The 115,343-nt window shown below is 34.3% G+C and carries 107 protein-coding genes and 5 tRNA genes (2 of these 112 running past the window's edge); 61 read left to right on the top strand and 51 right to left on the bottom strand.

Annotated elements, in window-relative coordinates; genetic code table 11:
* A protein-coding gene (locus E0F98_RS01550; RefSeq protein WP_207917079.1) for a phospholipase A crosses the window boundary here: on the top strand, positions 1–167 show its 3' portion. It extends 718 nt beyond the left edge of the window; the window shows 167 of its 885 coding nt (coding positions 719–885); the start codon falls outside the window, past its left edge; its stop codon occupies positions 165–167.
* Positions 168–388: 221 nt separating this feature from the next.
* Here the strand turns inward: E0F98_RS01550 and E0F98_RS01545 are convergent, their stop codons facing one another.
* From E0F98_RS01545 to E0F98_RS01535, 3 genes are read right to left on the bottom strand one after another with little or no spacing between them, the layout of a single operon-like run.
* On the bottom strand, positions 389–964 hold the full coding sequence (locus E0F98_RS01545) for a Crp/Fnr family transcriptional regulator (protein ID WP_132108535.1): 576 nt from the start codon (positions 962–964) through the stop codon (positions 389–391).
* On the bottom strand, positions 964–1,299 hold the full coding sequence (locus E0F98_RS01540) for a DUF6370 family protein (RefSeq protein WP_132108533.1): 336 nt from the start codon (positions 1,297–1,299) through the stop codon (positions 964–966). Before E0F98_RS01540 ends, E0F98_RS01545 begins: the two co-directional genes overlap by 1 nt.
* Before the next feature lie 58 nt (positions 1,300–1,357).
* Complete coding sequence (locus tag E0F98_RS01535; RefSeq protein ID WP_132108531.1) at positions 1,358–1,720, bottom strand: DUF983 domain-containing protein; 363 nt, start codon at positions 1,718–1,720, stop codon at positions 1,358–1,360.
* Positions 1,721–1,811: 91 nt separating this feature from the next.
* On the opposite strand from E0F98_RS01535, the gene E0F98_RS01530 reads away from it, so the two are divergent.
* Entirely contained in the window at positions 1,812–2,675 is an 864-nt protein-coding gene (locus tag E0F98_RS01530) for an AraC family transcriptional regulator (RefSeq protein WP_132108529.1), read from the top strand.
* On the opposite strand, the gene purT is transcribed toward E0F98_RS01530, so the two are convergent.
* The 4 genes from purT to E0F98_RS01510 all read right to left on the bottom strand — a co-directional run bounded on the left by purT (position 2,676) and on the right by E0F98_RS01510 (position 7,201).
* The gene (gene purT, locus E0F98_RS01525; RefSeq protein WP_132108527.1) at positions 2,676–3,836 is read right to left on the bottom strand and encodes a formate-dependent phosphoribosylglycinamide formyltransferase; all 1,161 of its coding nucleotides are present in this window, start codon (positions 3,834–3,836) and stop codon (positions 2,676–2,678) included.
* Positions 3,837–4,160: 324 nt separating this feature from the next.
* On the bottom strand, positions 4,161–4,613 hold the full coding sequence (locus E0F98_RS01520; RefSeq protein WP_132108525.1) for a ferritin-like domain-containing protein: 453 nt from the start codon (positions 4,611–4,613) through the stop codon (positions 4,161–4,163).
* Positions 4,614–4,817: 204 nt separating this feature from the next.
* Positions 4,818–6,005, bottom strand: coding sequence for a pyridoxal phosphate-dependent aminotransferase (locus tag E0F98_RS01515; protein WP_132108523.1), 1,188 nt, complete (start codon positions 6,003–6,005; stop codon positions 4,818–4,820).
* 104 nt (positions 6,006–6,109) lie between these two features.
* Positions 6,110–7,201, bottom strand: coding sequence for a fatty acid desaturase family protein (locus E0F98_RS01510; RefSeq protein WP_132108521.1), 1,092 nt, complete (start codon positions 7,199–7,201; stop codon positions 6,110–6,112).
* Positions 7,202–7,309: 108 nt separating this feature from the next.
* On the opposite strand from E0F98_RS01510, the gene rsmG reads away from it, so the two are divergent.
* The gene (gene rsmG / locus E0F98_RS01505) at positions 7,310–7,939 is read left to right on the top strand and encodes a 16S rRNA (guanine(527)-N(7))-methyltransferase RsmG (RefSeq protein WP_132108519.1); all 630 of its coding nucleotides are present in this window, start codon (positions 7,310–7,312) and stop codon (positions 7,937–7,939) included.
* A gap of 138 nt (positions 7,940–8,077) precedes the next feature.
* Here rsmG and pruA read toward each other — a convergent pair whose 3' ends face one another.
* The 13 genes from pruA to E0F98_RS01440 form a co-directional block, all read right to left on the bottom strand.
* Positions 8,078–9,706, bottom strand: coding sequence for an L-glutamate gamma-semialdehyde dehydrogenase (pruA, locus tag E0F98_RS01500; protein WP_132108517.1), 1,629 nt, complete (start codon positions 9,704–9,706; stop codon positions 8,078–8,080).
* Positions 9,707–9,875: 169 nt separating this feature from the next.
* Positions 9,876–10,262: a Co2+/Mg2+ efflux protein ApaG gene (apaG, locus tag E0F98_RS01495; protein ID WP_132108515.1), complete on the bottom strand. Its 387-nt coding sequence runs from the start codon at positions 10,260–10,262 to the stop codon at positions 9,876–9,878.
* Positions 10,263–10,344: 82 nt separating this feature from the next.
* Positions 10,345–11,601 (bottom strand): type IX secretion system plug protein, encoded by a 1,257-nt coding sequence (locus E0F98_RS01490; RefSeq protein ID WP_132108513.1) that lies wholly within the window; start codon positions 11,599–11,601, stop codon positions 10,345–10,347.
* Positions 11,602–11,684: 83 nt separating this feature from the next.
* Positions 11,685–12,455, bottom strand: a complete 771-nt coding sequence (locus tag E0F98_RS01485; protein ID WP_132108511.1) for a class I SAM-dependent methyltransferase — start codon at positions 12,453–12,455, stop codon at positions 11,685–11,687.
* Between the two features lie 46 nt (positions 12,456–12,501).
* Positions 12,502–12,876: a GxxExxY protein gene (locus E0F98_RS01480; RefSeq protein WP_132108509.1), complete on the bottom strand. Its 375-nt coding sequence runs from the start codon at positions 12,874–12,876 to the stop codon at positions 12,502–12,504.
* A gap of 54 nt (positions 12,877–12,930) precedes the next feature.
* A complete protein-coding gene (gene map, locus E0F98_RS01475; protein ID WP_132108507.1) occupies positions 12,931–13,749 on the bottom strand; it encodes a type I methionyl aminopeptidase in 819 nt (272 codons plus the stop codon).
* A gap of 43 nt (positions 13,750–13,792) precedes the next feature.
* Complete coding sequence (locus E0F98_RS01470) at positions 13,793–15,181, bottom strand: TolC family protein (RefSeq protein WP_132108505.1); 1,389 nt, start codon at positions 15,179–15,181, stop codon at positions 13,793–13,795.
* Positions 15,181–16,521 (bottom strand): HlyD family secretion protein, encoded by a 1,341-nt coding sequence (locus tag E0F98_RS01465; RefSeq protein WP_132108503.1) that lies wholly within the window; start codon positions 16,519–16,521, stop codon positions 15,181–15,183. Before E0F98_RS01465 ends, E0F98_RS01470 begins: the two co-directional genes overlap by 1 nt.
* On the bottom strand, positions 16,514–18,184 hold the full coding sequence (locus E0F98_RS01460) for a peptidase domain-containing ABC transporter (RefSeq protein ID WP_132108501.1): 1,671 nt from the start codon (positions 18,182–18,184) through the stop codon (positions 16,514–16,516). The genes E0F98_RS01465 and E0F98_RS01460 overlap by 8 nt, the downstream gene beginning before the upstream one ends.
* 3 nt (positions 18,185–18,187) lie before the next feature.
* Positions 18,188–18,865 carry a TetR/AcrR family transcriptional regulator gene (locus E0F98_RS01455; RefSeq protein ID WP_132108499.1) on the bottom strand — a complete coding sequence of 226 codons (678 nt, stop codon included), beginning with the start codon at positions 18,863–18,865 and terminating at the stop codon, positions 18,188–18,190.
* A gap of 124 nt (positions 18,866–18,989) precedes the next feature.
* On the bottom strand, positions 18,990–20,507 hold the full coding sequence (gene gpmI / locus E0F98_RS01450; RefSeq protein WP_132108497.1) for a 2,3-bisphosphoglycerate-independent phosphoglycerate mutase: 1,518 nt from the start codon (positions 20,505–20,507) through the stop codon (positions 18,990–18,992).
* Between the two features lie 139 nt (positions 20,508–20,646).
* The gene (locus tag E0F98_RS01445) at positions 20,647–23,064 is read right to left on the bottom strand and encodes a DUF5916 domain-containing protein (RefSeq protein ID WP_132108495.1); all 2,418 of its coding nucleotides are present in this window, start codon (positions 23,062–23,064) and stop codon (positions 20,647–20,649) included.
* Between the two features lie 137 nt (positions 23,065–23,201).
* Positions 23,202–25,598: a DUF5916 domain-containing protein gene (locus E0F98_RS01440; RefSeq protein WP_132108493.1), complete on the bottom strand. Its 2,397-nt coding sequence runs from the start codon at positions 25,596–25,598 to the stop codon at positions 23,202–23,204.
* Positions 25,599–25,787: 189 nt separating this feature from the next.
* Here E0F98_RS01440 and E0F98_RS01435 point away from each other — a divergent pair, with 189 nt between their 5' ends.
* The 3 genes from E0F98_RS01435 to E0F98_RS01425 all read left to right on the top strand — a co-directional run bounded on the left by E0F98_RS01435 (position 25,788) and on the right by E0F98_RS01425 (position 27,339).
* A complete protein-coding gene (locus tag E0F98_RS01435) occupies positions 25,788–26,507 on the top strand; it encodes a murein L,D-transpeptidase catalytic domain family protein (RefSeq protein ID WP_132108491.1) in 720 nt (239 codons plus the stop codon).
* A gap of 429 nt (positions 26,508–26,936) precedes the next feature.
* A tRNA-Gly gene (locus tag E0F98_RS01430) sits at positions 26,937–27,009 on the top strand.
* A gap of 257 nt (positions 27,010–27,266) precedes the next feature.
* Positions 27,267–27,339 (top strand) — tRNA-Gly (locus E0F98_RS01425).
* Positions 27,340–27,438: 99 nt separating this feature from the next.
* On the opposite strand, the gene pepE is transcribed toward E0F98_RS01425, so the two are convergent.
* A complete protein-coding gene (pepE, locus tag E0F98_RS01420; RefSeq protein ID WP_132108489.1) occupies positions 27,439–28,146 on the bottom strand; it encodes a dipeptidase PepE in 708 nt (235 codons plus the stop codon).
* A gap of 183 nt (positions 28,147–28,329) precedes the next feature.
* On the opposite strand from pepE, the gene E0F98_RS01415 reads away from it, so the two are divergent.
* The 7 genes from E0F98_RS01415 to E0F98_RS01385 all read left to right on the top strand — a co-directional run bounded on the left by E0F98_RS01415 (position 28,330) and on the right by E0F98_RS01385 (position 34,435).
* Positions 28,330–29,070, top strand: coding sequence for a carboxypeptidase-like regulatory domain-containing protein (locus E0F98_RS01415; RefSeq protein ID WP_243699182.1), 741 nt, complete (start codon positions 28,330–28,332; stop codon positions 29,068–29,070).
* Positions 29,057–29,785 carry a carboxypeptidase-like regulatory domain-containing protein gene (locus E0F98_RS01410; protein WP_243699181.1) on the top strand — a complete coding sequence of 243 codons (729 nt, stop codon included), beginning with the start codon at positions 29,057–29,059 and terminating at the stop codon, positions 29,783–29,785. The genes E0F98_RS01415 and E0F98_RS01410 overlap by 14 nt, the downstream gene beginning before the upstream one ends.
* Positions 29,775–30,524, top strand: coding sequence for a hypothetical protein (locus E0F98_RS01405; protein WP_132108483.1), 750 nt, complete (start codon positions 29,775–29,777; stop codon positions 30,522–30,524). The genes E0F98_RS01410 and E0F98_RS01405 overlap by 11 nt, the downstream gene beginning before the upstream one ends.
* Before the next feature lie 103 nt (positions 30,525–30,627).
* Positions 30,628–31,131 (top strand): DUF6702 family protein, encoded by a 504-nt coding sequence (locus E0F98_RS01400; RefSeq protein ID WP_132108481.1) that lies wholly within the window; start codon positions 30,628–30,630, stop codon positions 31,129–31,131.
* Between the two features lie 65 nt (positions 31,132–31,196).
* Positions 31,197–33,437, top strand: coding sequence for a M1 family metallopeptidase (locus tag E0F98_RS01395; protein WP_132108479.1), 2,241 nt, complete (start codon positions 31,197–31,199; stop codon positions 33,435–33,437).
* Between the two features lie 108 nt (positions 33,438–33,545).
* Positions 33,546–33,872, top strand: coding sequence for a Sec-independent protein translocase subunit TatA/TatB (locus tag E0F98_RS01390; protein WP_132108477.1), 327 nt, complete (start codon positions 33,546–33,548; stop codon positions 33,870–33,872).
* Positions 33,872–34,435 carry a phosphatase PAP2 family protein gene (locus E0F98_RS01385; protein ID WP_132108475.1) on the top strand — a complete coding sequence of 188 codons (564 nt, stop codon included), beginning with the start codon at positions 33,872–33,874 and terminating at the stop codon, positions 34,433–34,435. Before E0F98_RS01390 ends, E0F98_RS01385 begins: the two co-directional genes overlap by 1 nt.
* Before the next feature lie 193 nt (positions 34,436–34,628).
* Here the strand turns inward: E0F98_RS01385 and E0F98_RS01380 are convergent, their stop codons facing one another.
* Positions 34,629–35,270: an O-methyltransferase gene (locus E0F98_RS01380; protein WP_132108473.1), complete on the bottom strand. Its 642-nt coding sequence runs from the start codon at positions 35,268–35,270 to the stop codon at positions 34,629–34,631.
* A gap of 278 nt (positions 35,271–35,548) precedes the next feature.
* Positions 35,549–35,815 carry a hypothetical protein gene (locus tag E0F98_RS01375; protein WP_132108471.1) on the bottom strand — a complete coding sequence of 89 codons (267 nt, stop codon included), beginning with the start codon at positions 35,813–35,815 and terminating at the stop codon, positions 35,549–35,551.
* A gap of 202 nt (positions 35,816–36,017) precedes the next feature.
* On the opposite strand from E0F98_RS01375, the gene rlmN reads away from it, so the two are divergent.
* The 3 genes from rlmN (at position 36,018) to dnaG (ending at position 40,316) form a co-directional block, all read left to right on the top strand.
* Entirely contained in the window at positions 36,018–37,061 is a 1,044-nt protein-coding gene (gene rlmN / locus E0F98_RS01370; RefSeq protein WP_132108469.1) for a 23S rRNA (adenine(2503)-C(2))-methyltransferase RlmN, read from the top strand.
* 214 nt (positions 37,062–37,275) lie between these two features.
* Positions 37,276–38,253: a polyprenyl synthetase family protein gene (locus E0F98_RS01365; RefSeq protein WP_132108467.1), complete on the top strand. Its 978-nt coding sequence runs from the start codon at positions 37,276–37,278 to the stop codon at positions 38,251–38,253.
* Between the two features lie 95 nt (positions 38,254–38,348).
* Entirely contained in the window at positions 38,349–40,316 is a 1,968-nt protein-coding gene (gene dnaG, locus E0F98_RS01360; protein WP_132108465.1) for a DNA primase, read from the top strand.
* On the opposite strand, the gene E0F98_RS01355 is transcribed toward dnaG, so the two are convergent.
* Together E0F98_RS01355 and nadE are read right to left on the bottom strand one after the other, a co-directional pair.
* Positions 40,317–40,946: a response regulator transcription factor gene (locus E0F98_RS01355; protein ID WP_132108463.1), complete on the bottom strand. Its 630-nt coding sequence runs from the start codon at positions 40,944–40,946 to the stop codon at positions 40,317–40,319.
* Between the two features lie 90 nt (positions 40,947–41,036).
* Positions 41,037–41,837, bottom strand: coding sequence for an NAD(+) synthase (nadE, locus tag E0F98_RS01350; protein ID WP_132108461.1), 801 nt, complete (start codon positions 41,835–41,837; stop codon positions 41,037–41,039).
* A 102-nt stretch (positions 41,838–41,939) separates the two neighbouring features.
* Between nadE and gldB the strand changes: the two genes are divergently transcribed.
* Both gldB and gldC read left to right on the top strand, forming a co-directional pair.
* Positions 41,940–42,896 carry a gliding motility lipoprotein GldB gene (gene gldB / locus E0F98_RS01345; protein ID WP_132108459.1) on the top strand — a complete coding sequence of 319 codons (957 nt, stop codon included), beginning with the start codon at positions 41,940–41,942 and terminating at the stop codon, positions 42,894–42,896.
* Positions 42,896–43,231, top strand: coding sequence for a gliding motility protein GldC (gene gldC / locus E0F98_RS01340; RefSeq protein WP_132108457.1), 336 nt, complete (start codon positions 42,896–42,898; stop codon positions 43,229–43,231). Before gldB ends, gldC begins: the two co-directional genes overlap by 1 nt.
* Before the next feature lie 86 nt (positions 43,232–43,317).
* Here gldC and yihA read toward each other — a convergent pair whose 3' ends face one another.
* Both yihA and E0F98_RS01330 read right to left on the bottom strand, forming a co-directional pair.
* Positions 43,318–43,938 (bottom strand): ribosome biogenesis GTP-binding protein YihA/YsxC, encoded by a 621-nt coding sequence (yihA, locus tag E0F98_RS01335; protein ID WP_132108455.1) that lies wholly within the window; start codon positions 43,936–43,938, stop codon positions 43,318–43,320.
* Between the two features lie 37 nt (positions 43,939–43,975).
* The gene (locus E0F98_RS01330) at positions 43,976–44,740 is read right to left on the bottom strand and encodes an alpha/beta fold hydrolase (RefSeq protein WP_132108453.1); all 765 of its coding nucleotides are present in this window, start codon (positions 44,738–44,740) and stop codon (positions 43,976–43,978) included.
* Between the two features lie 396 nt (positions 44,741–45,136).
* Between E0F98_RS01330 and E0F98_RS01325 the strand changes: the two genes are divergently transcribed.
* From E0F98_RS01325 to E0F98_RS01245, 17 genes are all read left to right on the top strand, one after another.
* On the top strand, positions 45,137–45,610 hold the full coding sequence (locus E0F98_RS01325; RefSeq protein WP_132108451.1) for a division/cell wall cluster transcriptional repressor MraZ: 474 nt from the start codon (positions 45,137–45,139) through the stop codon (positions 45,608–45,610).
* On the top strand, positions 45,585–46,493 hold the full coding sequence (rsmH, locus tag E0F98_RS01320; protein ID WP_207917078.1) for a 16S rRNA (cytosine(1402)-N(4))-methyltransferase RsmH: 909 nt from the start codon (positions 45,585–45,587) through the stop codon (positions 46,491–46,493). The genes E0F98_RS01325 and rsmH overlap by 26 nt, the downstream gene beginning before the upstream one ends.
* Positions 46,494–46,499: 6 nt before the next feature.
* Positions 46,500–46,847: an FtsL-like putative cell division protein gene (locus tag E0F98_RS01315; protein WP_132108447.1), complete on the top strand. Its 348-nt coding sequence runs from the start codon at positions 46,500–46,502 to the stop codon at positions 46,845–46,847.
* Complete coding sequence (locus tag E0F98_RS01310) at positions 46,838–48,841, top strand: penicillin-binding protein (RefSeq protein ID WP_132108445.1); 2,004 nt, start codon at positions 46,838–46,840, stop codon at positions 48,839–48,841. Before E0F98_RS01315 ends, E0F98_RS01310 begins: the two co-directional genes overlap by 10 nt.
* Positions 48,838–50,301 (top strand): UDP-N-acetylmuramoyl-L-alanyl-D-glutamate--2,6-diaminopimelate ligase, encoded by a 1,464-nt coding sequence (locus E0F98_RS01305; RefSeq protein ID WP_165929264.1) that lies wholly within the window; start codon positions 48,838–48,840, stop codon positions 50,299–50,301. Before E0F98_RS01310 ends, E0F98_RS01305 begins: the two co-directional genes overlap by 4 nt.
* 7 nt (positions 50,302–50,308) lie before the next feature.
* Entirely contained in the window at positions 50,309–51,538 is a 1,230-nt protein-coding gene (gene mraY, locus E0F98_RS01300) for a phospho-N-acetylmuramoyl-pentapeptide-transferase (protein WP_132108443.1), read from the top strand.
* A gap of 1 nt (position 51,539) precedes the next feature.
* Positions 51,540–52,871 carry a UDP-N-acetylmuramoyl-L-alanine--D-glutamate ligase gene (gene murD, locus E0F98_RS01295; protein ID WP_132108441.1) on the top strand — a complete coding sequence of 444 codons (1,332 nt, stop codon included), beginning with the start codon at positions 51,540–51,542 and terminating at the stop codon, positions 52,869–52,871.
* A gap of 48 nt (positions 52,872–52,919) precedes the next feature.
* Positions 52,920–54,209, top strand: coding sequence for an FtsW/RodA/SpoVE family cell cycle protein (locus E0F98_RS01290; RefSeq protein ID WP_132108439.1), 1,290 nt, complete (start codon positions 52,920–52,922; stop codon positions 54,207–54,209).
* A gap of 46 nt (positions 54,210–54,255) precedes the next feature.
* Positions 54,256–55,344, top strand: a complete 1,089-nt coding sequence (gene murG / locus E0F98_RS01285; RefSeq protein WP_132108437.1) for an undecaprenyldiphospho-muramoylpentapeptide beta-N-acetylglucosaminyltransferase — start codon at positions 54,256–54,258, stop codon at positions 55,342–55,344.
* 31 nt (positions 55,345–55,375) lie between these two features.
* Positions 55,376–56,725 (top strand): UDP-N-acetylmuramate--L-alanine ligase, encoded by a 1,350-nt coding sequence (gene murC, locus E0F98_RS01280; protein WP_132108435.1) that lies wholly within the window; start codon positions 55,376–55,378, stop codon positions 56,723–56,725.
* Positions 56,712–57,434, top strand: a complete 723-nt coding sequence (locus E0F98_RS01275; protein WP_132108433.1) for a cell division protein FtsQ/DivIB — start codon at positions 56,712–56,714, stop codon at positions 57,432–57,434. The genes murC and E0F98_RS01275 overlap by 14 nt, the downstream gene beginning before the upstream one ends.
* An 8-nt stretch (positions 57,435–57,442) precedes the next feature.
* The gene (ftsA, locus tag E0F98_RS01270) at positions 57,443–58,822 is read left to right on the top strand and encodes a cell division protein FtsA (RefSeq protein ID WP_132108431.1); all 1,380 of its coding nucleotides are present in this window, start codon (positions 57,443–57,445) and stop codon (positions 58,820–58,822) included.
* Positions 58,823–58,880: 58 nt separating this feature from the next.
* Complete coding sequence (gene ftsZ, locus E0F98_RS01265; protein WP_132108429.1) at positions 58,881–60,833, top strand: cell division protein FtsZ; 1,953 nt, start codon at positions 58,881–58,883, stop codon at positions 60,831–60,833.
* Positions 60,834–61,142: 309 nt separating this feature from the next.
* Positions 61,143–61,592 (top strand): GatB/YqeY domain-containing protein, encoded by a 450-nt coding sequence (locus E0F98_RS01260; RefSeq protein ID WP_132108427.1) that lies wholly within the window; start codon positions 61,143–61,145, stop codon positions 61,590–61,592.
* Positions 61,593–61,661: 69 nt separating this feature from the next.
* A tRNA-Arg gene (locus E0F98_RS01255) sits at positions 61,662–61,735 on the top strand.
* 75 nt (positions 61,736–61,810) lie between these two features.
* Positions 61,811–62,668 carry a zinc-dependent peptidase gene (locus E0F98_RS01250; RefSeq protein ID WP_132108425.1) on the top strand — a complete coding sequence of 286 codons (858 nt, stop codon included), beginning with the start codon at positions 61,811–61,813 and terminating at the stop codon, positions 62,666–62,668.
* A 136-nt stretch (positions 62,669–62,804) separates the two neighbouring features.
* Positions 62,805–63,236 (top strand): CBS domain-containing protein, encoded by a 432-nt coding sequence (locus E0F98_RS01245; RefSeq protein ID WP_132108423.1) that lies wholly within the window; start codon positions 62,805–62,807, stop codon positions 63,234–63,236.
* Between the two features lie 64 nt (positions 63,237–63,300).
* Here the strand turns inward: E0F98_RS01245 and rpe are convergent, their stop codons facing one another.
* The 5 genes from rpe to E0F98_RS01220 all read right to left on the bottom strand — a co-directional run bounded on the left by rpe (position 63,301) and on the right by E0F98_RS01220 (position 68,638).
* Complete coding sequence (gene rpe, locus E0F98_RS01240) at positions 63,301–63,963, bottom strand: ribulose-phosphate 3-epimerase (RefSeq protein WP_132108421.1); 663 nt, start codon at positions 63,961–63,963, stop codon at positions 63,301–63,303.
* A 475-nt stretch (positions 63,964–64,438) separates the two neighbouring features.
* Complete coding sequence (locus E0F98_RS01235) at positions 64,439–65,302, bottom strand: sigma-70 family RNA polymerase sigma factor (protein WP_007137700.1); 864 nt, start codon at positions 65,300–65,302, stop codon at positions 64,439–64,441.
* A gap of 163 nt (positions 65,303–65,465) precedes the next feature.
* Positions 65,466–67,607, bottom strand: coding sequence for a polyribonucleotide nucleotidyltransferase (locus E0F98_RS01230; RefSeq protein WP_132108420.1), 2,142 nt, complete (start codon positions 67,605–67,607; stop codon positions 65,466–65,468).
* 174 nt (positions 67,608–67,781) lie between these two features.
* The gene (gene rpsO, locus E0F98_RS01225) at positions 67,782–68,048 is read right to left on the bottom strand and encodes a 30S ribosomal protein S15 (protein WP_132108418.1); all 267 of its coding nucleotides are present in this window, start codon (positions 68,046–68,048) and stop codon (positions 67,782–67,784) included.
* Between the two features lie 128 nt (positions 68,049–68,176).
* A complete protein-coding gene (locus E0F98_RS01220) occupies positions 68,177–68,638 on the bottom strand; it encodes a GAF domain-containing protein (protein ID WP_132108416.1) in 462 nt (153 codons plus the stop codon).
* 72 nt (positions 68,639–68,710) lie between these two features.
* Here E0F98_RS01220 and xrtF point away from each other — a divergent pair, with 72 nt between their 5' ends.
* The 8 genes from xrtF to E0F98_RS01180 all read left to right on the top strand — a co-directional run bounded on the left by xrtF (position 68,711) and on the right by E0F98_RS01180 (position 75,707).
* The gene (gene xrtF / locus E0F98_RS01215; protein ID WP_132108414.1) at positions 68,711–69,262 is read left to right on the top strand and encodes an exosortase family protein XrtF; all 552 of its coding nucleotides are present in this window, start codon (positions 68,711–68,713) and stop codon (positions 69,260–69,262) included.
* The gene (locus tag E0F98_RS01210) at positions 69,237–69,680 is read left to right on the top strand and encodes an exosortase F system-associated membrane protein (protein ID WP_132108412.1); all 444 of its coding nucleotides are present in this window, start codon (positions 69,237–69,239) and stop codon (positions 69,678–69,680) included. The genes xrtF and E0F98_RS01210 overlap by 26 nt, the downstream gene beginning before the upstream one ends.
* A 59-nt stretch (positions 69,681–69,739) precedes the next feature.
* Entirely contained in the window at positions 69,740–70,570 is an 831-nt protein-coding gene (locus E0F98_RS01205) for a restriction endonuclease (protein WP_132108410.1), read from the top strand.
* Between the two features lie 41 nt (positions 70,571–70,611).
* Positions 70,612–71,967, top strand: a complete 1,356-nt coding sequence (locus tag E0F98_RS01200) for an MBL fold metallo-hydrolase RNA specificity domain-containing protein (protein WP_132108408.1) — start codon at positions 70,612–70,614, stop codon at positions 71,965–71,967.
* Positions 71,968–72,019: 52 nt separating this feature from the next.
* Entirely contained in the window at positions 72,020–72,433 is a 414-nt protein-coding gene (locus tag E0F98_RS01195) for an HYC_CC_PP family protein (RefSeq protein WP_132108406.1), read from the top strand.
* Positions 72,434–72,506: 73 nt separating this feature from the next.
* Positions 72,507–74,519 (top strand): TonB-dependent receptor plug domain-containing protein, encoded by a 2,013-nt coding sequence (locus E0F98_RS01190; RefSeq protein ID WP_132108404.1) that lies wholly within the window; start codon positions 72,507–72,509, stop codon positions 74,517–74,519.
* Positions 74,520–74,539: 20 nt separating this feature from the next.
* Positions 74,540–74,881: a heavy-metal-associated domain-containing protein gene (locus E0F98_RS01185; protein WP_132108402.1), complete on the top strand. Its 342-nt coding sequence runs from the start codon at positions 74,540–74,542 to the stop codon at positions 74,879–74,881.
* Between the two features lie 142 nt (positions 74,882–75,023).
* Positions 75,024–75,707: a DedA family protein gene (locus E0F98_RS01180; protein ID WP_132108400.1), complete on the top strand. Its 684-nt coding sequence runs from the start codon at positions 75,024–75,026 to the stop codon at positions 75,705–75,707.
* A 341-nt stretch (positions 75,708–76,048) separates the two neighbouring features.
* On the opposite strand, the gene groL is transcribed toward E0F98_RS01180, so the two are convergent.
* From groL to miaB, 8 genes are all read right to left on the bottom strand, one after another.
* Entirely contained in the window at positions 76,049–77,677 is a 1,629-nt protein-coding gene (groL, locus tag E0F98_RS01175; protein ID WP_132108398.1) for a chaperonin GroEL, read from the bottom strand.
* Positions 77,678–77,814: 137 nt separating this feature from the next.
* Positions 77,815–78,090, bottom strand: coding sequence for a co-chaperone GroES (locus tag E0F98_RS01170; RefSeq protein ID WP_074721502.1), 276 nt, complete (start codon positions 78,088–78,090; stop codon positions 77,815–77,817).
* Positions 78,091–78,221: 131 nt separating this feature from the next.
* On the bottom strand, positions 78,222–78,548 hold the full coding sequence (secG, locus tag E0F98_RS01165) for a preprotein translocase subunit SecG (protein ID WP_132108396.1): 327 nt from the start codon (positions 78,546–78,548) through the stop codon (positions 78,222–78,224).
* 3 nt (positions 78,549–78,551) lie between these two features.
* Positions 78,552–79,397 (bottom strand): tetratricopeptide repeat protein, encoded by an 846-nt coding sequence (locus tag E0F98_RS01160; RefSeq protein ID WP_132108394.1) that lies wholly within the window; start codon positions 79,395–79,397, stop codon positions 78,552–78,554.
* A gap of 49 nt (positions 79,398–79,446) precedes the next feature.
* Positions 79,447–79,950 carry an LptE family protein gene (locus tag E0F98_RS01155; RefSeq protein WP_132108392.1) on the bottom strand — a complete coding sequence of 168 codons (504 nt, stop codon included), beginning with the start codon at positions 79,948–79,950 and terminating at the stop codon, positions 79,447–79,449.
* Between the two features lie 88 nt (positions 79,951–80,038).
* The gene (locus E0F98_RS01150; protein ID WP_132108390.1) at positions 80,039–81,298 is read right to left on the bottom strand and encodes a sigma-54 interaction domain-containing protein; all 1,260 of its coding nucleotides are present in this window, start codon (positions 81,296–81,298) and stop codon (positions 80,039–80,041) included.
* A gap of 80 nt (positions 81,299–81,378) precedes the next feature.
* Positions 81,379–81,717 (bottom strand): GxxExxY protein, encoded by a 339-nt coding sequence (locus E0F98_RS01145; RefSeq protein ID WP_262708990.1) that lies wholly within the window; start codon positions 81,715–81,717, stop codon positions 81,379–81,381.
* A 114-nt stretch (positions 81,718–81,831) separates the two neighbouring features.
* Positions 81,832–83,277: a tRNA (N6-isopentenyl adenosine(37)-C2)-methylthiotransferase MiaB gene (gene miaB / locus E0F98_RS01140; protein ID WP_132108388.1), complete on the bottom strand. Its 1,446-nt coding sequence runs from the start codon at positions 83,275–83,277 to the stop codon at positions 81,832–81,834.
* Positions 83,278–83,594: 317 nt separating this feature from the next.
* On the opposite strand from miaB, the gene E0F98_RS01135 reads away from it, so the two are divergent.
* A complete protein-coding gene (locus tag E0F98_RS01135; RefSeq protein WP_132108386.1) occupies positions 83,595–83,825 on the top strand; it encodes a hypothetical protein in 231 nt (76 codons plus the stop codon).
* Positions 83,826–83,959: 134 nt separating this feature from the next.
* On the opposite strand, the gene E0F98_RS01130 is transcribed toward E0F98_RS01135, so the two are convergent.
* On the bottom strand, positions 83,960–85,543 hold the full coding sequence (locus tag E0F98_RS01130; RefSeq protein WP_132108384.1) for a glycerol-3-phosphate dehydrogenase/oxidase: 1,584 nt from the start codon (positions 85,541–85,543) through the stop codon (positions 83,960–83,962).
* 182 nt (positions 85,544–85,725) lie between these two features.
* On the opposite strand from E0F98_RS01130, the gene topA reads away from it, so the two are divergent.
* The 7 genes from topA (at position 85,726) to E0F98_RS01095 (ending at position 95,336) form a co-directional block, all read left to right on the top strand.
* Positions 85,726–88,257, top strand: coding sequence for a type I DNA topoisomerase (gene topA / locus E0F98_RS01125; RefSeq protein WP_132108382.1), 2,532 nt, complete (start codon positions 85,726–85,728; stop codon positions 88,255–88,257).
* A 1-nt stretch (position 88,258) separates the two neighbouring features.
* Positions 88,259–89,410: a formimidoylglutamase gene (locus E0F98_RS01120; RefSeq protein ID WP_132108380.1), complete on the top strand. Its 1,152-nt coding sequence runs from the start codon at positions 88,259–88,261 to the stop codon at positions 89,408–89,410.
* A 130-nt stretch (positions 89,411–89,540) separates the two neighbouring features.
* On the top strand, positions 89,541–90,953 hold the full coding sequence (gene porK, locus E0F98_RS01115) for a T9SS ring complex lipoprotein PorK/GldK (protein WP_132108378.1): 1,413 nt from the start codon (positions 89,541–89,543) through the stop codon (positions 90,951–90,953).
* 27 nt (positions 90,954–90,980) lie between these two features.
* Positions 90,981–91,628, top strand: a complete 648-nt coding sequence (porL, locus tag E0F98_RS01110) for a type IX secretion system motor protein PorL/GldL (protein ID WP_132108376.1) — start codon at positions 90,981–90,983, stop codon at positions 91,626–91,628.
* A 46-nt stretch (positions 91,629–91,674) separates the two neighbouring features.
* Positions 91,675–93,213 (top strand): type IX secretion system motor protein PorM/GldM, encoded by a 1,539-nt coding sequence (gene porM / locus E0F98_RS01105; RefSeq protein ID WP_132108374.1) that lies wholly within the window; start codon positions 91,675–91,677, stop codon positions 93,211–93,213.
* Between the two features lie 50 nt (positions 93,214–93,263).
* A complete protein-coding gene (porN, locus tag E0F98_RS01100; protein ID WP_132109323.1) occupies positions 93,264–94,154 on the top strand; it encodes a type IX secretion system ring subunit PorN/GldN in 891 nt (296 codons plus the stop codon).
* Between the two features lie 129 nt (positions 94,155–94,283).
* On the top strand, positions 94,284–95,336 hold the full coding sequence (locus E0F98_RS01095; protein ID WP_132108372.1) for an NAD(P)/FAD-dependent oxidoreductase: 1,053 nt from the start codon (positions 94,284–94,286) through the stop codon (positions 95,334–95,336).
* A gap of 5 nt (positions 95,337–95,341) precedes the next feature.
* On the opposite strand, the gene E0F98_RS01090 is transcribed toward E0F98_RS01095, so the two are convergent.
* The gene (locus E0F98_RS01090) at positions 95,342–95,722 is read right to left on the bottom strand and encodes a DUF983 domain-containing protein (protein WP_132108370.1); all 381 of its coding nucleotides are present in this window, start codon (positions 95,720–95,722) and stop codon (positions 95,342–95,344) included.
* Between the two features lie 74 nt (positions 95,723–95,796).
* On the opposite strand from E0F98_RS01090, the gene E0F98_RS01085 reads away from it, so the two are divergent.
* Positions 95,797–97,704: an ABC-F family ATP-binding cassette domain-containing protein gene (locus E0F98_RS01085; protein ID WP_132108368.1), complete on the top strand. Its 1,908-nt coding sequence runs from the start codon at positions 95,797–95,799 to the stop codon at positions 97,702–97,704.
* A 193-nt stretch (positions 97,705–97,897) separates the two neighbouring features.
* Here the strand turns inward: E0F98_RS01085 and E0F98_RS01080 are convergent, their stop codons facing one another.
* A complete protein-coding gene (locus E0F98_RS01080) occupies positions 97,898–98,866 on the bottom strand; it encodes an App1 family protein (protein WP_132108366.1) in 969 nt (322 codons plus the stop codon).
* 65 nt (positions 98,867–98,931) lie between these two features.
* Here E0F98_RS01080 and E0F98_RS01075 point away from each other — a divergent pair, with 65 nt between their 5' ends.
* Complete coding sequence (locus E0F98_RS01075) at positions 98,932–99,801, top strand: diacylglycerol/lipid kinase family protein (protein WP_132108364.1); 870 nt, start codon at positions 98,932–98,934, stop codon at positions 99,799–99,801.
* Between the two features lie 9 nt (positions 99,802–99,810).
* On the opposite strand, the gene E0F98_RS01070 is transcribed toward E0F98_RS01075, so the two are convergent.
* Positions 99,811–100,959 carry a peptidogalycan biosysnthesis protein gene (locus tag E0F98_RS01070; protein ID WP_132108362.1) on the bottom strand — a complete coding sequence of 383 codons (1,149 nt, stop codon included), beginning with the start codon at positions 100,957–100,959 and terminating at the stop codon, positions 99,811–99,813.
* Between the two features lie 96 nt (positions 100,960–101,055).
* Between E0F98_RS01070 and E0F98_RS01065 the strand changes: the two genes are divergently transcribed.
* Positions 101,056–101,331 carry a 4a-hydroxytetrahydrobiopterin dehydratase gene (locus E0F98_RS01065; RefSeq protein WP_132108361.1) on the top strand — a complete coding sequence of 92 codons (276 nt, stop codon included), beginning with the start codon at positions 101,056–101,058 and terminating at the stop codon, positions 101,329–101,331.
* Positions 101,332–101,389: 58 nt separating this feature from the next.
* On the opposite strand, the gene E0F98_RS01060 is transcribed toward E0F98_RS01065, so the two are convergent.
* Complete coding sequence (locus E0F98_RS01060; RefSeq protein WP_132108359.1) at positions 101,390–101,872, bottom strand: DUF1761 domain-containing protein; 483 nt, start codon at positions 101,870–101,872, stop codon at positions 101,390–101,392.
* 179 nt (positions 101,873–102,051) lie between these two features.
* Between E0F98_RS01060 and E0F98_RS01055 the strand changes: the two genes are divergently transcribed.
* Entirely contained in the window at positions 102,052–102,906 is an 855-nt protein-coding gene (locus tag E0F98_RS01055) for a leucine-rich repeat domain-containing protein (RefSeq protein ID WP_165929263.1), read from the top strand.
* Between the two features lie 190 nt (positions 102,907–103,096).
* Here E0F98_RS01055 and mgrA read toward each other — a convergent pair whose 3' ends face one another.
* On the bottom strand, positions 103,097–104,086 hold the full coding sequence (gene mgrA, locus E0F98_RS01050; protein ID WP_132108357.1) for an L-glyceraldehyde 3-phosphate reductase: 990 nt from the start codon (positions 104,084–104,086) through the stop codon (positions 103,097–103,099).
* A gap of 675 nt (positions 104,087–104,761) precedes the next feature.
* Here mgrA and E0F98_RS01045 point away from each other — a divergent pair.
* From E0F98_RS01045 to E0F98_RS01035, 3 genes are read left to right on the top strand one after another with little or no spacing between them, the layout of a single operon-like run.
* Positions 104,762–104,977, top strand: a complete 216-nt coding sequence (locus E0F98_RS01045; RefSeq protein WP_132108355.1) for a hypothetical protein — start codon at positions 104,762–104,764, stop codon at positions 104,975–104,977.
* Positions 104,978–105,027: 50 nt separating this feature from the next.
* Positions 105,028–106,356, top strand: a complete 1,329-nt coding sequence (locus E0F98_RS01040; protein WP_132108353.1) for a serine hydrolase domain-containing protein — start codon at positions 105,028–105,030, stop codon at positions 106,354–106,356.
* 20 nt (positions 106,357–106,376) lie between these two features.
* Positions 106,377–107,156, top strand: a complete 780-nt coding sequence (locus E0F98_RS01035; RefSeq protein WP_132108351.1) for a glucose 1-dehydrogenase — start codon at positions 106,377–106,379, stop codon at positions 107,154–107,156.
* 583 nt (positions 107,157–107,739) lie between these two features.
* Here the strand turns inward: E0F98_RS01035 and E0F98_RS01030 are convergent.
* From E0F98_RS01030 to E0F98_RS01020, 3 genes are all read right to left on the bottom strand, one after another.
* Positions 107,740–108,438, bottom strand: a complete 699-nt coding sequence (locus E0F98_RS01030) for a pseudouridine synthase (RefSeq protein WP_132108349.1) — start codon at positions 108,436–108,438, stop codon at positions 107,740–107,742.
* 306 nt (positions 108,439–108,744) lie between these two features.
* Positions 108,745–108,817, bottom strand: a tRNA-Met gene (locus E0F98_RS01025).
* 34 nt (positions 108,818–108,851) lie between these two features.
* Positions 108,852–108,924 (bottom strand) — tRNA-Met (locus E0F98_RS01020).
* 117 nt (positions 108,925–109,041) lie between these two features.
* Between E0F98_RS01020 and era the strand changes: the two genes are divergently transcribed.
* Complete coding sequence (gene era / locus E0F98_RS01015) at positions 109,042–109,923, top strand: GTPase Era (RefSeq protein ID WP_132108347.1); 882 nt, start codon at positions 109,042–109,044, stop codon at positions 109,921–109,923.
* Positions 109,924–110,036: 113 nt separating this feature from the next.
* Here the strand turns inward: era and E0F98_RS01010 are convergent, their stop codons facing one another.
* The gene (locus E0F98_RS01010; protein WP_132108345.1) at positions 110,037–110,534 is read right to left on the bottom strand and encodes a hypothetical protein; all 498 of its coding nucleotides are present in this window, start codon (positions 110,532–110,534) and stop codon (positions 110,037–110,039) included.
* Positions 110,535–110,642: 108 nt separating this feature from the next.
* On the opposite strand from E0F98_RS01010, the gene der reads away from it, so the two are divergent.
* The gene (gene der, locus E0F98_RS01005) at positions 110,643–111,953 is read left to right on the top strand and encodes a ribosome biogenesis GTPase Der (protein ID WP_132108343.1); all 1,311 of its coding nucleotides are present in this window, start codon (positions 110,643–110,645) and stop codon (positions 111,951–111,953) included.
* Between the two features lie 93 nt (positions 111,954–112,046).
* A complete protein-coding gene (locus E0F98_RS01000) occupies positions 112,047–114,836 on the top strand; it encodes an outer membrane beta-barrel protein (protein WP_132108341.1) in 2,790 nt (929 codons plus the stop codon).
* A gap of 133 nt (positions 114,837–114,969) precedes the next feature.
* Here E0F98_RS01000 and E0F98_RS00995 read toward each other — a convergent pair whose 3' ends face one another.
* Positions 114,970–115,343 carry the 3' end of a formylglycine-generating enzyme family protein gene (locus tag E0F98_RS00995; RefSeq protein ID WP_132108339.1) on the bottom strand. The gene runs 742 nt beyond the window's last position, so the window shows 374 of its 1,116 coding nt (coding positions 743–1,116); its start codon lies off the right edge, out of view — the gene reads right to left on this strand; the stop codon is at positions 114,970–114,972.

Genomic DNA, 115,343 nt, shown 5'->3' with positions numbered 1-115,343 from the left:
CCTTCCATACTTTCGAAAAAGGAAATATTCAGCTTAATTATGTGTTTCCTATTCATGGACATTTAAGAGGACACGCCCAAGTTTTTCACGGCTCTGGCGAAACCTTAATTGATTATAACGTAAGCCAGACCACCATAGGAATTGGGGTTTCTTTTGCGAATTGGTAAAAACGTTTTGCGAGGGATAATTTCTTTTATTGTACTAAACTTCTCATTTACATCTGCAGGGTATTGAGCCGAGAAATCAGGACACTTCGCGGAGCTGGACTACTTAACGCAGGTTAAGAAAGTACTCAGTTTTCATTTCTCTATTGTACGGTGACTTAAAATTGAAAACTGCGATTGTTTTTCTCATTGCTAGACTGCGATTGAAAACTGACTACTGTTTATTATTTTCTAAGTAACTTCGATTTCATCTTGCTAAAAAATTCTGGTGTCACGCCAATGTAAGAAGCAATCTGTTTTTGAGAGATTTTCTGAAGTAGGCTAGGGTATTTTATTCGAAATTTTTCAAAGCGCTCTTCTGCTGATAAACTTAGATTATCCATGAGACGTTCTTGGTTAGCGACCAAAGAGTTTTCGGTCAGGATTCTGAAAAAGCGTTCTAGTTTCGGAATTTCAGCATAAAGAAATTCTTGATTTTCTTTGGAAAGCATAACAATTTCGGCGTCCTCTAGAACTTCGATAAAAAGAATGGCTGGTTTTTGTGAAAACAAACTGTACATGTCGCCAATCCACCAACCTTCACAGGCGAAACTTAAGACATGTTCGACGATATTGTCAGTGATGTTAAAACTTCTCAAAACTCCTGAGTTTACAAAATAGGAGTATTTGCAAACCTGTCCAGGGCTCAATATTATCGTTTTAGATTTAAAATGATGAATTTCAGTTTTAGATAAAAAAAGATGTTGTTCCTCTGGACAAAGTATTATATGTTTGCTAATGTTTTGAAGAAGTAGTGACACTATTTTTTCCTTGTTTTCTTGGCTTCGGGAAATAATTTGAATTGTGAAACTACAAAACGATCGTTTTTAACCTCACCAACTACTTCGGCTTTTCTTACTTTAGAACAAAAACCATCCTTAGCATGTGCGTCTCCGTGGGAATCGAGGGCAGTTCCATCTACAAAATACGATTTTCCGTCGATTCGTACTGCTAAATCGCAACCTTGACCTTTCATTTTAAATTGGCATTGACCACAGGAAGCTTCTCCAATTTGGGCTTTTTGCTGCTCTTTTTTGTCTTGGGCATTTACAAGTAAAATTGAAAATAGAAATAATGCCGTTATATGTTTTTTCATTTGTTGAAAATTTTAGAAGGACAATATAGTCATTTTTTTTCAACCCATCAGATACTTTTTAATTGGAATAATTCTTAAACATATAAATCCATAGCAGTCTTGATAGTCGTATGTTGAAGGTCGATAGCGCTAAGATCACAGCCATGATAATTGGGATCATTCTTAAGTCAAAAGTTTCTTCAAAGAAAAAATGGGCAATAACATAAGTCGCAATTCCTTGTGCTACCGATAAGCCATAATTGACATACATAGCGCCAAAAAAGTAACCTGGTTCTTTTTCAAATTTGAAATGACAGTGTTGGCAATGTTCGTTCATTTTTGGAAAAGTGAATTTGAAAAAGATGTTGTTTTCTTTAAAAACCTTACCCTTTAAGCAGTTTGGACAATCATTATTAAGGATGTGAACAAGTGAGTTTGACATGTTGTAATTTTTTTCAAAGGTATTTATTATCTATGTTCTAGTTGTTTTGTATATTCGCTAGTTATAGCACAATAAAGACATTTCTGCAATTATGAAAAAATACCCTATTTACGATATCCAGCGATTTAACTGCAATTCAGTAAATAGTGATTTGTATATTAATACGTTTAGTAATCATTTAATCAGTCATGGTTTTGTGGAAGAGCCACATCGGCATAATTTTTATGTTTTGGTTTTTTTTACGCATGGATCGGGAACACATGAGATCGATTTTGATCGCTTTTCAATCCATTCAGGAAGTGTTTTTCTTCTACAACCGGGACAAATACATAATTGGGATTTGTCAGACGATATTGAAGGATTTGTAGTTTTCTACTCTTATGAAATGTATAATCTTTATTTTGGACAGAAATCAATTGACCAGTATCCTTATTATTCTTCGGTGACTAATAGCCCTGAGATTTTGTTGGATAATGATGAAGTAAAAGCGATTTTGCCTTACTTTAATAGTTTGATTGAAGAGAATAAGGCAAATAAAATGTTGAAGCAGGATAAAATCATGAACTTGTTAGATAGTATTCATATCGAACTTGCCAGAAAGTATATTGAAAATCATGTTCATGAAGCGCATTCTTATAATGTAAAAATTAAGGATTTTGAGCAGTTTTTAGAAAGTAACTTTAAAACTGAAAAAGCGGCTTCTTTTTATGCTTCGCATCTTAATATTACGTTGAAACATTTGAATAGGATATGTAATGAGATTTTGAAAAAGACGACAACCGAAGTTATTATTCACCGAGTTATTTTGGAGTCTAAACGAATGTTGATGAATAAAAACCTAACGGTAAATGAAGTCGCAACAAAATTAGGCTATGATGATTATTCCTATTTTGTGCGACTGTTTAAAAAAAATACGGGAATGACTCCCAAAACATTTCGGGATTCTAAAAAATAATTACGGCTGAACGGTAATTAATTTAGCGGCTTCTTTAGCTTTATCAACAATTTCTTCAATTGGAGTTTCTAATTTATCATTGACTAAGGCAACGCCCATTCTTCTATATGGTCGTGAGCTGGGTTTGCCAAATATTCTAAAATCTGTTTTAGGTAAAGCTGCGATTTTTTCTAATCCTGAAAATGCGGGGCTGCTACTATTTTCAGAAGCTAAAATTACTGCGCTTGCGCCTGCTTTTTCCAAAGTAATTTCGAATATTGGTAAGCTTAAAATCGCACGTAGATGCAACTCAAACTGATTGAAGTTTTGTGTTGCTGCCAAAGTTACCATTCCAGTATCGTGTGGACGAGGAGAGAGTTCTGAAAAGTAAACACCATCATCTGTCAAGAAAAACTCGACTCCAAAAAGGCCGGCGCCACCTAGGGACTCGGTCACTTTTTCGGCCATGTCTTGTGCTTCGTATAAATCTTTGTCTGAGATTCTCGCTGGCTGCCAGCTTTCCTGATAATCACCACGTTCTTGACGGTGACCAATTGGTGCGCAAAATAAAGTAGGATTGTTATTTTGAACAACGGTCAATAACGTAATCTCCGAATTGAATTTGACAAAAGCTTCCACGATCACTTCCACGACATCGCCTCTTGATCCTTCTACAGCATAATTCCATGCTTTCTCGATATCGGCTGCTGTTTTTATGGTCGATTGCCCTTTTCCAGACGAACTCATTAATGGTTTTACTACGCAAGGCATCCCGACGGCTTCTACTCCTTTTCGCAGTTCGTCGGCAGTGGTGGCGTAGCGGTAAGCGGCCGTTTTTAAACCCAATTCTTTGGCGGCCAAATCACGGATCGCTTTTCTATTCATTGTGAAATTAGCTGCTTTTGCAGATGGAACTACAGTAATCCCTTGTTTTTCATAATCGTAAAAGCGTTCTGTACGTATGGCTTCTATCTCAGGGACAATGAAATCTGGTTTGTGTTTGGCTACGATACGATCTAACGCTTGGCCGTCAAGCATGTTGATGACTTCAAAACCGTGGGCGACTTGCATAGCAGGAGCGTTTTCATAACTGTCTACCGCAATTATGGTTTGCCCGATGCGTTGGGCAGCAATTGTAAATTCTTTTCCTAATTCGCCAGAGCCTAGAAGTAGTATTTTCATGTTAATTTTTTTATTTTATTGCAAGGAGCGAATCGAGAACATCTCATATTTTTATCTAAATGAGAGGGACTAATTCCTTGGGAAAACCAAGTTTGCGTGAGGGATAGTAGTGGAAATCCTTTTATTCCTGAAGCGTTATCGGAAGGAATAAAAGATTGCAACGTATAGCCCGACCTCTTTAAAAAAAAGCTTTCTTTTTTTTAAAGAGGTCACGCCCTGAAACAAAAATAGTTTAAAATTTGGAGCTGTGAAACTTCAAACCTTAAACTATTTAATATTTGGAAATAGATGCGTCTTGCGGGACACTTTAAGCTTATTTTTAAATTAACTATTTGCCTTTAATCTCATTAAAACAGCTTTGATACCATTTAATTGTTTTGAAATCAGTGCACTCTGAGTAGGTTGAATTTCCTCTTTCTTTAATGCCAATTCGTATTTTTCGATAGCGGCTTCTTCGCCAGTAATGCAAGCGTTCACAATGGCTTCAGTGTCACCACTAGTGAAAGTTGATTTTATGTCTATCCAAGCACGGTGTAAAGAACCTAGTACTCCGCCGCCAGAGGTATCTGTAGATTTTCCTAATCGATTGATTTCGTCTTGTAATTCTACAATATATAGTGCGCGTTCGCGTGCATACTGTATGAAATTATGTTTCATATCTGTGTTTTCTACATGCTCAGCGGCGTTAGTATATCCTAATTTTCCGTCTTCAAGAATTTCAATTAATCCATCTAATGTGTCAACAATCTCTTTTCTGTTTTCATCTGTACTTGTCATGATCTTTGTTTTTAATTATTTGTATAAGACAAAGATGGTGATAGAATGGGTTTTATGCATTACAACATTTCTACACTTTTTTATAAAATTATGGAATGTCACTAAAAATCAGTGCGATAAGTTCTTTTATGTGTTGTGTGAGTAAAAGAAATGCCTCAAGAGATAAATCAAGAGGCATTTTAGTTTATAGCTGAAGAGAGTGTATTAAACTACTGCCTCTTTAATTCTTTTTAAAGCTTCTTTTAAGATGTCTTCGCTTGTCGCGTATGAGAAACGGATGCAATTTGGATTTCCAAAAGCGTCACCAGTTACAGTCGCAACATTTGCTTCTCCTAAAAGATACATTGAGAAATCATTAGCGTCTTTAATTACTGTTCCTCTTAATGTCTTTCCGAAGAAAGAAGAAACGTCAGGAAATACATAGAATGCACCTTCTGGGACGTTGATTTTCATTCCTGGAATTTCTTTGATTAATCCTACTACTAAATCTCTACGGCTATGGAAAGCTTGAACCATTTCGTTTAATACTGATGGATCAGCATCTACGGCAGTAATAGTAGCACGCTGTGCAATACTATTAGCCCCAGAAGTTACTTGACCTTGAATTTTTGTACAGGCTTTAGCGATAAATTCAGGTGCTCCAATATAACCAATTCTCCATCCTGTCATTGCAAATGCTTTGGCAACTCCGTTTACGGTAATTGTTTTTTCTAACATTCCTGGGATAGATGCGATACTGCAAAAAGTACCTGAGAAATTGATGTGCTCGTATATTTCATCTGCAACAACAATAATGTTGGGGTATTTTTCTAATACTTTAGCTATTGCTGTTAATTCTTCTCTGTTGTAAACTGAACCACTTGGATTACAAGGAGTACTGAACCACATCATTTTTGTTTTTGGTGTGATAGCCGCTTCTAATTGTGCTGGAGTGATTTTAAAGTCACTTTCAATCGAAGTAGGAACTTCAACGGGAACTCCACCAGATAATTTTACGATTTCGAAATAAGAAACCCAGTAAGGAGCTGGTAAAATAACTTCGTCACCATCGTTTAACATTACTTGTGCAATGTTGTATAAAGATTGTTTCGCTCCTGTAGAAATCACAATTTGTGATGGTTTGTAATCTAAATCATTGTCTCTTTTAAATTTTCGGCAGATAGCTTCTTTCAATTCAACATATCCATCTACTGGAGAGTAGGTGCTGTAGTTTTCGTCGATTGCTTTTTTAGCTGCTTCCTTGATAAAGTCTGGAGTATTGAAATCAGGTTCTCCTAAACTTAAGCTGATAATGTCTTTTCCTTGTGCTTTTAGCTCTCTTGCCAATGCCGCCATTGCTAATGTTTGTGATGTAGCAAGGTTGTTAATTCTGTCTGAAAGTAAATGATTCATTAAAAAAGTGTTGATTGCCCTCGTTTTTTATAGAAACAAGGGAGGTTAATTATTTATTTGTTTTCATAGAAATGAACTACTGCTAATCACTATGAAGTTAGACTCTAGATTGCAGGCTTCATTCCCAGTTCTTTCAAATGCTTGAAATGAGCAATAACGGCACTTCGCATTGTTTTGTATTCGTAATAAGGTAAATTACATTCCTCTGCCGTTTCTTTTACAATTTTAGCAATTTTACCATAATGAATATGGCTGATATTTGGGAAAATATGATGTTCAATTTGATGGTTTAAACCGCCAGTGTACCAGTTTACTATTCTGTTTTTTGGAGCAAAATTGGTCGTGGTGAATAATTGGTGTATTGCCCAGGTATTTCCCATTTCTCCCAATTCGTTTGGAGAAGGATTTTCTGTTTCTTCGACAACATGAGCTAATTGAAATACGATGCTCAGAATCAATCCTGCAGTGTAGTGCATAATAAAGAAGCCGATTAATACTTTCCACCAAGTGATTCCAATAACGATTGGTAATACGATCCAAATCGAAATGTAAATAACTTTTGTGATGATTAAAGTTGTCCAAAGCACTTTTGGGCTTTTGGCTTCACCATAGGATAATTTTCTTTTTAGGTAGTTTTTCATTTGCTTAAAATCGGTTGTAATAGCCCAATTGAAAGTTAATAAACCGTATAAAAATACGGAGTAATATTGTTGAAAACGATGGAAAGAATGCCATTTTGCATCTTTTGTAAATCGGATGATTCTTCCGGCATCTAGATCTTCATCATGACCAGGAATATTGGTGTAAGTGTGGTGCAATACATTATGTTGTACCTGCCAGTTGTGTACGTTTCCGGCAAGAATATAGATGGTACCACCCATGAATTTATTGACCCAGTTTTTATTAGAATAAGAACCATGATTTCCATCATGCATTACATTCATACCTACTCCAGCCATTCCTATACCCATAACTATAGTCAACAATAAATGCGCCCAGAAAGGCATGTCTAATGTTAAGATTAAAAAGTAAGGTGCAAGAAAAACAGTTATCAGGATAATAGTTTTCAAATGGAGTTTCCAATTCCCCGTTTTTTTAATATTATTTTCCTTGAAGTAATTGTTTACCCGAGAGTTAAGCGTTCTGAAGAACTTTAATTTATCTTGCTTAGCAAATGTAGGAGGTGTTTTGATCATATAAAAATGTAATAAGTTCCAAAGATAATTATTATAAATTTTAAGTATGCCAAATTGAGTGAAATATTTAAGAGTTAAAAACTGTACTTTTGTTAAAAAATTTGAACGATGGACGAGATTCTTAAGTATTTTCCTAATTTGACAGATCTCCAAAAGGAGCAATTCGAAAAGTTAGACTTTTTGTACCACGATTGGAACGAAAAAATTAATGTTATTTCGAGAAAAGATATTGACGCTTTATACACAAAGCATATTTTGCATTCTTTAGGGATTGCTAAAATTATAGATTTTGTACCAGGTACTTATGTTCTCGACGTGGGAACTGGGGGTGGGTTTCCTGGAATTCCATTAGCGATTCTTTTCCCTGAAACCCGTTTCCATTTGATTGATATCATTGGGAAGAAAATTAAAGTAGTTCAGGCAGTTGTGGATGGATTAGGGCTTACAAACGTTAAAGCTGAGCAATTAAGAGCAGAATTAGTTAAAGGTGATTTTGATTTTATCGTAAGTCGCGCCGTGACTAATATGCCCGATTTTGTGTCTTGGATAAAAGATAAAGTAAAGAAGAAAAGCAAGCACGAACTTAAAAATGGTATTCTCTATCTAAAAGGCGGAGATTTGACAGAGGAATTAAAAGACTTCCCAAAAGCAACTCAATATGACTTAGCTGATTTCTTTGAAGATGAATTCTTTGAGACGAAGAAAGTGGTGCATGTACCGTTGAAGCATGTAGTTTAGAGTCATAATGTCCAAAGTCGTAAAGTCGAAAGATAGTAACTATGGAAACAGAATAATGTAAAAAAAGCCGAATCTAAATTTAGATTCGGCTTTTTTATGATTGTGAAGCTCATTAAGTCTTTCGACTTTCAAACTTGTTTATTCACCTAAGAAAGGGTATCTGTAATCTACTGGAGTTACAAAAGTTTCTTTGATCGTTCTTGCTGATGTCCAACGCAATAAATTTTGCATAGATCCTGCTTTGTCATTCGTTCCTGATCCTCTTGCTCCACCAAATGGCTGCATTCCTACCACAGCACCAGTTGGTTTGTCATTGATGTAGAAGTTCCCTGCTGCATTTTGCAATTTTACTGTAGCTTCTTCAATTGCGTAGCGGTCTTGGCTGAAAACAGCTCCAGTTAATGCATACTCTGATGTAGTATCAACTAATTCTAATGTCTCTGCCCATTTTGCGTCTTCATACACATAAATAGTTACAACAGGACCGAATAATTCCGTTTCCATTGTACTGTATTTTGGGTTTGTTGTCAAAATAACGGTTGGTTCGATGAAATATCCTTTAGACTTATCATAGTTTCCACCAATGATTACTTCAGCATCTGTATCTTTTTTAGCTTGATCAATAAAACGAGCTAATTTGTCAAATGAACCTTCAGAAATAACAGCAGTAATAAAATTACTCATGTCTTCTGGAGAACCCATTTTCATTGATTTTAAATCAGCTTCTAATTGCGTTTTCACAGCTGGCCACAAACTTTGTGGAACATATACACGAGAAGCAGCACTACATTTTTGACCTTGGTACTCAAAAGCACCACGAGCAATTCCTGTAGTTACTTGTTTTGGGTTAGCTGATGGATGTGCGATAATAAAATCTTTTCCACCTGTTTCTCCTACAATTCTTGGGTATGTTTTGTAATTGCTGATGTTTGTTCCAATTTTTGCCCAAATATCATTAAAAACTCCTGTTGAACCAGTAAAGTGAACTCCTGCGAAATCTGGACTAGCTAATAAGGTTTCAGTTACCATTGCTGAATCTCCCATTACCATGTTGATTACACCATCAGGTAATCCTGCTTCTTTAAAAATTTGCATCAATAAATTTGCTGAATATACTTGAGTTGCTGCTGGTTTCCAAACTACTACGTTACCCATTAAAGCAACACAAGATGGTAAGTTTCCGGCAATTGCGGTAAAGTTAAAAGGAGTAATAGCATATACAAAACCTTCTAATGCTCTGTATTCAACACGATTCCACATGTCTGAATTAGATTTTGGTTGCTCGCTGTAAATTTGAGTCATGTACTCTACGTTGAAACGTAAAAAGTCAATCAATTCACAAGAAGCATCAATTTCAGCTTGATATATAGTTTTAGATTGAGCAATCATTGTTGCAGCGTTAATTCTGGCTCTGTATGGACCTGCGATCAACTCAGCTGCTTTTAAGAAAATACCAGCACGTTGTTCCCATGCCATTTTAGTCCACTGTGTTCTGGCTTTTAATGCCGTTGCAATGGCGCCTTCAATATGTGATTTTTCAGCTTGATGATATGTTCCTACGATATGTTGGTGATCGTGAGGCGCTGACATTGTTTTAGTATCTCCGGTTCTAATTTCTTCGCTTCCAATATAAAGAGGTACGTCAATTTTAGAATTCCACATTTCTGCGTAAGCTGCTTGAACGGCTACTCTTTCAGGTGAATTAGGTGCGTAGCTTTTTACAGGTTCGTTTACTGCCTTTGGTACGTTAAAAAATCCTTTTAGCATGATATTGTAGTTTGTTAATCTGTTAGTTTACAGATAAGATTAGACAATTGTATAGGTATATTATTCGAAATAGCACGAATAATTTATCTTGCAGCAAAAGTACAAAGGATAATTTAAAAATTTGATAAATAAAGGATAAGAAAACGAAATATATTCGGAAAGGGGAATATTAATTAAGCGCAAAGGGAGCACATAATTTAAATGTAGGTATAAAAACTTTAAAGGATTTTGTACTAGTAAAGTTAATCATGTTAAAATAGCCTTTCATAGCACCGTAAGGAGAGGCTAATAAACAGCCAGAACTGTAGGTGTGAAGTTCGCCAGGTTTTAGAACTGGTTTTTTTCCAATGACTCCTTCACCATCAACAATTTCGATATTGTTTAAAGAGTCATGAATTTCCCAATGGCGAGAATTTAGCTGTACAGAATCTTTACTATGGTTCTCGATCGTCACCTGATAACTAAAGGCAAAGTGGATCTTGTAGTTCTTGAAGTAAGTTCCTTCAAAACTAGTCAATACTGATATTTTTATGCCTCTTGTTATTTGAGATACCATTATAAAATGCTAATTAAGTGTGTAATAGATAACAAAACTACAAAATTTTGATTGCCTATTGTTCTTTTTTGAAATCTTTTTTTTAATTGATGATATTTAAGGAGTTAGCATTTCCTTTGCCAACTACACGGTCATATCGATCTGTGTTTTCGCGATAGTAAACTAGAACCGAGTAATCATTTTCCGTTTGATAAAAATTGCCGTCTATTGTATTTTCACTATCGATAGCTCCTTTTCGATCAACAGCTACGTATTCAAAATTTGTAAATCCTTGTTTTATTAGAAGGGCTTTTTCATAAATTCCTTTTTTAGGATTGTAATCCATCTTGAATTCAGGAGCCAGGCTATAATTATTGAACATTCCGTTGATATAGATAGCATTGTCGTTGTTAAAAGTGGGGGCGGAGAGACTGAAATAGACCCAAGCATAATCAGCTTCAATGGCACTGTTTTCACTATTAAAATTGCGAACGACAAAGTTACCGTTTATGTCTTCTGTATTAGAATATGGGAAATTTGCACGTGCATTATTGGTATATAAATAGGCGTTATAGATAGCGGTACTTGCATCAACTCTTGAGATGTTATTATTAGCCACCTTGATATCTTTATTTTCGAAATATAAAAATTCGTTACCAGCCCAATATTGGGTTTCACTATCGTACTTATAAATGAGATCATTACCAATGGTGTACTGCGGTGGAATATTTTTTATTACACTATTGAATTTACCATTTTGAAGTATAGCCACTTTTAGATTTTTCAAAGGATTTTGAAAATTGATAGTTTTTGATTTTATAGAAAAGTCCAGGTTGTGCTTGTATTCTACATTGCTTACTGTTCTTGCTCGTTTTACCTGAATGGGAACAGTTACTAAATCTTCGTACAAAATAAATTTTCTTGTAAATACGGTCTCTTTGTCATTATTTAAAATCTTCAGCATGTAGTTTCCACTTATTCTTAACTGCTGTGTATGCTGATTAGGGATCGATAGCGAATAATGAGAATAGATTTGTAAGGTGTTGAAAGAGTTGGTGTAGTCTTGAATTCTTTGGTTGTCAAAACCTTGTAAGTATTCGTTTTTCGGAATGTCAGACGGTTTCCAGTTGTAGTCGCAGTGAATTATTTCGTAATAATAATCGGCTTCATTGCCGTACAGATCATCAAATTGTAATTGGAATCCGCTGCCTAATGGAAATATCGGAACAACATTTTGATTGTTTTGAAAAAAGGAAACAGTCTTGATGTTAAATGGGGGAGCGACTTCATTTTCTACTTGTGCAGCAGCTGAAGTAAAGATGAAAAGAAATAATACTATTCGAAAAAAAGAATTAGGCATAAGTTTTATATTGCTGGATATGTAAATGTAACAAATTTAGCAGTACCATTATTATGCCAGTACTTTTATAAGTATTCGATGCTCTATTTAAAGCAAACAGGAATGATTTCTCCTTTTGCCAAGCAATATTTTTCTACCAGTTCTGGAGCAATTTTATTGGTGTAATCTTCCTCCATAACTTTAAATCCTATGCTTCTCAATTTATCAAAATAATCACGACCATAAATACGCACATGATCGTATTGTCCAAATATCTTTGCGCGCTCTTTTTGGTCTGTGATCGTATCATCAGAGAATGTTGTTGCTCTTGATAAGTCTTGTGGGATTTGCAAGATGGCCATTCCGCCAGGTTTCAAAACGCGATACAATTCCTGCATTGCCTTAGTATCATCTGGAATGTGCTCTAAAACGTGATTGCAAAGAATAACATCATATTGATTATCCTCGAAAGGTAAATTACATATATCTGCTTTTACATCTGCAAGCGGCGAAAATAAATCCGTTGTAGTATAATCTAGATTTTTCTGATTTCTAAATAATTTATAGAAAGCTTGTTCTGGCGCAAAGTGCAACACTTTCTTCTTTTCTTTAGAAGTGAAAAAATCAGTTTGCTCATTTAGATACAACCATAATAAACGATGTCTTTCAAGTGAAAGTGTGCTTGGCGAAAGTACATTGTTACGCTGTATTTCATACCCATAAGGCAACATCGATTTGAAACTTTTTCCGTCAATAGGATCAGTAAATTTGTTTCCTTTTAGCGAAAATGCAATAATAGGACGCGCTACATAACTTAAACGAATAAGCAGTGGACGAGGAATTGTATTAAGAATAAGCTTGAAAGCTGATTTCATAAAGTAAAAATTTTAAACACAGATTACACGGATTTTCACAGATTATTTATAAAATAATTCTTTTATATTTTAAACTGTCTTCTCCAAAATTGACTAATAAGCCAATTTTATTTTTTGAAGCAGCAAGATAATTTAATGTCTGTTTTACTTCTCCACTAGTTAATGTTTGAATAGCTTTTATTTCTAAAATAATTTGTCCAAAAGCTGTAAAATCAGAAAAATAATATCTTGGTAAAATAATATCTTTATAAGGGATATTATATTGCTTTTCCCTTTCATAAGGAATATTGTTAAGTTTAAACTCATACTCAAGAGCGTCACCATACACGTTTTCACTATGACCTTTCCCTAAAATTTTATGCGCTTCCATGCATAATCCTAAAATCTTGAAAGTTTCATCTTTTAAATAAAATTCTTCCATATTAAATCTGTGAAAATTAGTGAAATCTGTGTTATTTGTGACGTTCTTGAAATGTTATAGTACTAAAGGTACTTTTCTAAACTCATCCTCCTCATTACTTACAATTCCTAATGCTTGATATATATAAGCAAATGTGGATAATATTTCTGGTTTGCCATCTACAAGCGCTACATCGTGCTCAAAATGGGCACTCGGTTTTCCATCGGCGGTGGTGATTGTCCAACCGTCTTTGTGCTGCTTGATGTTTTTTGTTCCCAAGTTGATCATGGGCTCAATTGCTACAACCATTCCTTCTACAAAAAGTTTTCCGCGACCGCGTTTTCCATAATTAGGCATTTCAGGATCTTCGTGCATTTTTTGACCAAGTCCATGTCCTACTAACTCACGAACGACTCCGTAACCATGTGCTTCAGTATATTTTTGAATCGCATTACCAACATCTTCTACGCGATTTCCGGCTTTAAATTCGCGGATACCGACGTATAATGATTCCTTGGTAATTTGTAATAATTTTTTTGTTTCGGGAGCGACTTCGCCAATTTCAAAGGAATATGCGTGGTCACCATGGTAGCCATTTTTAAAAGCACCACAATCTACTGATATTACATCGCCACTTTCTAAAGGTTTATTATTAGGTATTCCATGAACTACTTGTGAGTTTGGACTCATGCAAAGGGAATTCGGGAAGTCATATAAACCAAGGAAACTAGGGACTGCTCCATGGTCACGAATGAATTCTTCGGCTAATTTATCTAAATAGAGAGTGGTAACTCCCTCTTTTATTTCGGAAGCAATCATTCCTAATGTTTTCGATACTATTAAAGCACTTTCGCGCATTAATTCTATTTCTTCACGAGATTTAACTATAATCATAATTTGATATTTTCAGCTTGCAAAAGTACAATTTTAAAATTATTTATTCAGGATTGGCTATAATTTTAAAAAGTTCCGAATTAGAAATGTAAAATCGATTCTCTAATGTGATTTGTGCAAGTTGAGCACTTACTAAATTATTTTCTCTAGTGTTGATTAAAAAAAGGGAGCTCTCACCAATTGAGAATAGCCGCTCTTCTGCTTTTAGCATCGTCCGATTGTCTTTTACTAAGTCTTTAATTAAATTTTTTTGTTTCGAAAGGGATTCGATTTCGAGTTTCTGTGCATTGATTTTATTGGTCAATTGTATTTTTTCTAAATTCAATATGAATTCGGTTTCTTGAATTTTGTATTTCGCTAACTTCAGACTTCCACGTTCTTTTCTTAGAAACAAAGGGAAATAAAAGTCTAATCCAATTTTATAATCTTGAAATTGATAATTATCAATATAACTTGGTTCTGACAAGTATGTGTAACCAATATCGACTTTTGGTAATAGCATATTCGCTTTTAATTTTTTTTCGATAGTTAGAATACCTATTTTCGAAGTAAGTGCATTTATTTTTGGATGATTAGTAATGTCGAAATTCTGGTTTACTAAGTCATTTGTTTTTAATGTTTCTTGAATTGTTAATTCCAATTGGATTTCAGGAATAAGTTCCTCCGAAAGTTCTAACGGAATATTATCTTCTAACCAAAGGAAATTCGATAATTCTAATCGCGCTTTGTTTAGTTTTAATGTAGCATCTTCTAAACTAAGAAATCTATTTTTAACGATGATTCCCGCTTCGATGCTGTCAATTGCTGGTTTGTCGCCGTGTTTAATTAAAGATTGAATGCCTTTGTATCTATTTTCGGCATTGGCTTTATAACTTTCGTATAATACAACTTCGTTGTGGGCTTTTTTCCAATTAAAGTAAGATAAGGAAGCATCATACAAAACGCTGATGGCGTTTAGTTTTTTTTCGGCCTGGCTCAGTTGAATCTGTATTTTTGCTCTCCTCACATCGGCCATTCGTTGGTTGATTAGCAAACCCTGTCCCAAAGGAATATTTATACCAAGGGATGTTAAACCTTGATTTGGAACTGTATTTTCTGGGTTTAAATAAATTCCTTCGTTGTTATCAAAACCAGCTTTAATTTCAATTCCGTACCAAGTAGGGATTTTAAAGCTACTGTTCAAAATCGAGTAATATTCCTTGTCTTTGAATTGTTTTTTATTAAAATCAACTTCGATTTTAGGGTCAAAGCCACCGCGGGCCATCATGAGATTAGCTTGGGCTTTGTTAATTTCTAGATTTGCGTTTTTCACCAGCGGATGGTATTTTTTTACATATCCCAGATATTCGTTGTACGTCAATTCGTTTGTCTTGTCTTTTTGACCGAAGGCAGAAAATCCCAAAAATAGAAAGCCGAGAAGTAGCTGTTTCATTATTTCTTTGCTTTAGTTTCATTTTTATAATAGTTAGGAGGGAAGCCGTTTAAAGTTCTCCAAATTTCAAACCAGATAGGAACTGTGTCTAAAAGCGCAATTGTTTGTGCGCCAGCGCCTATATTGAGTCGTTGCGGCCAGTTGGCTTCATTTTTATCTGGAGCGATCAGTACTCTGTACTTTCCATTATCACTTATAAAATTTTCGATAGCGACTATTTTTCCTCCAAAAGTACCATACGATATGTCAGGCCATCCGGAGAAGACGATCGTTGGCCAGCCATCAAACCAAACTCTGACTTTCTCGCCTCGTCTAATTAATGGTAAATCTATAGGGCTTACATATGTTTCTACTGCGATGTCATATACTGCAGGCATAACTGTAACGATGGGAGTCCCTTCTTTAATTGTTTCTCCAATTCCAGATTGTAAGACTCTATTGATGTAGCCGTTTTGTGCCGCTTTTATATAGTACATGCCATTTCTAATACTATAATTAGCGTATTGATTTTCAAGCTTACTTACTTGAGCTTGGGTGTCGTACTGATTGCTTAAAGCGGTATATTGATCACTTTGGGCTTTTGCAACCTTCTCTGCATATTCAGCATTGATCCTATTGGTTTCTACCTTAGAGTTGATGTACTCGTTTTTACTAGTAAGAAGTTTGTTTTCTTGGGTTATAATTTTGGCGTCTACTTCTTGAAGTTTTAATCTTTTTTCTTCCACATCGGTCATCGGCTTCAAGCCTTCTAGGTTTAGCTGAAGCGATCTGTTGTATTGTGTATTGGCAATTTTTAAATGTGTTTTTGCCGCAACAAGATCGATACTATCACTTTTTATTTTAAGAAGCGATTGTTTGATTTTGTTATTGGCTTGTTCTAATTTTAATTTTTTTTCGATTTCAATAGAACTAATTTGATTTGAAAGGGTAGTCACTTTCGAACCATAAGACTGTAAAGATTGTTTCTTTGCATTGACTTGGTTTTTGGTGTTTTCTACAAGATTGGGATCCATATAGTCTTCTTTGATTTCGGAGATGAATAAAATAGTATCTCCTTTATTTACGAAATCGCCTTCTTGAACGTACCATTTTTCAATGCGACCAGATATCACACTCTGAATCGATTGTGGTCTTTGGTTTGGTTTCAAAGTTGTAACGGCACCAGATCCAGATATGTTCTGTGTCCAAGGCAAGAATAATGCACCAATCCCAATTAGCGCAATTAGTGCTATTATTCTATTTAAGACTTTGTATTGCGCTTTATTATTCAAATTTTGGATTGTCTTGTATTTGTCCAAAGATTGAAGCTTAGGTTTATTATTGTCAGATATATTAAGCATCTTTTTGTTTTTTAGTATCTAAAAGGACTTGACCATTTTGCATCGTAATGTTTCGGGTAGATTTAGTTTTCCAATACGGATTTTTGGATGAAACAATTATGGTCCAGTTGTTTTTATCAGAAGTTATAAAATCAATAATCTCATTAGCTACTTTTTCGTCCATAGCATCCGTAGGATCTTCATAAAATAGGATTTTTGGTTTATGAATAATGCTCCTTGCTAAGAGTATTTTTTGAGCATTTGAAGAAGATAATTGTCGGCCTTCTGGAAAGACTTTAGTATTTAGTCCGTTGGGAAATGTTTTAATTAATGTAGTTAGCTGGACTGCATCTATTGCCCATTTTAAATCCTCTTGAGTTATTGTTTTATCGTTAAAAGCAATGTTTTCAAGAATCGTTCCTTCAAACAGAGCTTCTCCTTTGATAATACTGCCTATTTGTGATCGATATTGCTTTAAATCAATTTTCTGAAAAGTATCATCATTGATAAAAAGTGAACCTGATGTAGGTTGCATTAAACCAGACAATACACGAATGAGCGTTGTTTTACCAGATGCGTTTTCTCCGTCAAGGGATATTTTTTCTCCTTGTTCAATTTTTAATGTAATAGTATTTAATATAGTACGATCTGAATCAGGAAAGTGAAAACACAAGTTCTCTGTTTCTAAGGTGATCTCCGTGAAACAATTCGGTACAGGGTTGATTGACTCTTCTTCTAAATTCATGTCAGTAACTTGTCCAATTTTTTCGACAGAAGTTAAAACATCATAGAAAGTTTCTAGTCCAATAATTATTTTTTCAACCGAGTTTATTACTAACAAAATAATGATTTCAGCAGCTACAAATTGTCCGATATTCATTTCCTGGCTAAGAACTAAATAACCTCCAACGGATAGTAATCCTGCGGTAATAATAATTTTGAAAAAGATCAGTTGGGTAAATTGCCTCTTTATTATATTAAAATGCTTTTCCCTGTGGTCTATATATGTAGCGACTAGTTCGTCATTTTTTTCTAGTGCAAACGTGAAGTTCAGTTCGTTTCTAAAGCTATAATTGTTCCGCGCTATCTCCTGAAGCCAGCTTGCTACTTTGTATTTGTATTTAGATTCTTTTAAACTCGTTTTTAAGCCGCTATTGTATGAAAACTTAAAAATGAAGTATAGAAGAAAAACCAAAAGCACTCCAAAAATTATGAAAAACGGATGGTATAGCGATAGGAGTATGATTCCAAAAACGATTTGAAGTAACGCTGCAGAAAAATCTAATAGTAACTTTGAAGTTCCTTTTTGAACTGTTAAGGTATCAAAGAAACGATTTGCTAATTCAGGAGGATAATTGTAGTATAATTCTTCAAATTTTATTTTGGGTAAACGTGCTGCAAATTCAAAGGAAGAGCGCACAAAAATTTTTTGCTGGAGGTTTTCAGTAATTCGTAATTGCATTAAGGAAAGAAGCCCAACTAATGCAACTCCAAAAACTACAAGAATAATTAGCACAATCCATGAGGCACTTACCCTGCCTGATTGAATGAAATTTATGATGGCTTGAATTCCCAATGGCAATGATAAACTCACTAATCCTGCTATTATAGCATAAAAGATTAGTTGGGTAACATCTTTCTTGTCGAGCTTTAATAAGTTGTAGAGTCGTTGTAAGGGAGTCATGGTTTATTTGTTTTTTAGTAAATTCTCAAGAAGGTCAATGTAGAAATCAGTGGGTGAAATTTCTTCGTTACAGTTTGTAATAGTTTTTAAATGATCTCTTAAAAAATGTTGATGAAGCGCGCCTTCAATTATTGATGAAGCAAGACTTTTAGCATACTTATATTCAGGATTTACTGCTGTTATTAATTCTACTAAACGATTGATCACTCTTTTGTAAATTAGAAAGAAACCTTCCTTGTTTTCTTCATCTACCTCTTTTGTGTGTAGCGTTTTGGTGAATTCGGCAATGATTATTTTATTTAAAATTGATTCGTTAATGTACTCTGTAGCCAGGTCATCTTCAATTTTCTCTGTTACGACAGTGATCGCTTTTCTTAACTTTTCGAAGGGATCATCGATGTTGGTTGTTGCTAAAATTAGTTTGTATTCCATCCAACTCCAGTACCACGAAGAAAGATACAACAATAATTTATGTTTGTTTTCGAAGTATCGATAGATGGAACTTTCGTTAGAGTTAATTTTTGCACCTAATTTTCTAAAAGTGAAATTGTCAAATCCTATTTCTTCAATCAAAAAGATGCTTTGCTTTATGATATTTTTTCCTAGCACGGAGGTTTCAGGATCTTTTACATAAATTTTTTCGTTAACCTGAATTTTTATAGTAGAGAATATCGCTTTCATTTTGAGTATTATTTTCGCAAAAGTAATAGCGTTACTATTACTGTGCAAATATAATGGAATCTTATTATAAAAATAAAGGCTATTCGTAGTGAATAGCCTTAAAAAAATATGGGTTTGGTAGGTGTTATAGCAAAGAATGACGTGTCATAACTTCTGGTTTTTCTATTCCCATTAATTCTAAAATCGTAGGGGCAATGTCCCCAAGAACTCCATTGTTTATGTGTTTTAAATATTTGTCAACTAGAATAATTGGCACTGGATTAGTGGTGTGAGCTGTATTCGGACTGCCGTCAGGGTTTATCATCGTTTCACAGTTACCGTGATCCGCAATAACAATAGTGGTGTAATTACTAGCTAAAGCCGCGGTAATTACTTTTTCGACACATTGATCAACAGCTTCACAGGCTTTGATAGCTGCACTCATAATTCCGGTGTGGCCTACCATATCGCCATTGGCAAAATTAAGACATACAAAATCTACATCCCCTTTTTCAAGTTCTGGAACTAAAGCCTCTGTTAATTCAAATGCGCTCATTTCAGGTTGCAAATCGTATGTTGGTACTTTTGGAGAATTTTTTAATATTCTTTTTTCGCCTCTAAAAGGTATTTCTCGCCCTCCAGAAAAGAAAAATGTTACGTGCGGATATTTTTCAGTTTCGGCAATTCTAATTTGAGTTTTATTAGCTTTTTCGAGAACTTCACCTAAGGTTTCTGTTATGTTATCCTTATTGTAAACCACTTTTACATTCTTATACGTTTCATCATAGTTAGTCAAGGTAACGTAGTACAAATTTAACTTGTGCATGTTTTGTTCGTGGAAGTCTTGCTGAGAAAGCGCTTCAGTCAATTCTCTTCCTCTGTCTGTTCTAAAATTAAAGAAAATAACAACGTCATCTTCTTCAATAGTTGCGATAGGTTTAACATTATTATCCACTATCACTATAGGGTCGATGAACTCATCTGTAATATTGTTAGTGTAGCTATGTTCGATTGCTACTACAGGATCTAGAGCAGGAGTTCCGCGACCATTCACAATCAAATCGTAGGCGAGTTTAACTCTTTCCCATCTTTGATCACGATCCATTGCGTAATAGCGACCTATAACTGAAGCGATTTTTACCGACTTATTTGCAATATAGTTTTCTAAATTTTGAATGTAATTTTTTCCTGATTTAGGATCTACATCACGACCGTCAGTAAATGCATGAATAAATACGTCTTTTAATCCATAAGCTTGAGTAGCGTCGATTAATCCGCGAAGGTGCGAAGTATGAGAATGCACACCACCATCAGAAACTAATCCTAAGAAGTGTACTTTTTTATTGTTGTCTTTTGCATATTGAAAGGCATCGATTAGAACTTGTTCCTTGGCTAAACTATTATTGGCGACAGCCAGATTTATTTTTGCTAAATCTTGGTAAACGATACGACCAGCACCCAGGTTCATATGTCCTACTTCGCTATTTCCCATTTGCCCTTCGGGTAAGCCTACGTTTAAACCATCGGTCCTTAGTTGTGCACTTGGATATTTTGTATAAAGACTGTTTATAAAAGGAATATTAGCTTGATCGATTGCTGATACTTTAGGGTCAGGAGATTTTCCCCAACCGTCTAATATCATCAGAATTACTTTCTTGTTCATTTGTATGGATTTTAAACAAAGGTAAAGTTTTTCTAAAATGTGTCAACAGAAGAACAGACTATTATATATTCAGGAATAAACAGCAGTAAATACTACTGAATTAATTGTGTAAGGATTGTTTTTTTAAAATATACGCAACTTAAAATTTAGATTTTATACTGTTGTAATCGATGAAGTATTTCACGCTGATTGAAAAAGTATGATTCAAAGCGTCATTATTCAATAAGTTAGTTACGTTTTTATTGAAATCTTTATTGATTATTTCATCAAAATTAGCTGCGCTGTTTCGATATAAAATAGAAATCTCGCTTCCAGGGGCAAACCACCATGAATATGACAAATCAAGATTCCAAGAACTAAAACTGGAGTTTTTATTTGCTGTATAATTTTGATAGTCGGCTAGTCGTCCATCGTCTTTTAAGTATAAGAAATTCTTGTTTTCGGCATACGACCAGTATTGACGTACTTCCATATTAAAATTCATTCTACTATTAAGTGAGTATTTTCCATACAGAGTATTGCTGTAAGTGACCGTGTTTCTATTAGCAAAAATAATCGAAGGTGGAGTAGATGGATTTGTATCGGTATCGATTTTATCTATAAAACCCTTATCGTTATTTTGCCTGAAGTAATTGAAATTAATATTCATCGAGAATTTATCATTAAAACGATATCTAGGACCTATTCCTATTTCGAAAGAGTTACGGGCGAATTCACTTAATTTTGTTACGGACGAATTAATATCAAGAGCAAATTTATTGTTGTAATTAGTGGATATGTAAAAATAACCGCCTAGACTTCTGGGTGTTATTAAAAACCTATTTTCCGTTCTAGCTTCGTAGTAATCGTAAGACTCAAAAGGGCTAGCATTTAGGTCGAAACCATAACTATGATTTTTTTTATTTTCCATATTTACAAATACGCTAAAGCTATTGCCTTGTAATTTACCGGTTTCTTTATGAAATTGGCTAAACATATTTGAACTTACTCGAAAGGAAGTGAAAAGTGTTGTGGGATTTAAGATTCTATAACTAGCACCGCCATAAGTACTGTAGTAATTAGTTCTAAAATTGATTCCTAAATCATTATTATCAAAATCTTTAGTAACTAGATCTGCTCCTACATTATATCTATATTTTCCGCTCGTTTCTCCCAGATTTAATGTAGAGTATAATCCTTTTTTGTCTGTAACATCATTCACGTAGCTGTACTTTATATCTCCTGATAAATTATAGGTGTTTTTTTTAGTGTTTAAATCCCAGACAATCGCCGAGACATTGGCGTCTCTAAAATCGCCATTTCTGGTTACGTTTGTATTGATAAAAGAAATAGCTGAATTTTTACGAAAACGCTGGTCTAAAACAAGTACATTGTAGTTAGTCAAAGGTTCCACTTCTTCGGTTCGTGTCTCTTTTGTCACGCTGTTTTCAACGGTTGCATTTGTTTTCTTGGTGACTGCGTTTAGAATACCTATCCCAAGTCCGTCTTTTGTTCGCCCCGACACTTTTAAGGCGTTAATTAACTCCACATTAGATGGGTTTTCGATTATTATCTCGTTGTCTGCAGTTTTAGGTCCTCTGCTCGGTCTTCCTCCAATTCTTCTGGAATAGACTAAATCTCCTTTGCTAAATAAGTCGGTACCTTCAGTAAAAAAAGGTCGGTTCTCGTTAAATTGTTGTTCGAATGGTCCAAGGTTTAGAATTTGGTTATCAAATTTAGTCTGTCCAAAATCTGGAATCAGGATGGCGTCTAAGGTAAAAGCGTCATTAATTCCATATTTTATGTCTAGGCCGCCTTTTAAAGTGCCTAGCGTTTTTTGATATTTGTTAGCGTTTAAGTAAAATGACGAATACGGCAATAAAAACAACCGGGTAGGAGGCTTTATGTTTTCTATGCCTTGCAATACACCTGTTTGTTGTGTGAAAGTTTCAATTTTTGAATCAATAAAATTCCAAGTATATTTATGACGGTCTCTTTTTATATCTCTAAAAAAGTTAAGTCCCCAAGTTTGTTTTTTCTCTCCCGAAAAGCGCAGTGCGGCATATGGTATTCGCATTTCGACAACCCAGCCAAAATCAGTAATTATTGCTTTACTTTTCCATATTGCGTCCCAGGAATAATCTTCGCCGTTAGTGTCTGTAGTAATACAATCACCTTGTCCATCGGCAGCGTTAACAAAAAACTGAAAATCCTGCTGACCATCATTAAAACCATTTATAAAAACCCCAAAAACATCTGATGCGCCAAAACTATCTCGTTGTGTAATTTCTTTTCTAATTTTATCAGGTTCGTCGTCATATAATAATGCTCCAATATAAATTGCGTCATTATCGTAAAGTACTTTTACAATAGTTTTTCTGTTTTCTGGAATTGGTTTTCCATTATCTGGCTGGAACATGATGAAATCAGTGGCTTCGGGCGTGGCTTGCCAAATGCTTTCATTTAGTTTTCCGTCGATAGTTATATTATCAGAAGTGAATTTTGTTTGTAAAACTTTTTTTTGGCTATAGCCAAATAGGGAAACGAAAACAAAGAATAGCAGTAAAATGTATTTCATAAATGTATCAATAGATAAAACGAAAATATTCGAAACCTATTTTAGATATTTATCAGGCTGTAAATAAACTGCTTCAAAAAGGCTTTAGATAATAGACTGATTTTTATGAGTCTTGTTACACTTAATTTGTAAAAAATTTAAAATTTATTTTTGATAACATTGTAGTCAATGAAATAACGAACGCTTACTGAAAGTATATTTGTCATGTTACTATCAAACACATTTTTTAGGTTTGTGTTTAATCTTTTTTCCACATTAGGACTGCCTTCTTGCGCATAGTTGCGGTATAAAATGGACAATTCACTTCCAGGTGCAAACCACCACGAGTAGGAAAAGTCTAAATTCCAAGAGTTGAAATTTCTGTTTCTGTTCAAGTTGTAGGAGTCGTTTTTGGATAATTGACCATTATTTTCTAAGGTGTAAAAATCTTTGATATCTGAGTAAGACCAGTAATAACGAGCCGTTAGATTAAGTGCCATTTTATCATTGATAGCATATTTACCGGTAAGATCATTTTGTAGTATTTCCCTATCTCTTTTACCAAAAATGATATCAGAATTTTCAAAATCAACCCAGCCTATGTCATTTTTTTTGATTGTGTAATCAACTACGAGATAGAGTGAAAACTTGTCATTCATTCTGTATTTTGGACCAACAGCAATTCCGTAATTAACTCTTCCTTCTTGGTCGTATTTTGTGACGCTTTGAGTAATATCAAAAGTGAAAGCATTATTTCGATTAAATTCTATACCCACATATTCGCCTATACTTCTTGGTAATTGTAAATAACGACCATCGACTCTTGGTTCATAAAAATCATATGCTTCAAAGGGTTTTATATCTAAACCAATTTCGAAATAATGATTGCGTTTTGTAGTTGCTTTTATTGTAGGCTTGTATAATCCTTCTTGAAGTTTACCAGTAGTATTGTCAAATACTAAATTGAATTCATTTTGAAATCGGAAAGTATTGAATGTCTTAGTAGGGTTTAATATTCGATAACTTAAATTACTGTACAAATTGTAAAAGTTAGTATAGAAATTAATTCCCAAGTCATTGTTGTCAAATTCCTTTGAGGTGTAACGTCCTGAAAAGGAATATCTATATTTTCCGCTTGTTTTGGCAAAATTTAGAGATGATTTAATACCGTCATAATCTTCAATGGAGTTAATTGTACTATATTTAAGATCACCATATAAGTTGTAAGAGTTGGCTTTAGTGCTTAAGTCGAATAGCAAAGCAGACACATTAGCGTCTCTAAAACTGCCGTTACGTGTGGTATTAGTATTTACAAATGACACTGATGAATTTTGATTAAAACGCTGGTCTAAGACCAAAACATTGTAATTCGTAAGGGGTTCAATAACTTCTTTTCGTGTTTCTTCGGTTGTTGTGTTTTCTATTGTGGCGTACGTTTTTTCGGTAATAGCATTCAAAAAGCCAATGCCTAAACCTTTCTCGGTTCTTCCGGATACTTTTACGGCATTAATCAAGTTGACAGAGCTGGAATAGTTTGTCACTTCCTCATCGGCTGCTACATTTGGGTAGGTGCTTGGTGCGCCACCTATTCGACGGGAATAGAATATGTTTCCAATGTTAAATAGATTAGTTCCTTCGGTAAAAAACGGCCTGTTTTCATCTAGTCTTTGTTCGAAAGGTTCTAAGTTTAATATCGCATTATCAAATTTAGTCTGACCAAAATCAGGTATTAAAATAGCGTCCAATGTGAAAGAGTCATTGATTCCATATTTAATATCGAGTCCTGCTTTCAAAGTTCTATCCGAGGTAAAATCATCTTCCTGATAATAAGTCGACACATAAGGAATAAAGAAAAGACGGGTTGGTGGTTTAATATTTTGTATTCCTTCGAGTGTTCCCGCTTGAGTAATTACGGAGCCAATTTTAGTATCCACATGATTCCAAGTATATTTTTGAACATCACGTTTTATTTCGCGCATAAAGTTCAACCCCCAAATTTGTTCTTTGCCATTAGAAAAACGCAAAGCTGCATAAGGGATTTTCATTTCTACAATCCATCCAAAATCAGTAATAACGGCCTTACTTTGCCATATAGCGTCCCAGGAAAAATCTTCAGTCTGTTCTGTTGCTAAGCAATCCATTTGAACATTAGCAGCACTTACAAAGAATCTAAAATCTTGTTGACCGTCGTTAAATCCGTTTATGGAAACAGAAAAGTGGTCGGATACACCAAATACATCGCGATTTGTTATTTCTTTTTGAATTTTTTCAGGTTGGTTATCATGTAAAATTGCCGAAATGTAAATAGCATCGTTATCGTATAAAACTTTAACTTCTGTTTTCTTATCTTTACTTATAGGTTTTCCATTGTCTGGCTCAAACATGATGAAATCAGTGGCAATGCTGCTAACGGTGTTCCATGCTTGCTCCTTGACCTCGCCATCGATACTTATGATTTCTGTCGTTGGTTTCGCAAAAAGAGTCTTTTTCTGACAGTAGGACTTGAAACTAAATAAGATTATAAAGGTTATGGTAATGTAATAGGATTTTGGCATGAATTCTGGTTTGGTTGAAGCAAAAGTAATAAAATTCACATAATTATCAACTTATGTGATATATATTTAAGGATCAATATAGTATTCATAATTGTTAAAGATTCCTTAAATAGTACTGTTTAGTGTTTAGTTAAGATAATTTTTATACTTTTGCAAGCGTTCATATGATATATAACTTAATAAAAATCAATGATTTATAAAATATTCCCAGCCCTATTCTTGTTGTTTATTTCTAATTCTACGAGTAGCTTATTCTTCTCTGAGACTAAAGCGAAGAGTGAAATAAAAGTTGCTAAGGTGATAAAAATCACTGCTGAAAGTAATGCCGAATCAGTTTACAACAATCTGAATTCGAATCATTTTGCATTACCTAATTTACAAAGTTTTACAGAAGCTTTAAAAGGTTTCAATTTGTTGAAGGAAAAAGGATTAGTTAGTAAAAACATACTGACTTTGATTGATTTTAGTATGTCATCTAATTCTAAAAGACTTTGGGTAATTGATCTTACTACTAATAAAATATTATACAATTCTTTAGTTGCTCACGGAAGAAACACCGGTGATGAATTTGCTAAGAATTTTTCAAATGCATCCGAATCGTTTCAAAGTAGCCTTGGATTTTACGCTACAGGTGAAATATATACTGGAAAGCACGGGAAGTCACTTAGATTAGATGGCTTGGAAAAAGGGATCAATAGTAACGCCAGAGATAGAGCAGTTGTTATTCATGGAGCAAATTATGTTTCAGATTCTTTTATACAAAATAACAAACGATTAGGTAGAAGTTTAGGTTGTCCTGCGCTTCCGATGGATTTGTCTAATGAAATAATTCAAACGATAAAGGATAAGTCTTGTTTATTTATTTATTATCCATCAAATAGCTATAAAACATCTTCTAAATTAATCTAACAAGATTTATTTAATCATAATAAAAATGCCGTTTGTAAAGCTACAAGCGGCATTTTTTTGTGTTTATGAGTATCTGTGAACTGGCTATTCACTGCATGTATTCAATAAGGCGTTTGGATTTATTGAAGAGCTAAGCTTTTTAAGTCAATATATTGTTCGAAAATTGATCAGAATTTAAAGCTGCGATTAATTCAACGATAGTAAACTGAAGTAGGAGCATTGAATTATCAGGACGGAACCTTAATTATTGGTGTAAATAGCTTGTTAAGGATGTTTTTTTTGAATGAAATACATATTGGGCGGAAAAATTAAAAGAGGTAACATTTTAATTTTAAAATGGTTATAAAAAACTGCTCTTTTTTTTGAAAAAAATCCATTAAAAAACTTGTTTCAAAGCCAAGTTATTATCTATATTTGCACCACAGTAATGCGAAAGTAGCTCAGTTGGTAGAGCTCCAGCCTTCCAAGCTGGTTGTCGCGAGTTCGAGCCTCGTCTTTCGCTCTTTAATAACCCTAACTTGAATAAAGTTAGGGTTATTTATTTTATAGCGTTATTGTATTCTCGTTAAAATTCACGAAAACTCCAACTTTCGTTATTAAAATCGAAATGTAATTTTTTAGTTTTTTTTTATAACGTTGGAATCGGTTCGATATTAGGACTTTAAATTTTCTCAGATTCCCAAATCAAAATATTTTTATTTTATTTAAAAAAAAGTTTGCGTTAGATTGAATAAGTTTCTATATTTGCACCCTGTTAATGCGAAAGTAGCTCAGTTGGTAGAGCTCCAGCCTTCCAAGCTGGTTGTCGCGAGTTCGAGCCTCGTCTTTCGCTCTTAAAAAAAGCCTAACTTTTTATAGAGTTAGGCTTTTTCGTTTTACGACTTGGTTGTCGTCTCGTCAAAAGTGACGAGAATCCTCGTCTTTCGCTTTATTATTTCAGGTTACTAATATCTGTTCCTGTTTCTATTTCTTCGGCAGCTTGATTTTGTTTGAATACTCTAGCGGCTAGCTGTCCCTTCAGAATTATTTTATCGCCATCTACTTTTAACCAGCTTCCTTCGCGAAGTCCTAAAACAGGGATGTTGTTATATGCATGAAATTCTTTTATTCTAGTTTCTCGCGTTTCTCCCATGTGTTTAGATTGTAGATCTGGATCTAAATAATGTGCATTCAAGTTAAAAGGAATTAATCCTAAGGTTTTAAAACTTGGAGGATAAACAATAGGCATGTCATTTGTCGTTTGCATGCTTAGTCCGCAAATAACACTTCCTGCGCTAGTTCCTAAATACGGAGTTCCGTTTTTTACGGCTTCAGTAAGAGCTGTTATAATATTATTTTGGTACAATTGAGCAACTAAAACAAAGGTGCTTCCGCCTCCTGTAAAAATCCCTTCAGCATTTTTTACGGCTAACGCTGCGTCATCGTATTCATGTATTCCTTTTACTGCTATATTAATTTTGGCGAAAGCCGAAGCTGCATTAGTAGTATATTCTTCATGCGAAATACCGCTAGGTCTCGCGTACGGTATAAATAATATTGTTTTACAGTTTCTAAAATGGATTTTCAACTCAGGTAAAAGGTATTCTAAATAATCGCTCCCATGTACCGTGGAAGTGCTTGCAATAATAATATTTTTCATTTCTTGTGTTATTTTATTGGAGTTAAAGATATAAAATCAGGTTTCTTATAATAATGTTTTTTATTTTTTATTAACTTTTTTTTACCAACTCCTTAGTAATTAATTTGGAAGAGATTAGGATACATTTACCAGTTGAGAATAAAAAACTGATATAATTTATTTATGGTGGTTAGATTTCTTTTTATGATTCTTTTTACCACTGTGACTATGGCGCAGGAATCTGCTTTTTCTGAACTAAAAGGGAAAATAAATGGTGGCGCTTTTAACGTGGATGGAGTATATGTTATTAATTTAAGTACCGAAAAAGCTGTGATAACGGCTAGTGATGGCTATTTCAATATTGCGGGACTAGCTGGGGATACCTTGTTGTTTTCGGCGGTGCAGTTTAAAAGAAGACGAATTGTATTGGCGGTCAAAGACTTTAGTGATGCATTGTTTTTTGTAAAAATGGAGCCGATTATGAATCAGTTGGACGAGGTCGTAATTCGGCGGTATGATAATATCAATTCGGTTTCATTGGGTATAATTCCATCAGGTCAGAAATCCTACACAGCCGCAGAAAGAAAGTTACAAACCGCTACGGGTTTAAATGCTTCTGCTTCTGCGGGATCTATGGCTGGAGGCTCTGTTTCTGCAGATCCTTTGTTTAATTTTTTGAGTGGCAGAACGGCCATGCTTAAAAAAGAGCTTAAAGTAGAAAAGAAAGAGTCTTACATGAGACAGTTAGACGCCATGTTTGATAGAAGTCATTTTGTAGATAAGCTGAAGATTCCTGCAGACTACATTAAAGGATTTGAATATTATGCTGTAGAAAACGAAAAATTTACAAAAATTTTAGAATCAAAAAATAAAATAACAACTGAATTCTTACTAGGAGAGTTAGCTCTAAAATACAATGAAATCCTTGCTTGTGAAAACGAATAGTACTTTTGTCTTGTTTTTAATTTTATTTTCTCAGTTTGTTTTGGGACAAAGTGTCGAGCCTAAGAAAATTCATGGGAAAATTAGTTTTGATTCTGTTTCTGTCGAAGGGGTTAATATTAGTAATATAACCGCTGCTAATTCAACTACTTCTGATGAAAGCGGAGATTTTTTTCTTTTTGTAAAAGAAGGGGATGTTTTAGTCTTTTCTGCTATAAATCTTGTAACTTTACGTAAACGAGTTGAAAAAAACGATTTGACTTCGAGTCTTATGCAAATTAAAATGACTACAAAAAGTATTGATTTACAGGAAGTTGTTATTGATGAGCGAAGTCAGATTAGTGCTGAGAATTTAGGAATCATTCCGTTTGGACAAAAGAAATATACGCCTGCCGAAAGAAAATTATATACAGCAACCTCGGGCGGCGGCATTGATGGTCTTCTGAATTCTATTTCAGGACGAAAGACCATGATTAAAAAAGAAGTTGCGATTGAATATAAAGAGCAAATGTTAGTCAGGTTAGACTATCTTTTTAAACCTGATTATTACACTGAAACCCTAAATATTCCTGAAGAATATATACGGGGATTTCAATATTATTGTGTTGAGGACGATGATTTAGTAGCTTCTTTAAAATCGAGGAACAAAACATTATCTCAATTTCTGATTATCAGCTTAGCTAAAAAATACAATAAAATCATAGCAAATGAAAACTAAAATAGGAATCTTAATCTTCTCTTTGTTTTGTCAGTTTTGCTTTAGTCAAATTGATTCTAGAAAAACATTGAAAGGCCAGGTTAGAAACGATTTGGCTCCCGTTGAAAACGTAATTGTTTTTAATGTCAACTCAAAAACAGGCGTCATTGTAAATCAATTTGGTTTTTTTGAGGTTGAGGCAAAAGTAAATGATACACTGGTTTTCTCGAGTTTGACATTTAAATCTAAAAAAATCGTGCTTTCGGAAAAAGAGTTTATAAATCCTCAATTTGTGGTAGTATTGGAAGTTTTTACAAATGAATTGAAGGAAGTTTTAATAGCAGCCAAAAAAGAATTAAGCCCTATTTCTGGCGGATCACAGAGGTATGTTGACGTAAAATATTATGGTGATGACCATTCTGCGCCAAAAAATATAACTATGCCTCGAGACGGAAGTATTGAGTATGGAATGGACTTTGTTAGGATATATAAAGATGTTTTGAAAATATTGAGAAAGAGTAATCCTGAAAAAGTCGACTTTTATAAAGACACCAGCTTCTCAGAGCTAGTCTTGAAAAAAATTAATTATTCTTTTTTCTCCAATACATTAACTCTAAAAGATGATGAAATTAAACTCTTTCTAGTTTTTTGTGAAAATGATCCGCGATCAAGAGCTTTAATGCAGCCTAGTGAGGAATTCCAACTTATGGATTTTCTAATTACAAAAAATACGGAATACAAAAAAATTACAGTTTTTTAGCTCTAAAAAGACAATCTCTTTTGGTTACTATGAATTAATTTAACTTAATTGATTTTATGATAACAAAAAAGGAAGAGTACGATAGAATTCCTATTTTTACAAAATGAAAAAAATAATAGCATATCTAGTATTCGGAGTCTTCTTTGTGAGTTTAACTTCTTTTGGCTTTCATAAATTTTATGTGGCGATATATCAAATTAATTATGCTTCAGAGAAGCAAATGTTGCAAATAACTGCTCGCGTTTTTGTCGATGACTTGAATAACGCCTTGGAAAAAAAATACAAAAAGAAGTTTTATTTAGGTACAGACACGGAATCTCCTGAAGATGTGGTTGTCCTTAAAAAGTATCTCGCTGAAAATCTCACAATGAAAGTCAATGGGCAATCTAAGGCAATGGGATTTTTAAGTAAAGAAATGGAAGGTGATGTTCTTATTTGTTATTTAAGCATTAGGGATGTCTCTAAATTAAAATCACTTGAGGTTTACAATACTATTTTAGTTGGTTGGAATTCAGAGCAACAAAATATTGCTCACTTCACTGTTTTAGGCGCTAAGGAAAGCTTTCTTTTTACTGCATCTTCCACTAAACGAATGTTAAAATTCTGATAAAAGATTTGTTATTTGTTAAAAATCAGTATTTTCACGCACTTAAATAATTTCGAATTCTATCCATGAAAAAAATCACATTATTTTTTATTCTCCCAGCAATGTTGTTTGCTCAAGAGAAAGCGACAACGGTCTCTCCAAAACAATCAGGCAAGTACGATACGAACAAATTTAGTCAGATGTACGATTTATTAGCAACGCCTAATATGTTTCGTAACGCTGCGGGAGCTCCAGGTCCAGCTTATTACCAGCAACAAGCAGATTATAAAATTAATATTGAGTTAGACGATAAAAATTCTAAATTAAGTGGTAATGAAACGATCACTTATTATAACAATTCACCGGATAATCTAGAATATTTATGGGTGCAGTTAGATCAAAATCAAGCCGCTAAAAATTCTCAATCTCCGTTAGTGGAAAGTGAAAGAATAACACAAACTTTTCCTGCTTCTGGATTTGTAGATAAATTTTTGAAAAAAGATTTAGAGCGCGGTTTTAATATTGAATATGTAAAGGATGTTAAAGGTGCTCCAATGAATTACACCATTAACCAAACTATGATGAGAATTGATTTGGCTTCTCCAATGAAACCAGGTACTTCGATGTCATTTTCAATCAAATGGTGGTATAACATTAATAATTACCAAAAAGAAGGAGGTCGTTCTGGCTATGAATTATTCGAAAAAGATGGAAATAAATTATATGTAATTGCTCAATTCTATCCTAGAATGGCAGTTTATAATGATGTTGAAGGTTGGCAGAACATGCAATTTTGGGGAAGTGGAGAATTCGCTTTGCCATTTGGAAATTTTGATGTTAACATAACTGTTCCTGCAGACCACGTTATGGAGGCTACAGGTGAATTACTGAATAGAAGCGAAGTGTTTACTGCTGCTCAAGTAAAGCGATATGAGTTAGCGGAGAAAACATTCGATAAACCGGTTGTAATTGTTACTCAGGCAGAAGCTGAGGCAGCTGAAAAAGGTTTTTCTGACAAGAAAAAAACATGGAAGTTCAGCGCTAAAAATGTTAGGGATTTTGGGATAGCTACTTCGCGAAAGTTTATTCTTGATGCAATGGCTGTACAATTAGATTCTAAAACTTCAATGGCGATATCGCTTTATCCTAAAGAAGCAAATCCACTGTGGGGAGAAACGTCAACAGCAATGGTGGCGCATACTTTAAAAAGCTATTCTAGAATGACATTTGATTACCCTTATTCGAAAGCAGTTTCGGTTTCTGCAGAAGACCAAGGAATGGAATATCCCATGATTTGCTGGAACTTTGGTCGTCCTGATGAAAATGGAAAGACAAGTGAGCAAATTAAAAACGGAATGATAGGCGTTGTGATTCATGAAGTAGGACACAACTTTTTTCCAATGATTGTGAATTCAGATGAACGTCAATGGACTTGGATGGATGAGGGTTTAAACTCTTTCTTAGAATATGTTGCTGAGGAAGAATTAGGAACTAATTTTCCTTCTAGACGAGGTCCAGCTAAGAATATTGTACCGTATATGAGTGGTGATCAAAATTTCTTGGAGCCAATCATGTCAAATTCAGAAAATATAATACAGTTTGGAAATAATGCATACGGAAAGCCTGCTACAGCTTTGAATATACTTAGAGAAACAATTATGGGTAGAGAATTGTTCGATCATGCCTTTAAGGTGTATTCAAACCGTTGGAAATTCAAGCACCCTACACCTGAAGACTTTTTTAGAACAATGGAAGATGCTTCTGGCGTTGATCTTGACTGGTTTTGGAGAGGTTGGTTTTACTCCACTGATTTTGTAGATATTGGAATTAAAGAGGTAAAGCAATATTACGTTTCTGAAACTCCTACAAAGGAACTGAAAGATTCGAAAGTAAGAAAAGGACGTTTTGGTACAGATAAAGGGCCGTATGTTTATTTAATTGCAGAGAATAGTACTGAGTTAAAATCAAGTCAAAAGAAAGGCTTGGAAATTGAAGATGTGAAATTACTGTCAGACTATGTGAGCACTTTAACTGCCGAAGAAAAAGGAAATCTTAAGTCTCCAAAGTATTTCTACGAAGTAGAATTCAATAAACCAGGCGGATTGCTAATGCCTATCCTTGTTGAATTAACGTATGAGGATGGATCAATTGAAAACTTTAAATATCCAGCTCAAATTTGGAGAAAAAATAACGATACCGCTAAGAAGGTTTATGCTACTGAAAAAGCGATAAAAAAGATTCAGATAGACTCTAAGTTAGAAACAGCAGATATTGATGTAACTAATAATACTTGGCCAAAAACAGAGTTGAAATCTAAATTTGACTAAGAAATAGTTAAGAATAAAAAAGACTCAATTTTGAGTCTTTTTTTGTGAAAAAATTAAAAGGCGTGGATTCTAAATTTGGTATCTTTGCAGCAATTAAAATTAATAATTATGTTTGGCATAGGAGGAGGAGAGTTAGTTTTTATATTGTTTATTGTGCTAATGCTTTTTGGTTCAGATAAAGTACCAGAAATGGCGCGTGCTATGGGTAAAGCTATGGCGCAGTTAAAACATGCTACTAACGATATAAAAAGTGAAATTCAAAAAGGAGTGGAGGCTAATGGTCTTGATACTAAATCCTTGACAGATTTAACCGGTAGTTTTAATGCGCAGGTCGATAAGGTTAAGAATGATCTTATGGGTGATTCTATTGCTCAAGCTACGAAGGTTCAGGAAGATATAGAAGAGATTACAGGACCTGTCAAACGAACTAAATAATGCTCGATAAAATTCTGGCCCTAGATACTAAATTACTCATTTTTTTGAACAGTTTGGGTTCAGAAACGTATGATGGACTTTGGTTAATAATTACGAAACAAGCGTACTGGGCTCCTTTTTTTGTTTTTCTATTATATATTGTCTATAAAAAATTAGGACTAAGACAAACGGTATTTTTTGTTTTGGCTATTGCCGTTTTAATTACATTTACAGATCAGGCAACTAACTTGGTGAAAAATGGGTTTCAAAGGCTACGCCCCTGCAGTAATCCAGAAATTAACTCGATTATACGTGTAGTACAAGTTCGCACTTCCTATAGTTTTTTCTCAGGTCATGCTTCCAACAGTATGGCGGCTGCGACCTTTATTTATTTTGTTATATTTCGACACTTCAAATACGGCTACTTATTGTTTTTATGGCCATTGGTATTCGCTTATAGTAGGATTTATTTAGGCTTGCATTATCCCCTTGACATTATATGTGGTTATTTATTCGGAATATTTTCGGGCTATTTAGTCTTTAAAATCTATCAAGCACTTCAAAAAAAGTATTTTCCGTTATAGATCCTTAAGAAGCAATTCCAGCTTTACATTTCAATCTTATGAATGAAAATAGTTTTTTCAATAACAATAAAGGAGCTTCTTTTAGTCGCTCTTTTTTGTTTAGAAAAAAATCATTTTCATTCACAAGGATATTCTTTTTAATCTGGGCTAAAGCAGTAATTTGCGGAAGAAGGATGTTTTTTAGAATAAGAAATTATAATACTCTACTCACTGTCAAACCATCTCTGATAGGCAATAGCACCGTTTCAACTCTAGTGTCATTTTTTAGTAATTCATTATATTCTACTAGTATTTTTGTGCTCAGGTCGTTTGGGTGCAGTGGTTCTAGTACTTTTCCGCTCCACAAAACATTATCAGAAAGGATAATTCCTCCTTTGTTCATTTTTGGCAAAATGATATTAAAATAATTAATGTAGTTTTCCTTATCAGCATCAATAAAAACCAAATCAAATTTTACATCTAGTACAGGTATAATATCTACTGCTTCACCTAGATGTTGTATGATTTGCTTTCCCCAAGGCGATTTGTCAAAATGTTTCCTTTGAAAATCTACTAATTCTTCTTTAATGTCAATGGTGTGAAGTGTTCCGCCGTCTTGCATTCCTTCGCACAAACACAAAGCGGAATAGCCTGTATAGGTGCCGATTTCAAGAATATTCACTGGGCGAATCAGTTTTGCAAGCATGCTTAAAACACGTCCTTGAAAATGGCCACTCAACATGCGTGGTAATAATATTTTCTGATAAGTTTCTTTATTTAAAGCGGCTAATAGAGCGGGCTCTTTTTCAGAATGTTGTTCGATATAATCTTCTAATTCTTGGGAAATAAAATGCATTATTTTAATTTAAAATTACTTAAATCTTGGTAGTTATTCCAAAATCGCAATAGGTATATAGTTTTGTTATCAATTGAATGATACATCGTAATTTGTTTTTTAATTACCATCTTGTAGACATTCTGATAACCGGGTTTAGTGAAAATTATATTCTTTTTTGTTAGCAACGAAATCGAATAATTTAGTTCATTAATAAATTTTTAAACTTGCTTTTTCGACCAAAGATTTTCTAAAAATTCAATGTTTTTCAATAATCATTTTTGGATGCTAAAGTCCATTCAATTTTTATCCTTAAAGTATTTTGAATACTTTTTTTTAGTTTCTTCCATCACCAAATCGTGCGAGATGGTTTGCTTTTTCTCGACTGGTATAAGAGCTTCGTCTATCGCTTTTTTTTCTTGTAATGTTATTGAATTTTCAACAGATGTATCGGGTGTTTCTTCGCTCAAATAATTGTCAAAAACTGATGATACGATGCGCAATGAGCGTTCGTCTGCATCTTCAAGTTGCCTTTGAATTTTTTGTTTTAATTCTTGAAGTCCCATTTTTTACTGTTTTACATACAAATTTACGATAATTTACAATAGGTTTCTAAGTTGGTTCTGTTCTTCTGATTCGATTTTCTATAAAATTATAGACTTCTAACTCTTGGAAAATGAAGTGTATTTGCACGGTTTTTTTTAATTTGCTGCAAAGTTATTAAATTAACAAAACAACAAATCGAGAAATAGTCATTAAATTTGCAGCATGCAAATTGAGAAAAAAGACATACGATCAGTATCTAAGGAATTATTACGTGAATTTTTTGTCGCTCATGGTGACAAAGCTTTCCGCGGGAATCAAGTATATGAGTGGCTGTGGAGTAAAGGCGCTCATAGTTTTGAGGATATGACTAATATTTCAAAGGAAACACGTGCCATGTTAGAAAGTAACTTTGTTATCAACCACATAAAAGTGGATAAGATGCAGCGTTCTGAAGACGGTACTGTGAAAAATGCAGTTCGTTTGCATGATGGTTTAGTGGTGGAATCGGTTTTGATTCCAACAAACACTAGAACAACAGCCTGTGTTTCTAGCCAAGTGGGTTGTAGTTTAGATTGTAATTTTTGTGCTACGGCAAGATTAAAGAGAATGCGAAATTTAGAGCCAGCCGAAATCTACGATCAAGTATTGGCGATCGATAAGGAGAGTCGCTTGTACTACAATCATCCTCTGTCAAATATTGTGTTTATGGGAATGGGAGAGCCGCTCATGAATTATAATAATGTGATGAAAGCGATCGAAATGATCACTTCGACGGAAGGTTTAGGGATGTCTCCAAAAAGAATTATGGTTTCCACATCTGGAGTGCCAAAAATGATAAAGAAATTAGCTGATGATGATGTAAAAATCAAACTAGCGGTTTCGCTGCATTCAGCAATAGACGAGATTCGAGCTAAAATAATGCCTTTTAGTAAAAATTTTCCTTTGGCTGATTTAAGAGAATCATTAGAATATTGGTATAGAAAAACCAAAAGCAAAATTTCCTACGAATATGTAGTGTGGAAAGACATCAATGATAATAAAGAATCTATTGATGCATTGGTGAAATTTTGTAAATATGTTCCTTGCAAAGTGAATCTTATTGAATACAACCCAATTGATGACGGCGAATTCCAGCAAGCATCCGAAGAAGCTACAAATGCGTACATAAAGGCACTAGAAGCGAGCGGAATTGTAGTTAAAGTACGCAGAAGTAGAGGAAAAGATATCGATGCTGCTTGCGGGCAATTAGCTAATAAAGAAGGGTAGTTTTTTAATGGATCGAATAAATTACTAATTACTCCATATACAAACAGGGTTGGCTTTATTTAAGTCAACCCTGTTTTATTTCATAGTTTGTTTGACCTATTCAATTGCTTAAAAATAATTTATTGTGCTAACGGGCAATTATTTTTCTTAATGTCGTGCTAAAAGTAATTTTAAGACTAATTATTTTACTAAAAGATGTAACTTTGAATCCTAAATGAATGTTACCTCACAAATAAAACAGCCGATACTTAAAGAAATGGAACTTTTCGAAAAAAAGTTCTACGAATCGATGACTTCGCAAGTGGCTTTGTTGAACAGAATCACTTATTATATAGTGAATCGAAAAGGGAAGCAAATGCGTCCCATGTTCGTTTTCCTGACTGCTAAAATGGTTTCTGAAGGAACAGTGAACGAGCGAACGTATCGCGGTGCTTGTGTTATCGAACTAATTCATACGGCAACTTTGGTTCATGATGATGTAGTAGACGACAGCAATCGCCGAAGAGGTTTTTTCTCCATCAATGCCCTTTGGAAGAATAAAATTGCAGTTCTTGTTGGAGATTATTTGCTCTCCAAAGGCTTGTTACTTTCCATCGATAACGGTGATTTTGATTTATTGAAAATAATTTCGATTGCTGTTCGGGAGATGAGTGAAGGGGAATTACTCCAAATCGAAAAAGCCAGAAGACTCGATATCACTGAAGATATTTATTACGAAATCATTCGAAAAAAGACAGCGACACTTATCGCTGCCTGTTGCGCTCTTGGTGCAAAATCAGTGATTGAGGACGAAGTTCAGGTAGAGAACATGAGGAAGTTTGGTGAACTAATCGGTATGGCATTCCAAATTAAAGATGATTTGTTTGATTACACTGAGGATGCTATTGGGAAACCAACAGGTATTGATATCAAAGAACAAAAAATGACTTTACCACTAATCCATGTTTTAAATACTTGTACTTCTAAAGAGAAATCTTGGGTTATCAATTCGATAAAAAACCATAATAAGGACAAAAAGCGCGTTAAAGAAGTGATTGCCTTTGTGAAAAACAAAAACGGCTTACTTTATGCCGAAAATAAAATGGTTGAATTTCAGCAAGAAGCGCTTTTGCTTTTAGATAATTATCCTAATTCAGATTTCAAAGACGCCTTAATCTTAATGGTGAATTACGTTATTGAAAGGAAAAAATAAAGAATATTCTTAAGTTCAAAAATCTTTTAATTTACATTCGATTCTAAATTAGCTGCAGTTATAGTTTTGTATATTTGCACTTTTCCACTTATAAAATGATTTCAAAAGCGACTATAGATACTGTTTTCGAAACTGCTCGTGTTGAGGAGGTTATTGGCGATTTTGTCCAATTAAAGAGAGCAGGAAGCAATTTTAAAGGACTGAGTCCATTCTCTGATGAGCGTTCCCCATCTTTTATGGTTTCGCCAGCGAAAGGGATTTGGAAAGATTTTAGTTCTGGAAAAGGCGGAAATTCGGTTGCTTTTATAATGGAACACGAGCATTTTACTTATCCTGAGGCCATTCGGTACTTAGCAAAGAAATACAATATAGAAATAGAGGAAACGGAACAATCAAATGAAGAAAAAGCCCATGCCGATGTTCGCGAAAGCATGTATTTGGTTTCTGAATTTGCTAAAACCTATTTTCACAAAACCCTTCTAAATTCTGAAGAAGGTAAAGCAATTGGTCTTTCTTATTTTAAAGAGCGAGGTTTTACTAATGATACCATTGAAAAATTTAGCCTTGGTTATTCTCCAGATACTTGGGACGCTTTTACAAAAGAAGCACTTGGAAAAGGCTATAAATTAGAATTCCTGGAAAGTACAGGATTAACAATTCCTAGAGAAGACAGACCTTTTGACCGTTTCAAAAGTCGTGTGATGTTCCCAATACAAAGTATGTCAGGGAGAGTACTTGGTTTTGGAGGTAGAATACTCACTAATGATAAAAAAGCGGCTAAATATTTAAACTCACCAGAGAGCGAAATTTACCATAAGAGCAAGGTGTTGTATGGAATTTATCAAGCCAAACAATCTATAGCCAAGCTCGATAATTGCTTTTTAGTCGAAGGTTATACCGATGTTATCCAATTTAATCAAGCCGGAATTGAGAATGTAGTTTCGTCTTCTGGTACCGCTTTAACACCAGACCAAATACGATTAGTAAATCGACTTACAAAAAATATTACGGTGCTTTTTGACGGTGATGCCGCGGGATTGCGAGCTTCCATTCGAGGAATTGATTTAATTCTGGAAGAAGGAATGAATGTGAAGATTTGTACTTTTCCTGATGGAGAAGACCCGGACAGCTTTGCTAAGAAAACGTCCCACGATGATCTAGTTGCTTATCTCGAAGACAATGCAAAAGATTTTATTCAGTTTAAAGCTTCGCTTTTAATGAACGAAGCAAAGAACGATCCCATTAAAAAAGCTGATTTGATTCGGGATATGGTTGTTAGTATTTCTAAGATTCCGGATAGAATTCAACGCGAAATATACATACAGGAATGTTCTCGAATTATGGATATTTCAGAGCAGGTTTTGGTGAGTACTTTGGCACAATTAGTTCAGAAAGACACTGCTGAGGTAGGTAAAAAGCAAAAGCAAGAATACAAAGCATTAGAAGTTATAAAAAATGAAATCCCTGCCGATACGGAGAAAGTGGATATTCTTTACCGCTTAGAACGAAAAATAATAGAGATATTACTTTTATATGGCGATAAAACAGAAGAATTTGAAGATGTACTTTTACGATCGAATGGTGAAGGCGAAATTGAGCATGTGATTGAAAAAAAGGAATACAAAGTATTTCACAGGATCTATCTGAGTTTGCAGGAAGATGAGGTAGAACTTGCAAATCCTTTATTTCGTGATATTTTTAATGATTTAATCAATTATTATCTTCAACATGATGGCTTCAGTCTAGAGCAGTACTTGATGCGTTTGCAACCTGAATTCGCTCAAGAGGTAACTGATATTTTAATGGAAGATGAAAGGCTGGTGATGCACAACTGGGAAGGACAGAATATTTTTCCTAAATATAAAAAGGATACAATAAGCCAAAACGTGTCGGAGACGATTTTAACCCTGCGCTGGTATTTAGTAGGTAAAATTATTGAAGAAATAAAAAGCTCCATAACATCTGAATCAGATAATACGGAGCCAATGACTATGATTAGAGACTATCTTGGTTTAACCGCTGCCTTTTCGAAAAAATTAGGAAGAGTTATGTCTCGTTTTTAATTATACTATTTCTAGTTTTTTTGCTTTGTTTACTAAATCTACTAAATTAGTAACATTCAGTTTAGTTAATAAACGCAATTTGTAAGTACTTATCGTTTTCTCGTTAAGACCTAGAATTTCAGCAATTTCGTGATTCTTTTTACCACCGCTTAAATAACGCAATACTTCCACCTCGCGATTAGAAAGTTTGCGATACAAACGTTCACTTTTGCTTTGTTTTGCGATTAAGGCAAGATTTTTCTTCACGGTTTCATTCATGATTATCTTTCCTTGATTCACTTTTATTATTGACTGGCCCAAAGTTTCCAGTTTTTCTTTTTTATGAACAAATCCTGAAACTCCTGCTTTAATAGCGTTTGGCGCATAAATCTGTTCAGAAAGACCACTGAATATGATGATCTTTGTTTTTGGGAAATTTTTCAAAATTGATTTGACTTCAAAAATACTGGCAAGACCTTCTAATTCTAAGTCCAATATTAAAACATCAATATCTTTAGTTTGGAGTATATCGCGAATCATTAAAAAATTACCAACATTGGCAACTAATGATATTTCAGCATGATCTTTAAAATAAGATTTCACTCCAAAATGTACTACCGGGTAGTTATCTGCTAGACAAACTTTAATCATGATTTTTAGTTTTTAGAGTTTTTTGTCACAATTCATTATTAAATATAAAGGAAATTAACTATTAATTCTAATTTTTCGGATAAAAGGTAATTAATCCCGATTAACTAAACAAACAGGTATTTCTTTCATTTTATGTTGATTAATTTTGTTTAGGCGTTTGTATATTTCAAACACCTTTTTTTCTCTTTCAGAGAATTCTTCAATTGATTTTCCTGCTTGATCATGAAGCATTGCCCACTCTAATTCATCGTAAGTAGCACCTAATTGTACTTCATCTGTTTTATCATCACCAAACAATCCATCAGATGGAGCTGCGTTTAAAATGGAATTGGGAACTTCTAGATATGCCGCTAATAAAAACACTTCGGATTTCATTAAATCGGCAATGGGACTAAGGTCGACACCGCCATCTCCATATTTTGTAAAAAAACCAACGCCAAAGTCTTCTACTTTATTTCCTGTTCCAGCCACTAAGAGTCCGTGAACACCAGCAAAATAATACAAAGTTGTCATTCGTAAGCGTGCTCGCGTGTTTGCAAGAGTAAGATTGAGCTTGTTTTGTTCAAAATCAGTCGGAACTTCTTTTTTTAATGTTTCGAAAACGGAAGTTAGATCCGCAAGAGATTCTGAAACATTAGGAAACCTATTTTTCAACTGATTAATATGTTCTCGTCCACGACTCACATGGCTTTCGTGTTGATGAATTGGCATTTCAACACATAAAACCTTAAGCCCTGTTTGTGCGCATAAAGTGGAAGTTACTGCCGAATCTACTCCGCCGGAAATTCCAACGACAAACCCATTTACATTTGCATTTTCAGCATAGGTTTTTAACCAATTAACAATCTGGAAGTTTACTTTCTCCACCTGAAGCGTATTTTTTTTAATCATAATAGTTTACGTATTCAATAGTAGGAATGTATATTTGCAAAATCAAATTCGGAAGAATTGTGATTTGATTGATTTTTCCGATGCAAATCTAATTAAAAAAAAATGAAAATATTTATATATAGTATTTTTCTGTGTTGCTTTTTTTTATCCTGTGGTAAAAAAGATAAAGCAGAAGCAGCTATAAATGACATCCCTATGAAATTAGAGGTAGAGCGTTTTGATAAAGTTTTTTTCGAAACTGAGCCAAAAGATCTGTATAAAATAAAAAAGGAATTTCCATTTTTTTTTCCTCATGGAAATGAAGATGCGGTTTGGTTAGAAAAAATGCAGGATCCACTTTGGAGGGAATTATATACTGAGGTACAAAAGAAATACGAAAATTTTGATGAAGTCGAAAATAATCTTGAAGTGCTTTTTAAACGTATGAAGTATTATTTTCCAGAGGCGAAGACTCCCAAAGTGATTACGGTAATCTCGGAAATGGATTATAATAACAAAGTGATTTATGCAGATAGTATAGTAATTATTTCGCTTGAGATGTATTTAGGAAGAGAGCATCGATTTTATCAGTTTCCTAAGTATATTAAGCAGAATTTTGAAGAAAGCCAGATTATGCCTGACGTTGTATCTCGCTTTTACCAGCGAAAAGTGGCTCCAGATACCGATAAATATTTTTTGTCTAAAATGATAGCGGCGGGAGAAGAGTTGTACTTTAAAGATGTTTTGCTACCTGATTATAGTGATGCTGATAAGATGGGATATACGGAGGCGCAGATAGGATGGAGTGTCGAAAACGAGAGTTATATTTGGCGTTATTTTATTGAAAAAGAAATGCTTTACAGTGATGATCAAAAATTAATTCCGCGCTTTATAAGTCCGGCTCCCTTTTCTAAATTTTATTTAGAAATAGACAATGAATCTCCTGGGCGAGTAGGAGCTTGGATAGGATGGCAAATTGTTCGCTCCTATATGAAAAACAATGAAGTATCTTTGCAACAATTATTAGATACAAGTGCGAAAGAAATATTCGAAAAATCAAAATACAAACCTAAGAAGTAATGTCAGATAAAAACAGATCGGAAATAAAATTCCTAGTAGAATTAGATGAAAACCGTGTTCCAGAAAAATTATTATGGTCCGCGCAAGACGGCGGAGTAGAGCTTGAAGAGGCAAAAGCGATTATGCTTTCTGTTTGGGATAGTAAAGCCAAAGAAAGTATGCGTATTGATTTATGGACGAAAGATATGCCAGTTGATGAAATGAAAATTTTCTTTCATCAAACCCTAGTGGCGATGTCAGATACTTTTCACCGTGCTACAGGTGATGAGAAAATGGCGGACACCATGAAGGATTTCTGCGAATATTTTGCTGAAAAGCTAGAATTGAAAAAGTAAGAGTACTTACTTTATAAATAAAATATCCCAAAGCTTATTAGATAAGTTTTGGGATATTTTTTATTTAGAAAAAAACCAGTCTGTATTTAAAACTGACTGCTATTTTTGAAAACTTCTTGGTTTACTTCGTCAATGTATTGTAAAACATCTTCTTTTCCCAATGACTCCGTTGCAGAGGTCACGAAGTATTGTGGCATTTCGGCCCAGTTATTAGCGAACATGTTTTTCTTGTAAGCTGCAATATGCGAATCAATTTTTACTTTACTGATTTTATCAGCTTTGGTAAAAATGATACAAAACGGAATTTCGCTTTCGCCCATATAGGACATAAATTCAATGTCTATAGTCTGCGCTTCATGACGAATATCGATTAAGACAAAAGCACAAACTAGCTGTTCTCTTGTTTCGAAATAATCTGTAATAAACTGCTGAAAAACTGATTTTGTCTTTTTGGATACTTTAGCATAACCATATCCTGGTAAATCAACTAAGAACCAATTGTTGTTGATTAAGAAATGATTGATTAGCTGTGTTTTTCCAGGTCTTCCAGATGTTTTAGCTAATTTTTTTTGGTTGGTCAACATATTGATTAATGAGGACTTTCCAACGTTAGACCTGCCTATAAAAGCATATTCTGGCAAACGGTCTTTTGGACATTTGCTCACATCGGAGTTGCTAATTACAAATTCGGCGGTATTGATTTTCATATTTTTTTGTGTATAATCTCTTGTTATGTCGAGATGCTTATAGATTGGATTTTGTTAGCCACTCTTCAAGCACGCGATTGAACTCTTCTGGTTGTTCCATCATTGCTGCGTGACCACACTTATCAATCCAATATAAAGAGGAGTTGGGTAATAATTTATTAAATTCTTCGGCTACATCCGGCGGTGTAACTTTGTCGTTTTTTCCCCAGATAATACAAGTTCTCACATGCATCTTTGGAAGATCTTTTGCCATATTATGACGAATTGCACTTTTAGCAATAGTTAATGTTTTGATTAGTTTTATTCTATCATTAACGGTTGCATAAACTTCTTCGATCAATTCTGGTGTAGCAATTGCGGGATCATAGAATACGTCCTCTGCTTTTTTCTTAATATATTCGTAATCGCCTCTTTTTGGATAACTATCACCCATGGCGCTTTCATACAGTCCTGAACTTCCTGTGATGACAAGTCCTGCTACTTTTTCAGGATACATTTTTGTATGATATAAAGCGATGTGACCTCCTAGTGAATTTCCTAGTAAGATTACTCTATCAAAACCCTTAAAAGTGATAAAATCCTTTACATATTTAGCAAAGCTTTTTACGTTTGTTTTTAAAATATTTTGAGTATAAATAGGTAAATCTGGAATAACAATTTTGTATCCTTTTTCAGAAAAATGTCTGGCTACAGCATCAAAATTACTTAATCCTCCCATTAGCCCGTGTAAGATTACAAGCGGCGTTCCTTCTCCAGCTTCATAATAGCTGTATTTACCTTCTTTTTTATAGTTTTTTTCCATTTTGTTGAATACGGATTTCCAATTTTCACAAATATATGATTTAATAAATAAAAATGAATTTTTGAAAACGATTTTTAAACAGATTAGGCCATTTTAATTGCATTTATTTATTATGAGCTGTGTTTTGTGTAAAATCACTTTATTTTAAAGATGTTTTCTGTTAATAATAAACTAACGCAGTAGTTAAAATCTTAATAATAATTGGGTGAGAATTTCTATAGTTTGAGAATTCTTAGAGGTATCTTATAAAGCAGCTAACACCTTGACAGTCTGAATGTCTCATTACTACGGGGTTTTGCTTCCTAGTGGTTAAACTTATTAACAAAGTGGGAGATAGTGGTAGATAGTGGTATTATTTTTCATATTTTTGCTCTATAATCATCTAAAGCTATTCTTTTGAATACAATTGTTGGAACATATGAATGTAAGGTCGATGCTAAAGGAAGGTTGCTGTTGCCAGCGCCTTTGAAAAAGCAATTGACTGCTTCTCTTCAAAGCGGATTCGTTTTGAAGCGTTCTGTTTTTCAACCTTGTTTAGAGTTGTATCCAATGGAAGAATGGGATTTGATGATGGCTAAAATCAATAAGCTAAACCGATTTGTGAAGAAGAATAATGATTTTATTCGAAGATTCACGGCGGGTGTAAAAATTGTAGAAATAGATTCTTTAGGAAGATTATTAGTCCCTAAGGATTTAGTGGTTTTTGGAAGTATTTCTAAAGAGGTAGTCTTTTCTTCCGCTGTGAATATAGTTGAGATTTGGGATAAAGATCTTTACGAAAAATCGATAAGTGGTGAAGACTTAGATTTTGCTGATTTGGCAGAAGAGGTAATGGGAAATTTAAATGACGACGACAATGGAATATCATAATCCGGTTTTACTACATGCATCAGTAGATGGTTTAAATATTAAGCCTGATGGTGTTTATGTAGATGTAACCTTCGGTGGAGGAGGACATTCAAAAGAGATATTAAGCAGATTGGGACCAGAAGGAAAACTTTTTGCTTTCGATCAGGATGAAGATGCTTTAGCAAACGCCTTGCAAGATGAGCGATTTACACTTATCAATGAGAACTTTAGATTTATCAAGCGTTTCTTGCGTTTTTATGGATTAAAAAGTGTTGATGGGATTTTGGCAGATTTGGGTGTTTCTTCTCATCAGTTTGATGTTGCAGAAAGAGGTTTTTCTACTCGATTTGATGCTGGATTAGATATGAGAATGAGTCAGAAAAACGACTTAAATGCATACAAGATTGTAAATGAGTATGAGGAGGCTGATTTAAAACGGGTGTTTTTAGATTATGGAGAGTTAAAAAACGCTCCAGCTTTAGCTAGAACCATTGTTGAAGCTAGAGAAATACAGCTTATTAAGACGACCGACGAATTAAAAGAAGTTTTGGCAAAATATTTACCAGACAGAGTAAGGAATAAAATACTAGCTCAGATCTATCAAGCTATTCGAATTGAAGTAAATCAAGAAATGGATGTTTTAAAGGAGTTTTTAGAACAATCATTAGAGGTATTAAAGCCAGAAGGACGATTAAGTGTGATCTCGTATCATTCATTAGAAGACAGGTTAGTGAAGCGATTTATGAAAAACGGAATGTTTGAAGGAGAGCCTGAACGTGACTTTTTTGGAAATTTCTCGGTTCCATTTAAGACTGTTGGTAAGCTAATAGTTCCTGACAAAGAAGAAATTAAACTAAATAATAGAGCCCGAAGTGCTAAATTAAGAATAGCTGAAAAGAAATAATCTAGAATGAAAAATGGTGTTTATAACATATTAAAAGCGAGATTTCTTATCGACGATGATGCGATGAAAAATTGGCGTTTTATCGTTTTTCTTATTCTTTTAGCGATAATTATGATTGCTAATACACAGCAGTTTGAGCAGAAGGTTTTTAGAATAGCAAAATTATCAACTGAGGTAAAAGAATTGCGTTCAGAATTTGTTGACAGACGTTCCCAGTTAATGAAATTGAAAATGGAATCTACGGTTTCTGAAAAGATGGTAGAAAAAGAAATTTTTCCATCGACGGTTCCACCAATTAAAATCAAAGTAAAAAAAGAAGAAGAGAAAACTTTTCTTAAAAAAATATGGCAGTAGAAGATAAACAAATATCATACAGAATCTATCTCGTTGCATTTGCTATCCTTTTGGTAGCGATTGCTATTGCTGTGAAATTAACTAATATTCAGTGGGTTGAAGGAGATTATTACAGGAAATTAGCTAAAGAGAGAACGGTTAAGAATTTTGTTATTCCAGCAAATAAAGGGAATATATATTCTTCTGATGGAAGTTTGCTAGCGACTTCAATTCCTAATTATGTTATACGTTTTGACGCTTTAGCTCCAAAAAAAGAAGTATTCGAAAAAAATGTACAGTCTCTGTCGGATTCACTTGCTACTGTGTTGGGTAAATCAAGTAGTTTTTATCAAAACGAGCTTAGAAGAGCCAGAGCAAATAACAATCGATATTATTTAATCGCCAGAGGCTTAAGTTATACAGATTATATAAAAATTAAAGGTTTTCCCTTGTTTGAACTAGGCGCTTATAAAGGGGGTATTATTATCGAACAAAAAACGGTAAGAGAACATCCGATAGGTAAAATAGCCGAACGTACTATTGGTTATGAAAGAAAAACACCTTCTGGTGAGTATGATGGAAAAGGAATCGAATGGGCCTACAGAAAATACTTGAATGGAAAAGACGGTAAGATTCTGAAACAAAAAATCGCAAAAGGACAATGGAAACCTATTCGTGATGTTAACGAAGTGGATCCTCAAGATGGCTACGATGTAATATCAACTATTGATGTTTACATACAAGATATTGCTCATCATGCCTTATTAAAGCAATTGCAAGAGTTTGAGGCTGATCATGGTTGTGTGGTGGTAATGGAAACAGAAACGGGAAAAGTACGTGCTATTTCTAATTTAGGCAGAGCAAATGATGGCACTTATTATGAGACAACTAATTATGCTGTTGCCGAATCGCACGAACCGGGTTCAACTTTTAAATTAGTTGATTTAATGGTGCTTCTTGAAGACAAAGTTGCTGATACAAGTACCGTATATGATACAAATGGAGGGGAAATAAGATATTCAGGAAAAGTAGTAAGGGATTCGAAAAAAGGTGGTTATGGTAAAATATCATTAGCGAGAGGATTCGAACTGTCTTCTAATACGGTTGTGGTACAAGCAGTTTATGAAAATTATAAAAACAATCCTTCGAAATTTGTTAATTATGTAAATTCTTATGGGTTTAATAAGAAGTTAAATATGGATTTTCAAGGGGAAGGAAGGCCTTTTATTCCGCAGCCAAGCGATAAAAGCTGGTCAAATATATCACTTCCTTGGATGGCTTTTGGGTACGGAGTTTCAATAACGCCTATGCAGACTTTAACGTTTTATAATGCTGTTGCCAATAATGGTGTGATGGTAAAACCACAATTTGTGTCAGAAATTAAAGAGTGGAACAAAACCATTGTAAAAATGGAAAAGGAAGTGCTAAATCCAAAGATATGTTCTCCTGAAACACTTTTGAAATTAAAAGAAGTTTTGAAAAATGTAGTTAGAAAAGGGACTGCGTCTAAATTATATTCGAAAGATTTTTCGATGGCTGGTAAAACAGGTACGGCTCAAGTAAATTACGGTAAACGAGATGGTACGCCTATGCATTACGCATCTTCATTTGTGGGTTATTTTCCTGCTGATAAACCTAAATATTCTTGTATTGTGGTAGTGCATAAACCAAGTACTGCAAAAGGGGACTTTTATGGCGCTGGTGTTGCTGGTCCCGTATTTAAAAGAATTGCACAAAAGATTTTCACAGATGTTCCTTCGACAAATGAGATAAGAAATATAAACAGAAAAATTCCTAAGCAGGAAAAGAATTACGATAACTACTTTGCTAAGTTACAAAAACAGCAGCGTTCAATTCCAGATGTAAAAGGAATGCCAGGAATGGATGCAATTGCCTTACTAGAAAACTTAGGCGTAAAAGTAAAAGCTGTTGGGATGGGAAAGGTTAAGGCGCAATCGCTTCAAGCGGGTCAGGATATAATAAAAAACACAACTATAACATTAGAATTATTGTGATTATACTAAAAGACATATTATACAAAGTTGCAATCGAGGCCGTACATGGTTCGACTGAAATTGCTATAAACAAAATCGAATTTGATTCAAGAAAAGTTGAAAAAAATGACGTTTTTGTAGCGATTCGAGGATCTGTTTCTGACGGACATGATTATATTCAAAAGGCAATCGAGCTAGGCGCGATAGCGATTGTATGTGATACTTTTCCTGAAGTTTTCGACAAAGGAATTACTTATATTCAATTAAAAGATACAAATACAGCATTGGCCTTTATGGCTGCTAATTATTTCGGAAATCCATCTGATCAATTAAAATTAGTAGGTATTACAGGAACAAATGGGAAGACTACAATTGCTTCTTTACTATATCAATTATTCAAAAAAGCAGGTTATAAAGTAGGCTTAATCTCGACGGTTAAAATTCTAGTTGATAACATCGAATACAAAGCGACGCATACAACGCCAGATTCAATTACCATCAATCATTACTTAGCCGAAATGAGAAATGAAGGTGTCGAATATTGTTTTATGGAAGTGAGTTCTCATGGAATTCATCAAAAAAGAACAGAAGCATTGCATTTTGTAGGTGGTGTTTTTACTAATTTATCTCACGATCATTTAGATTATCATCCCACGTTTGCCGAATACAGAGATGTGAAAAAATCATTTTTTGACAACCTACCGAAAAACGCTTTTGCGTTGGTAAATAGTGATGATAAAAATGGCGCTATAATGTTGCAAAATACTATAGCTAGTAAACGTACATATGCATTGAAATCATACGCTGATTACAAAGCGCAAATTCTCGAAAATCAATTGTCTGGTTTGCTGTTAAAGGTGGAAGGAAATGAAGTTTGGGTAAAACTAATCGGGACTTTTAATGCTTATAATGTTTTGGCAATTTATGGTACTGCTGTCGAATTAGGATTAGATAGCTTAGAGACACTTAGATTGTTGTCTGAATTAGAAAGTGTTTCTGGAAGATTCCAGTTTATTGTTTCTAAGACAAACATCACGGCGATTGTCGATTATGCACACACGCCAGATGCATTAGAAAATGTTTTGAAAACAACAAATGATATTCGAACGAAAAACGAACAACTAATTACAGTTGTGGGTTGTGGCGGTAATAGGGACAAAACCAAGCGACCAATTATGGCGAGTATCGCCTCTCAATTGAGCGACAAAGTAATCCTTACTTCTGATAATCCAAGAAATGAGGATCCTGAAACTATCATTAAAGAGATGGAAACAGGTGTTTCGGCAGAAAATTACAGAAAAGTACTTTCAATAACTGACAGGAAACAAGCTATAAAAACAGCTTGTCAATTGGCTCAGCCAAATGATATTATTTTGATTGCGGGAAAAGGACATGAAACTTACCAAGAGGTCAACGGGGTGCGTCACGATTTTGACGACATGAAAATAGTAAAAGAGATATTAGAACAACTTCATAAATAGTAAAAATATGCTGTATTACTTTTTTGAATACTTAGACAAGACATTGAATGTTTCGGGGACGGGAGTTTTCCAATACATAACATTTAGATCGGCTTTAGCCTTTATACTTTCGTTGTTGTTGTCTACAATTTATGGAAAAAGAATTATCCGATTTTTGCAAAATCAGCAAGTAGGAGAAACTGTTCGTGAACTTGGGTTAGCGGGACAAAATGAAAAAGCGGGAACACCAACCATGGGAGGTTTGATCATCATATTTGCTACTCTTGTTCCTGTTATGTTGTTTGCAAAATTGCAAAACATATACATAGTACTGTTGATTGTAACTACTTTATGGATGGGGACAATTGGTTTTATAGATGATTACATTAAAATATTTAAAAAAGATAAAAAAGGATTAAAAGGTGGTTTTAAAGTAGTTGGACAAGTAGGTTTAGGCCTTATTGTTGGTGCTGTTCTTTATTTTAGTCCGGGAGTTACTGTACGTACTGATACTGGAAAAGTTGATGTTTTTAGAGTTTCTACGGAGAACGTTATTACGCAGAGTCCGGTCGAGGAAAAATCGACAGCTACTACAATTCCTTTTTTCAAAAATAATGAATTTGATTATGCTGAATTATTAGCTTGGACAGGAGAAGGATATGAAAAATGGGCTTGGTTAATTTTTATTCCTGTAGTTATTTTTATTATCACGGCAGTTTCAAACGGAGCCAATTTAACAGACGGAATCGATGGGCTCGCAGCAGGAACTTCGGCGATATCGGTCTTAGCGCTGGGAATCTTCACCTTCGTTTCTGGAAATATTATTTTTTCGAATTATCTAAATATTATGTACATCCCTAATTCAGGGGAGATGACCGTTTTTATTGCTGCCTTTGTTGGGTCTTTAATTGGATTTCTTTGGTACAATTCCTATCCTGCATCTGTATTTATGGGAGACACAGGAAGTTTGACAATTGGTGGAATCATAGCTGTGCTAGCAATAGCTGTTCGAAAAGAAATGCTGATTCCATTATTATGCGGAATATTTTTGGTTGAAAATCTATCGGTTGTGATACAAGTTGCTTATTTCAAATTTAGCAAGAAGCGCTTTGGCGAAGGCCGTAGAATTTTCCTGATGGCGCCATTGCATCATCATTATCAAAAGAAGGGTTACCACGAAAGTAAAATTGTAACTCGATTTTGGATTGTAGCTATTCTTCTCGCTATACTTTCGATCATTACTCTAAAATTAAGATAATATGAGACTAGTAGTTTTAGGTGGAGGAGAAAGTGGAGTAGGTACTGCCATTTTAGGCAGGAAAAAAGGATATGATGTTTTTGTATCTGATTTTGGAAAAATAAAAGAGAATTACAAGAAAGTTCTTATAGATAATGGTATTGATTGGGAAGACGAAAAGCATACAGAGGATTTAATTCTAAATGCCGATGTAGTCATGAAAAGTCCTGGGATTCCAGATAAATCTCCAATTGTAAAAAAACTGGTTGAAAAAGGGATTTCGGTGATTTCTGAAATAGAATTTGCCGCTCCTTTTACTAAGGCAGTTACAATAGGAGTTACAGGAAGCAATGGAAAAACGACCACTACGATGTTGACTTATCACCTGCTTAAATCGGGTGGACTAAACATAGGATTGGGCGGAAATATAGGTAAGAGTTTTGCCTTGCAAGTTGCTGAAGATAAATACGATTCTTACATATTAGAATTGAGTAGTTTTCAGCTGGACGGGATCGTGGATTACAAGCCCCATATTGCTATTATTACAAATATAAGTCCGGATCATTTAGATAGATACGATTATAATTATCAAAATTATATTGATTCTAAAATGAGAATTACAATGAATCAAACCGAGGATGATTACCTCATTTATGACGCAGATGACGAGGCCATAACAGCATGGTTAGGAAATAATAAAACGAACGCTAAATTAATCCCTTTTTCCTTGACAAAAACATTCAACGAAGGAGCCTTTATACAAAACAATAAAATGGAAGTAAAAATCAATCAGGATGAATTTTTAATGGAAACAGAATCTATTGCATTAGAAGGAAAACATAATATGAAAAATGCAATGGCAGCAACCTCTGTGGCAAAATTGATGCAAATTAGAAAAGCAACAATCCGTGAAAGTTTATCTAATTTTCAAGGAGTGGAACACCGCCTTGAGAATGTATTGAAAATTCAAAACGTACAATATATCAATGATTCAAAAGCAACTAACGTAAATGCTACTTTTTTTGCACTAGACAGTATGAATATGCCTACAGTGTGGATTGTGGGTGGTGTTGATAAAGGAAATGACTACAATGAATTGATGTCATTAGTACGTGAAAAAGTAAAAGCTATTATTTGTCTTGGTGTTGATAATAAGAAAATCATCGATGCTTTTGGGAATGTAGTTGATATGATGGTTGAAGTAACAAATATGAATGATGCTGTAAGAATGGCACAACGATTGACCGAGAAAGGAGATGCTGTATTGCTGTCGCCTGCCTGTGCGAGTTTTGATTTGTTTGAAAGCTATGAGGATAGAGGAAATCAATTTAAACAAGCGGTTCATAATCTATAATTTTAGAGTTAAGATTTAGATTTTATAAAGAATATATAAATAATACAAATGAAACAATTAATAGGTAGATTAAAAGGAGATAAAGTAATATGGTCATTCGTGGCTTTATTAGCCTTGTTTTCGTTTATGCCTGTTTTTAGTGCCAGTAGTAATTTGGCTTATTTAGGACATGGAACTGGAAATACATTGGGGTATTTGGTAAAACATTTAGTTCATATTTGTATCGGTTTTTTAATTATTTATGGCGTACATCGAGTTCCGTATCATTATTTTAGAGCAATATCTAAGGTGGCGTTACCCGTGGTTTGGTTATTATTACTTTATACTCTAATCAAAGGAACTGTAATTGCTGGAGCAAATGCAAGTAGATGGATTCAGGTGCCTTTTATAGGGATGTCATTCCAGACGTCGACATTGGCATCAGTAGTGTTGTTTATATTTGTAGCCCGTTATTTATCTAAAACTAGAGAAGAGCCAATAAGCTTTAAGACCTCGTTATGGGAGCTGTGGTTGCCGGTATTTGTAACTTTGATTCTAATTTTGCCTGCTAATTTCTCTACTACAGCATTAATTTTTGCAATGGTACTTATGTTGGTTTTTATTGGAAAATACCCATTAAAATATCTTGGAGCGATTGTAGGTTCAGGTTTTTTGTTTCTTGTTTTTTTTGTGCTTGTCGCCAAAGCTTTTCCGGATTCGCGATTTTTTAGTAGGGTAAGCACTTGGGAGAGTAGAATCGAAAATTTCAGTACGGATAAACCAGATGAAGATGATTACCAAATTGAGAAGGCTAAAATAGCAATTGCATCAGGTAAAATTTATGGATTAGGTCCTGGAAAAAGTGTTCAGAAGAATTTTTTACCACAATCCTCGTCTGATTTTATTTACGCCATTATAGTCGAAGAATATGGTCTTATCGGCGGATTTGGAGTTCTAGTCTTATATTTATTATTGCTATTTCGATTCGTGATAGCGTCGCATAAAGCTAATACAACCTTTGGAAAGTTAGTCGTCGTTGGGCTTGGTTTTCCAATGATATTTCAGGCGATGGTCAATATGGCTGTAGCTGTAGAATTATTGCCGGTGACGGGTCAGACTTTACCGCTAATTAGTAGTGGAGGTAGTTCTATTTGGATGACTTGCTTTGCGCTTGGAATTATTATCAGTGTAACTAAAAAGGATGAGGAAATTGAAGAAGAACTGAAGACAGCTGCTAAGCGTGAAGAAGCACTTCAAAAATTAATCGATGCTGAGTTAGAATCGGAACATAAGATGGAGGAGGATTATTCTATACAAGATAAAACTTCAAACCCGATGAACGCAGTTTTTAATAAATAATACTACTAAGAAATTAGTTAATTTTTAAACTAAAATTTTCAACAAGATGAGACAATATAAATTCATATTAAGTGGTGGAGGAACAGGTGGACATATCTATCCTGCGATCGCCATTGCAAATGAATTAAAATCTCGCTTTCCTGATGCTGATTTTCTTTTTGTTGGTGCCAAAGATAAGATGGAAATGCAAAAAGTACCTCAGTCCGGTTTTCAAATCAGAGGTTTATGGATTGCAGGTTTGCAAAGGAAAATAAGTGCCCAAAATTTAATGTTTCCATTAAAATTAGCCGATAGTTTATGGAAATCAAGAAAAATATTAAATGAGTTTAAGCCCGATGTAGTTATTGGAACAGGTGGATTTGCCAGCGGACCATTGTTAAAAATGGCTAGTATAATGGGGATTCCAACAGTGATTCAAGAACAGAATTCCTTTCCTGGAATTACAAACAAATTATTAAGCACAAAAGCAAATACAATTTGTGTGGCTTATGAAAATCTAGAACGATTTTTCCCAAAAGAAAAAATGGTTTTAACTGGGAATCCGGTTCGTGAGGATTTAATTGATATTGAAAGTAAAAGAGCAGCTGCTATTGCTCACTTTAATTTAGATGTTGATAAAAAAACACTATTAGTTCTTGGTGGAAGCTTGGGAGCACGAAGAGTAAATCAATTGATCGAAAAAGAGTTGGTTAATTTTCAAAAGCAAAATGTTCAAATAATATGGCAGTGCGGGAAATTGTATTTTGAAGATTATAAAAAATACAATTCTGCGACAGTTCAGGTGGTTGATTTTATCGAAAGAATGGATTATGTATATGCTGCAGCAGATATTATTATTTCCAGAGCGGGAGCGTCCTCAGTATCGGAATTATGTATTGTGGGTAAACCAGTAATTTTTATCCCGTCGCCTAATGTTGCTGAAGATCATCAAACTAAAAATGCAAAAGCTATTGTAGATAAAAAAGGTGCGCTATTGTTGAAAGAGTCTGAACTCGATTCAGAGTTTAGCTTGGTTTTTGAAGCGCTGTTAAAAGATAAAGGAAAGCAAAGTCAATTGAGCGAAAATATCAAACATTTAGCGATGCCTAATGCTACAAAAATGATTGTAGATAAGATAGTAACTTTAATAAAATAGCAAGTAAGATTTGTAATTGAAAAAATAAAAAATGGATTTAAAGCAAATACATAACGTCTACTTCATCGGTATTGGTGGCATCGGAATGAGTGCTTTGGCTCGGTATTTTAAAAATATCGGCAAGCAAGTTTCCGGTTACGATAAAACGCCATCAGCTTTGACAAAAGAGCTCATTGATAGTGGTATTGCAATTCATTTTGAGGACAGGATCGATTTGATTCCTGAAGATTATTATATCGAAAACACCTTAGTAATTATTACGCCTGCTGTTCCTAAAACACATTCGCAATGGAATTATTTTGTTGAACGTGAATATAATATTAAGAAAAGAGCAGAAGTTTTAGGGATAATTACAAAAGATACTTTTTGTTTTGCGGTTGCGGGAACGCACGGTAAAACAACAACGTCTAGTATTTTAGGTCATATTTTGCATGATAGCGGTGCAGATGTTACTGCTTTTATTGGAGGAATAGTAGAAAATTATAATTCGAATCTAGTAGGAAACGGAAAAACAGTTACTGTTGTTGAGGCAGATGAATTTGATCGTTCGTTTTTACATTTGCATCCTAATATCGCTTGTATTACATCAATGGATGCGGATCATTTAGATATTTATGGAACCAGTGATGCGATAGAAGAATCCTTTGTTGAATTTGCAAATAAAGTAGAAGATAAAAGTAGATTATTTATCACCACCGAATTACCCTTAGAAGGCGTTACCGTAGCGGTGAGTGAAGATGCTGCGTACAGCGCAATAAATGTAAGGATCGAAAACGGGAGTTATATTTTTGACGTAAAAACACCAAATGGAATTTTAAAAGATTTCCGTTTTGGATTACCTGGAAAACACAATTTAATGAATGCTTTGATGGCTATCGCAATGGCAATAAATTTCGGCACCCCAACCGATGCCATTGCAATAGCCTTAGCTTCATTCAAAGGAATTAGAAGAAGATTTTCTTACCAGATTAAAAAGGATGAATTAGTCTATATCGATGATTATGCGCATCACCCAACAGAGATTAATGCGGTTTATCAGGCGGTAAGAGAATTATATCCTACTAAAAAAGTTTTAGCCTTGTTTCAGCCCCATTTGTTCAGTAGAACAAAAGATTTTGCTGATGATTTTGCCAAAAGTTTATCGCAGTTTGATGAGTTGTTGTTAATGGATATTTATCCAGCACGAGAATTGCCAATGGAAGGAATAACATCAGAATGGTTGTTGAATAAAGTGGAAAATAAAAATAAAAAATTAGTTTCAAAAGAAAATGTGATAGGAGCAATCCTGGAAAGTGATGCTCAAATAATCGTTACGATTGGAGCGGGAGATATTGGAGAATTAGTAGGGTCAATTAAAAAAGCGCTAAATGAAAATATTTAACTGGACAAACATGAGATTAGTGCTCATGTTAGGAGCTGTGATCTTTCTTTTTTCGTTTTCTTCTATTCGAAATCAAAGCAGAAAACTCACTAAATCTGTCGTTGTTTTTGAAGGAGATAATGCCCTTTTTGTAAAAAGAGAAACGGTTAATAAATTGTTAATAGAAAATAAAGAGAATGCCTCAAGCATTGGAAAAGATAAATTAGATTTGAATAAGCTAGAAAGAAGACTGAATTCAAATGAGATGATTGACAAATCAGATGTGTTTGTAAGTATTGATGGTGTTCTTAAAGCAGTAGTAGTTCAAAAGACACCAGTAGCAAGGGTTTTCGATAAAGAAGGTTCTTTTTATGTTGATTACGAGGGTGGTATCATGCCGCTTTCAGACAATTTTACGGCCAGAGTTCCGCTTGTTTCGGGGGTGATTAATAGAAAAAATAGCGAAAAATATTCTCAATTATTCCGTGTAATTTATGACGATGATTTTTTGAAAAAAAACATCATTGCTATAGAAGTTATGCACAATGGACGGTTGAAAATGCTCAATAGGAATTATAATTATGAAATTGATTTTGGAGATATTGCAAATATGGAGCAAAAATTCAAAGATTATAAGGCCTTTTTTCAAAAAGCAGTTTTAGATAGTTCGTTATATAAGTATAAAAAAATAGACCTCAGATTTACAAAACAAGTAGTTTGCACTAAATAAATAGATAAATGGAAAAAGAGAATGTTGCAGTGGGTCTAGATATTGGGACAACAAAAATTGTTGCCATGATAGGCAAGAAAAATGAATACGGTAAGTTGGAAATATTAGGAGTTGGTAAATCTAAAAGTTTAGGTGTTGCCAGAGGAGTTGTGAATAATATTACACAAACCATACAATCCATCCAACAAGCTGTTCAAGAAGCTGAGAATAATTCAGGTTATAAAATTAAGGATGTAGTAGTAGGAATTGCTGGACAACACATCCGCAGTATTCAACATACGGATTACATCAGTAGAAGTAATCCCGAAGAAGTAATAGGCGGAGCTGATATTCAGCTTCTGATAGATCAAGTGAATAAATTGGCCATGTTGCCAGGGGAAGAAATTATTCACGTTTTGCCACAAGAATTTAAAATTGATGGTCAATCTGAAATTAAAGAGCCTATCGGAATGTATGGTGGAAGATTAGAATCTAGTTTTCACGTTGTAGTTGGGCAAGCATCATCTATTAGAAACGTAGGAAGATGTATTCAAAGTTCAGGAATCGAATTGTCGGGATTGACATTAGAGCCATTAGCATCTTGTGACGCTGTATTGAGTCAAGAAGAAAAAGAAGCTGGAGTTGCCTTAATCGATATTGGTGGCGGAACAACAGATTTAGCAATTTTTAAAGATGGAATTATACGTCACACTGCCGTAATTCCTTTTGGAGGAAATGTAATTTCTGATGATATAAAAGAAGGTTGTTCGATCATTGAAAAACAAGCAGAATTATTAAAAGTAAAATTTGGTTCAGCTTGGCCAGGTGAAAATAGAGATAACGAAATAGTTTCTATTCCAGGATTAAGAGGAAGAGAGCCAAAAGAAATTTCTCTTAAAAACTTGTCAAAAATAATTCACGCGCGTGTTGTTGAAATTGTTGAGCTAGTTTTTACAGAAATCAAAGCCTACGGACATGAAGATCCACGCAAGAAGTTAATCGCTGGAATTGTTCTTACAGGTGGCGGTGCGCAACTAAAACATATTAAACAGTTAGTAGAATACATCACTGGGATGGATACTAGAATAGGTTATCCAAACGAGCATTTAGCAGGTGATTCTGATGAGGAATTTTCTAGTCCATTATATGCTACGGCAGTAGGGTTAGTGATGAACAGCATCGAAAATAATACGCAAAGTGCTGTTAGAAAAGACGAAATTGTTCAGCCAAAAGCAGCGCCATATCGTGCTCCTGTTATGGAAGTTCAGGATCGAAGAGAGGAAGAAGAGCAAGAATTAGAAACGGCTAGGAATGTTACTAAGGAAGAATCTACTGGAGATAAAATAAAACGCTCCTTTTTTGATCGTTATGTCGACAAGATCAAAGATTTTTTAGATAACGCAGAATAGGGCAAAGACCCAATAACAAAATACAACAATTAATAATTAATATCAAAAACCAAATAAAATGATGAGCAACTCAGAATTTGGAAGTATTTCATTTGATTTACCAAAAAACCAATCAAATGTAATCAAAGTAATTGGTGTAGGTGGAGGCGGAAGTAACGCCATAAACCACATGTTTAAACAAGGAATTAAAGGAGTAGACTTTATTGTTTGTAATACTGATTCTCAGGCATTACAAAGCAGTTCAGTTCCTAATAAAATTCAGCTAGGTGTGAACTTAACTGAAGGACTTGGTGCAGGAGCAAATCCTGACGTAGGTCAACAATCAGCGATAGAAAGTATCGCTGAAATTGAAAAGATGTTGGATCGCAATACTAAGATGGTTTTTATCACTGCAGGAATGGGTGGTGGAACCGGTACAGGTGCTGCGCCAGTAATTGCACAATTAGCTAAAGAAAGAGAAATTCTTACGGTTGGTATTGTAACACTTCCATTCTTGTTTGAAGGAAAAGTGCGTCAAGAGCAAGCGAAAATTGGAATCGAAAAACTGCGCAAGCAAGTAGACTCTCTAATTGTTATCAACAACAATAAGCTTAGAGAAGTATATGGAAACCTTGGTTTCAAAGCTGGATTCTCAAAGGCTGATGAAGTTTTAGCGACTGCATCTCGAGGAATTGCAGAAGTAATAACACACCACTATACTCAAAATATCGATTTACGTGATGCTAAGACAGTTTTGTCTAACAGCGGAACTGCGATAATGGGATCAGCTAATGCTGAAGGTGAAAACAGAGCTAAAGAGGCAATTGTGTCTGCTTTAGATTCTCCTTTACTAAATGATAATAAAATCACAGGTGCCAAAAACGTATTGTTGCTCATCGTTTCAGGTTCTAATGAAATCACTTTAGATGAAATAGGGGAAATTAACGACCATATTCAAAATGAAGCGGGTCACAATGCCAATATTATTATGGGTGTTGGTGAAGACGAAACCTTAGGTGATGCCATTGCAGTTACCATCATTGCAACGGGATTTGATATTGAACAACAAAATGGAATTGTAAACACAGAGCCAAAAAAAATAATTCATACACTAGAGGATGAACAAAGAAGTTTTCATAATCTATCACAAAACACAGTAGCGGGATTTGATTTAAACGCTGAAAAAACAGTTTCAGAGCCTAATCAAAGAGTTGTTTTTGATTTAGTGGAAGACGAGGTTACACCAGAGCCAGTAGTTCCTGTTGCGGGAAACGAAGAGTTGATGGCGATGTCTGAGTTTATTAAAAACCTAGATGTTAGTTTCGAAATCGTTTCTCCTATTAAAGATATTGATTTTACTTTCTCTTCTCCTAGAGCTGCAGAAGTAAAAGAAGTGCAACAGCCAAAAGCGATAGAAAGACAAGAACAAACTACTTTCTCTTTTGATTTACCAGTTCATAAGTCGGAGCCAGTTTACAAGCCAGAGCCAGTGCAAAAAGTAGAAGAAGAAAAAGTATTTTTTGAATTGACTAATGAAACGCGTGACATCAAGGTGAACCAACCCGTTCAATTTGTACCTGTGACTGAATTGTCAGATAAAGGAATTATCAAGTATTCTCTTGAAGAGTATATGGAAGTCGAAGATAATTTCGCCTCTTCTAAACCAGTTGCAAAAGTGGTTGAAGAAGTTATTCCTGCTGAGATGAACATCACGATGAAGCAAGTTCAAGCTAGTGTAGAAGCTCCTACAAGATTTGAGGAAATCTCTCCTATGGAAATGACGATAGAGGATACTTTGAAGCTTAGAGCTGACGAGAGAAGAAAAAAGTTAAAGGAATTCAATTACAAGTTTCACAATAATGTTTCTAAATTGGATGAATACGAAAAAGAGCCTGCTTATAAGAGATTAGGAATAGACATCTCAAATACACAGTCAAACAATACAAATTCGAGAATATCTGTTGGAACAGATAGTAACAACGATTTACAGTTGCGTTCTAACAATTCTTTTTTACATGATAATGTAGATTAATACGTACATAATTCATTATTATTTAACCCGAAAATTGAATTTAATTTTCGGGTTATTTTTTTTATCTTCGCACACGTAATGTGGGTTTTTATTTTATGGGCCTTAATCCTGCTTTCGTTTCAAGCTTTTTCTCGAAACTGCTTTTTTCAAAGTCCTTAAAAGAGCTTCCTTCGGTCGCTTTTTAAGTTCAAGAAAAAATGCAATTTCTCATAAAAGGCTTTTCACTACAATCAGGGGCAGAAATAAATCAATTACACAAGTCACAAGTAATTAAACTAAGCAATCTTGCTTAATCAAATAAAAACAAAAATGAGTTTATCAGTACAAATCATGGACGAGCTTAAAGCTGCCATGAGAGCCAAAGATACAGTAGCTTTAGAAGCCTTAAGAGCGATTAAATCTGAAATCCTTTTAGCTCAGACAGCTTCAGGTTCAAAAGAAGAAATTTCAGAGGACGATGAAGTTAAATTACTTCAAAGACTAGTTAAAACGCGTAAAGAAAGCGCAAGAATTTTCACAGAGCAAAATCGTTTAGATCTTGCAGAACCAGAATTAGCACAAATCGCAGTTATTGAAAAGTTCTTACCTGCGCAATTAAGCGAAGCAGAAGTAGAAGCTGTGATTGCAAAAATCATTGCCGAAACTGGTGCAAGCGGAATAGCTTCAATGGGAAAAGTAATGGGGTTAGCGTCTGCACAACTAGGAGGAACAGCCGAAGGTAAAACCATCTCTTCAATAGTTAAGAAATTATTGGTTTAAAAAATTTAGGATTTGGGAATTTAGATTTAGGATTTTTATAATCTTAAGTCTAAATGTTCATATCAAAATGGCTGAGTAGTTCAACTGGATAGAATATCAGATTTCGACTCTGAGGGTTGCAGGTTCGAACCCTGTCTCGGCCACTACAATAGAAGCAATAAAATAGCAAAATATGTTTTGCCATTTTATTGCTTTTTTGTTTTAAAGCAGTAGATTTAATGTCAAATCAAATCTCTAGGATTTTAGCTGTAGTATTGATGGATGTATTTCAAGTTTTTCTAATTGGATTTATCGGAATCATAATAGTACTTTTTGTTGTAAGGCTAATTGTTGAACCGCTATATGTCATGGTTTTTAATAAACCGCTTTATATTCATTGGTATCCTTTTAAAAAAAAATTGAGTCTGCTACAAAGAGATATTCTAAGAAAGGAATGCGCTTTTTACCAAAGATTATCTGAAAATAGAAAACTGTTCTTTGAACACCGAACGGCTGTCTTTATTGCAAACTATAAGTTTTTCGGGAAAGATAATTTTGTAGTTACTGATCAGTGTAAGGTTTTAATTGCTGCTTCTTATGTAATGCTGACTTTTGGGATGCGACATTATTTGATTAATGTTTTTGATAAGATAATCATTTATCCACACTCTTATTTATCGACCATACGAAAAGAGTATCATAAGGGAGAATTCAATCCCAGATTAAAAGCCTTGGTTTTTTCTTGGCAGGATTTTATGGAAGGAAACCGTTTTGATAATGACAATCTTAATCTTGGAATACATGAGTTTTCGCATGCCTTGTATTTTCATGGGTTGAGAAGTAGGGATCAAAGTAGTGTTGTTTTTGCGAGTACTTATGCAAAAATACAAGAGTATTTAGTGAGACCTAACGTGTTGAACCTCCTTGTCGCGTCTAATTATTTTAGAATTTATGCTTATACCAACCAAATGGAGTTTTTGGCAGTAATTTTGGAACATTTTTTTGAAACACCTGAAGTATTCAAGAAAGAGTTTCCAGAGCTTTATGATAACGTTAAGGAGCTGATTAATTTCGATGATCGAGATTTAAAGCTATAGAATTCCCTTGTTGCGAAAGGTCTATACGTTGAATAAGATCAGAATTTGTGACCACTAATCATTTTGGTTTTTTTCCGTTTGTTACGCTCTTCTTTTTTTTGTTGTAAATTTAAGTGCAATTAAAAACTATGATGTTATGAAACAGAATGTACCAGTATCCACAATTATGACTAAAAATATAATTAAGTTGAATCTTTCTGATGCTTTAACTAAAGCTGAATCCTTATTTAAAGCAAATAAAATCAGACACATTCCGGTTGTAAGTGAATATAAGATTGTTGGATTACTCAGTTACACTGATTTGTTGAGAGTCTCTTATGCAGAGTCGGTTGATGACGATACTGAAAAGATTGATTCTATTGTGTTTAATATGTTTACCATAAGTCAAGTAATGGTTAAAGATATAGTGGTAATTTCGTCTGAAACAACCATAAAAGAGGCTGCCGAAATTTTATCTAAAAATGAATTTCATGCTTTGCCTGTTTGTGATAATGATGCATTAGTTGGTATTGTTACTACTACAGATTTGATAAAATACTTATTGGATCAATACACGGAAGTGCTATAAAAAAATTCCCGTACTAAATGTAGTACGGGAGTTTTCTAATGTTATAAAAAAATATAATGATTTATTAAATTGCTGTCAACTTTTTTAAGTTAGCAATAGTTGCAGTTGGGTTTTCAGCTTTAAATACATAGCTACCTGCTACAAGAACATCTGCTCCAGCTTCTACAAGTTGCTTTGCGTTTTTGTTTGTAACACCACCGTCGACTTCAATTAATGTCGTTGCTCCTTTTCTGGTGATTAAAGCTTTTAGTTTTTGAACTTTAGCATAAGTGTTCTCGATAAACGATTGTCCTCCAAAACCAGGATTCACACTCATTATACACACTAAGTCGATATCGTTGATAACGTCTTCTAACAAGTCAATATTAGTATGAGGATTAATTGCTACTCCAGCTTTCATTCCTTCCGCTTTGATAGCTTGTAGCGTTCTGTGAAGATGTGTACAAGCTTCAAGGTGTACGCTTAGGATATTAGCTCCAAGATCAGCAAAAGTCTTGATATAACGGTCTGGATCTACAATCATCAAATGTACATCAATCGTTTTTTTAGCATGCTTGTTAATTGCTTCCAAAACTGGCATTCCGTATGAAATGTTGGGAACAAAAACACCATCCATAATGTCAATATGAAACCAGTCCGCCTCACTATTGTTGATCATTTCGATGTCGCGTTGTAGATTTCCAAAATCGGCAGCCAATACTGAGGGTGCAATAAGTGTATTTTTCATTTTAAGCTGAATTTATTTCAGCATATTGTTATTGCTGAAATCTGTTAGTGTTGTTTAATCTGAATTTATTTCAGATTTTTTAGTTGTAGTTTTTGCAAAATTAGGTTATTTAAAACAAATGCGAAAGTTTTTTTGTGGGTACAAATTGAGATTGGGATGTGGCTTTTGCGTAAGGGATTGCAATAAAAATCCTTTTACTTTTTTCTTTAAAAAGGAAAAGATTGAAATGGAAAGCCCGACCCGAAGTTTTTACGGAGGGTTACGCCCAAATTAATTGCAATTACAAAATACAATTTCAATAAAAAAAGGGGATAAAGGAGGGGGAGAATCTGAAACAAGTTCAGATTAAAAAAGTAAAACTCCGGTAATCAGCCGGAGTTTCAATCATCAATCAAAAAACGAACAGTCAATCAAACTGTTGTTCATTTTGAATTAAAATGTTTAATAGTTTAAAGATTTTAATTGGGGGATATTTTTAACCTAGGTAGGTTTTTAGTATTTTACTTCTAGAAGTGTGTTTCAATCTACGGATTGCTTTTTCCTTGATTTGACGCACACGCTCACGAGTTAGGTCGAAAGTTTCTCCAATTTCTTCAAGAGTCATTGGGTGTTGGTCTCCAAGTCCAAAGTACAAACGAACTACATCAGCCTCTCTTGGAGTTAATGTCTCTAATGAACGCTCGATTTCAGTACGCAATGATTCGTGGATTAATTCCCTGTCTGGATTTGGAGATTCACCAGAACGCAATACATCGTAAAGGTTAGAATCTTCTCCTTCAACAAGAGGTGCATCCATTGATAAGTGACGACCAGAGTTTTTCATAGACTCTTTTACATCATTTACAGTCATGTCTAGTTCTTTTGCAATTTCCTCAGCAGAAGGTGGACGCTCGTTAGATTGCTCTAATAAGGCATACATTTTGTTGATTTTATTGATAGAACCAATTTTATTTAAAGGCAAACGAACGATACGAGATTGTTCTGCCAGAGCTTGTAGTATTGATTGACGAATCCACCATACCGCGTAGGAGATGAATTTAAATCCACGTGTTTCATCAAAACGTTGTGCTGCTTTTATCAATCCTAAGTTTCCTTCGTTAATTAAATCAGGAAGAGTTAATCCTTGATTTTGGTATTGTTTAGCCACCGAAACAACGAAACGTAAATTAGCTTTTGTCAATTTTTCCAAGGCTTTTTGATCCCCGGCCTTAATTTTTTGAGCTAATTCTACTTCCTCGTCAGCTGTAATAAGATCAACTTTTCCAATTTCTTGTAAATATTTGTCTAATGATGCAGTTTCACGATTCGTTACCTGCTTGGTGATTTTAAGTTGTCTCATGTTTTTGTGTCCTCAGTTTTTAAGTGTACAAGTAGTTATACGTATGGAGTTGCAAAAAAGTTACAATAATTTTAAAAATATTTTAGTTAAAAGTCAAAAACCCCATTTCAAATGAATGAAATGGGGTTTTTTATAAATAAACCTTTAGTAAACTAAGATCTGATTACTCTTTTCTTTCCTCGCGTGGAGGTCTTGGCATAAGTGCTTTTCTAGACACTTTTTCTTTTCTTGTTTTAGGATCCATTCCTAAGTATTTAATTTGGAAAGTATCTCCCATATTAACTACATCAGAAACATTTTCAGTGCGTTCCCATGCCAATTCAGATACGTGAAGTAAAACTTCATTTCCTGGAGCGTCAAGGTACTCAACTACTGCACCAAAGTCTAGCATTTTTATTACTTTCACATTATAAGACTCATTCATTTGAGGTTTGAATGTGATCGATTTTATTTTAGCTAATACCGCTTCGATTCCAGCAGGATCTGTTCCTAAAATTTCAATAACTCCTTCTTCAGTAGTTGGATCTTCATTGATAACAATTGTAGTTCCTGTAGTTTTTTGTAATTCTTGAATCACTTTTCCTCCAGGTCCGATTAATGCTCCAATGAATGCATTAGGAATTCTTCTTGTAATAATTTTTGGAGCGTAAGCTTTAACATCTTCTTTTGGAGTTGCCAAAGTATCGATTAATTTTCCAAGGATATGTAAACGTCCGTCACGAGCTTGCGCTAATGCTGCTTCCATAATCTCGTATTTCAATCCATCAATCTTGATGTCCATTTGACAAGCTGTAATTCCTTCAGAAGTTCCAGTTACTTTAAAGTCCATATCTCCTAAGTGATCTTCATCACCAAGAATATCAGACAATACAGCATAACGATCTCCATCTGTAATCAATCCCATCGCAATTCCAGATACTGGACGAATCATTTGGATACCAGCATCCATTAATGATAATGTTCCAGCACAAACTGTTGCCATAGAAGAAGAACCATTCGATTCTAATACTTCTGAAACTACACGAATGGTATAAGGACAATCAGCAGGAATCATATTTTTTAATGCTCTTTGCGCTAAGTTTCCGTGACCAACTTCTCTTCTTGAAGTTCCTCTTAAAGGACGAGCTTCACCAGTTGAGAAAGGAGGGAAGTTATAGTGCAAGTAGAATTTTTCTTCCCCTTGTTGAGATGGAGAATCAATTTGGTTTGCTTCTCTAGAGGTTCCTAAAGTTGCAGTTGCCAATGCTTGAGTTTCTCCACGTGTAAACAGTGCCGATCCGTGTACAGATGGTAAGTAATCTACTTCACACCAGATATCTCTAATTTCTGTAGTTTTTCTTCCGTCTAAACGTGTTCCTAAATCTAGGGTTACGTTACGAACTGCTTCTTTGTTTGTTTTTTTGAAATATTTAGAAACTAAGTCTCCATCTACTGCCAATTCTTCTTCAGTAAATAAAGCTTTTACTTCGTCTTTTACTTCGTCAAATGCAGCTGTGCGTTCTTGTTTAGAAGAACCTTTGCTTGCAATTGCATATATTTTATCATAAGATGCTGCTTTTACTTTAGCGTAAATAGCTTCGTCTTCTCTTTCTCCTTCGTAAGTGCGAACTTCTTTTTTTCCAAAAGCAGCTTGCAAACGCAATTGAGCAGAAATTTGATTTTTGATATGTTCGTGAGCAAATTTAATTGCTTCAAGCATTTCTGCTTCTGAAATTTCTTTCATTTCACCTTCTACCATTGCGATAGAATCCATAGAAGCTCCAATCATCATATCGATGTCAGATAATTCTAATTGTGCACGACTTGGGTTGATGATGAATTTTCCGTCTATACGACCAACTCTAGCTTCAGAGATTAGTGTTTCGAATGGAATGTCAGACAAAGCTAAAGCTGCTGATGCTGCTAAACCTGCTAATGCATCTGGCATAACATCTTCGTCATGAGACATCAACTGAATCATAACTTGCACTTCTGCATGATAATCATCTGGGAAAAGTGGACGCAATACACGGTCTACTAAACGCATTGTTAATACTTCGCTGTCACTTGGTCTAGCTTCTCTCTTAAAGAAACCACCAGGAAAACGTCCTGCTGCAGCAAATTTTTCACGATAATCTACCGTTAATGGTAAAAAGTCGATACCTGGACTTGCTTTTCTTGAAGATACTACTGTTCCTAAAATTACAGTTTTACCTATTCTAATTACTACAGATCCGTCAGCTTGTTTGGCTAAGCGACCTGTCTCGATTGTGATGTTTCTGCCATCACCTAAATCGATACTTTCTACAAATAATTGTGGAATCATAAATTTAATTTATTAGTTAAACATGGGTTCTAGTTGTGTTGTAGTTGTTGTTTGCGTAGTTAATGCCTAAAACCCAATGAAAAACCAAACTTTTTTTATTCTTAATTTTGCCCCTTTAGGGGTTGTGGGGGTAAAAACAAAAAGAGGCACTCTCGCGCCTCTTTAATATATTGATTATTTTCTGATACCCAATACTTTGATAATCTCACGATATCTGTTGATTTCTTTCTTTTTCAAGTAATCTAACAAAGATCTTCTTTTTCCTACTAGCAATACTAATGAACGCTCTGTGTTATAATCGTGACGATTTTTTTTCAAATGTTCTGTTAGGTGGCTAATTCTGAAACTGAACAAAGCAATTTGAGCTTCTGCTTTACCTGTGTTTGTTTTTTCTCCGTGTTGTGCGAAGATTTCTTCTTTAATCTCTTTCGTTAAATACATTCCAATATTTGTTTAATGATTTTTATGTATGTCATACATGTATTGTAAGACGGCTGCAAAGATAATATTTATTTTCAAAATGACAATATAAATTTTATCTAAGATTTATTGCAATAGTTTTCAGGATGTTAAACTGTAAACGTTTTTGCAATTTCCTGATTTACAAATTCTAAAAATCGCTCGTCTTCCTCTGTAAAGGGATCAATTACATGACTGTCGATATCAATTTGACCAATATTTTCACCATTTACAAAAAGTGGAACCACGATTTCTGATTTTACTGTAAAACTACAAGCGATGTAGTTGTCTTGTGCAGCAACATCTGGCACCACAAAGTTATTGTTAGAAACTGCCACTTGTCCGCAGATTCCTTTTCCAAAAGGAATTACAGTATGATCCGTTTCTGCTCCTACATACGGACCTAAATGCAAGGTTTTTGTATCGTGATTGGCAAAATAAAATCCTACCCAGTTGTAATATTCGATATTCTCGTTAAGTAGTTGGCAAACAGATAAAAGCTTTTCGTCTCTGGAAAGACTATTATTTAGAGTAATTGCAGTTACCTTTGGTTGTAATTCCTGAAATGTCATGTTTTATAATTTTTAAGCAAAAGTATTTAAAGTCCCTTTTAAAAATTATATAAATTTGTTAAAAAATAGATTTTGAAAAAATATTTTATTCGCTACAAACCTTTTTTGCTTTTTTTGATAAAGTTTTTTTTGACTTTTATCATTCTTACCGTAGTGTATCAAGTTTTTTTGGGTAGGTTCGAAAATAATAAAATTGATTCCATTACAAGATTAGTGGCAAAGAATACAGTCCAGTTCCTGGATTTGTTTCCTGCGGATGCAGCGATAGAAGAAAATAAGGCGGGGACATTTATTAAGTTGATATACAATCATACATATGTTGCAAGGATGATTGAAGGATGTAATGCGGTGAGTATTATTATTTTATTTATTTCATTCGTCGTTTCCTTTTCGGGAAAGTTAAAACCAACGCTGCTTTTTATTTTCGCAGGTAGTGCAATTATTTATGTACTAAATGTGATCCGAATCGCGCTGTTGAGTGTCTTGATATATCATTTTCAGTCGCAGCTGTCTTTACTGCATGGAGTTTTATTTCCCTTATTTATATACGGAGTAGTTTTTATCTTGTGGTTAATCTGGATTCGTAAATTTTCATTATATGCTACAGTTACTACTGATAAATAAGGTAAGAGTTCTTTTGGGACTTATTTTTGTGCTTTTACTTGCTATGGTGAGAGCTTATGAGGATCAATTATTTTACGACCCTTTTTTAAATTATTTCAAAAGCGATTTTAATGCATTGCCATTACCTACTTATAATACTCTGCAGTTAATAGCGGGACTACTGTTTCGTTATGGATTAAATACGGCTTTATCTTTAGCTTTAATTTATGTGCTTTTTAAGGACATTGCAATGATTAAGTTCGCCACATTTTTATACGTCTTTTTCTTTATCATTTTAATAGTTGCCTTTTTCGCCGTAATTTATTGCTGCGGAGCGCATAATAACCTTATGCTTTTTTATGTACGCCGATTTCTTATCCAACCTATTTTTGTGATTTTATTTATCCCAGCATTTTACTATCAGAAGCTACATAAATAGTTTTTTTTAACTATCTTTAATAGCGGCTTTATTTCTCTAATAGCCAAATAATTATAGATATGAAGATAGTAAAACATTCTGGTGATTTAGTTGAATTCGATCATCAAAAACTCAGGAAATCGCTGCTGAAATCTGGAGCAGACAAGTTGGTTGTTGAGAATATCGTGAACGAAATAGGCAAAGATATCTACGAAGGAATTACCACAAAAAAAATTTACAAACGGGCTTTCGCTTTATTGAAAAAAGAAGCCAACTCACATGCAGCAAGGTATAATTTAAGGTCGTCTTTGCAATTATTAGGTCCGGCTGGTTTTTTCTTCGAAAAATATGTTGCACGACTTTTTGCGGCTGAAGGTTACCAAACGACTACTAATTTAACTTTACCGGGCAAATGCGTTTCTCATGAAATTGATGTTTTGATGAAGAAAAATGATGAATTGGCTATGGTGGAATGTAAATTTCATTCGGCGAGAGAAAATAAGTCAAACATAAAAGACACCTTGTATGTTTACGCGAGATTCAACGATCTGAAAGAAAGAAAACAAATCGTTTTTGCAAAAAATGAATTCATTTCAAAATGTTGGATAGTGACCAATAATCAATTTTCATCGGATGCCGTAGATTTTGCCAAATGTTCGGGGATGAATTTATTAAGTTGGGATTATCCGGTAGACAATAATTTGAAAACCATAAACGATAGAGATTGTCTTTATCCTGTAACTTGTCTTACAACCTTGTCTTTGGCTGAAAAAGATAAATTGTTGGTATTAGATGTAATCTTGGCAAAAGAGCTGGTAAATCATTCAGAAAAATTAGAGAAAATTGGCGTGAGCGCCAACAGAATTAGAAATGTTTTAAAAGAAGTACGAGAATTAGTTAGATGTATTTAAAATAAATAAGGGTAAGATTTTTTGAACTTAAAAACTAGGTCATGAAAGTAACATTTATAGGAGCGGCGGGAACTGTTACAGGTTCAAAAACAGTAGTAGAAAGCAATGGAATTCGGATTTTAATAGATTGCGGACAGTTTCAAGGTATAAAACCTTTGCGGGAATTGAATTGGAATCCACTGCCGGTTTTGGCTTCCTCTATAGATTTTGTGCTGCTTACGCATGGACATTTAGATCACTGCGGATGGTTACCACGATTAGTCAGTCAAGGTTTTAAAGGTAAAATTTATTGTTCCAGCGCTACAAAAGAAGTTGCCCAACTTATTCTTCTGGATAGTGGTAAAATTCAGGAAGAAGAAGCTGAAAGAGCGAATAAAGAAAAATATTCTAAACACGAAGTGGCCGAGGCTCTGTATACCGTAGCACAAGTCGAAAAAGTTTTCCCGCATTTTAGAGTGGTTAAAACAAATGAACCAGTTTCTTTAGACGCCGAAATTTCGGCTGTTTTTGTCAACGCAGGACATATCATCGGAGCTTGCAGTATTGAGTTACAACTTGAAAATAAAACCTTAGTTTTTTCAGGCGACATTGGGCGCGATAACGATGTTTTGATGTTTCCGCCTACTAAACCTAAAAAAGCGGATTATATATTTCTCGAAAGTACGTACGGCGATCGATTGCATCCTGATACAGATGCCAAGGCTGAATTAGAAACCTACATTAACGCTACTTTTGCAAAAGGTGGTACAACGATTATTCCCAGTTTTGCAGTAGAGCGAGCTCAGACCATAATGTTTTTACTATGGCAGTTGAAGCAGGAACATAAAATACCGGATATTCCCTATATTATTGATTCTCCAATGGGAGTAGGCGCCTTCGATATTTTTTTTAACAATTTAAAATGGCATAAGCTTACATTGGAAGATTGTAAGGCAATGAGTAGAATGTTTGTGATGATTACAGACTATAAAGATACAATTGAAGCAATTTATAATAAAGGTCCAAAGGTTGTGATTGCAGCAAGCGGAATGGTAACTGGAGGAAGAGTTTTGAGTTATTTAGAACGCTACATTGGTTTGCCTGAAACGACAGTAGTTATTGTAGGGTATCAGGCAGAAGGAACTCGTGGCCGAAAATTACTCGAAGGAGCCAAAGAGGTTAAAATCTATGGAAAGTATTATCCTGTTGAAGCAAAGATTCATGAAATAGAAGGCCTATCAGCACATGCGGATCAAAAGGGATTACTCAACTGGCTTTCAGAATTAGAAAATAAACCTACAAAAGTATTCTTAGTTCACGGCGAAAACCAGCCGGCAGATGAACTTCGCATAAAAATAAAAGAGAATTATGGTTTTGATTGTTCCGCGCCTTTAATGGGACAGGTCTTTGAAATTTAAAGTTTAACACCTGTTAGAATATAGTATGACATTAAATTGTTAATTTTGCGATATGAAGTTTAAGAAACACATTAGTTTACTTTTAGCTATTTTCCTGTTGGTTTCCAATATGGGAATGGCTGTAAATGTGCACTATTGTGGTGGAGAGATCGCTTCGATAGCTCCAGTTTATCTAAAGTCATCCTCCGCTGACCAAAGCAAGGAAAAAGGTTGTTGCGGTTCTGTTTCTGAATCGAAAGAGAGCTGTTGTAAGGACAAAGTGGTTCAGCTTCATAAAAAGTCGGATAATTTTGTAGTAAAAACGTTCTTTTTCAACATAGCAACCGCTGTTTTAACACCTGAATGGAGTCCTATTATTTATGCTGCGACTTCTAATTTTAAAATTAAGTCGGCGGCTTATTATTTTTGCGATGCAAATGCTCCTCCCTTTTTTAAGTTGTATCATCAATACATTTTCTACGCCTGATTTTTATGTTTCTCTAAAAGGTAGCTACAACTTCTAGCTGCAAAAAACTTTTTTAAAACATAAAAATTATACCATGAATAAACAAGTAACAATGCTTTTGTTGTTTTTGTTCTGCGCTTTTAATTCCTACTCTCAGGATACCTTGCAGGAAATTAAAGTTAACACAAACAGTAAAGCCTTAAAAAAATCATATACTCTAACATCAAACACAACTACACTTACAAGCAAGGAATTGCTTAAAGCTGCTTGTTGTAATCTTGCCGAAAGTTTTGAAACTAATCCATCTATTGACGTTAGTTTTTCAGATGCTTTAACGGGGACCAAGCAAATAAAAATGCTAGGTTTAACAAGTCCCTATTTGATGATCACCGAGGAAAATATTCCATCAGTGCGCGGAGCTTCTCAAGCGTATGGCTTGTCTTTTACTCCCGGTACTTGGGTGGAAAGCATTCAAATTACCAAAGGCGCAGGATCTGTCGTGAATGGTTTCGAAAGTATTTCAGGACAAATCAATACAGAGCTAATTAAACCAATAGATGATATTCCTTTTTTCTTGAATGTGTATGGATCGACTGATTCTAGGTTTGAGTTAAACACTCATTTCAATAGGAAGCTATCTGATAAATGGAGCAGTAGTCTTTTTGTTCACGGAAATACTAGAGTCTCAAAAAACGACATGAATGATGATGGTTTTCTGGATAATCCATTGGCCAAACAAATCAACGTCTTGAATCGCTGGCAATATACTGATGCCGAAAAAGGGTGGGTGAGTTTTGTCAACTTGCGCTACATGAATGACAAAAAGCAAACTGGGGAATTAGAATTTGATCCTAACAGAGATAGGGGAACTACTAATTACTGGGGTTCAGAAATCAATACTGAGCGTGTCGATGTTTCGACTAAGTTAGGTTATGTTTTTCCGGAAATGCCGTATCAAAGTATTGGATTTCAAAACGCATTTAATAGTCATGGCCAAGATTCTTATTTTGGTTTAAACCAATATAATATCAAGCAGAAAAGCTATTATTCAAATTTGATTTTCAATTCGATAATCAGTAATACCATGAATAAATTTGCTACGGGTTTGAATTTTACCTACGATGCTTATGATGAATATGTAGGTGTTACGGATTTTAGTAGAATTGATAATTCGATTGGTGCTTTTTTCGAATATACCTATGATAACACTGATAATTTTAGTTTGGTTTTAGGAGGAAGGGTTGATAATCACAATCGCTTGGGAACTTTTATTACACCAAGATTACATGCGAGATACAATCCATGGGAGAAAGGAGTTTTGCGATTTTCAGCAGGAAGAGGGAAGCGAAGTGCTAACATTTTTGCCGAAAATCAACAGCTTTTTGCAAGCTCAAGAACATTTGATGTTTTAAATACGGATGGAAAGATATATGGACTAAATCCAGAAATTGCTTGGAATTATGGTTTGAGTTTTATGCAAGGTTTCTACTTGTTTAATCAAAGCGGAGATATAGGGTTTGATTTTTATAGAACTGATTTTAAAAACCAAGTTGTGGTAGATTTATTCCAAGGTCCTCAGCAGGTTTTGTTTTATAATTTGAATGGTAAATCGATTGCTAATAGTTTGCAAGTTGAGTTTAATTATGAATTAGCCAAACATCTAAATCTGAGAACGGCTTATAAATACTATGATATTCAAACAGATTATTTATCTGGAACTTTTCAAAGACCGATGCAAGCGAAACATCGTTTCTTTGGTAATTTAGCTTTTGAAACACATATCTTAGAAAAAGGGCAGCAATGGAAATTTGATTATACTTTAAATTGGCTTGGAAAACAGCAGTTGCCATCAACTCAAGGTAATCCAGTAGAAGATAGGCAGCCGGATTTTTCTCCCTCTTTCACTGTGATGAATGCTCAGGTTACCAGAACTTTTTCTTCTACTTTTGAAGTATATGTAGGAGGGGAAAATATTGGAAATTACAAACAAGAAAAAGCTATTTTAGGCGCTTCGAATCCTTTTGGAACTACTTTTGATACGTCAATTGTGTATGCGCCTGTTTTTGGTCAAATGTATTACGCAGGATTGCGTTTTAAAATTAAATAAACTATTAAATAAAAATTGAAATGAAAAAAATAATTGTAGTTATTGCTCTAGTGTTTATAGGATTTAGCTCTCAAGCACAGGAGAAAAAGAATAAAAACGCTAAATATGCAGTTGCTGTCAATGGTAATTGTGAGATGTGCAAAAAACGAATCGAGAAAGCTGCCTATGGAACTTCTGGAGTAAAGTCGGCAGTTTGGAATATTGATACTCATGTATTAAACTTGATTGTAAATGAGCAAAAAACTTCACTTTTAAATGTTGAGAAAGAAGTTGCAAAAGTAGGACATGATACTAAAGGGGTCAAAGCGACTCAAGAGCAGTATGAGAGTCTTCATGGTTGTTGTATGTATGAAAGAAAATAGTTTTAGAATCCAAGGTTTTTAGCCTTGGATTTTTTTTGTAATTTATAGTTAATAAAACTTTAAAATGTTCTAATATATTGCGGTTAAAATAATTTATAACTACTTTCACGGACAAAATAATTTAAGCAACAAACCCCGAATAATGAATAGTTTTGATTGGAAAAATTTAATAGATCCACTTTTTTATATCCATTTTGATGTTAATGGAATAAAGTTAGGTATATACATCGTGTTGTTTATCGTGTTTGCTGAAACCGGTCTGTTTGCGGGTTTCTTTTTGCCGGGGGATAGCTTGCTTTTTCTTGCAGGGATTTATAATAGAGAGTTGATAGAGAACATATTATTTATAGATAGCGATTTTATGAATGTTATGTTGTTGTCTTCTTTAGTCGCTTTGGCGGGTATTTTGGGTAATATGATAGGTTACTGGTTTGGGTCTAAAAGCGGTTATTATTTGTATAATAAACAAGATACATTCTGGTTCAAGAAAAAATATCTAGTTCAGTCCAAAGATTTTTTTGAAAGACATGGCGGAAGAGCCATTATTTTCGCAAGATTCTTGCCTATATTTAGAACTTTTGCACCTATAGTTGCAGGGATTGTATCAATGGAAAAAAAGAAATTTATGTTTTATAACATTGTAAGTTCCTTACTATGGTCTTTTACATTGATTTTTGCAGGTCATTACCTTTATGGTTTCTTGCTAAATACGTATCAAATAGATTTGAAAAATCATATTGAATTAATAATTATCGGTTTAGTAGTGTTAACACTTTCACCAGTGATTCTTAAATTTGCTAAAAAAACAAAAGTAACTGAAGAGTAAAAAGTAAGATTGAAAATGAACTAAGAGTTTATTTTTTGATTTTTATATATTGTAAATCCGTCCCGTTAATCAACTTGGCGGATTTTTTTTATAAACAATTTTGATGAGTTGTATATTATACGATACTCGATTAATTATTAGTATTCTCTTTGTGTCTCCTTTTCTGACATTAATTAAGCTGCGATCTAGTGGTTAACGTCATTCTTAACTGAAGTAATATTTTCTTATTCTCAACGAGGTTTTATTGAGATTAAAATTTAAAGAGATTAACAGAGTACTGTAAATAGAAAATCCGTCTCATTATTAAACGAGACGGACTTTTTTATAAAATAAGTTTGATATTACATCATTCCCGGCATACCTCCACCCATTGGGTTTCCTCCACCGTTTTCTTCTTTAATATCGATCAAAGCGCATTCAGTTGTTAATATCATTCCCGCAACAGATGCTGCATTTTCTAATGCTACACGAGTTACTTTTTTAGGATCGATAATACCAGCTTTTAGCATATCAACATACTCATCCGTTTTAGCATTGTATCCAAAATCACCTGTTCCTTCAGCTACTTTTGCAACAACAACTGAACCTTCAAGACCTGCATTTTCTACAATAGTTCTTAATGGAGCTTGAACAGCACGAGATACAATTTGTATTCCAGTAGCTTCATCAGCATTATCAGGAGTAATGCTACTAAGTGCGTTTTTAGCTCTTAATAATGCAACACCACCACCAGCAACGATACCTTCTTCTACAGCAGCACGAGTTGCGTGTAGTGCATCGTCAACTCTGTCTTTTTTCTCTTTCATTTCTACTTCAGAAGCAGCACCAACATAAAGAACAGCAACTCCACCAGCTAACTTAGCCAAACGTTCTTGCAATTTTTCTTTGTCATAATCAGAAGTTGTAGCTTCCATTTGACCTTTAATTTGGTTTACACGATTTTTAATCATGTCAGCTTCACCAGCACCACTTACTATTGTAGTGTTGTCTTTATCGATAGTTACTTTCTTAGCAGTACCTAACATTTCGATTGTTGTGTTTTCAAGAGTATATCCTCTTTCTTCAGAAATAACAGTTCCACCAGTTAAGATAGCGATATCTTCTAGCATTGCTTTTCTTCTGTCTCCAAAACCAGGTGCTTTTACAGCAGCGATTTTTAAAGCTCCACGTAATTTATTTACAACCAATGTAGATAATGCTTCACCATCAACATCTTCAGCAATAATTAATAATGGTTTTCCAGATTGAGCAACTGGTTCTAAAACTGGTAATAATTCTTTTAGAGAAGAAACTTTTTTGTCATATAACAAGATATAAGGATTCTCTAATTCCACTTCCATTTTTTCAGAATTGGTAACAAAATACGGAGAAAGGTATCCTCTGTCAAATTGCATTCCTTCAACAACATCTACATAAGTATCTGTTCCTTTTGCTTCTTCAACAGTGATTACACCTTCTTTTCCAACTTTTGCGAAAGCAGTAGCGATTAACTCACCAATTACTTCGTCGTTATTTGCAGAGATTGATGCGATTTGCTTGATTTTTTCAGAATCACTTCCTACTACTTTAGCTTGTTTCGCTAAGTCAGCAACAATAGCTTCTACTGCTTTATCGATACCACGTTTCAAATCCATTGGATTTGCTCCTGCAGCAACGTTTTTTAATCCTTCTTTTACAATTGCTTGTGCTAAAACAGTTGCAGTTGTAGTTCCATCTCCAGCCAAATCATTGGTTTTTGATGCTACTTCTTTTACCATTTGAGCTCCCATGTTTTCTAACGGGTCTTTCAATTCAATTTCTTTAGCTACAGTAACACCATCTTTAGTTACCGTTGGTCCACCAAATGATTTTCCAATGATTACATTACGACCTTTTGGTCCAAGAGTAACTTTTACCGCATTTGCTAATGCATCAACACCACGTTTTAATCCGTCACGTGCTTCAATATCAAACTTTATATCTTTTGCCATTTTTTAAGCTTTTAGCTTTTGGCTTTTGGCTTTTGGAAGAAATTTCTATCTTCGAAAGCGAAAGCCAAAATATATTTATAATTAATTTTAATTTTGTTGCTAGCTAATAGCTAAAAGCTAATAGCCCAAGGCATTTTTTAGATAATCGCAAGAATATCGTCTTCTCTCATTATCAAATAATCTTTTCCTTCTAATTTCAATTCAGTACCAGCATATTTTCCGTAAAGAACGCTATCTCCAACTTTTACAGTCATCGTATGTTCTTTTGTACCATTACCAACTGCAACTACAGTTCCTTTTTGTGGTTTCTCTTTAGCAGTATCTGGAATAAAAATCCCTGACGCAGTTTTTGTTTCAGCAGCCACTGGTTCGATTAGAACGCGATCAGAAAGTGGTTTAATGTTTAAAGCCATGATTTTATTTTTTAATTTTATTAGTGTGTATTGAAAGTCAGAAATTATGCCATCCTTGTTGAACTGACATATTTTCTTATAAAAAATGCCAGCTTTGACAGGCTGGCATTTTTTAAAATATATGTGATGAATTATTTAGTAGCTGGTGCTTCTTGTACTGGTGTAACAGGTGCAACTGGAGCAGTAGTTCCTGTGTTTTCAATAATTTTAGAATCTGAGTCACTTAATGTTCCAGTGAAACTTAAACTTGATAATAATATTAAAGCGATTAGTATTGTACCTAATGTCCAAGTACTTTTGTCTAAAAAGTCAGTTGTTTTTTGAACTCCACCTAACATTTGAGAACCTCCTAAAGTAGATGATAATCCTCCTCCTTTAGGGTTTTGAACCATTATTACTACAATCAATAGAAAACAAACTATTGTTATTAAAACTAAAAAAATTGAAAATGTACTCATTGTTTAATTATTATTTTGTTGTAAAATCTTAATATCCGTTATACGGTCTGCAAAGAAACTACTTTTTTCTGGATATTTCAAAATTAATATTTCATAAGCTTGTATGGCTTTTTGATATTTTTTTTGTTCTAAATATACTCTGGCCAAAGTTTCAGTCATTAATGAAGAATGATCTTCTTGATTTATATCAATTTTTACCGTAGAGGGAGTACCATGTTTAACTGGGGAGATCTTCGGGCTAGTTTCAATAAATTTATCTATTAATGCGGCTTTTTTCTTTTGGTATTCGTTTTGTGGCTTGGAAATGCTGTCTATTTCGTTCTCTCTGTCGATAGGCTGAGTTCTGGATAATTGTAGCCATTCTTGAAAGGAGTGTTTTTCATTTTTCGAAAAATCTAAAGGAGTTCCAATGTTTAGCTTCTCTTCTGTTTCCGTTATATTTTCATTCGGTTCAACTGGAGTGGCTACTTTGATTGAACTAAGAATTGATTGCTCGACCGTATTTTTTTTAGGTTCTATTTTCTCTTGAGTAGTAATTATTTCGCTGTCAATTACATCAATATCAAGAAGCTCAAGTGCTTTTTTATCATATAACCTTTTTTGAATAGCAACAAAACCATCCGAAGTTATGAAATCAAAAAGTACAGTTCTGTCCGTTGTGTGTGCAGCTGTAACTTTTAATGCAAAATTATACTTAAAACTATTTTGGTTGTAAAGTCCTTTTAATCGCAAAGCTCTCGCACTTTGAAAAAAAGGAAATTCATCCAATACTTTTTCTAAAGCTAAAGTTTGTTGCTCAGAAATAGTATTAGGCTTGTTAATTAAGGTCGTATAAGTAGTTGCGTTCATTTTTTGATTGCAGATTTCAGATTTTTTAAATCAAATCGCGAAGTGGAGTTTACCACTTTGCAAGTGATTCATTAAATATGTCTTGTGTGATTCTTTCAAAAATTTCTTCTAAGGCGCTATTTAAAGTAGATCCGGCAAGTTGTTGGGTAGCTGGAAAATCATAGTAGAATTCAAACGATTTTTCGAAATCATCGGCTTCTTTATTTCTATTAGTAAATCGAACGTTTACTCTTATTTTTAAACGGTTTTGGGAAGCTTGCTGGTCAGCGGTTGCCGTCATAGGGCTTATTCTATAATCGGTAATTTCTCCTTCATAAGTCAAATCGCCTCCACTTTTCACTAAATTTAGATTCGTTTGATTTTGGATAATGTCTTGCAAGGCAAGTGTAAATGTCCTGTCAATTCCCGGTTCGATCAATTCTGCATTGTTTTGGAAAAAGTTAACCTGAAATGTTTTTGCATCGATTTTTCCAGTTCCCGTAAAGTTATATACAGAACAGCTGTTGATCATAAATACTGTAAGTACTAATAGAAGACAATATATTTTTTTCATAAAGTAGTAAATTCCATTTTTTATAAGCCGAATTCCAATTTCTGTTTTCAAATGTACAATAATTGTATTTTGAAATTATTTTTTCTTTTTAAAGGTCAAATTGTTTAATCTTTCGATATAAAGTTCTTTCCGAAATCCCCAACTCATCCGCTGCTGCTTTTCGTTTTCCTTTGTTTTTTTCTAATGATTTCTTAATCATTTCTATCTCTTTTTGTTCTAATCTTAGGATTTCTTCTTCCTCTTCGACAGTTTCGGCAAATAGATAATTATCTTCATTCTCTTGATACGTTCCTTCATTACTTTGGGTGGTAATCAGTGCTGTCCTTGGTTCTTCTTCAAAGTCGATTTCGCTATCGTTTTCTTTAGAACCATATATTTTTGTGATCAGGTTTTTATTGGTCTCCTGAACTTTTGAACTGCCATTTTCCATTAACTCTAACGTAAGTTTTTTTAGATCATGTAAATCACTTTTCATGTCAAAAAGGACTTTGTACAAAATTTCACGTTCGTTACTAAAGTCGCTCTCGCTTTTTTTATTTTTTATTACAGAAGGTAAATTGCTGCCTTCCACAGGTAAATAAGAGTGTAAAATGGGAGCAGTAATATCGCGATTGGTTTCTAAAACAGAAATTTGTTCAGCTACATTTCGCAGCTGACGAATGTTTCCGCTCCAGCGAAATTTTTGCAAAACCTGCACTGCGCCTTCATCCAGTTTTAATGGCGGCATCTTGTATTTGAAAGCAAAATCAGCAGCAAATTTTCTAAATAATAAATGAATATCATCTTTTCTGTCTCGCAATGGCGGTAGTAGAATATCCACGGTGCTTAAACGATAATACAAGTCTTCTCTAAATTTCCCTTTTTCGATAGCATCAAATAAATTGACATTAGTCGCTGCTACAATTCTCACATCAGTTTTTTGAACTTGGGAAGAACCTACTTTTATAAATTCTCCATTTTCAAGTACACGAAGTAATCGCACCTGAGTGGTTAGTGGTAATTCACCAACTTCGTCCAAAAAGATCGTTCCACCATCAGCTACTTCAAAATAACCTTCACGTGTTGCTGTTGCTCCTGTAAATGCTCCTTTTTCATGTCCAAAAAGCTCACTGTCAATCGTTCCTTCAGGTATAGCACCACAGTTTACGGCAATGTACTTTCCATGTTTTCTATGCGAAAGGGAATGTATTATTTTTGGAATACTTTCCTTCCCAACACCACTTTCACCCACGACCAATACTGAAATATCAGTAGGAGCAACCTGAATGGCTTTTTCTATCGCACGATTAAGCTTCGGGTCATTACCGATAATTTCAAATCGTTGTTTTATAGCTTGAACTGTATCCATTGTTTTATTGTCTTTTTTGCCACTAATTTCACGAATTGTCACGAATTTCTTGTGGTAGAATAATTGTCACGAATTTTAAATTAGAGTACTAATCTTTTTTGTTGTAATGATTTTAAACTAAAATTGGCAATAATACCAATTCCACTTTTTGTAATTGACATATAATTTAAGGTTTGAGCAATGTTTTCATCAATGATCATTTTAGTTGCTTTTATCTCTAGAATTATTTCTCCATAAACGACAAAGTCTGCATAAAATCGTTTTGATAATTGATGTTCTTTGTATTCTATGATAAATTCTTTTTCTCTTTCAAATGGAATATTATTACTTCTAAATTCAATTTCTAAAGCTTCCTTGTAAACAGCTTCTAAAAGACCACAACCTAAAATGCGATGCACTTCCATACAAAGGCCTATGATTTTATAATACTCATTGTATTAGTACAATTCCATATTTAATTCTTAGAAAATATTTTAATTGAAATTATAATAATTCGTGTTAATTCGTGAAATTCGTGGCAACTTTTTTTAAAATTAATTCATTTCACTAAAACCTACAGCTTCTCCTTTTAAAGTTCCACTAGTACAGCTTATGATTTTTACATTTACAAAATCACCAATTTTATAATTCTCCTTTGGGAAAACTACAGTAATGCTTTGTGAGTTCCTTCCAGAAAATTCTTCTGTAGATTTTTTCGAAACTTTCTCTACTAAAACTTCTACCGTTTGTCCGATAAATTCTTCAGAGCGCAACCAAGCGTGCTTTTGCTGCAAGTCTACAATTTCTTGTAATCTTCGTACCTTCGTCTCTTCGGGAACATCATCTTCCATTTTTCTTCCAGCCAAAGTTCCTGGTCTTTCAGAGTAGGAATACATATAGCCAAAGTTGTATTTTACATACTCCATCAAACTCAAAGTATCTTGGTGATCTTCTTCTGTTTCCGTTGGGAAACCAGTAATCATATCTTGGGAAATAGATCCGTTTGGAATAATAGTTCTAATTTTATCAATCAATGTCATGTATTCTTCACGACTATGCAAGCGATTCATTTCCTTCAAGATTCTGTTGCTTCCTGATTGAACTGGTAAATGAATGTGTTTACATATATTTGGATGTTTTGCAATTACGTGCAATACACTTTCGTGCATATCTTGTGGATTAGAAGTCGAAAATCGGATTCTCATCTTTGGAAAACTAACAGCCACCATTTCTAATAATTGGTCAAAATCTACAGCAGTTGCTTTTTGCATTTCAGAAGCGGTTGCGAAATCTTTTTTCAATCCGCCGCCGTACCAAAGGTAACTGTCGACATTTTGTCCAAGAAGTGTGATTTCTTTGAACCCTTTATTCCATAAATCCTGAATTTCGGACATTATACTTTGTGGTTCACGGCTGCGTTCGCGTCCGCGTGTAAAAGGTACTACACAAAACGTGCACATATTGTCACAACCACGCGTAATAGAAACCAAAGCGGTTATTCCGTTACTCATTAGTCGAACTGGCGAAATATCACCGTAAGTTTCGTCTTTCGATAAAATCACATTGATGGCGTCGCGTCCTTCTTCTACTTCTGCTAATAAATTAGGTAAATCTTTATAGGCATCAGGACCTACAACTAGATCCACAATTTTTTCTTCTTCCAGAAATTGACTTTTCAATCGTTCTGCCATGCAGCCCAAAACCCCGACTTTCATTTTCGGGTTAATGCGCTTCACAGCATTATATTTTTCTAAACGCTTTCTTATTGTTTGTTCTGCTTTATCACGAATGGAACAGGTATTTACCAAAACCAAATCAGCTTCTTCTAGAACTTGAGTGGTATTGTATCCGTTTCCAGACAATATGGAAGCTACTATTTCACTGTCCGAAAAATTCATCGCACAGCCATAGCTTTCTATAAAGAGTTTTTTAGTATTCTCAGATTTGTTTTCTAACACAAGGCTTTCACCTTGTTTGCTTTCTTCAATTATCTTTTCCATCTTATTTTTTCAGGGCACAAAGATAAGGTAATTGCAATAGATATGACAAGATGTCAGATGAAGATTTAACAATGTTTTTGGTTTTTATTTATAATGTGGGTTCGAATATAAGTGTGAAGTTATTGGGCTGGACTGAATCTTCGATGACCTACTTTCGCTCTAGTATTTTCTCTTCCGAAAATATTCATAAAAGTCTGATAGATCTTAAAATTAAATTGTGTAAATAAATGTTAAAATTATGTAATGTTTTGTTAAAATATAAATCTTAAATTTGAATTATAACTAAAGTGTATTATTTAATTTAAACAAATTTTGACATGAAACAGTTTTTAAAAATCATCGGGGATTCAAAAAATTATTTAGCGATCGGCGCACTTTTCTTTTTTCAAAATGCGCTATGGGCACAGGACGAAAAAAAAGTGGATGTAAACTTAACTGTTGGTGAGGCAGGAAGTGATTGGTATGCTGAACCATGGGTTATGGTGGTGGGAGCCGCTGTATTTATAATAATAATCGTTGCATTACTAAGGGGTAAAGGCGGGAAATAAAAGATATAGCTTTTTAGATAAATACAGGTATGAACGAGTCTCCTTAATAGACGTTTTCATACCTGTTTGTTTTTTTATCTTGATGGCGAGTAGTAATATTAAACGGAAATTTCAGTAGCTTCTTTTATTAATTGTTATGGTATTTGATATTCAGCTAAAAGAAATCCATTGGCTATTTTTTTAAAGTCTGCCATTTGGTTTTGCTCCCAAGTTTCATCATAATCTAATTCTAAGGCTAATAAATCACATACTTTTTCAGCAGATTCAATAGCAGCTCGAGCATCTAAAAATAATAATCGAACTCGCCTTGCTAAAACATCGTCTATTGTTCTGGCCATCTCATTACGAATAGCCCAGGCTACCTCTGCCATGGTATAGTCAAAGTTTGGATGTAATTTTTCTCTTAATTCGGGTTGTTTGTCTTGCAACGCTATTATTTCAGCTAGGTTCGTCCCATAAATGTATAAATGATCTTGCCGATCTATTTCTGAGGTTATTTTGTTTCCGTGAATCGCAATATCTTTCGTTTTACACTCTTTTTTCGGTAATTGATGTACGATTATTGTTTTGTCAACAGTGTCCTGCGCCATTTCTCTGTAGGTAGTCCATTTTCCTCCAGTTATTGTTATTAGTCCAGTTTTGGAGACGATGACCTTATGACTTCTGGAAATTTCTTTAGTACTTTCACCTTCTTTCTCAGGTGCTGCAAGCGGTCTTAGTCCAGCAAAAATTGACAATACCTGAGAACGATCAGGTTTTCTAGTTAAGTATTTTTGAGCGTTCTCTATGATAAATGCTATTTCTGTTTCTAAAGCAATTGGTTCAAAACTTGATTTTTTTACTTCGGTATCGGTTGTTCCAATAATTATTTTTCCGTGCCAAGGCAGTACAAAAAGTACTCTTCCATCAGTCGTTTTCGGAATCATCAAAGCGTGATCACTTTGTAAAAATGATTTGTCAAAAACTAAATGAATTCCTTGACTTGGAACAATGAATTTTTTATAGTTGGCCGCATCCATTTTCATAATTGAATTGGTAAAAACCCCAGTTGCGTTGATTACCGCCTTGCCATAAATCTTATGTTTCTCGCCAGATTCTTGATCTTCAATCTCAATACCGATTATTTTGTGGTTGTCATCTTTAATTAGGTCAACGACTTTCATGTAATTTAAAACGCAGGCGCCATTTTTCACTGCGGTTTGTGCTAAATTTATTGCCATTCGGGCGTCGTCAAACTGTCCGTCATGATAAATAACACCTCCTTTTAATCCTTTTTGTAGTACTGTAGGGAGAAACTCAATTGTTTTTTTCTTCGAAATGCATTTCGATTTTCCAAAACTTAGACTGCCTGCCATCAAATCATATAGCTTTAGGCCAAAGCTGTACATAAAGCCACTCCAGTAATTGTAAATTGGTATAACAAAAGACTGGTTCGAAACTAAATGCCCAGCATTTCGAGCCATTATTTCTCTTTCTTTTAAGGCTTTCCTTACCAAAGAGATATTTCCTTGTTCTAAATAGCGGACTCCGCCATGAACTAATTTGGTACTTCGGCTTGAGGTGCCTTTTGCAAAATCCATCGCTTCTAACAAAACCGTCTTGTAGCCCCTGCTTGCTGCATCGACTGCAGTACCTAAACCGCTGGAACCACCACCTATTATAAGGACATCCCAACTTTCGGTTTGTTGGAGTTTTTCCAATTGTTCTGATCGTTTCATTTCTAAGTTTTAACCACGCTATTTTGGTTAACGAAGTAAACGTAATGAAATAAATTGAGACAAAAAAGCACTTGTACTCCTTCATTATATGTAGGTGTTTGTACATTTAATTATTTTAAAAATGGCTGCATAATCTCTATATTTAAAAAAAATAGATACTTTTGTTGCAGAAAAATAGAGCAATGGCAAAGAATTTAGTAATAGTGGAGTCCCCTGCAAAGGCGAAAACAATCGAGAAATTTTTAGGTAGTGATTTTCAGGTGGAGTCAAGTTATGGGCATATTGCCGACTTGCCTTCCAAAGAAATTGGGGTTGATGTAGAGAATGGTTTTAAACCTAAATATGAAGTTTCATCTGATAAGAAAGCCTTAGTAACCAAGTTGAAAGGATTAGCTAAGAAAGCCGAAATGGTTTGGTTAGCAAGTGATGAGGATCGCGAGGGTGAGGCTATTTCTTGGCATCTTGCCGAAGAATTAAAATTAGATAAAGCAAAAACAAAACGAATTGTATTTCACGAAATTACCAAAACTGCAATTCTAAAAGCAATTGACAATCCACGAGAAATTGATTATAATTTAGTAAACGCACAACAGGCGCGTCGCGTTTTAGACCGTTTAGTGGGTTATGAATTGTCTCCTGTTTTATGGAGAAAAATTAAGGGCGGACTTTCAGCCGGTCGTGTGCAATCTGTTTCGGTGCGTTTAATTGTGGAGCGCGAGAGAGATATTCAAAACTTTAATGCAGTAGCCAGTTATTCGATTGTCGCTGAGTTTACCAATGAGTCTGGAAAATCATTTAAAGCCAAACTTCCTAAGAATTTCAATACTAAAAAAGAAGCCGAAGATTTTTTAAATAAAAATATAGGTTCTACTTATAAAGTTTCTGATTTAGAAACAAAACCAACAAAAAAGTCACCTACAGGACCTTTTACTACTTCGACTTTACAACAAGAAGCAGCAAGGAAATTGTATTTACCTGTGGGGATTACAATGCAATTAGCGCAACGTTTATATGAGGCCGGACTTATCACTTATATGAGAACGGATAGTGTGAATCTTTCTAAGGACGCTATGGATGCTGCTCAAGCTGAAATCATTAAATCTTATGGAAAGGAATTTTCTTTTCCTCGAACTTTCACTAACAAAAGTAAAGGGGCACAGGAGGCGCATGAGGCGATTCGTCCTACAGATATGTCGCGTCATACCGTAAATATCGATAGAGATCAAGCGCGTTTATATGATTTGATCTGGAAAAGAACTTTGGCTTCACAAATGAGTGATGCAAAGCTGGAAAGAACAAACGTAAAAATTGAAGCTAATAATCATAAAGAGGTTTTTACAGCTTCTGGTGAGGTTTTACTTTTTGAAGGTTTCTTGAAAGTGTACTTAGAAGGTCATGACGACGACGAGGAAGAGCAAGAAGGAATGTTGCCTGCGATGAAAGTTAATGAAAAATTGCAGAACAATTACATTACCGCAACAGAGCGTTATTCAAGAGCTCCGGCTCGTTATACTGAGGCTTCTTTGGTAAAGAAACTGGAAGAATTAGGAATTGGTCGTCCATCTACTTATGCTCCTACTATTTCGACAATTATCAACAGAAATTATGTTGAGAAAGGAAATCTTGACGGTCAAGAGCGCAATTACACGCAGCTTACATTGCAGTCTAATAAAGTAGGGGAGAAATTACTTAAAGAAAATACAGGTTCTGATAAAGGAAAATTAGTTCCAACAGATATAGGGACCATCGTTACTGATTTCTTGGTTAAGAATTTTGGGAATATCTTAGATTATAATTTTACTGCCAAAGTAGAACAGGATTTCGATGAAATTGCCGAAGGAAATATCGTTTGGACAAAAATGATGCAGGAATTCTACGATCAATTTCATCCAACAGTGAAAGATGTAGAAGCTAATGCTGAAAGAGAAAGCGGAGAGCGAATTCTAGGAAAAGATCCAGTGAGCGGAAAACAAGTCTCTGTTCGTTTAGGGAAATTTGGTCCTATGGCGCAAATTGGAGAAGCAGATGATGAAGAGAAAAAATTCGCCAGTTTATTAACGGAGCAAAATATTGGAAACATCACTTTAGAAGAAGCTTTAAACTTGTTTTTACTTCCTAAAAATCTAGGACAATATAAAGACGAAGAAGTTGAGGTGAGTAATGGTCGTTATGGTCCTTACATTCGTCATGGCGCTGCTTTTGTTTCGTTGCCGAAAGGGGAGAATCCATTAGATGTAGATTTTGATAGAGCTAAGGAATTAATTGACGAGAAAGCAATTGCTGATGCGCCGATTGCTCAATATAAGGGTGAAGGTGTTCAAAAAGGTGTTGGTCGTTTTGGTCCTTTTATCAAATGGAATGGTTTGTTTATTAATGTGAGTAAGAAATACGATTATGATAATTTATCACAATTAGATATTGAAGCATTGATAGAAGATAAGTTACAGAAAAACATAGATAAGGTTTTACATAACTGGGAAGAGGAAGGAATTCTTGTCGAAAAAGCACGCTGGGGACGCTCTGTTATTACAAAAGGAAAGATCAAAATTGAACTTCCTAAAGAAGTTGATGCGACAAAACTGACATTGGCAGAAGTGCAAGAAATGATAGTCAAAAAGACACCTGCTAAAAAAGTGGCTGCCAAAAAAGCGCCAGCTAAGAAAGCAGCAGTTAAAAAACCAGCGGCGAAAAAACCTGTAGCAAAAAAGAAATAAAATGGAATTCGATTTTTTAAAGCCTATCGATACTGAAATTCTTGAATTAGTTCAAGGACTGACTTCTCAGCAATTGGGAAGTAAAATTGTATTTCATACTAAAGACCAGTTTCCAGATTTAAACAAGATTAATATCGCTGTAATTGGAGTTCTCGATAATCGCGGAAGTGGAAGAGAAAATGAAACAGTAGATTTATATCCAATTCGTAAAGAATTATACACGATGTTTCCTGGGAATTGGGATGCCTCAATCGCCGACTTAGGAGATATTTTGCCAGGGGATTCTATAGAGGATACTTATTTTGCTTTGCGAAAAGTAGTTTCTAATTTAATTAAGAAAAAAATTATACCTTTAGTTATCGGTGGCTCTCAAGATTTAACTTTTGCACTTTACCGTGCATTTGACGAGCTGGAGCAAATGGTAAATTTAGTTTCAATTGATAGCAAGTTCGATTTTGGTAAAGAAAATGATGAGGTATCCGCCTCTTCTTACTTGACTAAAATAATAATAGACGAGCCAAATAATCTGTTTAACTATTGTAATATCGGATATCAGACTTATTATAATTCACAAGAAGAGATTGATTTAATCGAAAAGTTGTTTTTTGACGGCTATCGCTTAGGAGAGATTTCTAATAACATTGCCTTAGCGGAGCCTGTCTTTCGAGATGCAGACGTCGTAAGTCTTGATTTAAATTCGGTGAAATCATCAGATTCGGGTAATTTTAGTCCGTTTGCTCCTAATGGTTTTAACGGAAAAGAAATATGCTCTTTGTCACGATACGCTGGAATTAGTGATAAAGTATCTATTTTTGGTATCTTTAACCATAATAATTCAGCTCAAGAAGCTGTTTTGATTGCGCAGATAATTTGGTATTTTATAGAAGGATTTCATTATCGATCGAATGAATATCCTTTTGGAAGTCGGGAAAATTATATAAAATATAGTGTACCTCTGGAAGAAGAAACGCTTGTTTTTCATAAAAGTGATAAAACGGACAGATGGTGGATCGAGATACCATTTATTTCAAATGGAAGTAATAAATTAAAAAGAAATACGTTATTACCTTGTTCTTATGATGAATATCTAGGCGCATGCAATCAAGAATTACCAGAGAGATGGTGGAAGGCACAACGTAAAAACAGCATTTAAAACCACTGTTTTTTATACAACTAAATTAATTTTCAAAAAAACAATCTTTGGTTTAAAAATATTGTTTTTTTGAAAATTAATAAATAGGTTTACAAACGTTAAAATTAATGAATATATAACCCGCATTTATATGAAGAAGTTCATTGCATTTATGGCAATATTAGCGCTGTTAGTCGGTTGTGGTAAGTCAGGCGACAAAGGGGAATTGGTCGGAGTTAAAGGATCAAAATGGCATCCTGAGAAGCCTTATGGTATGACTTTGGTGCCTGGCGGTGCTTTTACTATGGGTAAATCTGATGAAGATGTAGCTGCAGTTCAAGATGCTACAACAAAGACAGTAACCGTTAGGTCATTCTATATGGATGAAACTGAAATCACAAATTCTGAATACCGACAATTTGTAGAATGGGTTAAAGATTCCACAATGCGAGTGCGTTTAGCTATTCTTGCAGATCTGAATGGTATAACAGCTGGACAAGCAAGTGGTAAAGGTAAAAATGCAGGTAGTATAGGTGATTTTGCGTTTAATGATTCAGATCCCGAAAAAATGACTGCCTACGATAAATACATGCATGATAACTATTATAGTATTGGTACAGATGACGATCCTTACGCTGGAAGAAGACTTAATAAAAAAGTAAAATTAATTACTGATCCTAAATTATACCCAGATGAGTATTATGTAGAGGTAATGGACTCCATGTATTTACCAATAGAGGCTTCTTATAATGGTTTAAGAACTATCGATGTTGATAAATTAAAATTCCGCTATTCTTGGATGGATATTCAAGCCGCTGCAAAAGCTAAAGTAGGGAAAAGAAAAGATTTTATAAAAACGGAGGAGGTAAAAGTATATCCTGATACTACAGTATGGATTAAAGATTTTGCCTATTCATATAATGAACCAATGCACAATGATTATTTCTGGCATAAAGCATACGGTGATTACCCAGTAGTTGGTGTGAAATGGACTCAGGCAAAAGCTTTTTGTGCTTGGAGAACACTAAATAAAAACAGTTACATCAAATCAAAGAAAAAAGGTCGTGATCAAATTAATTCATTTAGATTGCCAACAGAAGCAGAATGGGAATATTCTGCAAGAGGAGGTTTAGAGTCAGCAACATATCCATGGGGCGGACCTTATACTAAAAATGACAGAGGTTGTTTCTTGGCTAACTTCAAGCCAAATAGAGGGGATTATGCCGCTGATGAAGCACTGTATACAGTAGAAGCTAAATCATATGAACCAAATGGTTATAATTTATATAATATGGCAGGAAATGTCTCTGAGTGGACTGATTCTTCATATGACCCTAATGCCTATGAATATGTTTCCTCGATGAATCCAAACGTATTAGATGCTTCTAATAAACGTAAAGTAGTTCGTGGTGGATCATGGAAAGACGTTGCTTATTTCCTACAAGTAAGCACAAGGGATTTCGAATATGCTGATTCTGCTCGCAGTTTTATTGGATTTAGAACTGTTCAGGATTACATGGGATTGCAAACAACCGGAAACGGAAAGAAAGTTAAAAACAGATAAAAAACAACCTCCTTAAATCAAAAAATTATGGCATTATTAAGTAAAAAAGCAATGAATTTCGCATATGGAATGGGTGCAGCAGTTGTAATCATAGGTGCTTTATTTAAAATCACACATTTTGAACTTGGACCTTTAACAGGTACTTTAATGCTTTCGATCGGACTATTAACTGAAGCCTTAATTTTTGCATTATCTGCATTTGAGCCTGTGGATAAAGATTTAGATTGGACATTGGTATACCCTGAGTTGTCTAATGGTGTCAAAGGAGAAACTAAAAAAAGAGTGGAAACTCCTTCAGATTCGCAAGGAATGTTATCCCAAAAGTTAGATGCTATGCTTAAAGAAGCTAAAATTGATGGAGAATTAATGTCAAGTTTAGGAAGTAGTATCAAAAATTTTGAATCAGCTGCAAAAAGTATTGCTCCAACAGCTGAATCTATGGCTTCTACTAAAAAATACAGTGAAGAGTTAACTGTGGCTGCAGCGCAAATGGAATCTCTAAATAGTTTGTATAAAGTGCAATTGCAAAGTGCTTCCAGAAATGCTCAAATTAATGAAGAAGTTCTTGAAAACAATATGAAGTTAAAAGAACAAATGCAATCGCTGACAACAAACTTATCATCATTAAACAATGTTTATGGTGGAATGCTTTCTGCAATGGGAAATAAAGGATAATTAGTTTCGAACTATACAAATAACAACTAACTAATTAGTAGAAAATATGGCAGGAGGAAAACTAACCCCTAGACAGAAGATGATTAACCTAATGTATTTGGTTTTTATCGCTATGTTGGCAATGAATGTATCAAAAGAAGTTATTTCAGGTTTTGGATTGATGAATGAAAAATTTGAAGCCTCAAATGAAAGTTCTAAACTATCTAACGACCAATTATTAACTGCGTTAGATGCGAAGGCAGCCGAAGCAAAAGGAGAATTCATAATAGCAGCCGAAACTGCTCATAAAGTAAAATCAATAACCGATAATTTCTTTAATTATATAGCCGACTTAAAATTACAAGCTACTAAAGGTTTTGAAGTAGACCCAGAAACTGGAAAGTTACCTTATGAAGACATGGACAAAGGGGATAATATAGATGACTGGTTTGTAGGTGAAGGCTATTCGAAAAAAGGAAAAGAAATTGAAGCTACAATAAATAAGTATAAGGCAGATATGAAGACTGCTTTAGGTACGGATCGAAAATATGCTTCTATAATTAAAGAAGTTGAGAGTAAATTTGATATTTCTGACGTAAAGAATAAAGAAGGGTTACAAGATAAATTCTTATCATATCATTTTAAAAACTTCCCTGCTATTGCTACTGTAGCTAAGCTTTCAACTTGGCAAAATGATATTAATAAAGCGGAATCTGATGTATATAGTTCTGCATTAGGAAAAGCGGCGGTTGCTGCGGCTTCTTACAGTAATTATCAAGCAATCGTGGTGTTGGATAAAAATGCTTATTTTCAAGGAGAAGCTGTTACTGGTAAAGTTGTTCTTGGTAGATATGATGATAATACAAAACCAACATCTTTTTCTGGTCCAGGGAAAATTGTTAATGGACAAGCGGTGATTTCGATGACTGCTGGAGGTGTAGGAGAACAAAAAATTGCTGGACAGTTTGCTTTTCTTGAAGACGGTAAAACGGTTCCTTTAAAATTTGAGGGTAAATATGTGGTTGTACCAAGACCTAATTCGGCTACAATATCTGCAGATAAAATGAATGTAGTGTACAGAGGAGTTGTTAATCCAATGTCGATCTCATTTGCTGGAATTGCTGATAGTGATGTTTCTGCATCTGCTCCTGGTTTGACTAAAGTAGGTAATGGAAAATACAACATGAGTCCAGGTAGTGGAAATGAAGTTGTAATTAGCGTAACAGGTAAAATGTCTGATGGGAAAGTTGCAACAGATAGAAAAGCATATAGAATTAAAGGTATTCCTAGTCCAACTGGAACTATTAGAGGAGAAACGGGAGTTGTAAAAGGTCCTAAATCGAACCTAGAAATTGCTACCATTGGAGCTAAACTAGAAGATTTTGACTTTGAAGTTGGTTTAAACGTTGTTGGTTTTAATTTAAAAGTATCAGGTCAAGGAACTGTGGTAGTACAAGGTGATAAATTGAATGCACAATGTAGGGCTGTGCTTGCTAAAGCAGGTAGAGGTGACCAAGTTACAATTTCAGAAATTAAAACAAAACTTGTTGGAGCGGGTAGTTATTTATTGCCAAGAACGTCTGCGGTTATTTTTGAAATACAATAAAACGTAAGTTGCCGGAGAGAGGTTACTTCAATATTTATAATCATATTATGATGAATGTTAGAAATTTTTTAATAGTTGTTATATCCATTACTGGAGGTTTTGCATCATATGCACAATCTAATTTGCTAAATGCAAAAACACCAGATGAGATAGGTCTTAAAACTGCGGCACAACTCATATCAGACAATGATAAGCCATTGGCGTATGGTTATGTACATGATAGAGATATTTTGATGGGTAAAACCGTTTGGGAGATAATAGATTTGAGTGAAAAAATTAATTTTGCTCTGTATTTTCCAATCGATACTGCTAACATTGGCTCTGATAGACGTTCCTTGTATGACGTATTGACAAAGGCGGTAAGAAGCGGTGAAATTACTGAAGTTTATACAGACAGTTATTTTAATACTAAAAAATCATTTCAAGATATTCAATCGTCATTGAGTCGTATTGATACAACGGATGTAGGTAGAGAGCAAGTAAATGCAGGTTCAAGTGTGTCTCCGGAATATATTTTAAGATCTGATATTACGGCACAAGACGTTACGCAGTATAAAATAAAAGGATACTGGTATTTTGACAAACGTCAAAGTGAATTAAAATACCGTTTGTTAGGTATCTGTCCAGTAACTCCTGATGTTTATTCTATGAACAGCGATGAGAAAGATTATATCGAATTATTTTGGATTTTCTTCCCTGCTGCTAGAGAGGTTTTACATGAAGCAAAAGCTTTTAATGATAAGAATTCAGCAATGCCAATTTCTTTTGACCAAATATTGAACTCTAGACGTTTTAATAGCGTAATCTATAAAGAAGAAAATGTTTACGGTGATAGATCTATTGATGAATACATGAAAGACAATGCACAGAATCAATTGTTAGAATCTGATCGTGTCAAAGAAAAAATACGTGATTTTGAATCAGATATGTGGAATTATTAATTTCATGTCTTAATATAATAGGAGAAACTCTTATCGGAAGCGATAAGAGTTTTTTTTATGTCAGTTTCGTAAAGTGTTTTCTTTAATTGTTCTTTCTTTGTATTTTATTTTAACGGTTACTTTTATAGTATGATTGATTATTTAATAATAGGTTCTGGGCTCGCAGGTATTGCATTTTCTGAAATTGCTTTACAGAATAATAAGAGTATTTTGGTAATGGATAATAATTCACAAAACTCTTCGAAGATTGCTGGTGGTTTATATAATCCTGTTATTCTTAAACGTTTCAGTGAAGTATGGCAGGCACAAGACCAGTTAGTGGTAATGAAGGAGTTTTACAGAGCGCTTGAAGATAAACTGAAGACGCAGGTGGATTTTAAAAAGTCAATTTTAAGGAAGTTCTTTTCTATCGAAGAACAAAATAATTGGTTTGCAGCTTCAGATAAAGTTGCATTGGCGCCATTTTTATCTACGGATTTAATCACAAAAAAATATTCCGGAATTGATTCGCCCTATAATTATGGTGAAGTATTACAGACAGGATATGTTGACACAGGTGTCCTTTTAGAAATATATAGAGATTATCTTCTTAGAAATAATTTATTTCTGGAAGAGTACTTTGATTATGATTTGTTGGAAGTTATATCAGGAGGCATTCGATATAAAGAAGTCGAAGCTAGACATATTATTTTTGCGGAAGGATTTGGGCTGCATGCTAACCCGTATTTTAATCATTTACCTCTTGACGGCACAAAAGGGGAATTGTTTATCATAAAAGCGCCTGAGCTTGATCTCGACGTTATTGTGAACACTAGCGTCTTTATTTTGCCATTGGGAGACAATCTCTTCAAAGTGGGTGCGACTTACAATTGGAAAGATAAAACAGACTTGGTTACAGAAGAAGGGAAACAAGAACTAGTTGATCGAATTAAGGAAATTATTAGCTGTGATTTTGAAATAATCAAACACTTTGCCGGAGTTCGTCCAACAGTAAAAGACAGAAGACCCTTAGTAGGAACTCATTCCGAGTACGCTGCAATTCACGTCCTCAACGGTTTAGGGACAAGAGGAGTTATGTTAGGCCCTTCAATGGCTAAGGCTTTGTATGATTCTTTAGAAAATAATATCCCTTTGGATTCCACAATCGACATCAAAAGATTTATTCCTAAATCGCAGCGATAATTGAGTTATTGTTTAAAATCAGGATCATAAGAGACAAACATATTAATATAGATGTTTCGTGCCCATCGCAATACAAACGGAAATAATAGAATAAGGGAGACTATTATCGAAATAAAAGCCACTTTTAGAGAGGAATGTAATAGAACATACGAGATTATAAAAGCAGCTGTCCCAACAGCAACATTTAGTCCATAACTGACATACATTGCGCCATAAAAGAATGAAGGTTCAATTTGGTATTTCAATCCGCAATGACTGCAATTTTCTTGCATTTTTAAGATATTACCTAAATGAAGTGGATTTGGGTCCGAATACATGCTCTCTTTCTGACATTTCGGACAAGTTCCTGTTAAAATGCTATATAATTTGGATCCTTTTTTTAACATTTGCAAAAAATTTAATTTTTCCTTTTTTTGGAGTCGTAAATTTACGAATTCATAAAGGAATAAAATCATAATACATGCTTAATATACATAATTTATCTGTGTCGTTTGGAGGTTCTTATTTATTTGAAGAAGTTACCTTTCGATTAGGTGCCGGAGATCGTGTTGGTCTTGTTGGAAAAAATGGTGCAGGCAAATCGACAATGCTAAAAATTTTAGCAAAAGATTTTGCTCCTGATTCAGGAAGTATCGCGCAGGAAAAAGAAGTGAGAATGGGTTTTTTGCGTCAGGATATTGATTTTGAGCAAGGAAGAACGGTACTTGAAGAGGCTTATGAAGCATTTACAGATATTAAAGTTGTTGAGAAAAAACTAGAGGAAATCAATCACTTATTAGTCACTCGTACCGATTATGAAAGTGATGAGTACAGCCAAATTATTGAAGATTTGTCTGATTATACCCATCGTTTTGAATTATTGGGTGGTTACAACTATGTGGGAGATACGGAAAAAATCCTTTTAGGACTTGGTTTTAAAAGAGATGTTTTCAACAATCAAACCGAGACTTTCTCTGGTGGATGGCGTATGCGTATTGAATTAGCGAAGTTGTTATTGCAAGCTAATGATGTTCTGTTGCTGGATGAGCCTACGAATCACTTGGATATCGAGAGTATCATTTGGTTAGAAAGTTTCTTGCGTAATTATCCAGGGGTTGTGGTAATCGTATCTCACGATAAGATGTTTTTAGACAATGTAACTAATAGAACTATTGAGATTTCACTTGGAAAAGCTTATGATTTCAATAAGCCTTATTCTCAATATCTAGAATTGCGTCATGAAATTCGCGAAAAGCAATTGGCTACACAAAAGAATCAAGCCAAAAAAATTGAAGAAACAGAAAAATTAATCGAAAAATTCCGTGCTAAAGCTTCTAAAGCTTCCATGGCGCAATCGATGATTAAAAAATTAGATAAAGTAGAACGTATTGAGGTTGATGAAGATGATAATTCAGTGATGAATATTTCGTTTCCACTTTCTAAAGTTCCAGGAAGAGTTGTTATAGAAGCAGATCATGTTACTAAAAGCTACGGTGATAAAACGATTTTAAAAGACATTTCATTGTTGGTAGAACGCGGAAGCAAGATTGCTTTCGTTGGTCAAAATGGTCAAGGAAAATCTACTTTCATTAAAGCGATCGTCAATGAATTCGAATATGAAGGGGATATAAAGTTAGGACACAATGTCCAAGTAGGTTATTTTGCGCAAAATCAAGCGGAATATCTAGACGGAGAGATTACTTTATTGCAAACCATGGAAGATGCAGCTTCAGATACTAATCGTTCAAAAGTGCGCGATATGCTGGGTTCATTCTTGTTTCGTGGCGACGATGTTGAGAAAAAGGTAAAAGTCCTTTCAGGAGGAGAAAGAAACCGTCTGGCGCTTTGTAAATTGCTTTTACAGCCTATAAATGTGTTGGTAATGGATGAGCCTACAAATCACTTGGATATTAAATCTAAGAACGTTTTGAAAGCTGCCTTACAAAAATATGAAGGAACTTTACTTCTAGTTTCGCACGATAGAGATTTCCTTCAAGGAATGTCAAACATCGTTTATGAGTTTAGAGATCAAAAGATAAAAGAATATTTAGGAGATGTGAACTACTTCTTAGAGCAACGTAATTTAGAAAATATGCGTGAGGTCGAGAAGAAAGATGCACTTAAAGCGGCAGCTCCAAAAGACAGTAATAAAGCTTCATATGAGGAGCAAAAGAAGGGAAAAGCATTACAGAATCGCTTGAGCAAGATTGAAAGTCAAATTAAGCAATTAGAAAAAGACATTCAGCATGATGATAAAATGTTAGCTTCAAATTACAATAAAAATATCGAAGATGCCTCTTTCTTTAAAGCTTACAATAAAAAGAAGGCAGAGCTTGATAAATTACTTTTGGACTGGGAAATCGTTCAAGAAGAAATTGATAAAGCATAAGTAATGGATAGTAATAGTTAGGAGCTATTTCCAGCTGTTCACTTCATCCTTTCTAGTCTCGTTTATTTTTTTCTAAATCCTAAAAGGAGCTTCCGCTGGTCGCTCTTTTAGTCTAAGAAAAAATATAACGAGGCTGTAAAAGGATTTCCTTGCCATCTGGGCTACTGAATCCTTGCGTGAAATAATTTTTCCTTTACGAAATTAGACCAACCTTCTTAGAATGAGAAATCGCTTGTGCACTATTTTTAAAATAACAAACCGCAACATCTAATGTCTCCAGATTTTGCAACACTTTAATAACTTTTGCTTTTTTATATTTCCCGGTTTGTCTTATGTAAACCGCTTTTACGGTCAATGGAAAAATCTTGCTAATGGCTTCATATAGAAAAGGATCATGCTGTGAATCGTCTCCTATCAAGACGTATTTTAGACTTGGGTAAAATTCTAAAATATGTTTTATTTTTTCAAATTTGTGATTGTGGCCGCCTCTTCCTGTCCATAAAAAATTTGTCAAACTGGTTTTGATGTCCTTTAACAGCAAGACAGCTTTAGGTAATTTGTGGATTTCGGTAAAAAGTACTAAAAAACGATACAAATTCCACTCACTGCTTGAAACATAGAAAAAAGCATTACGCTCTCCTGCATTAGTTCTTCCGGCCGAACTTAATGCTTGAAAATGTGGAACAACATCTTCAAAAACTTTTCTAGAGTGGACATTTCGAAATAAAAGATGGTATAATTTTTTAAATGGATTAAGAGTGTAAGAAACTAAAAAAGTGTCGTCAATATCAGATATGATTCCTAAGTTACCGGCGCTCGGTCTGATGTAGCTTTCTTCACTTACTATCGTTTCATTTTTATAAATAATACTAACTTCATAATCGACCCAACCAAAATCATTATTTTGTTCTAAAGGAATGCAAAACTTAAAATAACCATCGTTTAAAGTTTTTGTATGTATTCGTATGTCGTTGTGTTTTAAGTAAACATCAGCATTTGCTTGTGTTTTAATGCGAAACATACTAATTACTGATTTTGCATTTTTTAAATTTTTAGAAAGAAAATCGTAATCCTTTTTTGTAGTAGGTTTAAAAACATGTCCCATGACAATTAGTTCTTGCTCATTTGCATATCCGCGATATAATTTTAGAATCGGTCTCATTTTGTTTACTACTTTTGAAGTATCTTGAAAATTAAATATTTTAAATCAATAAAAGAAATAAATCCTTGAAAAAGAATATCATATTAGTTGTAAACCCTGTCGCTGGCGGGATGGACAAATCAGAAATTATTGAAGCGACCTCACTTTTCGCTGATCAAGAGGGGCTAAATTTTGTGCAATATGTTACTTCGGGTAATGATGATATTATAAAAATCAAAGCGTTGTATGATAAGTACAAGCCAGAAAGAGTAATCATAGCCGGTGGTGATGGAACCATTAAATTTGTAGCTGAAGCATTAGAAAATGAAGATGTTATTTTCGGAATAATACCGGCTGGTTCTGCTAATGGCTTGGCAACCGACTTGAATATTCCTAAAAAACTGGAAGAAAATCTAGCCATTGCTTTTCGTAATTCTTTTATGGAAATGGATGTAATTCTCATAAACGGGAAGGTAAGTTTGCATCTCAGTGATCTGGGGTTAAACGCTGAACTCATAAAAAATTATGAGAATAGCACCATACGTGGTAAGTTAGGTTATGCTTTACAAGTTTTTAGCACTTTGGCTGAGAAAGAAGAAGCGTTTAGCGCCACAATTGTCGCTAATGATCAAATTATTGAACGCGATGCGCAAATGATTGTGATTGCAAATTCTAAAAAATACGGGACAGGCGTGGTTATTAATCCGGAGGGTTCGATGAATGATGGAAAATTTGAACTGGTAGTCTTAAGAAATTTTGACTTAAGTATTTTTGCTCAAATTATAACCGGTAATTTACCCATAGAATCTGGAGATATAGAGATTATATCCACTGATGTAGCGAATATTAAATTGCATTCGCCGGTAAGTTTTCAAATTGATGGAGAATATTTTGGTAAGGAAACAGAACTAAACGTGGCAATTTCTCCTAATAAGTTTAAAGTCGCTATTCCATAAAACTCTTTTCTATTTAAAAGGATTGCGTTCATTCCATTCCATTTTTGGTTCAAAGTAACTGAAAATTTTAGAGACAAATAGATTTATAACAGGATTGCTATGTTGTATCATGCCGTACATTTCTAGCGGTTTTGCTCCCACAGAACTTTTAATTTCTAATGCTGTTCTGGCAAAAATAATGCGGCGATACCCTTTGTTAATTGAAAAGCCTATCATGTCATAGAGCATGTTTAGGTATAGCATTTTTTCCCGTTGAAAGCCTTCGTCATAGCCTAGAAAATAGGTGTCAATGTCCTTTCCGTTTTTTATTAAGGTGTTGAATCCTATTAATTCTTCACCAACAAAGTAACCATAAAAAAGAAATTTGTCTTTTAATTTTGTTTTGAAAAGTTCGAAGTGATTTTCAGACAAATAAAAGGTGTTGAACGGTGCGTTTTTAGCCACATTCATGTACAATTGATGTATTCTGGAATTGTATTTTGTGATTTCTTCGAGAGATAATTTTCTTTTCGAAATTCCTTCTGCTTTTTTTCGAGATCTTTTATATTGATCCCGGTACTTTTTACTAATATCTGCTATATAATCGTCAAAGGTATTCCAAGATTCTCTAATTTGGAAAACCATATTAGGCTGCGTTGTAAACTGGAAAAAGGAATTAAATTCTGGAATTTTAAAGTATTGAGCATCCTTTTCAGAAAAATCTTTAAAAATGGTAAGATGTATTTTTATTTTTTTTGCCTCGAATATATTCTTTAACTCTTGAGTTGCGTTTTTTAATAAAAGCAATCCTTCCGAAGATGGTAATTTAGAACTAAAAGAAAATCCGTTTTGTCCAGTTAACATATTGTTGCCAATTACAAGTACATTAGAACTAAAGTTTTTAAAAGCAAAGTTGCGAACTATCGTTTTCATGCAATTGTCTCTTTCTCCAAAAGAATTTACCGCGCTCAAATTAATATACTGGGAAACGGCAATCCCAACTAATTCCTTATTAAGAAATATTCCGATAAAATGGCATTGCATGTTTTTTGGAGCAGAAAGTTCCAATATCTCTAAATATTCACGGGAGAGAAATATGTTATTTGTTGCCAAAACATCCCAACTTGCAGGAATACTTTTGACGGAAGAATAAATTTGGAAAGAAAAAGTAGAACTCAATGGGTCAATAAATTAGTATTTGCCTAAATTAATATATAAAGTTAAATTGCAATGCAAATAGGTGAATTTTAACTAATTTTATTAAAAACGGCAATCATGAAAACATATAGTGAAGAAACGGCACAACCGATTTTAAAAAAATTAAAAGACTGGAAGTTTAAGAATAACGGCATTGAAAAGAAATTTATTTTCAAGAATTTTAGTGAGGCGCTTGGTTTTATAGTTCAAGTTGGAATTTTAGCTGAGAAAAACAACCATCATCCGGAACTTTTCAATGTCTATAACAAAGTTGATATCCGATTGTCAACGCACGATGCCAGCGGCTTAACGGACAAGGATTTTGATTTAGCAAAAGCTATTGAAGTCTTATAAAAAAATATCGTCCCTTTTATAAATAAAGGGACGAGATTGTATTTTTGAAAAGATAATTTTATTCCCAAGCACAAATTATTCCGCCCATTAACACAAAGCAGACAATCCAGAATCCGCCTGAAATTAAAGTATATTTCCAACTTCTTCTTTCGAATAATGCGTTGGTTCCAACAATTGGTAACGCAAGAAACAAACCAGCCATAAAGCCATGAAGCATACCGTGCTTGAAAGTACGGAAGGCAGTACCGTAATCAGCCATGAAATTTGCGTACGAAGGCTTTGCTAATGTTGGGTCACCACCTATCATGCCAAGTGCTCCCCATTGATGAATGACTAGAAATTGTAGAACAATAGCAATTAGAAAAGCATAAAATACTGCCATTCCAAAAATTACGGGCATATTACTCCCTTTCATTTTATCTTCGGTCATGCCAGATTCTTTCATCCAGATTGTTCCAAAAACTTTTGGGTGATACCAAACAAATCCGACCACTAATGTTGATAAGGCGGCAGCTAAAAATGCTAAAAAATTGATTTCCATGAGGTTAGTTTTATAATTAACAAATCAAATGTAATATTTTTTTTATTAATGATTTGAAGTTTTTATTGTAAGATTATTTGGCAGAAAATATAAAAAGTAGTGTATTTCGTCGATTATATTTGTCGATAATCAGTTTTGTGTGTACATTTAATCATTAGAACACCTGAAAATTTAAGATTATGAAAAATATATTTACTTTACTACTAACGGTTTTTGCTTCGGTATCAATGATGGCAGAAGTTTCAGTTTCAGATAAAAAAGTACTCTTAAAATTGTATGCTGCGACAAACGGGGAGAATTGGAATACGAAATGGAATTTATCTTCTCCAGTATCAACTTGGTACGGTATTTCTTTGGAAGGTGATAAAGTAGTTTCTATTAATTTGTCAGACAATAACCTTGTGGGAGAATTACCAAGTGAAATCGCAGATCTTAATGATTTAAGAGAATTAAATTTACATAAAAATGCAATATCAGGTACAATTCCAACTTCTTTAAAAAAATTAACAGAACTCGTGGTTTTAGATCTTTCTTTTAATAGATTAACGGGTACAATTCCTGCTTCAATAGGGGAGATGAATAATTTGATAACGCTTGAACTTTATATGAATAGACTTTCTGGTGAACTGCCTTCTCAAATTGGAAATTTGAAACACTTAGAAACTTTAGCTGTTTTTAACAATGAATTAGAAGGAGAAATACCAAATACGCTATATGAAGTTGCGAGCTTAAAAACTGTATTATTAAATAGTAATAAGTTTACAGGGAAATTAAGTCCTGCAATAGTAAATTTAAAAAAGCTTGAAAACTTAAGTTTATTCGAAAATAACTTAGAAGGACAGGTTCCATTCGAACTAGAAAAGTTAAATAGCTTGAAAGAAATGAATATTTCTTACAACCATTTTAATGGTTTAATATCTAGAAAGTTAGCGATGTTAGATATGATGAATATGAAAATGATAAATGATAAAGGCGTCGCTGTTGCGTTAGGTATTAAAATGGACATCGAAAGACCTTTAGTTTCTGAAGATTAGGGTTATTTAATAAGGAATTTTTTGCTCTCAATTGGTTTGTAGTTTTTTGATTAGTTTAGTGATTTTAAACCCATATTGCTCTCGCATCATGGGTTTTTTTATATAAAAAATAAAAGAACCTAGGGTGTAACTATTTTACACTGTAGATTCTTTTACAAATTAATATCGCTTTGGGATATTAGCTGTTGCATTATTTTAAAATAGCATCAATTCTCTCTAATTCTTTGTTGCTGAAATTGGTGTTTTCCAATGCTTTTATTGAATCTATTATTTGTTCTGGTTTACTAGATCCTATTAATACAGAAGTTACTCTGTTATCGCGTAAAATCCAAGCCAGTGCCATTTGTGCTAGTTTCTGACCTCTTTCTATTGCGATAGTGTTTAATGCTTTGATTTTCTCAAGTCTTTCAGGGGTAATATGATCTGCTTTTAGAAATTGTCCGCTAGTCGCTACTCTAGAATCTGCTGGGATGCCGTTTAAATATTTGTCCGTCAATAACCCTTGTGCCAATGGAGAAAACGGAATGCAGCCCACTCGTTCTTTTCCTAGTAAATCCAAAAGACCGTCTTCGATCCATCGTTCGAACATTGAATATTTGGGTTGATGGATCAAACAGGGTGTTCCCATTTCTTTTAAGATTTTGAACGCTTTTTCTGCTTCGGCGGGTTGGTAATTTGAGAGGCCAACATATAATGCTTTTCCTTGTTGTACAATTAAATTTAAAGCAGCCATGGTTTCCTCCAAAGGTGTTTCTGGATCTGGTCTGTGATGGTAAAAGATGTCTACATATTCTAAATTCATTCTCTTTAAACTCTGGTCTAAGCTGGAAATTAAATATTTCTTTGATCCCCAATCACCATAAGGACCGTCCCACATAGTGTAACCTGCCTTTGACGAAATAATCATTTCGTCTCTGTAGTCTTTAAAATCTAATTTTAAAATTCGACCTAGACATTTTTCTGCCGACCCTGGTGGTGGTCCATAGTTATTGGCTAAATCAAAATGGGTAATTCCGTTATCGAAAGCCGTTTTTATCAAATTACGGCTATTCTCAAAATCACTATTTTCTCCGAAGTTGTGCCAAAGTCCTAATGAAAAAGCAGAAAGCTTTAGTCCTGAGTTTCCGCATCGGCGATATTCCATAGAGTCATATCTATTTGCTGCTGGTTTGTATGTCATTTTTTATGAGTTTTACGAAATTGTAGCCTCAAGTATAAAACTTGGGTACAATTGTGTAGAGCGTTAGATTTGCAATATAATAAAAAATGTTTTACATCTTTGTAATTGATTCAGGCAGAATTGGGAATAATTAGGCGTATAAAATTTTTCTGTTGTTTAAGGGATTTGTTTTTAAGGTGTTGTAATTGGTGAAAACTTGCTTCTGAGCATCTTGTATTCTCCTTAATTCAAATTATAAAGTCAAAAAAAAGTAGTCTTCAGAAAAAGGGGGTTAGATTTTTATAAATTGTAAACATGATAGTTTTATTGGATTATATCCAAAATTTCTTTTTTTTAGTTAAATTTGATAGAATAGCTGCGTATCTAATAGGTCTCTAAATTAGTGAGTAGGATATTATTCTAAAAGCAAACTAAAAATTAAGAACTTCCATTCTAATTTTATGAATAAAAAATCACAACCTAATCTAGTAAAAAAAAGCTATTGCAACGGGGTTTATTAATGCTCTTATAAATCGGGAATCCAATATTTTTTTAAAAAGATAAAGTGTCGATCGCTATTTCAGTTGATTCAATTGCAATTACTGAGGAGACTGTTTTTTGGACTGCGGTGGTTTTAGCTATTGCACTTTCAATGATAGTAACTTTGGTAGCTTATTTTGGAATTAAAGAAAAAAAGTGTCTTTTTTCCCGACTGCTTTGTGGTTGACCATAAAACATGGCTTCTTCACTTTTGGAATTATAACTTCCTTGGCCGTTTTAAGACAAAAATATATGGGAACGATTACAGTATCATTTATTACAACGTTACTGATTAGAGGAGTTATAGCAAGCCTGGTTTCTGGGATTGTGAATTATCTCACCCTGAAAGAATCAATATTGGAGGAAAATTAACTTCTGAATGAATAATGAAAAATAAATGTAGCTCAATTAAAATAATGAAAATGGCAATAACTCACGACAAGTCCAAAAAAAGCTTTACTCTTTTAATTTTATTGGCACTAACATTACAAACGATGGCGCAAGAAAAACAGAAATTCTTATCGGCAAAGGAAAGTGAACCCAGCAACTTCGGCTGGATGGAAGGATTTCCTCCTCCTGCAGCCAAAGTCTTGCATAGCGGGGACGGTTCCTTTTTCAAATTTCCAGCCATTCGATATAGCGTTGTGCATATGCGGGAATTTTTACCCACAATAAGGGTTTCAAAAGGTCTCAAAGCTCCAAGTGTAATGACGTACGAGTTAGACGGTAAGATTGACGAACTAACATTTACACCTTGGAATACAACCAAAAAAATGACTTGGGAAGAATCGTTGGCACAAAATTATACAGACGGTATGATTATTCTCCACAAAGGTAAAGTCATTTATGAACGATACTTTGGCGCTCTCACAGAAACCGAAGTTCACGCTGTGATGTCACTTACGAAATCACTTAATGGAACTCTAGCTTCTATTCTCGTAGCTGAAGGTACACTGGACGAGACAAAATTAGTTCCTTTTTATGTGCCAGAACTTAAAAATTCCGCTTATGCAGATGCTACGGTACGCGATGTAATGGACATGACGACCGCTTTAAATTACAGTGAAGATTACGCAAATCCCAATGCAGATGTGTGGCAGTTTTCAAACGCTGGAAACCCGCTGCCAAAGCCCAAAGATTATAAAGGTCCCGAAGGTTACTATGAGTATTTAGAGACAGTTAAGAAACAAGGGGTTCACGGAGAGATATTTGGTTATAAAACTGTAAACGCAGATGCATTAGGCTGGATCATTGCAAGAGCCTCTGGAAAATCTGTAAACGAACTGCTTTCTGAACGGATCTGGAGTAAAATTGGAATGGAGCAGGACGCCTATTATCAAGTAGATAGTAAAGGAATTGCATTTACTGGTGGCGGATTTAATGCAGGATTGCGTGATTTAGCTCGATTTGGAGAATTATTACGTAAGCAAGGCAACTGGAATGGTGAGCAGCTTTTTCCTGCTAAAGCCGTACAAGATATTGCGCGCGGTGGAAGTGTCGCTGCTTTCGAAAAATCGGAGCATCCTGGACTCAAGGGTTGGTCGTATCGTAATATGTGGTGGATTACAGAAAACAAAGATGGTGCCTATGCAGCTCGTGGTGTTCATGGACAGACCATCTATATAGACCCTTTTGCAGAAATGGTACTTGTGCGCTTATCTTCTCATCCTGTGGCGGGAAATGCAGCAAACGATGCTACTTCTTTGCCAGCATATCAGGCTGTTGCAGATTATCTAATAAATAAAAAATAATAACTTAAAAATATATTAATATGGATACTTCAAAATTTTTCGATTTAACAGGCAAAACAGCCATTATTACAGGGGGAGCAAACGGAATAGGAAAAGCAAGCTGTGAGATGCTTTCGGCTTTTGGAGCAAATGTAGTTGTATCAGATTACAATCTTGAAGCTGCAGAAAAAACAGCCAAAGAAATTAATGATAATGGCGGAAATGCAATTGCCATTGATTGCGATGTGACTAAAGACGAAGCATTAGTAAACCTAGTAGATAAAACTGTTGCAAAGTTTGGAGGGATTCACATTTTGGTTAATAATGTAGGTGGTGGTCGAGCAGGAGCAGAAAGTCCTTATGATATTACGGTTGAGCAGTTTAAAAAAGTTTTTGAAATGAACGTTTTTAGTATGTGGCGTTTGTGTCAATTGGTAGCTCCACATATGAAAAAAGCAGGTTATGGAAGTATTATTAATATGTCTTCTATGGCATCGATTAATAAAAGTCCGGCAATAAGTGCGTATGCTTCTTCTAAAGCAGCTATTAATCATATGACACGTAACCTCGCTTATGATTACGGGCCAGACAATATTCGTATTAACGCAATTGGGCCAGGTGCAACCCGAACCGCTGCTTTAAGCACTGTGCTTACTCCAGAAATAGAAAAAGCAATGCTGAAGCATACTCCGATAAACAGACTTGGAGAGGCAGAAGATATAGCTGGAGCGGTATTGTACTTTGCATCGCCTATAAGCAGCTGGACAAGTGGTCAGGTTTTGTTTGTAAATGGTGGCGGAGAGCAAACGCTGGATATGTAGGTTAGTGAAGTTTTCTTATGATTGATACGTAGCTAAATTCGATTGGAGCGGCAAATCATTATACGAAATGCAAATTTCGAAGATATTAAAGTTATTATATACAATTCAGTGATTTCTACACTTATTTTCCTAATTAATACATAGTAAAATGCGCTAATGATTTCTACTAAGAGAATTTATGGGTACTAGTGTTGATAGGTGGTGCTGTGTTGACCTATGTTTCTTTTCTAAATCTAGATGGTTTGGACAAACATGGTGTAGTCCTGTTACGGAAACGTCTTAAAAGACAATCGACTAAGAGATATGTGCGTGAATTAGACGTTATGAAGAATGAAAAAATTAAGAGAGAAATAAAAGCTACGAGTGCCGCCGCTTTGTAGTGCGGATTATTGTCTTAAGCCCGCTTTCGCGAAAGGGCAAATGGTTAAAGGTTAAACTAGAGTTTTAATTGGTTGAGAGTATTTCTAAATCTAAAGGATTTAGAATATATTGAACTATTTAACCAATTTTTTGATGATTATTATAGTGTTTTAATATGCGTATTTTAAATTCAAAATAGGATGATAGTTTTCAAATTATTATCCTATTTATACTTACTCAAATCTAGATTAAGAATAGTACCAACTCTGCTAAACTCTTCATTAATCTTTGCGTTCAAAATTAGTTGTTCATTTCTTATTGGATGATTAAAAATTAACTGATGTGCATGAAGCATCATACCTTTCAGATCGTAATTCTCCAACCATAATTTATTTTGTTTGTTACAACCGTGTGGACGACTTCCTAAAATGGGATGAAAAATATGTTTGAAATGTTTTCGTAATTGATGCATACGTCCAGTTTCAGGAATCGCTTCTACCAAACAATATCGTGACGTGGGTTTATTGTTAAATTCTAATGCAATTTCGGCATTTTGCAAACGATGAAAGTAGGTTATTGCATTTTGTGTGATGTCATCATCATTGGTTAAATCATAATCAATCGTTAGTTCTTCAGGTGACCAACCACGTAAAACGGCTAAATATTTTTTTTCGACTTCGCGTGTGGCAAAACGATCATTCATAATTTTTAAAACCTCTTTGTCTAACGCAAATAACAAGACACCGGATGTTTTGCGGTCTAAACGATGAATAGGATAAACGTGTTGTCCTCCAATTTGATTTCGCAATTCTTGAATTGCGTACACTTTTGCATCGCGCGCATAAAATGATTTATGAACCAACAGTCCACTTGGTTTATTAATTGCTATAATGTATTCGTCTTGGTAAAGAATTTCTAACATTCGGCAAAAGTAAAAGAGATTTCGATTGAAATTACTTTTATGACTTATTTATTTGCAGCAGTCTACGAAGAGTTATTATGAAAAGATGTGTGAATGTTTCTTGACTCCTACAATTTTTGTTAGGTGAACAAAAAAGATTATTAACTTAAGAGTATGTTTTATTTTTCAAAGTAAATATGAAATAGAAAAAGTTTCATATTTCTGTGAAGTTTTCCTAGTAGTACGCCGCGGCGAATATGAGATATTTCAATATTTTTAAATGATATAGAATGAGAAAAACCTTTCATTTCTGAAAGGTTTTCTTAGTAGCGGGAACTGGACTCGAACCAGTGACCTTCGGGTTATGAGCCCGACGAGCTGCCTACTGCTCTATCCCGCGATGTGCGTTTGTAATCTCAATAAAATTAACTTAGTAGCGGGAACAGGACTCGAACCTGTGACCTTCGGGTTATGAGCCCGACGAGCTGCCTACTGCTCTATCCCGCGTTGTTTCGGGTGCAAAGGTACAACGAAATTTAATATTTGCAACTAAAATATTAAAAAATCTTTTATTTTATCTATTCACTTGATATAACTACCTTTGCAAAATAAATAATATATTAAATGTCACATAAAGCAGGTTTTGTAAATATCATCGGGAATCCAAACGTTGGGAAGTCCACATTAATGAATGCATTTGTTGGGGAAAGACTCTCTATCATTACGTCTAAAGCACAAACGACTCGTCATAGAATTCTTGGGATCGTAAACGGAGAAGATTTTCAAATGATTTTGTCTGATACACCAGGGATTATCAAGCCAGCATATGAAATGCAAGCGTCGATGATGAACTTTGTAAAGTCCGCTTTTGAAGATGCTGACATATTAATTTACATGGTCGAAATAGGGGAGCAGGATCTAAAAGACGAAGCTTTCTTTAATAAAATTATTCATTCAAAAATTCCTGTATTGTTGTTGTTGAATAAAATTGACAACTCTAATCAAGAACAATTAGAAACACAAGTTGCTTTCTGGACTGAGAAAGTACCTAATGCAGAAATATATCCAATATCAGCTTTGCAAAATTTTAATGTTCCAGAAGTTTTTCAAAGAATCATTTCGCTTTTACCAGAATCACCAGCTTATTATCCAAAAGATCAATTAACAGATAAACCAGAGCGTTTCTTTGTGAACGAAACAATACGCGAGAAAATATTGTTGAATTACAGTAAAGAAATCCCGTATGCAGTAGAAATTGTTACAGAGGAGTTCTTTGAAGATGAAAATATCATTAGAATCCGTTCTTTGATTATGGTGGAGCGTGAAACACAAAAAGGAATTGTTATTGGGCATAAAGGAGCAGCGTTAAAGAAAGTGGGGATGGATGCTCGTGCCGACTTAGAAAAATTCTTTGGTAAACAAATACACATCGAATTGTATGTGAAAGTGAATAAAAACTGGAGAAGTAACGTGAATATGTTAAAACGTTTTGGTTACAATCAATAGACTTATAATTGTTTTACCATAATAATTAAAAAATCAATAATAGAATTCAATTTCTATTATTGATTTTTTTTTTTTGTCCAATATCGTGTTCAAATGGGTTGACTCCTAATGAACTATGATGCTATTATTTTTAAGAATAGGGCTTCTAGTTCATTCATTTGGTCATGACCATTTTTTCGAATTTGCTTGGCAATAATATACAATAGAAACCAAGCGAATACCATAAGTACCATTACGATTAAATCAAACGTTATGCTGTTTTTTAAAACATAGTCGGAGTAAGCGATACCACTGAAAATTAGCAATATTCCTGCAATTATAAAATGAAGAAACATAAAAAAGGTCCATAAGGTAGGGTCAGGGCCAAAAAGACCTCTTATGTGTGTTTCGTTCTCGTTCTTGGATTCTAATTCCAAGTGTAAATGTGGAGAGTAATAGGACTTTTTACTATCTTTTATATGTAACCAAATATGCGTTCCGCCCGTTTTTACAGAAAAATCGTCGCAGTTTGATTTTTGATAGTTTTCAAATTTTTGAAGCAGTGAATCACTGTTTTCTGGAACATCTTTATAGAATCGTAAACGTAGTCTTAGTTCATTATTAGTGTCCATATTGGTAAACTTATATCATTTAAAAAGGAAAGCCCGCGCTAATATATTAAAAAAATTGATAGTCAATCTATTTAACACTACCTTTGCAAAATATTTGAATAAATACTTATGAATAACATTGTTGCGATAGTAGGAAGACCTAATGTGGGGAAATCAACCCTTTTTAATAGGCTGATACAAAGAAGAGAAGCTATTGTAGATTCTGTTTCTGGAGTTACCAGAGATAGAAACTACGGAAAAAGTGAATGGAACGGAAAAGAGTTTTCCGTAATTGATACGGGAGGATATATTCGCGGTTCTGATGACGTTTTTGAAGGCGAAATCCGTAAACAAGTGGAGTTAGCCATCGATGAGGCTGATGTTATCATATTTGTGGTTGACGTTGAAGAAGGAATTACTCCAATGGATGATGCTGTTGCGAGACTTTTACGTAAAGTGACAAAACCGGTTTTACTAGCTGTAAATAAGGTAGATAACGCTATGCGAGAGAAAGATGCAATTGAATTCTATAACTTAGGTTTAGGAGAATATTACACTTTTGCAAGTATTTCAGGAAGTGGAACTGGAGATTTATTAGACGCCTTAATTGATGCGTTTCCTATAAAACCAGAACCAACACAAGAAGAAATTGCATTACCTCGTTTTGCAGTAGTGGGAAGACCTAATGCTGGAAAATCAAGTTTTATCAATGCCTTAATTGGTAAAGATCGATATATTGTTACTGATATTGCGGGGACTACTCGTGATTCTATTGATACAAAATTTGACCGTTTTGGTTTCGAATTTAACCTTGTTGATACTGCGGGAATTCGTCGTAAGGCTAAAGTTAAGGAAGATTTGGAATTTTATTCTGTAATGCGTTCCGTACGTGCTATTGAGCATGCAGATATTTGTATTTTGATTATTGATGCCACTCGTGGATTTGAAGGTCAGGATCAAAGTATTTTTTGGTTAGCTGAAAAGAATAGAAAGGGCGTTGTGATCTTAGTAAACAAATGGGATTTAGTTGAAAAGGAAACGATGTCAACTAGAGATTACGAAGAAAAAATTAGAGAAGAATTGATGCCATTTACTGATGTGCCTATTCTTTTTGTTTCTGCATTGACAAAACAACGTTTATTGAAAGCATTAGAAGCAACAGTAAAAGTTTTTGATAGCAGACAGCAGCGTATCGCTACTTCAAAATTCAATGAATACATGTTGAAAGTGATTGAAGCATACCCACCACCTGCAACAAAAGGGAAATACGTAAAAATTAAGTACTGTATGCAGTTGCCTACTAAAACGCCTCAGTTTGTGTTTTTTGCTAATATGCCACAATATGTGAAGGAACCATACAAGCGTTACCTTGAAAATAAAATTAGAGACAACTGGGACTTCTCAGGTGTACCAATCGATATTTATATTCGTGAGAAATAATATGTTAAAGTTTATGTAAGAAATTACATAAATTCATATTAAATTACTTAATTCGCTGTTAATGTTTTATCATTAATAGCGAATTTTTTATTTATGGAAAAAAAGTACTTTCTTATCGTGTCTTTCTTTTTAAGTGTTTCCTTATTTGCGCAAAGCAATATTAGCCTCAAAGGCAAAATCTTAGACAAAAACACCCAAAATCCCATAGAATCGGCTACTGTCTTTTTGACTTCAGTACAAGATTCAACGGTTATTGATTACACGATTTCGGATAAAAACGGTTCCTTTATTTTGGAAACCAAAAAAATCAACAAGCCTTTCTTTTTGAAAATTTCATCTATGGGTTACAAGACTTATAAGTTGGAAAATAAAGTACTTACAGAAAATAAGGATTTTGGTGTTTTAAACTTGTTCGAAAATGAAAATTTACTGTCCGAAGTAGTTATTAAAAGTGAGGCGCCGCCTATTCGAATAAAAAAAGATACATTAGAGTTTAACGCTTCTTCTTTTAAAGTTCGCCCTGATGCTAATGTTGAAACCTTATTAAAGCAACTGCCAGGAGTAGAAGTGGGAACAGATGGTAAAATTACCGTTAATGGAAAGGAAGTAAACCAAGTTTTAGTAAACGGTAAACCTTTTTTCGATAAAGACGGTAAAATTGCGCTGCAAAGTTTGCCTTCGGATATTATTAATAAAGTCCAAATTTCAGATACGAAAACTAAAAAAGAGGAGTTGAGTAAAGAAGCTTCCACTTCAAATAATGCTAGTATCAATTTGACCATTGATGAAAAGAAGAATAAGGGATTTTTCGGGAAAATTATGGGAGGTTATGGAACAGGGGAACGTTATGAAAGTAGCGCTTTAATAAATTATTTTAAAGGTAAAAGAAAGGTAAGTGTGCTTGCTTCGTCGAATAATATCAATTCTACTGGATTCTCCATGAATGAGATTTTTGATAATATGAGTGGCGGAAGAAACAGTTCTATGGCAGTTAACTCAGCTACTGGTTCTTTTACGCTTAATGGAAATCGTTTTGGTGGCGGACAAGGAATAACTCGTTCCGATATGGTAGGGGTAAATTATTCAGATGAATTATTCAAAAAATTAGAAGCAAGTGGTAATTACTTCTTCACAAATTCTAATTCAGATAATGTAAATAGAACCAAGTCGATTACATTTTTGCCTAATGGAAATATAAACCGAGAATCTGAAGCAACAACAAGTGCTGATAATTTAGGACATAATGTAAGTTTTGAATTTGAATATAAAATAGATTCGACGGCAACTATTTTTGTTGGACCAAAATTTTCTAAGTCGAACTCGAAATTTACTAATGACTCTTTTGAAAAATCTTTTAATGAGAGCGGTCAGCTGGTTAATGAGAGTACCGCCCTAGTTTTTGACGAAAGTGATAAAGGAAGCTTTAGCATTCCAATCAATTTCAATAAGAGATTCAGTAAAAAAGGTCGCTTTCTAAGCGCTTCGTTTAGCAATGAAAATTCGGTAGAGGACGTAAATTCTTTAAACAAAACCAATACACAGTTTTATCAAGGTACAGATCCAGATATTATTAGAGACCAAATTAGAAAAAATAGGAATAGTGTGGATAGGTATGTGGCTGAAGTAGAATATGCTGAGCCTGTTTCCGATTCTCTAAAAGTGAAAGTTGGTATTAATTATAACAATGAATCTAGGTCGAATGATAGAAATACCTTTGATTTTAATTCTGGTTCTCAAACCTATTCTGATTTGAATCCAGAATTAACAAATGAGTTGACGTCCAGTAAAACTACATTACGTCCTCAAACCGGGTTCTCTCTTAACAAGAAAAAATATAGTATAAATATGACTGTAGGTCCTTCGATAGTACAGTATGATACTTATTCATTTTATCTAGGACAACCTACTAATTTGACTAAAAATTATGTTTTGCCATATGCCACTTCGCGACTCTCCTATCGATTTAGTAAATCTAAATCGATATATGTGAACTACACTTTTGATTATGATTTTCCTACTGCGGCTCAGATTTTACCTGTCGAGGATCTATCAAACCCTCTAAGTACTACTGTGGGAAATGTTGATTTAAAGCCAAGTGGGAATCATGTAGCATACGTTGGACTTCATAATTATGATTATGCCACACGATCTGGTTACTCCTTTTATTTTGGCGGAAACATTTATGATAATCAAGTGGTTTCTTCGGTGCGATATGATTCGAGTATAAAAAACCGTATTACGTTTGAAAATGTTTCAGGAACTTATTCTACGTGGATTGGTTCTTCTTGGAACAAATCATTTAAAAAAGAAGCTCATACTTTTAAATATGGCTTGAACTTTAGCGCTAATTATGGATTAGCGAAGGGTTTTGTAAATGATGAAATGTATGAAGCCAAGACATTAAGGTTGAATCCAAGAGCTAATTTTACCTATGAATATGGTGAGTTGCTCACTATTAATCCAACTTATAATTTTACTTATAATGATTCTAGGTATACAAATTTTAGAACTAACGGAGCCTCAAGTGTAATTCATCGTTTTAATGTACAAACAACTAATTATTGGCCTAAAAACTGGGTTTTTGGTAACGATTTTGGATATACGTATAATTCGAATATTGCAGATGGATTTAAAAAGGATTTTTATCTTTGGAATACGAGTTTAGCTTATAGCTTTTTTGAAAATAAAATGACAGCAAAAGTAAAAGTCTATGATATGTTGAATCAGAATCAAAGCGCGACAAGAACCATTTCTCCAACAGATATACGCGATGAAGAAAATGTAGTTTTAAAAAGGTATCTTATGTTTTCATTGACTTACAAACTTACTAAGTTCGGGGCAAAGGAAAAGAAATCAAGTGGGAACGGTTTTATGTTTTTATAGATAAAAAGATTGCTCTCCTTTAAGTTACAATTGACCAGAAGTAAAAAAAGTCCCGATTTCGTCGGGACTTTTTTATGGTTTAACTTTTTCAGTGATGAAAAAAGAATACTTTTCATTTTCAAGTTTAGTACTATTATTTAATATCTGCTACGCATCTAAAACCTGTGTGATCTAAACTAGTATCTGGTGATGACTTCATTCGAGCAGTAACGCGATATCCTTTACAGTAGGATGCATTACATAAAAAAGACCCACCTCTCACCACTTTTTTAGGAACTCTTGGCTCCATAGGATCATAGCTTTTAGAAGGTCCTTTAGGGTTATTAGCAATGCTGCCAGACAATTGTTTATAGTATTCTGGTGTGTACCAATCGCTGCACCATTCCCAAACATTTCCTGCCATATCATACAATCCGTATTTATTAGGTGTAAATGATTTTACAGGTGCAGCTCCTGCAAATTTATCCTTAGCCGAGTTGAGGTAAGGGAATTTTCCGTCCCAAGTAT

This window comes from Flavobacterium hiemivividum (assembly GCF_004349145.1).
Lineage (GTDB): Bacteria > Bacteroidota > Bacteroidia > Flavobacteriales > Flavobacteriaceae > Flavobacterium > Flavobacterium hiemivividum.
The sequence above is the reverse complement of the archived record's forward strand: the minus strand, read 5'-3'. Positions and strand labels throughout refer to the sequence as shown.

Excerpts from the sequence above, each read along its gene's own strand:
- E0F98_RS01540 (WP_132108533.1), bottom strand. The coding sequence starts at position 1,299 with ATGAAAAAACATATAACGGCATTATTTCTATTTTCAATTTTACTTGTA.
- E0F98_RS01535 (WP_132108531.1), bottom strand. The coding sequence starts at position 1,720 with ATGTCAAACTCACTTGTTCACATCCTTAATAATGATTGTCCAAACTGC.
- E0F98_RS01530 (WP_132108529.1), top strand. The coding sequence starts at position 1,812 with ATGAAAAAATACCCTATTTACGATATCCAGCGATTTAACTGCAATTCA.
- purT (WP_132108527.1), bottom strand. The coding sequence starts at position 3,836 with ATGAAAATACTACTTCTAGGCTCTGGCGAATTAGGAAAAGAATTTACA.
- E0F98_RS01520 (WP_132108525.1), bottom strand. The coding sequence starts at position 4,613 with ATGACAAGTACAGATGAAAACAGAAAAGAGATTGTTGACACATTAGAT.
- E0F98_RS01515 (WP_132108523.1), bottom strand. The coding sequence starts at position 6,005 with ATGAATCATTTACTTTCAGACAGAATTAACAACCTTGCTACATCACAA.
- E0F98_RS01510 (WP_132108521.1), bottom strand. The coding sequence starts at position 7,201 with ATGATCAAAACACCTCCTACATTTGCTAAGCAAGATAAATTAAAGTTC.
- rsmG (WP_132108519.1), top strand. The coding sequence starts at position 7,310 with ATGGACGAGATTCTTAAGTATTTTCCTAATTTGACAGATCTCCAAAAG.
- pruA (WP_132108517.1), bottom strand. The coding sequence starts at position 9,706 with ATGCTAAAAGGATTTTTTAACGTACCAAAGGCAGTAAACGAACCTGTA.
- apaG (WP_132108515.1), bottom strand. The coding sequence starts at position 10,262 with ATGGTATCTCAAATAACAAGAGGCATAAAAATATCAGTATTGACTAGT.
- E0F98_RS01490 (WP_132108513.1), bottom strand. The coding sequence starts at position 11,601 with ATGCCTAATTCTTTTTTTCGAATAGTATTATTTCTTTTCATCTTTACT.
- E0F98_RS01485 (WP_132108511.1), bottom strand. The coding sequence starts at position 12,455 with ATGAAATCAGCTTTCAAGCTTATTCTTAATACAATTCCTCGTCCACTG.
- E0F98_RS01480 (WP_132108509.1), bottom strand. The coding sequence starts at position 12,876 with ATGGAAGAATTTTATTTAAAAGATGAAACTTTCAAGATTTTAGGATTA.
- map (WP_132108507.1), bottom strand. The coding sequence starts at position 13,749 with ATGATTATAGTTAAATCTCGTGAAGAAATAGAATTAATGCGCGAAAGT.
- E0F98_RS01470 (WP_132108505.1), bottom strand. The coding sequence starts at position 15,181 with ATGAAACAGCTACTTCTCGGCTTTCTATTTTTGGGATTTTCTGCCTTC.
- E0F98_RS01465 (WP_132108503.1), bottom strand. The coding sequence starts at position 16,521 with ATGCTTAATATATCTGACAATAATAAACCTAAGCTTCAATCTTTGGAC.
- E0F98_RS01460 (WP_132108501.1), bottom strand. The coding sequence starts at position 18,184 with ATGACTCCCTTACAACGACTCTACAACTTATTAAAGCTCGACAAGAAA.
- E0F98_RS01455 (WP_132108499.1), bottom strand. The coding sequence starts at position 18,865 with ATGAAAGCGATATTCTCTACTATAAAAATTCAGGTTAACGAAAAAATT.
- gpmI (WP_132108497.1), bottom strand. The coding sequence starts at position 20,507 with ATGAACAAGAAAGTAATTCTGATGATATTAGACGGTTGGGGAAAATCT.
- E0F98_RS01445 (WP_132108495.1), bottom strand. The coding sequence starts at position 23,064 with ATGAAATACATTTTACTGCTATTCTTTGTTTTCGTTTCCCTATTTGGC.
- E0F98_RS01440 (WP_132108493.1), bottom strand. The coding sequence starts at position 25,598 with ATGCCAAAATCCTATTACATTACCATAACCTTTATAATCTTATTTAGT.
- E0F98_RS01435 (WP_132108491.1), top strand. The coding sequence starts at position 25,788 with ATGATTTATAAAATATTCCCAGCCCTATTCTTGTTGTTTATTTCTAAT.
- pepE (WP_132108489.1), bottom strand. The coding sequence starts at position 28,146 with ATGAAAAATATTATTATTGCAAGCACTTCCACGGTACATGGGAGCGAT.
- E0F98_RS01415 (WP_243699182.1), top strand. The coding sequence starts at position 28,330 with ATGATTCTTTTTACCACTGTGACTATGGCGCAGGAATCTGCTTTTTCT.
- E0F98_RS01405 (WP_132108483.1), top strand. The coding sequence starts at position 29,775 with ATGAAAACTAAAATAGGAATCTTAATCTTCTCTTTGTTTTGTCAGTTT.
- E0F98_RS01400 (WP_132108481.1), top strand. The coding sequence starts at position 30,628 with ATGAAAAAAATAATAGCATATCTAGTATTCGGAGTCTTCTTTGTGAGT.
- E0F98_RS01395 (WP_132108479.1), top strand. The coding sequence starts at position 31,197 with ATGAAAAAAATCACATTATTTTTTATTCTCCCAGCAATGTTGTTTGCT.
- E0F98_RS01390 (WP_132108477.1), top strand. The coding sequence starts at position 33,546 with ATGTTTGGCATAGGAGGAGGAGAGTTAGTTTTTATATTGTTTATTGTG.
- E0F98_RS01385 (WP_132108475.1), top strand. The coding sequence starts at position 33,872 with ATGCTCGATAAAATTCTGGCCCTAGATACTAAATTACTCATTTTTTTG.
- E0F98_RS01380 (WP_132108473.1), bottom strand. The coding sequence starts at position 35,270 with ATGCATTTTATTTCCCAAGAATTAGAAGATTATATCGAACAACATTCT.
- E0F98_RS01375 (WP_132108471.1), bottom strand. The coding sequence starts at position 35,815 with ATGGGACTTCAAGAATTAAAACAAAAAATTCAAAGGCAACTTGAAGAT.
- rlmN (WP_132108469.1), top strand. The coding sequence starts at position 36,018 with ATGCAAATTGAGAAAAAAGACATACGATCAGTATCTAAGGAATTATTA.
- E0F98_RS01365 (WP_132108467.1), top strand. The coding sequence starts at position 37,276 with ATGAATGTTACCTCACAAATAAAACAGCCGATACTTAAAGAAATGGAA.
- dnaG (WP_132108465.1), top strand. The coding sequence starts at position 38,349 with ATGATTTCAAAAGCGACTATAGATACTGTTTTCGAAACTGCTCGTGTT.
- E0F98_RS01355 (WP_132108463.1), bottom strand. The coding sequence starts at position 40,946 with ATGATTAAAGTTTGTCTAGCAGATAACTACCCGGTAGTACATTTTGGA.
- nadE (WP_132108461.1), bottom strand. The coding sequence starts at position 41,837 with ATGATTAAAAAAAATACGCTTCAGGTGGAGAAAGTAAACTTCCAGATT.
- gldB (WP_132108459.1), top strand. The coding sequence starts at position 41,940 with ATGAAAATATTTATATATAGTATTTTTCTGTGTTGCTTTTTTTTATCC.
- gldC (WP_132108457.1), top strand. The coding sequence starts at position 42,896 with ATGTCAGATAAAAACAGATCGGAAATAAAATTCCTAGTAGAATTAGAT.
- yihA (WP_132108455.1), bottom strand. The coding sequence starts at position 43,938 with ATGAAAATCAATACCGCCGAATTTGTAATTAGCAACTCCGATGTGAGC.
- E0F98_RS01330 (WP_132108453.1), bottom strand. The coding sequence starts at position 44,740 with ATGGAAAAAAACTATAAAAAAGAAGGTAAATACAGCTATTATGAAGCT.
- rsmH (WP_207917078.1), top strand. The coding sequence starts at position 45,585 with ATGACGACGACAATGGAATATCATAATCCGGTTTTACTACATGCATCA.
- E0F98_RS01315 (WP_132108447.1), top strand. The coding sequence starts at position 46,500 with ATGAAAAATGGTGTTTATAACATATTAAAAGCGAGATTTCTTATCGAC.
- E0F98_RS01310 (WP_132108445.1), top strand. The coding sequence starts at position 46,838 with ATGGCAGTAGAAGATAAACAAATATCATACAGAATCTATCTCGTTGCA.
- mraY (WP_132108443.1), top strand. The coding sequence starts at position 50,309 with ATGCTGTATTACTTTTTTGAATACTTAGACAAGACATTGAATGTTTCG.
- murD (WP_132108441.1), top strand. The coding sequence starts at position 51,540 with ATGAGACTAGTAGTTTTAGGTGGAGGAGAAAGTGGAGTAGGTACTGCC.
- E0F98_RS01290 (WP_132108439.1), top strand. The coding sequence starts at position 52,920 with ATGAAACAATTAATAGGTAGATTAAAAGGAGATAAAGTAATATGGTCA.
- murG (WP_132108437.1), top strand. The coding sequence starts at position 54,256 with ATGAGACAATATAAATTCATATTAAGTGGTGGAGGAACAGGTGGACAT.
- murC (WP_132108435.1), top strand. The coding sequence starts at position 55,376 with ATGGATTTAAAGCAAATACATAACGTCTACTTCATCGGTATTGGTGGC.
- E0F98_RS01275 (WP_132108433.1), top strand. The coding sequence starts at position 56,712 with ATGAAAATATTTAACTGGACAAACATGAGATTAGTGCTCATGTTAGGA.
- ftsA (WP_132108431.1), top strand. The coding sequence starts at position 57,443 with ATGGAAAAAGAGAATGTTGCAGTGGGTCTAGATATTGGGACAACAAAA.
- ftsZ (WP_132108429.1), top strand. The coding sequence starts at position 58,881 with ATGATGAGCAACTCAGAATTTGGAAGTATTTCATTTGATTTACCAAAA.
- E0F98_RS01260 (WP_132108427.1), top strand. The coding sequence starts at position 61,143 with ATGAGTTTATCAGTACAAATCATGGACGAGCTTAAAGCTGCCATGAGA.
- E0F98_RS01250 (WP_132108425.1), top strand. The coding sequence starts at position 61,811 with ATGTCAAATCAAATCTCTAGGATTTTAGCTGTAGTATTGATGGATGTA.
- E0F98_RS01245 (WP_132108423.1), top strand. The coding sequence starts at position 62,805 with ATGAAACAGAATGTACCAGTATCCACAATTATGACTAAAAATATAATT.
- rpe (WP_132108421.1), bottom strand. The coding sequence starts at position 63,963 with ATGAAAAATACACTTATTGCACCCTCAGTATTGGCTGCCGATTTTGGA.
- E0F98_RS01235 (WP_007137700.1), bottom strand. The coding sequence starts at position 65,302 with ATGAGACAACTTAAAATCACCAAGCAGGTAACGAATCGTGAAACTGCA.
- E0F98_RS01230 (WP_132108420.1), bottom strand. The coding sequence starts at position 67,607 with ATGATTCCACAATTATTTGTAGAAAGTATCGATTTAGGTGATGGCAGA.
- rpsO (WP_132108418.1), bottom strand. The coding sequence starts at position 68,048 with ATGTATTTAACGAAAGAGATTAAAGAAGAAATCTTCGCACAACACGGA.
- E0F98_RS01220 (WP_132108416.1), bottom strand. The coding sequence starts at position 68,638 with ATGACATTTCAGGAATTACAACCAAAGGTAACTGCAATTACTCTAAAT.
- E0F98_RS01210 (WP_132108412.1), top strand. The coding sequence starts at position 69,237 with ATGCTACAGTTACTACTGATAAATAAGGTAAGAGTTCTTTTGGGACTT.
- E0F98_RS01205 (WP_132108410.1), top strand. The coding sequence starts at position 69,740 with ATGAAGATAGTAAAACATTCTGGTGATTTAGTTGAATTCGATCATCAA.
- E0F98_RS01200 (WP_132108408.1), top strand. The coding sequence starts at position 70,612 with ATGAAAGTAACATTTATAGGAGCGGCGGGAACTGTTACAGGTTCAAAA.
- E0F98_RS01195 (WP_132108406.1), top strand. The coding sequence starts at position 72,020 with ATGAAGTTTAAGAAACACATTAGTTTACTTTTAGCTATTTTCCTGTTG.
- E0F98_RS01190 (WP_132108404.1), top strand. The coding sequence starts at position 72,507 with ATGAATAAACAAGTAACAATGCTTTTGTTGTTTTTGTTCTGCGCTTTT.
- E0F98_RS01185 (WP_132108402.1), top strand. The coding sequence starts at position 74,540 with ATGAAAAAAATAATTGTAGTTATTGCTCTAGTGTTTATAGGATTTAGC.
- E0F98_RS01180 (WP_132108400.1), top strand. The coding sequence starts at position 75,024 with ATGAATAGTTTTGATTGGAAAAATTTAATAGATCCACTTTTTTATATC.
- groL (WP_132108398.1), bottom strand. The coding sequence starts at position 77,677 with ATGGCAAAAGATATAAAGTTTGATATTGAAGCACGTGACGGATTAAAA.
- E0F98_RS01170 (WP_074721502.1), bottom strand. The coding sequence starts at position 78,090 with ATGGCTTTAAACATTAAACCACTTTCTGATCGCGTTCTAATCGAACCA.
- secG (WP_132108396.1), bottom strand. The coding sequence starts at position 78,548 with ATGAGTACATTTTCAATTTTTTTAGTTTTAATAACAATAGTTTGTTTT.
- E0F98_RS01160 (WP_132108394.1), bottom strand. The coding sequence starts at position 79,397 with ATGAACGCAACTACTTATACGACCTTAATTAACAAGCCTAATACTATT.
- E0F98_RS01155 (WP_132108392.1), bottom strand. The coding sequence starts at position 79,950 with ATGAAAAAAATATATTGTCTTCTATTAGTACTTACAGTATTTATGATC.
- E0F98_RS01150 (WP_132108390.1), bottom strand. The coding sequence starts at position 81,298 with ATGGATACAGTTCAAGCTATAAAACAACGATTTGAAATTATCGGTAAT.
- miaB (WP_132108388.1), bottom strand. The coding sequence starts at position 83,277 with ATGGAAAAGATAATTGAAGAAAGCAAACAAGGTGAAAGCCTTGTGTTA.
- E0F98_RS01135 (WP_132108386.1), top strand. The coding sequence starts at position 83,595 with ATGAAACAGTTTTTAAAAATCATCGGGGATTCAAAAAATTATTTAGCG.
- E0F98_RS01130 (WP_132108384.1), bottom strand. The coding sequence starts at position 85,543 with ATGAAACGATCAGAACAATTGGAAAAACTCCAACAAACCGAAAGTTGG.
- topA (WP_132108382.1), top strand. The coding sequence starts at position 85,726 with ATGGCAAAGAATTTAGTAATAGTGGAGTCCCCTGCAAAGGCGAAAACA.
- E0F98_RS01120 (WP_132108380.1), top strand. The coding sequence starts at position 88,259 with ATGGAATTCGATTTTTTAAAGCCTATCGATACTGAAATTCTTGAATTA.
- porK (WP_132108378.1), top strand. The coding sequence starts at position 89,541 with ATGAAGAAGTTCATTGCATTTATGGCAATATTAGCGCTGTTAGTCGGT.
- porL (WP_132108376.1), top strand. The coding sequence starts at position 90,981 with ATGGCATTATTAAGTAAAAAAGCAATGAATTTCGCATATGGAATGGGT.
- porM (WP_132108374.1), top strand. The coding sequence starts at position 91,675 with ATGGCAGGAGGAAAACTAACCCCTAGACAGAAGATGATTAACCTAATG.
- porN (WP_132109323.1), top strand. The coding sequence starts at position 93,264 with ATGAATGTTAGAAATTTTTTAATAGTTGTTATATCCATTACTGGAGGT.
- E0F98_RS01095 (WP_132108372.1), top strand. The coding sequence starts at position 94,284 with ATGATTGATTATTTAATAATAGGTTCTGGGCTCGCAGGTATTGCATTT.
- E0F98_RS01090 (WP_132108370.1), bottom strand. The coding sequence starts at position 95,722 with ATGTTAAAAAAAGGATCCAAATTATATAGCATTTTAACAGGAACTTGT.
- E0F98_RS01085 (WP_132108368.1), top strand. The coding sequence starts at position 95,797 with ATGCTTAATATACATAATTTATCTGTGTCGTTTGGAGGTTCTTATTTA.
- E0F98_RS01080 (WP_132108366.1), bottom strand. The coding sequence starts at position 98,866 with ATGAGACCGATTCTAAAATTATATCGCGGATATGCAAATGAGCAAGAA.
- E0F98_RS01065 (WP_132108361.1), top strand. The coding sequence starts at position 101,056 with ATGAAAACATATAGTGAAGAAACGGCACAACCGATTTTAAAAAAATTA.
- E0F98_RS01060 (WP_132108359.1), bottom strand. The coding sequence starts at position 101,872 with ATGGAAATCAATTTTTTAGCATTTTTAGCTGCCGCCTTATCAACATTA.
- E0F98_RS01055 (WP_165929263.1), top strand. The coding sequence starts at position 102,052 with ATGAAAAATATATTTACTTTACTACTAACGGTTTTTGCTTCGGTATCA.
- mgrA (WP_132108357.1), bottom strand. The coding sequence starts at position 104,086 with ATGACATACAAACCAGCAGCAAATAGATATGACTCTATGGAATATCGC.
- E0F98_RS01040 (WP_132108353.1), top strand. The coding sequence starts at position 105,028 with ATGGCAATAACTCACGACAAGTCCAAAAAAAGCTTTACTCTTTTAATT.
- E0F98_RS01035 (WP_132108351.1), top strand. The coding sequence starts at position 106,377 with ATGGATACTTCAAAATTTTTCGATTTAACAGGCAAAACAGCCATTATT.
- E0F98_RS01030 (WP_132108349.1), bottom strand. The coding sequence starts at position 108,438 with ATGTTAGAAATTCTTTACCAAGACGAATACATTATAGCAATTAATAAA.
- era (WP_132108347.1), top strand. The coding sequence starts at position 109,042 with ATGTCACATAAAGCAGGTTTTGTAAATATCATCGGGAATCCAAACGTT.
- E0F98_RS01010 (WP_132108345.1), bottom strand. The coding sequence starts at position 110,534 with ATGGACACTAATAATGAACTAAGACTACGTTTACGATTCTATAAAGAT.
- der (WP_132108343.1), top strand. The coding sequence starts at position 110,643 with ATGAATAACATTGTTGCGATAGTAGGAAGACCTAATGTGGGGAAATCA.
- E0F98_RS01000 (WP_132108341.1), top strand. The coding sequence starts at position 112,047 with ATGGAAAAAAAGTACTTTCTTATCGTGTCTTTCTTTTTAAGTGTTTCC.